Origin of the sequence: Comamonas sp. w2-DMI (assembly GCF_040187735.1) — a bacterium.
Taxonomy (GTDB): domain Bacteria; phylum Pseudomonadota; class Gammaproteobacteria; order Burkholderiales; family Burkholderiaceae_C; genus Comamonas; species Comamonas terrae.
The window spans coordinates 56116-168391 of sequence record NZ_JBANEL010000011.1 but is presented as its reverse complement, the minus strand read 5'-3'; the positions used below and the strand labels follow the sequence as shown (position 1 = coordinate 168391).

Here is a 112276-nt window from a genome sequence, read left to right as displayed (position 1 = left end):
CGGCACGCAGCCAATCTTGGGGGCTATTGATTCAATGGCTGCCCACAGCGAAGGGTAGTCGGCTCGGTGCTCCTGCACCATGCGTACGGCACGCTCGCGCACCTCGGGCGAGAACTTGTTTGACTTGGTCATAGCTCCATCTTCTCAAGTGTTGGAGCCTCCTCAAAACCCGGGGCGATTCACTGTGTTCCCGCCTCCTGAATCGCAATCTACTAATGTGATCAATCCTGATTGTGGTCCCATTAACCTTCAAGGCAGGCTTAGTAGAAACCTCAGAAACATGGACATCATCCGCCTCTATTTGAAAATTAAAAACCGGATCAATTTCACTAACAAGACGTGCGGCCCCACCACCGTGACTGACTAAAGATTGAGATTGATGGGAATCAGACGGATTGGAAGACCCGCTTACTTGAATTCGAGCATCCTCATGACAGTCAATTGGCAACCACAGTTTTACCCCACACAAAGAGCTTATCCTCCCGTCAATCACAAACCGTCCATCAAACTCATGCGCAGGCTTAATGTTCTCGTATTCAAAGTGACCACCCGTCCATAACATCTCATACCTCACAGCCGGTAAATTATTTCGACGGAGTTTGCACGAAAAGACGCAAAGACGCAAAGACGCAAAGACTCTTAGATCACCTCAAAACTAAGCCTAATTTAAGCCCAAACTAACCCGAATTGAGCACCCCTGAAGTGATCAAGCCCCCAGGGGGACTCCACCACAGTACCCCCTCAAGATGACCTCTCAAATTTCTCATCAAAATTTCATCTAGGAGCCTGCTAAACTTCCCATATCACACCGATGTGCTGCTAAGGCAAGGTACCACAAGAGGCTCAAGCTAAGTCATTGAAATCATTCAAGCAGTTGATTTCAAAGGAATCCCACTGACTGGTTTCGTGGGCTTCAAACCCGGTGAGGGGTGCCAGTCACTTCTGAGTTGGTTCGACTTAAGTTGCTTTCGACCACTCCAAGTGGCACATCGCCCCATTGAATCCCTCGCCAAAGGGAAAGACGAAATGGCTACTCTCAAAGAGATTCACCCGAGGGGCTCCCGCTACTCCCTCAACGCCCTCATTGTCATCAAGCCCCCCCCATCAGCACCTGACGCCCAATCCAAGGAAGCCGACCGGGGGAACCTCGGGAGAGAGATTTATTGAGGCGACCTCACAGATTTTTGCTCCGGTTTTCCATTCCGAGACCTGCTAGACTCCAAACCATTCAACGTGACCCAGCACTGTGTACGTTGAGGCAACAAGGCCAATCATAAGCCATTGATTTTATTGATCTATTGACTTGAATCGACAGCGGTAAGGCTCGTCAACCTCATTTCAAAGATTCTTGCAGCTCGGGAACCTGAGTCCTCGCAAGAACTTCGCAGCCTCTTGCGCACAGCTTCGCTGCACTTGCCGCCTCAACCAGGAGCCTCCGGAGGCGGCAGGCCAGAGCAAGCGGCATTCCCCACGGGTGACATCGGCACCTGCAGAGCAGGACCGGCCCGCTCCTTGCCAAGACCAGACAATGACCACGCCCTTCATCCGCCGGGCAACGCCTGGCGACACCGATGCCGTCCTGCGCATTCTGCGTCAGACCTATGAGGCCACATGGAAGCCCGAGCTGACGCCAGATGCCGTCGCCCGATTCGAGCGTTCGGGCCATACCCGGCGCTATGTGGACGAACGCCTCTGCGCCATGTACGTCGCCGAATCAGGCGGGGAAGTCGCGGGCCTGATCGACTGGGACAAGGATTTCATCGATGCCCTGCATGTCTCTCCGGACCATCAGCGGCACGGCATCGGCAGCAAGCTGCTGCAGCAGGCCGAGGCCGCCATCGCAGCGGCCGGCCATGCGCAGGTGCGGCTGGAGACGGACACCTTCAACCATGCGGCACGCAGCTTCTATCTGCGCCACGGGTATGCCGAAACAGGCTTTTATCCCGACGAGGAATGGCATAGCGGCTTCACCACCGTGCAGATGACCAAGAAGCTCTGATCCGAGCATTGCCCGTCCTGCAGGCAAGCTCCCTGAATGCGGCGGGCCGCCCTTCGGCTATTCGAGATATTCGGCCACGCCCGCCGCCACATGCACGCCCGAAGACAGGCAGGCCGTGAGCAGGTAGCCGCCTGTGGGCGCCTCCCAGTCCAGCATTTCGCCCGCGCAGAATACGCCGGGCAGGGCCTTGCACATGCCGCGCGCATCCAGCGCCTCCAGGCGCACACCGCCGGCCGTGCTGATGGCCTCGTCCATGGGCCGCGGCGCCACCACGGTCACCGGCAGGGCCTTGATGCCGGCAGCCAGTCGCTCGGCGTCATCCATGCCCTGCCTGCCCAGCACTTCATAGAGCAGACCGGCCTTGATGCCGTCGATGCCCAGGCGCCCCTTGAGATGGCTGCTGAGGCTGCGCGAGCCCCTGGGGCGCAGCACCTCCGCGCGCACACGCTCGGCGCTCCATTGGGGCAGCAGGTCCAGCTCGAAGCGGGCCTGCCCCTGGCGCGCGATGCAGTCGCGCAGCAATGACGAAACCGCGTAGATGAGGCTGCCTTCCACACCGGTTTGCGTTGCCACGAACTCGCCCTGGCGGAAGAACTCCTGCCCCCGATCGTCCACAAACCGCAGGGCTACCGACTTGAAGGGCTGGCCGGCAAAGCGCTGCACAAACACGGGGCTCCAGCCGCCGCGCACATCGAAGCCGCAGTTGGCCGCCTGCAAGGGTGCGACATCCACCCCCCCTGCCCTGCAGCAAGCCCACCCAGGCGCCATCTGAGCCCAGCCGGGCCCAGCTGCCGCCTCCGGTCGCCAGCACCAGGGCCCGGCACCGGACCCGCACCTCGCCGGTCTCGCTGCGCAGCAAGGGCAGGCCGTCGGCCGACCAGCCTAGCCAGCGATGGCGCGTATGGAAATGCACGCCCAGCGCCTTCAGGCGTAGCAGCCAGGCACGCAGCAGCGGCGCGGCTTTCATGTCCGAAGGGAAGACCCGGCCGGACGTGCCCACAAAGGTATCGAAACCCAGGCCCCGCACCCAGTCGCACAGTTGCTGCGCCCCCCAGCGCTCCAGCCAGGGCTGCAGGTCGGCGCTGCGCTGGCCGTACCGGCCGACGAAGGCCTCGAAGGCTTCGGAGTGCGTGAGGTTCAGCCCTCCCTTGCCGGCCATCAGGAACTTGCGCGCCGCCGACGGCTTGGCCTCGAACACGCGCACCGACAGCCCGGTTTGCGCCAGGCGCTCGGCCGCCATCAATCCCGCAGGCCCGGCACCGACGACCGCGACATCACACGCCAACAACGACCCAGCCGCAGCCCCATCCAACTCCATAACCCACCTGTATTGCATGCATTGCGCTGTTCAGGGCAGGCCGAGCCCCCCTCTTCAGCAAGGCTGCGCAGAATACCACCGCCCACCGGGCTGCACCGCCATGCGGACTTGGGGAATGCAAGTTGCTCATGGCGCCGAAGGCGGCGGCGTCCGCATGGCATTCGCTATGGGCGCCATAGCAGCAAACAACCGGCCACACTCAAGGCCTGGAGATGAGTTTCTGTCACAATGAAGTCATCCGGCGAGCTTCTCGCCGCTTTCTTTCGACCGAGAAAACCAGGACTCAAAATGGCCAGCGAATTGATCAAGCACATCACCGATGCAAGCTTTGAATCCGACGTACTGCAACCCGGCACCACGGTTCTCGTGGACTACTGGGCCGAGTGGTGCGGCCCCTGCAAGATGATTGCCCCCATCCTGGACGAAGCCGCAGGCACCTACAAGGACAAGCTGCAGATCGCCAAGATGAACGTGGACGAGAACCGCGAGATCCCCGCCAAGTTCGGCATCCGCGGCATTCCCACACTGATGCTGTTCAAGGACGGCCAGTTGGCTGCCACCAAGGTGGGCGCGCTGAACAAGACCCAGCTGTCGGCCTTCCTGGACCAGCATCTGGCCTGAGTTGCGCCCATCGGCCAGGCGCGCGTCCTGGCCGATTCCATTTCCTCTTTCTCCAGGCCTACAAGGCCGCATCCAGGTCTGCGCAACCCTTGCGGGAGCACAAAATCTCGCAAAAATGCTTGCATTCCGCGCATTGTTTCCTGTCATAATGTGCCAATCACCGGTCGCCGCATGGGACCGCGCTGAGAATCTTCAGGCAAGCCAGCCCACTACCACAGTGTCTCGTTAGGCCTCTACCGCCTCCCCCCTGGTTATCTTTACTCCACGCTTGGAGTCATTTCATGCACCTTAATGAACTCAAGGCACTGCACGTGTCTGAAGTCTTGAAGCAGGCCGAAGCGCTTGAGATCGAAAACGTCGGTCGCATGCGCAAGCAAGAGCTGATGTTCGCCATCATCAAAAAGCGCGCCAAGGCTGGCGAGCAAGTGTTTGCCGACGGTGTGCTCGAAATCCTGCCCGACGGTTTCGGCTTTCTGCGCAGCCCCGATACCAGCTACACCGCCAGCACGGACGATATCTACATCTCCCCCAGCCAGGTGCGCCGCTTCAATCTGCATACCGGCGACATGATCGAAGGCGAAGTGCGCATCCCCAAGGATGGGGAACGCTACTTTGCGCTGACCAAGCTCGACAAGGTCAACGGCAACCCGCCCGAGCAGAACAAGCACAAGGTGCTGTTCGAGAACCTCACACCGCTGTTCCCCACCCAGCAACTGCGCCTGGAACGCGACATCAAGGGCGAGGAGAACATCACCGGCCGCATCATCGACATCATCGCGCCCATCGGCCGCGGCCAGCGCTCGCTGATCGTCGCCCCGCCCAAGAGCGGCAAGACGATGATGATGCAGAGCATCGCCCACGCCATCACGGCCAACCATCCCGACGTGCACCTGATGGTGCTGCTGGTGGACGAGCGCCCCGAGGAAGTGACCGAAATGCAGCGCTCGGTCAAGGGCGAGATCATTGCCTCGACCTTCGACGAGCCGGCCACGCGCCACGTGCATGTGGCCGAGATGGTCATCGAGCGCGCCAAGCGACTGGTGGAGCTGGGCAAGGACGTGGTCATCCTGCTGGACTCCATCACCCGCCTGGCCCGCGCCTACAACAATGTCGTGCCCTCCTCGGGCAAGGTGCTGTCGGGCGGCGTGGATTCCAATGCGCTGCAGCGTCCCAAGCGCTTCTTCGGCGCGGCGCGCAACGTGGAGGAAGGCGGCTCGCTGACCATCATCGCCACGGCCCTGGTGGACACCGGCAGCCGCATGGACGAAGTGATCTTCGAAGAGTTCAAGGGCACGGGCAACAGCGAGCTGCACCTGAACCGCCGCCTCTATGAAAAGCGCGTGTTCCCGGCCATCGAGCTCAACAAGAGCGGCACCCGCCGCGAGGAACTGCTGCTGGCGCCCGAGATCCTGCAGAAGACCCGCATCCTGCGCCAGTTCATGTACAACATGGACGAGATCGAATCCATGGAGCTCATGATCAAGAACATGAAGGCCACGAAGAACAACGTGGAATTCTTCGACATGATGCGCCGCGGCGGCTGAAACCGCCGGCTTTCACACGCCAAGCCCTCCATTGCTATAATGGGGGGCTTTTTCTATTGCGGAAAGTACGCCTGATTCATGACTGCTACAAGGGTTGTAGCAGGTTGGGCACGGCTACCGCACTTGACCAAAGGAAGATCATGAAAGAAGGCATTCACCCCAACTACCGCGAAGTTCTGTTCGTGGACCTGTCCAACGGCTTCAAGTTCGTGACACGCTCGTGCGTGAACACCAAGGAAACCGAGACCTTCGAAGGCAAGGAATACCCTCTGTTCAAGCTGGATACCTCCTCTGAATCGCACCCCTTCTACACCGGCACGCAAAAGTCGGTGGACAACATGGGCGGCCGCGTGGAAAGGTTCCGCAACCGTTTCGGCAAGAAGTAATCCCCGCTTTCTTGCAAGGTCAGGGCAGCCCGGGCAACCGTGCTGCCCTTTCTTTTGCCTTGCCTCGCCAGCGACGGCCGCACGGCCTTTGGAATGCATTTAGATGAGCAGGCCGCGCTTGCCCGCAGGGCTTTCCAGGCCGGTTTGCTGGTAAAAAGCAGCACTGCCCCCAACGCCCATTGAACAGGAATTTTTCGTGAACCAGCCTACGCCAGCCATCGTTGCCCAAAGCGCCGTACGGCGTCTGCCGCGCTGGTCGCTGCTGCTGCTGTGCCTGGCCTATGTGGTGCCCGGCTTCGTGATGCGCGGCCCCTGGCGCTCGGCCGACATGGAAGCCTTCGGCTACATGCGCGAGCTGGCGCAGCACCACACCTCCTGGTTCAAGCCCGCCATCTCCGGCCTGCTGCCGACATCCGATGGCCTGCTCTCCTACTGGCTGGGCGCGGTCGCGCTGCAGTGGCTTGAATCGCTGCTGGGGCCCGAGCTGGCGGCACGCATGCCTTTCATGGGGCTGCTGGTCGTCACGCTGGCCGCCACCTGGTGGGGCGCCTACTATCTGGCGCGCACGCCCGGCGCGCAGCCCGTGGCATTCGCCTTCGGCGGGGAGGCGCAGCTGACGGACTATGCGCGCGCCATGGCTGATGCGGCACTGCTGGCGCTGGTGGCCTGCCTGGGGCTGGCCCAGCTTTCGCATGAAACCACCAGCTATGTGACCCAGCTGGGCTGCACCGCGCTGCTGTTCTTTGCCGCGGCAGCCATGCCCTATCACCGTTTCAAATCGGGCATGGCCATGGTGCTGGGCATGCTGGGCCTGGCGCTGAGCGGCGCGCCCACGCTGGCCATGCTGTTCGGCCTGGGCGGCGCGGGCATGGCGCTGAGCCAGCAAAGCTGGGGGGACTCCAGCGGGCGCAACATGCGCCAGGCCCGCCTGTGGAGCCTGGCATGGCTGGTCATGACGGCCATCTGCGCCCTTCTGATCACCCTGTGGAATCTCTGGGCCTCGCATCTGGCCAACAATGTCAAGGACTGGGACAGCCTGCTGCAGCTGCTGCTGTGGTTCTGCTGGCCCGCCTGGCCGCTGGCGCTGTGGACCCTGTGGGTCTGGCGCAGGCAGATTGCCCGGCCGCAATACAACCCCCACCTGGCGGTGTCATTGTGGTTTGCAGGCGTGCCACTGGCCGCCTGCCTGATCAGCCAGCCCGCGGATCGTGCGCTGCTGCTGGGACTGCCGGCCATTGCCACCCTGGCGGCCTTTGCGCTGCCCACCCTGCGCCGCAGCATCAGTGCACTGATCGACTGGTTCACGCTGCTGTTCTTCAGCATTTCGGCCATCGCCATCTGGGTGGTCTGGCTGGCCGTGCAGACAGGCACGCCGGCCAAGATCGCGGCCAACATCACCCGTCTGGCGCCGCAGTTCAGCGCCAGCATTTCCTGGCCGACCGTCCTGGTGGCACTGGCCGCCTCGGCCGGCTGGGTGGTACTGGTGATCTGGCGCACCTCGCGCAACCGCGCCGCCATCTGGAAAAGCCTGGTGCTGCCCGCAGGCGGCGCCACCCTGGGCTGGCTGCTGATATCCACCCTGTGGATGCCGTTGCTGGACCATGCACGCAGCTATGCGCCGCAGATGGAACAGATCGCCACCCGTCTCGGTTCGGCCTCCGAAAGAGCCGACTGCGCACTGACATACGGCCTGGGCCGTGCGCAGATCGCGGCGCTGCGCTACTACACCCGGCTGGACACCCAGCTGCTGCGTCAGTCCCGCCCCGGCCAGTGCCAGTGGCTGGTGGCGGATGCCGACCGCTGGGCCGATCCGCACAGCCAGCCGCTGCGCACGCAATGGACCGAAGTGGCCCGCGTGGCCCGACCGACCGAGCGCAAGGAAGCCCTGGTCCTGCTGCGCCGCGCCAGCGCCCCCGCGGCGCAATGAGCCGCTCCAGCCGCCCCACGACGCGCCACGAGCTGGGCCATATCGGCCGCCATGCCCTGACCGTGCTGGCCGGCCAGCTGGCCGTGATGGCTTTCGGCACCACGGACACCATTGTGGCCGGCCGCTATTCCGACGATGCCGTGGCGGCCCTGTCCGTGGGCGCCGCCATTTTCGTGAGCGTCTATGCCTCGCTCATGGGCATCTTCCAGGCCCTGCTGCCGCTGTGGGCCGAGCAGCGTGGCGCCGGCCAGCCCCTGGCCATAGGCCGGTCGCTGCGCCAGTCCATGTACCTGTGCCTGGCCGCCTGCATCGTGGGCATGGCTGTCCTGCTGCAGCCCGATCCCCTGCTGCGCTGGACCCATGTGCCGGCCCCCTTGCAGCAGGAAGTCAAGCGCTATCTGGCGATCCTGGCCCTGGGCCTGCCGCCGGCCCTGCTGTTTCGCATCTACGGCGCCCTCAACCAGGCGCTGGGCCGGCCGCAGCTGGTCACGGCACTGCAGCTAGCTTCGCTGCTGCTGAAGATTCCGCTGTCCATCTGGCTCACCTTCGGCGGCCTGGGCATGCCGGCCATGGGCGCCGCAGGCTGCGCCTGGGCCACGCTGGCGGTGAACTACACCATGTTCGGCATCGCGCTGCGGCTGACGCGCCGGCAGGCTTTCTATGCGCCGCTGGCGCTCTGGCAGCGCATGGAACGGCCCGACTGGCCGCTGCTGGCCCGCTTTGCGCGCCTGGGTATTCCTGCGGGGCTGGCCATTCTGGTGGAGGTGACGTCGTTCACGCTCATGGCCTTGTTCGTTTCGCGCCAGGGCACGCTGGCTTCGGCCAGCCACCAGATCGCGGCCAATCTGGCAGCCATCTGCTACATGGTGCCGCTGTCCCTGGCCATTGCCGCCAGCGCGCGCGTGAGCTTCTGGCGCGGCGCTGCCAACGAAGTGCTGGCGCGCAAGCTGATTGCACAGTGCTTCTGGCTTGCAGCACTGATGGGTATTGCGTTATCAGCTACGCTCTTCATAGCACGCGAACTGATTGCCGGCCTTTATACCAGCTCTCCCCAGGTGATTGCCCTCACGGCCAGCCTGCTGGGCTGGGTGGCCATCTACCATGTGGCCGATGCCGTGCAGACTTTCTCCATCTTCGTGCTGCGCTGCTATCGCATCACCGTGCTGCCGCTGGTCATCTATTGCGTGCTTCTCTGGGGCGGCGGGCTGGCCGGCGGCTACTGGCTGGCCTATGCGGCGCAGGCCAGCCTGCACTGGAGCCTGGCGCAGGGCACGCCCATGCCGTTCTGGGCGGCCAGTGCGGGTGCGCTGATCGTGACGGCCATGGCCTTCAGCAGCATTCTGTACCGCGTGGTCAGAGCCGAGCCCTGACCACGCGGGCATGCTTCACTGCAGCTGCGGCGGGCGCAGGCGGGCAGCGGGAAAAGTCACTGCAAACTCGGACCCCTGGCCCAGCGTGCTGCTGATGCTGAGCTTGGCGCCATGGCGCTGCAGCACATGCTTGACGATGGCCAGGCCCAGGCCGGTGCCGCCGGTATCGCGGGAGCGGCTGCGGTCCACGCGGTAGAAGCGCTCGGTGAGCCGGGACAGGTGCTTGGGATCGATGCCTGCGCCGGTGTCCTTGACGGCAAAGCGGGCCGAGCCGTCCTCCAGCCTTTCCCAGCGCACCTCGATCTGCCCGCCTGCGGGCGTGTAGCGCATGGCATTGGCCACCAGGTTGGAAAAAGCGCTGTGCAGCTCGGCACTGGCGCCCGCGATCTCGCCGGCTTCCTGCAGTGCCTGCGCATCGGGAAAGTTCAGCACATGGGGCTTGGCCTGCTTGCGCGTCAGGGCCGCAGACAGACCGCGCGCTTCGTTCTCGCAGCGCTGCAGCAGCTGCGAGACGGGTATCCAGTCGCCCGTGCCCGGCAGCGGGCTGCCCTCGAGACGCGACAGCGTCAGCAGATCTTCCACCAGATGCTGCATGCGCTCGGCCTGCTGGGCCATCATGCCCAGGTAGCGGTTGCGCTCGTCTTCGGCCAGTGGCAGGTTCTGCAGCGTCTCGACAAAGCCCGCAAGCACGGTCAGCGGCGTGCGGATCTCGTGCGAAACGTTGGCAACGAAGTCGCGGCGCATGGCCTCGGCCTGTTCCAGCGCCGTCACGTCGCGCGACAGCAGCAGCTTGCGGCCCTCGCCATAGCCATAGAGCTGCACCGACAGCTTGACCGGGCGCGAAGGCGTGTTCTCACGCCCCTGCATGACCAGGTCCTGCGAAAAATCCTGCGCCGCGTAATAGGCGCTGAACTGCGGATCACGCACCAGATTGCCGATGCTCTGCATCAGGTCGCGCTGGGCATCGATGCCGAACTGGCGCTCTGCGATCTGGTTGCACCATTCGATGCGCCCCTGGTCGTCCAGCAGCACCACGCCATTGGGGCTGGCCTGCAGGGCCGACAGAATGTCGTTGAGCCGCTGGTCGCCCTGCTGTACCTGCTGCACGCTCTGGCGTATCCAGCGCCGCATGCGCGTGCCGGCCTCGCCCCAGATACCCGAGAGATTGGGTACGGCACCCAGCTCGGACTGGCGCAGCCAGTGCAGCAGACGGGCAGCGTTCCAGCTGTCGACCAGCCACCAGATCCAGCCGCCGGCAAGCGCCCCGGCCAGTGCGGCCGCGCATTGGGAGGCCACCGTGGCGGAAGCACCCGCACCGGGTGCCATCAGCCGGGTCCAGGCAAACCATCCCAGCACCGCCGCTGCGATCTGGGATGCCAATAAGCGAAATCCGCGCCAGCCCATAGTTGCTTTCTCGATTTTTTTGGCTTGCCGGCGCGCCCGGCCCGGGCGTGTGCCGCCGGGCGGGATGCGCCGCTGCGATTCACACCAGAGCCTGGCCGCTGAAGCGGTAGCCGGCGCCGCGCACGGTCTCGATCAGCGAGCCGGCCACACCCAGGGATTCGCGCAGGCGCTTGACATGCACGTCCACCGTGCGCTCCTCGATGAACACATGGTCGCCCCAGACCTTGTCCAGCAGCTGCGCGCGGCTGTGCACGCGCTCGGGATGCTTCATCAGGTAGTTGAGCAGCTTGAATTCGGTGGGGCCGATCTTCAGCAGCTCGCCCTGCCAGCTCACGCGGTGGGCCGCGGCGTCCAGTACCAGATCGCCGATGCTGACCTTGTCCTGCATCTGCTCGGGGGCGCGGCGGCGCAGCACGGCGCGGATGCGCGCCAGCAGTTCCTGGGTGGAAAACGGCTTGGTGATGTAGTCGTCGGCGCCCGCGTCCAGCCCGGCCACCTTGTCGGGCTCGTCGCCGCGCGCGGTCAGCATCAGAATAGGCACGGCCTTGGTGCGGGCATCGGCGCGCCACTTGCGCGCCAGCGCAAGGCCGCTGGCGCCGGGCAGCATCCAGTCGAGCAGGATGACATCCGGCAGCACGGCATCGAGTTCGCGCTGCGCCGAAACACCGTCCTCCGCCCAGACGGGCTGGAAGCCGTTATGCCTCAAATTGACCGCGATCAGTTCCGCAATCGCGGGCTCGTCCTCGACGATGAGGACCATGGGCATCTTCTTCATCCCTGGGTTGCCTCCTGTTTACAGCACTGCGGATTCGATATCCGCCATGGTCTGGTGCCGCACGTCCTTGCCTTCGACCAGATAGATGATGAGTTCGGCCACATTCTTGGAATGGTCGCCGATGCGCTCGATGGCCTTGGCCAGGAACAGCAGGTCCAGGCTCGCCGAGATCGTGCGGGGGTCTTCCATCATGTAGGTGATGAGCTTGCGCACGAAGCCGTCGAACTCCTCGTCGATCAGGTCGTCCTCCTTGAGGATGGCCACGGCCGCCTTGGTGTCCAGGCGCGCGAACGCATCCAGCGTCTTGCGCAGCAGCTCCGAGGCCATTTCGGCCGCGACGCGCAGATCGCTGGTGGGCAGCGAGCGGGCCGCCCCGCTTTCGATGATGGACTTGACCATGCGCGCCATCTTGCAGGCCTCGTCGCCCATGCGCTCGAGATTCGCCGTGGCCTTGGAGAACGCGATCAGCAGGCGCAGGTCGCGTGCCGTGGGCTGGCGCCGCGCAATGATGGACGACAGGTCGTGGTCGATCTCCACTTCCATCGCGTTCACGCGCTTTTCGGTGGCAATCACCTGGTCCACGGCATCGGTGCTGAAGCTGGTCAGCGCATAGACCGCCTGGCGGATCTGGGACTCCACCAGGCCGCCCAGTTCCATGACGCGGGCGGAGACGCGGTTGAGTTCGCTGTCGAACTGACTGGAGAGATGTTTTTCTGTCATTGCGGTATGTCTTTCTCAATGATCCAAAGCACGGTACGCGGTGCATGAACCGGCGTGGCCCTGTCCAGAGACAGCGGGCAAGGTTCGCCCCGCTGCGAGGCTGTCGCCCCCTTCAGGAGGCAGCCGCGCAGCGGCTCGGGGAGTCATCCGAATCTGCCTGTGATGTAGTCCTCGGTTTCCTTGCGCTGGGGCTTGAAGAACATCTGCTCGGTATCGCCGAACTCCACCAGATCGCCCAGGTACATATAGGCCGTGTAATCGCTGCAGCGCGCTGCCTGCTGCATGTTGTGGGTCACTATGACCACGGTGTAGTCGTTCTTGAGCTCGGCGATCAGCTCTTCGATCTTGGCCGTGGAGATGGGGTCCAGCGCCGAGCAGGGTTCGTCCAGCAGCAGCACTTCGGGCTTGATGGCAATGCCGCGCGCAATGCACAGGCGCTGCTGCTGCCCGCCCGACAGGCCGGAGCCGCTTTGCTGCAGCTTGTCCTTGACTTCGTTCCACAGCGCCGCCTTGCGCAGCGCCCACTCCACGCGATCGTCCATGTCCGAGGCGTTGAGGTTCTCGAACAGCTTCACGCCGAAGGCAATGTTGTCGTAGATGGACATGGGAAACGGTGTCGGCTTCTGGAACACCATGCCCACCTTGGCGCGGATCAGCGCCACGTCCTGCTTGGAGGTCAGCAGGTTCTCGCCGTCCAGCAGGATCTGGCCTTCGGCGCGCTGCTCGGGATACAGCTCGAACATGCGGTTGAAGGTGCGCAGCAGCGTGGACTTGCCGCAGCCCGAAGGGCCGATGAAGGCCGTGACCTTTTTCTCGGGAATGTCGAGGTTGATGTTCTTGAGCGCGTGGAACTTGCCGTAGTAGAAGTTCAGGTCGCGCACCGCCAGCTTGGAGGTGCTGGGAACGTTTTGGATGGTTGCAGTCATGGCTCTCTCGGATTACTTTTGGCGGGTGATGAAACGCGCCAGGATGTTCAGGCCCAGCACAGCCACCGTGATCAGGAACACGCCGGCCCAGGCCAGCTGTTGCCAGTTCTCATAGGGGCTCATGGCAAATTTGAAGATCGTCACCGGCAGGCTGGCCATGGGCTTGGACAGATCGCCATTCCAGAACTGGTTGTTCAGGGCGGTGAACAGCAGCGGCGCCGTTTCGCCGGCGATGCGCGCCACGGCCAGCAGCACGCCGGTGATCACGCCGGCGCGGGCTGCGCGCAATGTCACCATGGTGATGACCTTCCACTTGGGCGTGCCCAGCGCATAGGCGGCCTCGCGCAGGCTGGCAGGCACCAAGGCCAGCATGTTCTCGGTGGTGCGGATCACCACGGGAACGACGATCAGCGCCAGCGCCACGATGCCCGCATAGGCCGAGAAGCTGCGGAACTGGGCCACGACCATGGTGTAGACGAACAGGCCGATCACGATGGAGGGCGCCGACAGCAGGATGTCGTTGACGAAGCGCGTCGTGCCGGCCAGCCAGCTCTTCTTGTCGTATTCGGCCAGGTACACGCCGGCCATGATGCCGACGGGCGTGCCCACGAAAGTGGCCAGCGCCACCATGACCAGCGAGCCGAAGATGGCATTGGCAATGCCGCCGGCCTCGTTGGGCGGCGGCGTCATCTCGGTGAACAGGGACAGGCTCATGCCGCCCAGCCCCAGGCGGACGGTTTCCCACAGGATCCAGATCAGCCAGAACACGCCGAAGACCATGGCGATCATGGACAGGGTCAGCGCCACCTGGTTCAGGCGCTTGCGCCTGGCGTACTTGGCCGCGCGCACGCCGGCCAGCTCGGCCGCGTTGATCATTTTTGCGGAGGTCGTGTTCACGAGTGGGCTCCTTCATTCTTCTGCAGGCGGTTGAGCAGCACCTTGGACAGCGCCAGCACCACGAAGGTGATGAAAAACAGCACCAGGCCCAGGTAGATCAGCGATGCCTGGTGCAGGCCTTCGCCGGCCTCGGCGAATTCGTTGGCCAGGGCCGAGGTGATGCTGTTGGCGGCCTCGAACACCGACAGCGAGTTGAGCTGGTTCATGTTGCCGATCACGAAGGTCACGGCCATGGTCTCGCCCAAAGCGCGGCCCAGGCCCAGCATGACGCCGCCGAGCACGCCGGTCTTGGTATAGGGCAGCACGACCTTCCAGACCACTTCCCAAGTCGTCGAGCCCAGGCCGTAGGCGGATTCCTTGAGCAGTGCCGGCGTGACCTCGAACACGTCGCGCATCACCGAGGAGATGAAGGGAATGATCATGATGGCCAGGATGATGCCGGCCGACAGGATGCCGATGCCCACGGGAGGACCCGACACGAAGGCGCCCAGGTAAGGCACGCCGTTGAAAAGCGATTGCAACGGCTGCTGCACATAGGTGGCGAGCACGGGGCCGAACACCATCAGGCCCCACATGCCGTAGACGATGGACGGCACGGCGGCCAGCAGCTCCACGGCCGTGCCCAGCGGGCGCTTGAGCCAGGCCGGCGACAGCTCGGTCAGGAACAGCGCGATGCCGAAGCTCACGGGCACTGCGATCACCAGCGCGATCAGCGACGTGGCCAGCGTGCCGTAGATCATGACCAGGCCGCCGTATTCGTTCTGGACGGGGTCCCAGACGCTGCGCCCCAGGAATGCCAGCCCGTATTCATGGATCGCCGGCCATGCGCCGAAGACCAGGGAGATCATGATGGCCAGCAGCAGGCCCAGTGTCAGCAGCGCCGCGCCGCGCGCCAGCGCGCCAAACAAACGATCCGCCATGCGGCCCGATAACAGGGGCCGGCGTGGCGGAGAAGGTATGCGCTGTGCGGTGGGTGGGGCGGACATGGCAGCCAGCGAGTGATCGGTAGGGCGAGGGGGCGACGTAGTGGACACGTTCAGCGCCTTTTTTTCACAACAGTTGAAGGCTTGGCAAGCTTTTTAACAGGTGCGCCGGCTGGCGGCGCACCTGTTTCAAAGATTACTGCAGGGCGATGGTCTTGCCCGAGCTGTCCTTGATTTCGTTCCAGGACTTGTAGATCACGTTCTTGACGGCTTCAGGCATGGGCACGTAGTCCAGGTCTGCAGCGGTCTTGTCGCCGGACTTGTAGGCCCATTCGAAGAACTTCAGCGAAGCTGCGGCCTGGGCGGGCTTTTCCTGATTCTTGTGCATCAGGATGAAGGTGGCGCTGGTGATGGGCCAGGAAGCCTTGCCGGGCTGGTTGGTCAGGATCTGGTAGAAGCTCTTGTTCCAGTCGGCGCCGGCGGCGGCGGCCTTGAAGGCATCGTCGTCGGGAGAAACGAAGTTGCCGTCCTTGTTCTGCAGCTGGGTGTAGGTCAGCTTGTTCTGCTTCACATAGGCGTATTCCACATAGCCGATGGAGTTGGGCAGGCGGCCCACGAAGGCGGCCACGCCCTCGTTGCCCTTGCCGCCCGCGCCGGTGGGCCAGTTCACGGCCGTGCCTTCGCCGACCTTGTCCTTCCATTCGGCATTGACCTTGGACAGGTAGTTGGTGAAGCCGAAGGTGGTGCCCGAGCCGTCGGCGCGGCGCACGGGAGCGATGGGGGCGTCAGGCAGGTTCACGCCGGGGTTGAGCGCGGTGATGGCGGGATCGTTCCACTTGGTGATCTTGCCCAGGTAGATGTCGCCCAGCACATGGCCGCTGAGCTTGAGCTGGCCGGGAGCGATGCCCTTGATGTTGACCACGGGCACGATGCCGCCGATCACGGTGGGGAACTGCACCAGACCCTTCTTCTGCAGTTCGTCATCCTTCAGCGGCGCATCGGAAGCCCCGAAGTCCACGGTCTTGGCATCGATCTGCTTGATGCCGGCGCTGGAACCCACGGACTGGTAATTGATCTTGACGCCGGTGGCCTTGTGATAATCGGCAGCCCACTTGGAGTACAGCGGAGCCGGGAAGCTCGCGCCGGCGCCCGTGGCCTCCTGCTGGGCCCATGCCTGGCTCAGGCCTCCAGCAGACAATGCACCAGCCACCAGAACATGAATCAAGGACAACTTCATGATGAACAGACCTCTTAGGGTTGAAAGATTCGATGGCTGGACTGTAAAAATGATTTATGACAGCGTTGTGACATGAAAATGGCAGCTGTCATTTTTTGCTGTTTGCGCTGGCCGTGCGGTTCCACGGCCGTGCCGGACGCCGCTTGCATGCGTCGCCAGGCCTATACAAGCCGCCTTTTTGACATCGACAGGACGCGTCGTCACACGGCTGTCACATCCGCTTCTCAGACTGGCTTGCCTCGTGGGCGCGCCCGGGTGGTACGCTGGCCGGGTACCCAAATGCCCTGGGCGGCCAGGGTTGTTTCAGAAGGCCCGCACATGCCACAGCCCCCATGCCGCATATTTGCCAGCCCATGCAAGCCGCCACCGCAGCAGCCGTCTGCCCGGATCACCTGGATGGCCTGACGAACGGCTTGCACATACACAACAATAGAAAACCTGCTTTGATTGGCTTGGACCATGGTTCCTGAATCCCTGCTAGCCGCCGTAGACCTGGGCTCCAACAGCTTTCGCCTGGAAATCGGCCGCATCGGCTCCCACCAGCGCATCGAGCGCGTGGAATATCTCAAAGAAACCGTCCGCCAGGGCAACGGCCTCAATGCCAGGCAGGAGCTGACCCGCGAGGCCATGGAGCGCGGCTGGGCCTGCCTGGCGCGCTTCGGCGAGCGCCTGACGGGCTTCGCCGGCAGCCAGGTGCGCGCCGTGGCCACGCAGACGCTGCGCGAAGCCCGCAACCGCGCGGAGTTCGTGGAGCGCGGCAGCAAGCTGCTGGGCTTTCCCATCGAAGTCATCTCCGGCGAGGAGGAAGCGCGCCTGATCTACCGCGGGGTGTCCAGCTCCCTCACGCCCAGCCAGCAGCGCCGCCTGGTCGTGGACATCGGCGGCCGCTCCACCGAAGTCATCATCGGCCAGCAGTCGCAGGCGCTGCAGGTGGCCTCGTTCCCCCTGGGCAGCGTCTCGTGGAGCGCGCAGTTCTTCGGCGATGGCGTGCTCGGCAAATCGGGCTTCGCGGCAGCCATCAGCGCCGCCAAGCAGCGGCTGGCCCCGGCCCGTGAAGCCTATCCCGGCACGGCCTGGGATTGCGCCTATGCCTCCTCGGGCACGGCCAATGCCGTGGCCGACGCACTGACGGCACAGGGCCTGGACGGCCGCATCATCACCCCGGCCAAGCTGCGCCGGCTGTACGAGCAGCTGCTGGACGCCGGCCATGTCGACAGGCTGCGCCTGCCCGGCCTCAAGGAGGACCGCCGCCCCGTGGTGGCCGGCGGCATCAGCGTGATGCTGGCGGTGATGGAGCTGCTGGAAATCGCGGAGCTGGAAGTGGCCCAGGGCGCGCTGCGCCAGGGCGCTTTGTACGATCTGCTCGACCATGAGCCGCCCGCGGACAAGGAAGCCGCCGAAGTGCTGGCCCTGCAGCAGGACTTCGGCGTGGACCGCGCCCAGGCCGAGCGCGTGAGCCGCATTGCCGGCGAACTGTGGCGCGGCATCCGCCCCGCCGAGGTGGGCGACGACGCCGCCCGCGCATTGCATACGGCCGCGCTGCTGCACGAGGTGGGCATGCGCATCGCGCTGGGTGACTACCACCGCCATGGCGCCTATATCACCGAGCATTGCAGCCTCGCCACCTGGGAGCCCACGCTGCGCCAGCGCATCAGCCAGCTGGTGCTGGGCCACCAGGGCAAGCTGCGCAAGCTGGAGGCTTTCATCGAGGAGCCGGGGCTGGCCCTGCCGCTGATGGCCCTGCGCCTGGCCGTGCAGCTATGCCATGCGCGGCGCGATCCGCAGCTGCAAGGCATTGCGCTGGAGCGCAGCGGTGCCGAATGCCGCCTGAGCACGCCGGAAGGCTGGTCCCGCGCCTACCCGCAGTCGGCGCGCCTGCTGGAACTGGAAGCCGCCGCCTGGAGCAAGACACCCTGGAGCCTCAGGCTGCAGCTGCGCTGAGAATGGGCAGACGAAGAAAAAGGGGCACAAGCCCCTTTTTCCCATCGACAGAGCTATCAAAAACGATAGCTGTGTACACCACTCAAACAATGGTTTACCAATGAATTCTTTGTGAATTCTCCATACGGCAGGCGCCAGATGCCTCTTTTTCAATAGCACCAGCGCCAGTTTCAGGCTGCGGCACCGTAGCGCTCCATCAAGGCCATCTGTGCGCCCTGCCCTTCGGTCGGGCGCGCGGGCTTCTGGTAGGTACCGGCGGCGGTCAGCGTCCAGGCATCGCGGTCGTCATGCAGATAGGCCACCAGGCATTCGTCGATGACACGCTGGCGCAGCGCCTTGTCCTGCACCGGCCAGGCCAGCTCCACGCGGCGCAGCATGTTGCGGTTCATCCAGTCCGCGCTGGACAGGAACAGCTCCTCGTGCTCGCCCCAGGAGAAATAGAACACGCGCGAATGCTCGAGAAAGCGCCCGATGATGGAGCGCACGCGGATGTTGTCCGTCCAGCCCGGGCGCTGCGCCGGCAGCATGCAGGCGCCGCGCACGATGAGGTCGATGCGCACGCCCTTGCGCCCGGCCTCCATCAGCGCCGTGATCAGCAATTCGTCGGTCAGCGCGTTCATCTTGAGCACGATGCGCGCATGCTCGCCACGCGCCGCGGCCTCGGCGACCTTGGCAATCAGCTGCAGCATGCGGCTTTGCAGATGGAACGGCGCCATGACCAGGCGCTGCAGTTCGGGCATTTTGTTGTGGCTGGAGAGATGGCGGAACACCGCATCCATGTCCGCCGTGATCTGCGCATCGCAGGTCAGCTGGCTGATGTCCGTGTACAGCCGCGCGCTGCGCAGGTTGTAATTGCCCGTGGACAGGTGCGCATAGCGCTTGAGGTGGCCGGTGCGCTTTTCGCGCCGCGTGATCAGCAGCATCTTGGCATGGGTCTTCAAGCCCACCACGCCGTACACCACCTGCACACCCAGAGATTCGAGCTGCTCGGCCCAGTTGATGTTGGCTTCCTCGTCGAAGCGTGCCTTGAGTTCCAGCACGGCCAGCACTTCCTTGCCGCGGCTCACGGCCTCTGCCAGCAGGCGCATGATCTCGGAGTCCGAGCCGGTGCGGTAGATGGTCTGCTTGATGGCCAGCACCTCGGGATCGTTGACCGCCTCGCGCAGCAGCTCCAGCACGCTGTCGAAGCTCTCGAAGGGCTGGTGGATCAGGATGTCGTTCTTGCGCATCTGCGCCATGATCGAGCGCCCCGGATACAGCTGCTTGGGCCAGGCGGGCTTCCACTTGGGAAACAGCAGGGCCGGATCGTCGACCAGATCCACCAGCTGCATCTGGCGCACCAGATTGACCGGCCCCTTGACGCGGAACAGCGCCTGCTCGGGCAGACCGTACTGCTCCAGCAGCAGGCTGGAGAGCATGGGCGAGCAGGACGAGGACACCTCGAGCCGCACCGCCTGGCCATAGTGGCGGTGGTGCAGCCCCTGGCGCAGAGCCATACGCAGATCGCTGACATCCTCCTCGTCCACGGCCAGGTCGGAATGGCGCGTCACGCGGAACTGCGAGAACTCGGCCACTTCGCGGCCCGGGAACAGTTCGGCCAGGTGTGCCCGCACCACGCTGGAGATGCTGACGAACAGGCGCTGCCTGCCCGAAATCTTTTCCGGCAGCCGGATCAGCCGTGGCAATGCACGCGGTACCTTGACGATGGCCACCTCGTTGGAGCGGCCAAAGGCATCGACGCCATTGAGGCGCACGATGAAGTTGAGCGCCTTGTTGGCCACCTGCGGAAACGGGTGGGAAGGATCCAGGCCCACCGGCACCAGCAACGGCTGGACTTCGCGCAGAAAGTAATCGCGCACCCATTTGCGCTGCACCGCACTGCGTTCGCCATGCGAGACCAGCCGGATGGAATGGCCGGCAAACGCCGGGATGATGGACTGGTTGTAGAGCTGGTACTGGCGCGCCACCAGCTCATGCGCCCTGGCCATCAGCCGCTCGAAGCTGGTGCGCGTATACGGCCCGGTTTCGTCGCCTGCCTTGGCGGCGGATACATGGGCCGCGCAGCGCACCTCGAACCACTCGTCCAGGTTCGAAGAGACGATGCACAGATAGCGCAGGCGCTCCAGCAAGGGCACATCTTCCCGCTCCGCCCAGTTCAGCACACGCTCGTTGAAAGCCAGGATGCTCTGGTCCCGGTCCAGGAACTGCGGCAGCGCCCGGGGCGCCGCCACCGGCTCCGCGGCCACGGCTTGGACAGAAGGTTTGGGCAAGAAGGCTTCCCTCGGTGCAGACTCTTGCATTTCCACGGCCGTCGCCGACAGCGGACCCTGCAGCAGGCCATCCTGCTGCAGGGCAGAGATTACCGGGATTTCAGCGCTCGGATCGAGCCCGGATGCGGAAAAGGGAACAGACAGGACAAGAGAATTCTGGTTATTCGGCAGCGACGCGGTCACTGCTTCCTCCGGCAGGGATTGAGGCATGTCAGCAAAGGGCCTGCAGAGCCCGAAGAGCACTCCATGGAGCTTTATGACAGTCTGCCCGCAATTTGTGACATTTATATGACTTTCATATGACGAAAAGCAAATGCAGGACGACGTCCCACAAGAAGACTTCAACGCATGCCTGCCGTTCTGGCAGCTTTTCTGACATAAACAAAAAGGGGCGCGAAAGCCAAGCTTTCACGCCCCTTGCGCAACCGGAGTTCCGTCAAGCCGCCTTGGCAGCCTGCACCAGCCGCTGCACGCATTCGCTGGCCAGGCGCTCGTCGCGCGCTTCGACCATGACGCGCAGCAAGGGCTCCGTGCCGCTGGGCCGGATCAGCAGACGACCCGCACTGCCCAATTGCTTCTGCACGGTTTCCTGCTCGGCCGCCAGCAGGCGGTTGCTCTTCCAGTCCTGCCCCGGCTGCAGGCGCACGTTGACCATGACCTGCGGAAACAGCGTGACCTCCGACAGCCACTGGGCCACTGTCTTGCCCGAGCGCACGCAGGCCTGCAGCACCTGCAGGGCGCTGACCAGGCCGTCGCCCGTGGTGTGCTTGTCCAGGGCCAGCAAATGGCCCGAGCTTTCGCCGCCGAGCTGCCAACCGTTGCGCTGCAGCTCTTCCAGCACATAGCGGTCGCCCACCTTGGCGCGCACAAAGCCCACGCCCTGGGCTTTCAATGCCTGTTCCACGGCCATGTTGGTCATCAGCGTGCCGGCCACGCCCGGTACCGCCTCGCCACGCGCCAGGCGGTCTGCAGCCATCAGGTACAGCAGCTCGTCGCCGTTGAACAGGCGCCCCTGCTCGTCGACCAGCTGCAGCCGGTCGGCATCGCCGTCGAGCGCGACGCCGAAATGGGCCTTGTTGGCACGCACTGCCATGACCAGGGCCTCGGGATGGGTGGCCCCCACGCCCTCGTTGATGTTGAGACCGTCGGGCGAGCAACCGATCGCGATCACCTCGGCGCCCAGCTCATGGAATACCTTGGGCGCAATCTGATAGGCAGCGCCGTGCGCAGCGTCCACCACGATGCGCAGGCCGCGCAGCGACAGCGAATGGTCGAACGTGCTCTTGCAGAATTCGATATAGCGGCCTGCTGCATCGGTGAGCCGGCGCGCCTTGCCCAGCGCCGCGGAATCCACCCACTCGGGAGCCTCCAGCAGAACCTGCTCGACCTCTTCCTCCCAGGCATCGGGCAGCTTGCTGCCGTTGGCGCTGAAGAACTTGATGCCGTTGTCATAAAACGGGTTGTGGCTGGCGCTGATCACCACGCCCAGGCTCGCCCTTTGCGCACGTGTCAGGTAGGCCACGCCGGGCGTGGGCAGCGGCCCCAGCAGCATGACATCCACGCCTGCGGAGTTGAAGCCCGACTCCAGCGCGCTCTCCAGCATGTAGCCCGAGATGCGGGTGTCCTTGCCGATCAGCACCAGAGGACGTTCCCCTTGCTGTCCCTGGCGCCGCAGCACCCTGCCCACGGCATGCGCCAGGCGCAAGGCGAAATCCGGCGTGATGGGCGACTTGCCCACAGTGCCTCGAATACCGTCGGTTCCGAAATATTGACGCGCCATGTTGTTATCCCTGCTTCTGTTTATGGTTGGACGCTGCCCGGCCAGTTCAGACAGCGCGATGGCCCGAGCTTTCCTGCATGGCCTTCCACACGGAGAGCGCTGCAACAGTTTGCGCCACATCGTGCACGCGCACCACTCTGGCCCCTCTTTCCACGGCCAGCAAGGCCGCCGCCACGCTGGGCACCATGCGTTCATTCACCGGAAGGCCGCTGACCTGACCCAGGGATCCCTTGCGGGACCAGCCGGCTAGCAGCGGAAAGTCTAGTGCCAACAACTCTTGCTGGCCGGCAAGCAACGCAAAATTTTGTGCCAGGCTTTTGCCGAAACCGATGCCGTAATCCCAGACGATGCGGCGGCGATCCACCCCGGCAGCCAGCAGCTTGTGGCTTTCGGCCTGCAGAAAATCCCGGACTTCGGACACCACATCTCCTTGCATGTGTTCCAGATGCATGTCCTGGGGCGTACGGTGCATGTGCATGAGGCAGATGCCGCAGCGGCCGTGGGCCTGCACCACCTCGCGCGCACCGGGCTGGCGCAGCGCCCAGATGTCGTTGATGATGTCGGCGCCCAGGTCCAGAACGGCCCGCATGACCTCGGGCTTGTAGGTGTCGATGGAAACCGGCACATCGAGCTTGACCGCCTCCCGGACCACCGGCAGCACGCGCTGCAGCTCCTCCTCCAGCGGTACGGCCGGCGAGCCGGGCCGGGTCGACTCGCCGCCGATGTCGAGGATATCGGCACCCTCGCCGAGCAGCCGTTCGGCATGCGCCATAGCGCCCGAGACCCCGGCATGCCTGCCGCCGTCCGAAAAAGAGTCGGGCGTCACGTTGACGATGCCCATGACCAGAGGCTGGTCCAGATTCAATACAAAGCGTGATGTTTGCCACTGTGGCGACATAGGAAACTCCTTGGGACTTGCCGGCCAGGGGAGAAGAACCGCTGCGCAGGCCTGCTCCAGCAAGCCATGCCCATGCTTTCATGGGCCAAAAACAAAAGGTCCCGCAGGACCTTTTGTGACTCTGGATGGAGGCGTCAGGCAGTGCGGGGCGCAGGCTCCGCGCCGGCTGCGGGCGTGCCACCCGAAGAATTGCCGCCTCCCGACGAAGGAGGATTGCGAGGCACCCAGTCCTTGGGCGGACGAGGCTCCTTGCCGGCCATGATGTCGTCGAGCTGCTCGGCGTCGATGGTTTCCCATTCGAGCATGGCCTTGGCCATGGCGTGCATCTTGTCCGAGTTGTCCTCGATCAGCTTGCGTGCCAGATGGTATTGCTCGTCGATGATGCGGCGTACCTCCGCATCGACCTTCTGCATGGTCTCTTCGCTGATGTTGCTGGACTTGCTCATGGAGCGGCCCAAGAAGGGCTCCCCCTCCTGCTCCGCATAGACCATGGGGCCCAGCGCATCGGTCATGCCGTAGCGCGTCACCATGTCGCGCGCGATCTGCGTCGCGCGTTCGAAGTCGTTGCTCGCCCCCGTGGTCATCTGGTTCATGAACACTTCCTCGGCGATGCGGCCGCCGAAGAGCATGGCGATCTGGTTGAGCATGTATTCCTTGTCGTAGGAATAGCGGTCCTTCTCGGGCAGGCTCATGGTCACGCCCAGCGCGCGGCCGCGCGGGATGATGGTGACCTTGTGCACCGGATCGCACTTGGGCAGCAACTTGCCGATCAGCGCATGACCGGCCTCGTGGTAGGCCGTGTTGCGGCGCTCTTCCTCGGGCATGACCATGGTCTTGCGCTCGGGGCCCATGATGATCTTGTCCTTGGCCTTCTCGAAGTCCTGCATCTCGACGGTGCGGGCATTGCGGCGTGCAGCCATCAGCGCGGCCTCGTTGCAGAGATTGGCCAGATCGGCACCCGACATGCCGGGCGTGCCGCGTGCAATCACGGCGGGGTTCACGTCCTGGCCCACGGGAATCTTGCGCATGTGCACGTTCAGGATCTGCTCGCGGCCGCGGATGTCGGGCAGCGTCACATAGACCTGGCGGTCGAAACGGCCCGGGCGCAACAGGGCCGCATCCAGAATGTCGGGGCGGTTGGTTGCGGCCACCACGATCACGCCGAGGTTGGTCTCGAAGCCGTCCATCTCGACCAGCATCTGATTCAAGGTCTGCTCGCGCTCGTCGTTGCCGCCGCCCAGGCCCGCGCCACGCTGGCGGCCCACGGCGTCGATCTCGTCGATGAAGATGATGCAGGGCGCGTTCTTCTTGGCGTTCTCGAACATGTCGCGCACGCGGGCCGCGCCCACGCCGACGAACATTTCCACGAAATCGGAACCCGAGATCGAGAAGAACGGCACCTTGGCCTCGCCCGCGATGGACTTGGCCAGCAGCGTCTTGCCGGTGCCCGGAGGGCCGACCAGCAGCAGGCCGCGCGGAATGCGGCCGCCGAGCTTCTGGAACTTGTTGGGGTCCTTCAGGAAGTCCACGACTTCCTTGACCTCTTCCTTGGCCTCGTCGCAGCCGGCCACGTCGGCGAACGTGACGGTGTTGTTGTTCTCGTCGAGCATGCGCGCCTTGGACTTGCCGAAGCTGAAGGCGCCGCCCTTGCCGCCGCCTTGCATCTGTCGCATGAAATAGATCCACACGCCGATCAGCAGCAGCATGGGACCCCAGCTCACGAGCAGCGTCATGAGCAGGGAGCCTTCCTCGCGGGGCTTGACGTCGAACTTGACGTTGTAGCTGATCAGGTCGCCCACCAGGCCCCGGTCCAGATAGGTGGCCGTGGTGCGCACCTTGCGGTCGTCACTGGTCGTGGCAACGATTTCCGTGCCGCCAGGACTTTCCTGGATCGTGGCGCTCTTGATACGGTTGTTGCGCACCTGTTCCAGGAATTCTGAGTAGCCGACATGGGACGCGCCAGCCGTGCCGCGGGTGTCAAACTGTTTGAACACCGTAAACAGCACCATGGCGATGACCAGCCAGACGGCGATTTTTGAAAACCACTGATTGTTCAAGCGGGGCTCCAATGGAATGCAGATGAAAAGGCCCGAAGAGGGCTTCGAGACTTATTTACGGCCCATTTTAGGTGTTTCAAGCCAGTTGGCGGCTTATTTCCCCCTATAGCGGCCATAGACGGAATGCGGTCTTGCCGCGTTTTTGCCGGCCAGCCCGCGCCCGGCATGGATTTCATGCTCCGGACAGGCCATCGGCCGGCGCAGCCAAGGCCCGCTGTCCTGCTCGCCTTTTGCAGGCAGGCTGAGGGCATTCATGCCGCCGACTTCAGCCCCATTCCCACCAGAAAGGTTTCTGCGGACTTGTCGCGCGACGCCTTGGGCTTGATCGGCTTGACCACCTTGAAGGTCTGCTTGAACAGGTCGACCAGTTCGTTGTAGCCGCTGCCATGGAACAGCTTGACCACGAGCGCCCCATCGGGCTTCATGTTGTGCTGCGCGAAGTCCACGGCCATCTCGATCAGCAGGGCCACGCGCGCGGCGTCGGTGGAGGCATTGCCCGACAGGTTGGGCGCCATGTCGGAGATCACCACATCGGCCTTTCCTCCGTTCATGGCCTGCTCGAGCTGGGTCAGCACGGACTCCTCCCGGAAGTCGCCCTGGATGTAGTGCACGCCTTCGATGGGCTCCATGGGCAGCAGATCCAGCGAAATGATGCGGCCGTTGAGCTGGCCCACCGCCGCGCCGCCGGGCGAGAGGCGCCGGCGCACATACTGGCTCCAGGCGCCGGGCGCGCAGCCCAGGTCCACCACCGTGTGGCCGGGCTGGATGAGCCTGAGCTGCTCGTCGATCTCCTTGAGCTTGTAGGCCGCTCGCGCGCGATAGCCGTCCTTCTGGGCCGCCTTGACGTACGGATCATTGATGTGATCGTGCAGCCAATTCTTATTGACCTTCTTACTTTTGGTTTTCGTTTTCATGCTGGATTCTCTCAGCCTCGATAATACGGGCATGCCCCAAATTCAATTAACTCCCGCAGAGCGCCGGGAACACCGCGCCGAAGCCCACCATCTGGACCCCGTCGTCCTGATCGGCGGTGATGGCCTGACGGCCGCTGTCCAGAAGGAAGTGGACGCTGCCCTGAACGCGCACGGCCTGATCAAGGTGCGCGTCTTCAACGACGATCGCGCCGCCCGCGACCAGATGTACCAGCAGCTGTGCGACGCGCTCAACGCGGCGCCCATCCAGCATATCGGCAAGCTGCTCGTGCTGTGGCGCCCCATTCCCGAGAAGGAAAAGGTCCACGACGAGGACCGCAAGCCCGGTCCGCGCGACGTCAAGGTGCTCAAGTTCGGCCGTGCCGGGCAAAAGCCCGAGGTCAAGCAGCTGCGCGTGCTTGGCAACCAGCGCCTGACCGCCGGCGGCCAGATCAAGCGCGCCAAGCCCAAGCAGAAGTCCGTCAAAAAAGGCCGCCTGGGCTGATGCCAGGCTACTACCTGCCGCTCCGCAGTCGTCCGCGCCCTTCCACTTTCCGCTGAAACCGCCCGTCCATGGTCCAGACCACACCGCTGCCCAACCAGCAACGCCACATTCTTTGCATGAAATGGGGCACCAAATACGGCCCGGAGTATGTCAACCGGCTCTACGCCATGGTGCGCCGCCATCTCAGCGGAGATTTTCGCTTTGTCTGCCTGACCGACAACACTGAAGGGATTCGCGAGGAAGTCGAGTGCTTTCCCATTCCGGATCTGAACATCCACCTGGCGCCCGGCCAGCGCGACGGCGCCTGGAAGAAGCTGACCACCTTCGAGGCCGACCTGTACGGCCTCAAGGGCGTGGCGCTGTTCCTGGATCTGGACGTGGTCATCGTCGGCGGCCTGGACGAGTTCTTCACCCAGAACGGCGAATTCCTCATCATCCACGACTACCCGCGCTTCTGGCGTTTTGGCGAGCGCATCGTCGGCAACTCCTCGGTCTACCGCTTCCAGCTGGGGGCGCATGCGGATGTGCTGGAGCACTTTCGCGCGAATACCGACGCCCTGCGCGCCCGGTACCGCAACGAGCAGGAATACCTGTCGCACTTTCTGCACAAGCAGGGCAAGCTGTCCTACTGGCCTGCGGCCTGGTGCCCTAGCTTCAAGTACTACTGCATTCCCGCCTGGCCGACCAATTACTGGAAGGAGCCCCTGCCGCCCCGGGATGCACGCATCGTGATCTTCCATGGCGAGGTCAATCCGCCCGACGCCCTGGCCGGCCGGCGCAACAGGCGCTTTCGCCACATCGAGCCGGCCCGCTGGATTGCCAGGGCCTGGGGTTGATCCCTCTCTTCGCAAACAAAAGGCGTTGACCGCAAGGTTCAACGCCTTTTGTTTTCCGGACCGGATTTCAGACCAGGGGATGGCCCTTGAGGCGCGTGAGTATGGCCAGCGGGCTGGCCGCCGTGTCGTACTCGCTGCCGGGGGGCAGGAACAGGGTCTGCTCCAGCATGTACTGGCCGGCCATCACCGCATGCACGGCCTGGTCGGAAAAGCATACCCAGGTGGAGCCCGCGGCAAACGGCACGGTCTCCTGCGGCGCATTCTTCTGGTAGTCCGGATCGCCCTTCATGCCGTCGTGCAGCTGCAGCATGAGGTGATCGTATTCGCTGCGCAAGGACTTGGTCACATGCAGCATCTGCAGCGCCTTGGCCTGCCAGCGCACATAGGGCTTGGCACGCGGCAGGAATTTCCTGGCCACATCCTCGAAGGGCTCGCCCACGCGCCACACGCGCGGCTGGCCGTCGGGGTTCACATTGGTGAACACGCGCAGGATGCGCTCGCCGTAATTGGGCCGCGAAGGGAAGGCATCCACATGCATGCGCTTGTCGTCGGCGCGCCAGGACTGGGCCCGGGTTTCCACCTGCGAGGGCCGGTAGCTGGTCGGCGCCATGCGCACCACCGGCATGTACTGCGGAAACAGGCCCGCGATCAGCGCCGTGGCCTGCTCGCGAAAGCGTCCCACCATGGCGGCCACCTGCTGGCGCGTGGCCTCGTCGCCCGCCACGCCCTTGATGCTGCCGTCGACATTCAGGCTGATGTTGCGCGTCTTGGGGTCGCGTATGTCGGGGCGCAGCAGGCTTTTTTCCTGCTCGGAGAGCTGGAACGCAAGCTGCGGGAAATACAGGACCTTGCCCGCTTCCACGGCGGCCGTCCACTCGGGGCGGCCCGAAGTCTGGCGCCAGTCGGTGGCGTCGATTTTTACGATTTGAGATTCCATGGCTTCGGCAGTTTACTCTCCGCCTTGACGCCGGGCTTGGCCTGGATCAAGCCGGTTTGCGGCTTGCGGCAAGGCGCCACAGCACTAGCGCAGCGCAGATCCATTGCAGCGCATACATGGCCGTGCCCACGCCGTGCCACAGCCTGAGGTTCTCGCGCGCCACGATCCTGGGCGAGACGCCATACTGCACCAGCAGCGCCAGCAGCAGGCCGGCGATCACAAAACCGATAGCAGCTTGCGCCCATTCCCGCATCTTTTCAGCCTTCTTCTGCTTGGAAAACACCAGTAGAAGCGCGCAGCACGCTATGGAAATCCAGGTCTGCGCCGCAAACAGCCGGGCTGCCATATAGCCGGCCATGGCCGGCGTGGGCAGATGGACGAACAGCAAGGGAACGGCCACAAAGCCTATGGCCGACAGGCTGCCCCACCACAGTGCGGCAAAAAAGAAAGGCAGGCGATCGAACATGCTGATCCATCCGCAAACCCCGCCAGGGCCGCGGCGCGGCACCTGGCGGCTGGCCAAAACCGTCGCCGCTTACGCAAAGCAGGCGACCCGGGGACGCTCAGATGTAGCGCACGCCCACCACTTCATAGCGGCGCTCGCCGCCCGGGGCCTGAACCACGGCCGTGTCGCCCTCTTCCTTGCCGATCAGCGCGCGGGCAATCGGGCTGGAGATGTTGATCAGGCCCTGCTTGAGGTCGGCTTCGTCCTCGCCCACGATCTGGTAGGTCACGGCGGCGCCGCTGTCCTCGTCTTCCAGGTCCACGGTGGCGCCGAACACCACGCGGCCGCCGGCATCCAGATCCGAGGGATCGATGATCTGCGCGGCCGACAGCTTGCCTTCGATCTCGGCGATGCGGCCTTCCACAAAGCCCTGGTGTTCCTTGGCGGATTCGTACTCGGCGTTTTCGCTCAGATCGCCCTGCGCACGGGCTTCGGCGATGGCCTGGATCACGGCCGGGCGCTCCACGGTCTTGAGGCGCTGCAGTTCAACCTTGAGCTTCTCTGCTCCACGCTTGGTGATTGGGATGGTGGCCATAGTCAAGTCTCCATATTCAGCAAACGCCGCGCCATGCGCGGCACCCGGCGCAGGCTCCCGGACAAAGCCGAGAAGGGGCCTGCGCCCCAAAAGCAAACCGCCGCACGTTGCCGCGCGGCGGTTGAAGTTCATTTGCGTTCATTATGCCGCGTTTGCCGCGGCACAAATCCGGTAAAACCCGGTCGCCGCCCGGGGCTGTCCCCGGGCAGACAGGCTGCGTGTGTTAGAGCTGCGCGTGCAGCTCCTGCACCGAGTACACGTCCAGGTTGTCGCGCATGGCCTTCATGCCGTCCACGGCGGCTTCCGCGCCGAAGATGGTGGTGAAGGTGGTCACACGCGCCAGCAGGGCGCTGGTGCGGATGGCGCGGGAGTCGGCGATCGCGTTGCGGCGCTCTTCCACCGTATTGATGACCATGGCAATTTCATTGTTCTTGATCATGTCCACGATGTGGGGGCGGCCTTCGGTGACCTTGTTCACCGTCTGCACCTCGATGCCGGCTTCGGCGATCGCCGCGGCCGTGCCGCGCGTGGCGCACAGGGTGAAGCCCATGCCCACCAGCTCCTTGGCAATGGCCACGGCGCGGGGCTTGTCGGCATTCTTCACGGTCAGGAAGATCTTGCCCTCGGTCGGCAGCTTGACGCCGGCGCCCAGCTGGCTCTTGACGAAGGCTTCGCCGAAGGTCTTGCCCACGCCCATGACTTCGCCGGTGGACTTCATCTCGGGGCCGAGAATGGTGTCCACGCCGGGGAATTTCACAAACGGGAACACGGCTTCCTTGACGCTGAAGTACGGCGGGGTCACTTCCTTGGTGATGCCCTGGCCGGCCAGGGTTTCGCCCACCATGCAGCGCGCGGCCACCTTGGCCAGCTGGATGCCCGTGGCCTTGGAGACGAACGGCACCGTGCGCGAGGCGCGGGGGTTCACTTCCAGCACGTAGATCACGTCCTTGCCGTCCACTTCCTTGATCGCGAACTGCACGTTCATCAGGCCCACCACGTTCAGGCCTTCGGCCATGGCTGCGGTCTGGCGCTTGATCTCGGCCACGGTCTCGGGCTTGAGGTAGTAAGGGGGCAGCGAGCAGGCCGAGTCGCCGGAGTGGACGCCGGCCTGCTCGATGTGCTCCATCACGCCGCCGATGAACACGGCGCCGGTGCGGTCACGCACGCAGTCCACGTCGCACTCGATGGCGTTGGACAGGAAGTGGTCCAGCAGCACGGGCGAGTCGTTGGAGACCTTGACGGCCTCGCGCATGTAGCGCTCCAGGTCGCGCTGCTCGTGCACGATCTCCATGGCGCGGCCGCCCAGCACGTAGCTGGGGCGCACGACCAGCGGGTAGCCCAGGGACGCGGCCTTTTCCAGCGCTTCCTCATCGGTGCGCGCCGTGGCGTTGGGCGGCTGGCGCAGGCTTAAGGTCTGCAGCAGCTTCTGGAAGCGCTCGCGATCCTCGGCGGCGTCGATCATGTCGGGCGAAGTGCCAATGATGGGCACGCCTTCCTTTTCCAGGCCCAGGGCCAGCTTCAGAGGCGTCTGGCCGCCGTACTGCACGATCACGCCGGCGGGCTTCTCGACAGCCACGATCTCCAGCACGTCTTCCAGCGTCAGCGGCTCGAAGTACAGTCGGTCCGAGGTGTCGTAGTCGGTGGACACGGTCTCGGGGTTGCAGTTGACCATGATGGTCTCGTAGCCGTCCTCGCGCATGGCCATGGCGGCATGCACGCAGCAGTAGTCGAACTCGATGCCCTGGCCGATGCGGTTGGGGCCGCCGCCGAGCACCATGATCTTCTTCTTGTCCGAAGGCTGGGCCTCGCACTCCTCGTCATACGTGGAGTACATGTAGGCGGTGTTGGACGCGAACTCGGCCGCGCAGGTGTCCACGCGCTTGTACACGGGGCGCACGTTCAGAGCCTTGCGCGCCTCGCGCACGGCCTTGTCCGTAGTCTTGAGCAGCTTGGCCAGGCGGCGGTCGGAAAAGCCCTTTTGCTTGAGCACGCGCAGCGTGGCAGCATCCAGGGAGGCCAGCGCCTGCTCGCCCTTTTCTTCCACCAGCTTGTCCAGGTCGAGTTCGATCTTCACGATCTCCTCGATCTGTACCAGGAACCACTTGTCGATCTTGGTGATGTTGTGGACTTCGTCCAGCGTCCAGCCGGCGGCGAAGGCATCGCCCACATACCAGATGCGGTCGGGACCGGGCTCGCCCAGCTCCTTTTCCAGGATTTCGCGGTCCTGGGTCTTCTCGTTCATGCCGTCCACGCCCACTTCCAGGCCGCGCAGGGCCTTCTGGAAGGACTCCTGGAAGGTACGGCCGATGGCCATGACTTCGCCCACGGACTTCATCTGCGTGGTCAGGCGGTTGTCGGCAGCGGGGAATTTCTCGAACGCGAAACGCGGGATCTTGGTGACCACGTAGTCGATGGTGGGCTCGAACGAGGCCGGGGTCTTGCCGCCGGTGATGTCGTTCTTGAGCTCGTCCAGCGTGAAGCCCACGGCCAGCTTGGCCGCGATCTTGGCGATCGGGAAGCCCGTGGCCTTGGAGGCCAGGGCCGAGGAACGCGACACGCGGGGATTCATCTCGATGACGATCATGCGACCGTCCTTGGGATTCACCGAGAACTGCACGTTGGAGCCGCCGGTGTCCACGCCGATCTCGCGCAGCACTGCCAGCGAGGCATTGCGCATGATCTGGTATTCCTTGTCGGTCAGCGTCTGCGCCGGGGCCACGGTGATGGAGTCGCCGGTGTGCACGCCCATGGGGTCCAGGTTCTCGATGGAGCAGACGATGATGCAGTTGTCCGCCTTGTCGCGCACCACTTCCATCTCGTACTCCTTCCAGCCGAGCAGCGACTCCTCGATCAGCAGCTCGTTGGTGGGAGAGGCTTCCAGGCCGCGCTTGCAGATGGTCTCGAACTCTTCCGAGTTGTAGGCAATGCCGCCGCCCGTGCCGCCCAGCGTGAAGCTGGGGCGGATCACGGTGGGGAAGCCCACGTGCTTTTGCACTTCCCAGGCTTCTTCCATGGAGTGGGCAATGCCCGAGCGCGCCGAGCCCAGACCGATCTTGGTCATGGCGTCCTTGAACTTCAGGCGGTCCTCGGCCTTGTCGATGGCTTCGGGCTTGGCGCCGATCAGCTCGACGGAGTACTTGTCCAGCACGCCGTGCTTCCACAGGTCCAGCGCGCAGTTCAGCGCGGTCTGGCCGCCCATGGTCGGCAGGATGGCGTCGGGACGCTCCTTGGCAATGATCTTCTCGACCGTCTGCCAGGTGATGGGCTCGATGTAGGTGACGTCGGCCGTGGCCGGGTCGGTCATGATCGTCGCGGGGTTGCTGTTGATCAGGATGACCTTGTAACCCTCTTCGCGCAGCGCCTTGCAGGCCTGCACGCCGGAGTAGTCGAACTCGCAGGCCTGGCCGATGACGATGGGGCCGGCGCCAATGATCAGAATGCTTTTGAGGTCGGTGCGCTTAGGCATTTTTGTGTTTCTCCATCAGCGCTGTGAAGCGGTCGAACAGATAGCCGATATCGTGCGGGCCGGGCGATGCCTCGGGGTGGCCCTGGAAGCAGAAGGCGGGCGCATCGGTGCGCTCCATGCCCTGCAGCGTGCCGTCGAACAGGCTGATGTGCGTGGCACGGGCATTGGCGGGCAGCGTCTCCAGGTCCACGGCAAAGCCGTGGTTCTGGCTGGTGATGCTCACGCGGCCGTTGTCCAGGTCCTTGACCGGGTGGTTGGCGCCGTGGTGGCTGTTTTGCATCTTGAAGGTCTTGGCGCCCGAGGCCAGGGCCATGATCTGGTGGCCCAGGCAGATGCCGAACAGGGGCTTGCCGGAGGCCATGAAGGCCTGGGCCGCCTCGATGGCGTAGTCGCAAGGCTCCGGATCGCCAGGGCCGTTGGACAGGAACACGCCATCGGGGTTCATGGCCAGCACGTCCTTGGCAGGCGTCTGGGCCGGCACCACGGTCACGTGGCAGCCGCGCTCGGCCAGCATGCGCAGGATGTTCTTCTTCACGCCGAAGTCATAGGCCACGACCTTGAATCGGGGCGCCTGGAGCTTGCCATAGCCTTCGCCCAGCTTCCACTCGGACTCGGTCCACTCGTAGGGCTTGGCCGTGGTCACGACCTTGGCCAGGTCCAGGCCCTTCATGTCGGGAGCAGCCTTGGCTGCGGCAACGGCCTGGGCAATGCGTGCCTCGGTGACTTCCTCGCCGGCCGCCAGGCCCAGGATGGCGCCGTTCTGGGCACCCTTGTCGCGCAGCAGGCGGGTGAGCTTGCGGGTGTCGATATTGGCGATGGCGACCGTGTTGCCCTGCGTCAGGTATTCGGACAGCGTAGCGGTGCTGCGGAAGTTGCTGGCCAGCAGGGGCAGGTTCTTGATGATGAGACCTGCGGCATGGATCTTGTCAGCCTCGACGTCCTCGGGATTGACGCCATAGTTACCGATGTGCGGATACGTGAGCGTCACGATCTGCTGGCAATAGCTGGGGTCGGTGAGGATTTCCTGGTAGCCGGTCAGCGAAGTGTTGAAAACGACTTCACCGACGGTGGTGCCTTGCGCACCAATCGAGTTGCCAATAAAGACCGTGCCGTCTGCGAGCGCCAGGATGGCGGATGGGAAACTTCCCTTGAGAGACAAAAGCACTGGGTTCTCCGGTTTTTTAATTACGGTTACGCCCAACGCAGCCCCCGGCACGTGCGCGGGGACAAAAAGTTGTCTGCAGGGGATGGCGAGGAGGCTTCGCTAGGCGTATGAAGGAATGCTTGAAAGCCGCCCATTATAAGCTCGGACAGCCTCAGCCCCATGACTTGCTGCGGGATTACCCTTGACGCACCAAGGCACTCACGCTGCTCGCGTGCAGGCAGATAGCGGCGGCGGCCGCGACGTTGAGCGACTCCTCGCCGCCGGGCTGTGCGATGCGGATGTGGTGGCTGGCCATTTCCATGAGCGCGGGGCCCACCCCCTGCCCTTCATGGCCCATGGCCCAGGCACAGGGCCAAGGCAGACGGGCTTCATGGATCAAATCGCCCTGGTGGGAACTGGTCACGATCAGCGGCACCTGGAGAAGCTGCACGTCGTCCACCGCAGCGGCTTCCACCAGATGCAGGCCGAAATGGGCTCCCATGCCGGCGCGCAGCACTTTCTGGCTCCACAGGGCCGCCGTGCCCTTGAGCGCCACGACCTGGGTAAAGCCGAATGCCGCGGCGCTGCGCAATATGGAGCCCACGTTGCCGGCATCCTGCACGCGGTCCAGCACCACGGTGGACAGGCCCGCAGATACCTGCCGACCGGCATCCCAGTCCATCAGGTAGCCCATGCGGGCCGGCGACTCCAGGCCGCTGATATCGGCAAACAAAGCATCGGCCAGCACTACGACTTTGCTAGCTGCCTGCGCCCACTGCACGGGCGCCTGAGGCCAGAAAGACTCTGAAAATACGGCCACGGCAGGCTTGAGGCCACGCGCCAGGGCAGCACGGCACAGATGGTCGCCCTCCAGCCAGATGCGGCCCTGCTTGCGGTAGGCCGTGCTGTCCTGCGACAGGCGGCGCAGCTCCTTGACAAAGCTGTTGTCACGTGACTGGATGACGGTGAGCTGAGGGGCAGAACCCATGACGACCTCTTTGGCAATATGGTGCAAGCGGCCCGGGGCGGGCGCCGGCGCATTCAGGAATACAGCGAAGCCTGCGCCATCACCAACGCAGGCGAGGCACCGCTTTCGCAAGCCAGCGGCAAAGGTGCGTCACCCGTGCAGATGGAGCCGGCCTCCAGCGCCTTGGCCACAGGCGCAAACGAGCGGCGATGCTCGCAGCAGGCGCCATGCACACGCAGGGCGTCCAGGTGCGCGGCCGTGCCGTACCCTTTGTGCGCGGCAAAGCCGTATTGCGGATACTGGGCATCGAGCTTCTCGCACCAGCGGTCGCGCGTGACCTTGGCCAGGATGGACGCGGCGGAAATGGCCGGCACCAGCGAATCGCCCTTGACGATGGCCTCGGCCTGCACGTCCAGCACCGGCAGCTGGTTGCCGTCCACCTTTACCAGCACGGGTTTCAGGCGCAGCCCCATGACGGCGCGGCGCATGGCCAGCAAGGTGGCCTTGAGGATGTTGAGCTCGTCGATCTCCTGCACCGAAGCCTGGGCAATGCAAAAGCACAGGGCCTTGGCCCGGATCTCGTCGTAGAGCACCTCGCGGCGGTTGGCCGTGAGCTTCTTGGAGTCGTTCAGGCCCTCGATGGGGTGGAGGTCGTCCAGAATCACGGCCGCCGCCACTACCGGCCCGGCCAGCGGCCCGCGCCCTGCCTCGTCCACCCCGGCCATCAGCCCGGGCGGATGCCAGGGCAGGCAATTCTGCTCAAGCAGCGGGGGAGGCAATAATTTTTTCGATCGCATGGGCAGCCAATTCGGCAGTATCTCGTCGCAGTTCGTGGTGCAGCGCGGTGAAGCGCTCAACCAGCGCCTCGATGGTGGCAGGAGAATCCTGGCTGGCTCGCAGCCAGTGCAGCGCAGCGGTAGCCAGGGCCTGCGGCGTGGCAGCGTCCTGCAACAGCTCGGGCACGACGAAATCGCCGCACAGGATGTTGGGCAGGCCCACCCAGGGCTGGAGCTGCTTGCGCTTCATCAGGCGCCAGCTCCAGGGATGCATGCTGTAGCTGATCACCATGGGGCGCTTGTACAGCGCGGCCTCCAGCGTGGCGGTACCGCTGGCAATCAGCGTGCAGTCGCAGGCAGCCAGCACATCGTGCGACTGGCCCTTGACGATCAAGGCCTGGTCCTGCATCCCGGCCTCGGCCGCGATGCGGCAGACCTCGTCGTACAGGGAAGGCACGGCAGGAACTACTATTTTAATAGCTGGAAGCGCTTTCCGGACGAGCGCGGCCGCCTTGAAAAAGCCCGAAGCGATATAGCGCACTTCCGAACGCCGGCTGCCGGGCAGCAGGGCCAGCACCAGCCCCTCTTCATCCAGACCCAGGCGGCGGCGAGCCGCCGCACGGTCCGGATGCAGCGGAATCACCTGCGCCAGCGGATGGCCCACGTAGGTCGCATCGATGCCATGCCGGGCCAGCAGCTCAGGCTCGAACGGGAAGATGCACAGCACATGATCGGCCGAACGCCGGATCTTCTCCACCCGGTTGGCACGCCAGGCCCAGATGGAGGGACAGACGAAGTGCACGGTCTTGATGCCGGCTGCGCGCAGCTTCTCCTCCAGCCCCAGGTTGAAGTCGGGCGCATCCACGCCCACGAAGACCGAAGGCGGATGGGCAATCAACCGCTCGCGCAGCTGCTTGCGGATGCCCAGCAGCTCGGCCACGCGCTGCAGCACTTCCAGGCTGTAGCCGTGCACGGCCAGCCGTTCGGACTGCCACCAGGCCTGGAAACCCCGCTGCTGCATCTGCGCACCGCCGATGCCCATGGAGTGGGCCTGCGGCCAGCGCGCATGCAGGCCGTCCAGCAGCAGGGAGGCCAGCAGGTCGCCCGAGGTCTCGCCCGCCACCATGGCGATCGCGGGCGGCTGCGTGGAAGTCAAAGGCTTTGCGGGTTGCGTCACGGCCGGAAATGGTCCTATGGTCCTGTCGGGAGACGAGCGCAGGATGCTCTTCAGCGAGCGATACCGCGCGTGGAGGCCGCGAGGAACGCCTGCATGCGCTCGATATCCTGCAGCGCTTCGGGCATGTCGGACTTCAGGCCCGCAATCGCGGCGGTGGCCGCATCCAGCGTCAGCCCCTGGCGGTACAGCAGCTTGTGCATCTGCTTGACGGCCGCGACGCGCGCCGCCGAAAAACCGCGGCGGCGCAGGCCTTCGGCATTGAAACCGCGCACGGCCAGCGGATTGCCGTCCACCATCATGAAGGGCGGCACATCCTGCGAGATATGGCTGGCAAAGCCGGCCATGGCATGGGCACCGATATGGGTGAACTGGTGCACGCCCGTCAGGCCGCCGAGGATGACCCAGTCATCCACGTGCACATGCCCCGCCAGGGTCGCGTTGTTGGCCAGGATGGTGTTGTTGCCCACGATGCAATCGTGCGCAATGTGCACATAGGCCATGATCCAGTTGTCCGAACCGATGGTCGTCTCGCCCCGGTCCTGCACCGTGCCGGTGTTGAAGGTGCAGAACTCGCGGATGGTATTGCGGTCGCCGATCACCAGGCGCGTCGGCTCACCCGCATACTTCTTGTCCTGGGGCTGGGCGCCCAGCGAGGCGAACTGAAAGACCTGGTTGTCGCGGCCCAGCGTGGTGTCGCCCTCGATCACGCAATGGGCTCCCACCGAGGTATTCGCGCCGATGCGAACCTTGGGTCCGATGACGGCATACGGCCCCACCGACACCGAGGAGTCGAGCTGTGCCGCAGGGTCGATCACCGCGGTCGGATGAATCAGACTGGAAGCCCCCATCAGTGCTTATCCCACCTGACGCATCGTGCACATGAGTTCGGCTTCGGCTGCCACCTCGCCATCCACGCTGGCCACGGCCTTGAACTTCCAGATGCCGCCGCGCACACGGTCGATCGTGATCTCCAGCGCAAGCTGGTCTCCCGGCACCACCGGACGCTTGAAGCGCGCGGAGTCGATGCCCACGAAGTAGTAGATGTTGTTCTCGTCAGGCACCTGGCCCATGGCATCGAAAGCCAGCAGGCCTGCAGCCTGGGCCAGCGCCTCGAGAATCAGCACGCCGGGCATGACCGGACGGCCAGGGAAGTGCCCGGTAAAGAACGGCTCGTTGAACGTGACGTTCTTGATTGCCTTGATGCGCGTGTTGCGCTCCAGCTCCAGCACCCGGTCCACCAGCAGGAAGGGGTAGCGGTGAGGCAATTGCTTGAGAATTCCTTGAATGTCCATCATCTGTTTCCGTTGTTGCCGCGCGGCTCGTTGGCCAGCGCCTGTTCAAGCTTCTTGACGCGCTCGCGCAGCGCATACAGTTGCTTGAAGGTTGCAGCGTTCTTCTCCCATTGCTCGTTCTCTTGCAACGGAAAGATGCCTGTATAAAAACCTGCCTTGGGTATGGAGCGGGTGACCATGGAGGTCGGTGAAATCACCGTCCCGTCGGCAATGCTCAAGTGCCCGAGGATATTGGCCGCACCGCCAATCGAGCAATGCGCGCCAATGCGTGCGCTGCCCGCAATTCCGGTATTGCCCGCAATCACCGTATGTGCGCCGATATGCACATTGTGGGCAATCTGCACGAGATTATCGATCTTGACGCCGTCCTCGATCACCGTGTCGTCCAGTGCCCCGCGATCCACGCAGGTGTTGGCGCCGATCTCCACATCGTTGCCGATGCGCACGCGGCCTAACTGCTCGATCTTGACCCATTGCCCGCCGGACGGCGCAAAGCCGAAGCCGTCGGCACCGATGACCACGCCCGGATGCACGATGCAGCGCTCGCCGATTTCGCAGGCCTCGCCCAGCGTCACGCGGGACTTGAGCACCGACCCTGCTCCCACCCTGGCCCCGGCATCCACGACGCACAAGGGACCCACATAGGCCGACACATGGATTTCGGCACTGGGATGCACCACGGCACTGGGATGGATACCGCAGGGCGCACTTCCAGCGTGGCGGGTCTTCCACCATTGCGTGGCCCGTGCGAAATAGGCGTAGGGATCGGCCGCGACGATGCAGGCACCGCGCTGCGACGCTTCCTCGCGCATCGCAGGCGCCACAATGACACAGGCCGCCTGAGAGGCGGCCAGCTGCTGGCGGTAGCGAGGGTTGCTTAAAAAGCTCAGATCGCCGGCACCGGCGGAGTCCAGCGGCGCGATGCGTGAAATCGGTGTCCCACGCTCGCCGCCCACCAGCTCCCCGCCAAGCGCATCAACGATTTCTCCCAGTGAAACGCTCACCAAAATTGGCTCCGAGGGGCTTTACTTGGCGCCGTTCAGAGCCTTGATCACCTTGTCCGTGATATCGAACTTGGGATTGATATACACGGCTTCCTGCAGAATCACGTCGTACTTTTCAGATTCGGCCACTTGCTTGACGACCTTGTTGGCACGATCGAGCACCTGGGCCAGCTCCTCGTTCTTGCGCGAGTTCAGGTCTTCCTGGAATTCCCGGCGCTTGCGCTGGAATTCACGGTCCTGATCCACCAGCTGGCGCTGGCGGGAAATGCGCTGGCTCTCCGACATGGTGGGCGCTTCGCGCTCGAACTTGTCGGAAGCGCTCTTCAGCGCATTGCCTTGGTCGACCAGATCCTTTTCACGCTTAGAAAACTCCTGCTCCAGCTTGGCCTGGGCAGCCTTGGCGGTCGATGCTTCACGGAAGATGCGATCCGTGTTCACAAAGCCTGCCTTGAATTCCTGTGCATGCGCAGAGACGGCCATGGCGCCAAGCAGCACAGCCAGAGAAAGATGGCTAGAAAGAGATTTCATTAGAAAGATGTTCCGATCTGGAATTGCAGTTTTTGGATTCTATCCCCGGTTTCCTTGCGGATCGGCTGAGCATAAGCCAAACGCAATGGGCCCAGAGGCGAAATCCAGCTAATACCGATACCCGTGGAGGCGCGCAGAGAGCTGAGCTCCATGCTCTCTCCCTCAGCCCATACGTTGCCCACGTCCAGGAAGGTGAAAAGGCGCAGGGTCCGGTCGTTGCCGGCACCCGGGAACGGCACCATGAACTCGGCATTCAAGGTCATCTTGCGGGTGCCGCCCAGCGCGAGGTTGGTGTTCACCGTGTCATGTTTGCCCAGCGAGCCCTGCTCGAAGCCGCGCACCGAACCCAGGCCGCCCGAATAGAAGTTCTTGAAGATGGGGAACGGGCGGCCGTTCAGGCCCTTGCCCCAGCCCAGCTCGCCATTGAGCGCAATGGTGTACTTCTTGTTGAGCGGGATGTACTGCTGGATCTGGTAGTTGGCCTTGACATAGCGCATGTCGCTGAGCATCGAGACTTCGGTGTTCAGGCGCTGGTAGCGGCCCGAATTGGGCGCCAGCGCGCTATCGCGGTTGTCGCGCGACCAGCCGATGGTCAGCGGGATGCCGGTCTGCGAGCAGCCCCATTTGTCGCAGTATTCCTGGTAGACCTGCGGCATGTAGGTGCCGGGCTTGATCTCGTTGCCTTCCACGCCACCGCCGAAGTAGACCGTATCCACTTCGCTGAACGGGATGCCGAAACGCACGGTCGCGCCCTTGGTGACGATCTTGTAGGCACCGTCATCGTAGTAGGGCCGCATGGTCCGGTAGTACAGGTCATAGGTGCGCGAGATACCGGTATCCGTGAAGTACGGATTGGTCGTCGACAGCACCATGGTGCGGTTGTACTTGCTGGTGTTGACGTCCACGCCCAGGTAGTTGCCGGAGCCGAAGACGTTTTCCTGCTTGATGCCGAACGACAGCGAGACCTTTTCGGCACTGGAAAAGCCCGCGCCCAGCTGCAGGGAGCCAGTGGGCTTTTCGGCCACGTTGATCAGCAGGTCCACCTGGTCGGGAGAGCCGGGAACCTCCTGCGTCTCCACGTTCACCTCGGTGAAGAAGCCCAGGCGGTCCACGCGGTCGCGCGAAAGCTTGATCTTATCGCCGTCGTACCAGGACGCCTCGAACTGGCGGAACTCGCGACGGATCACCTCGTCGCGCGTGCGGTTGTTGCCGCTCACGCTGATGCGGCGCACATAGGCCCGGCGCGACGGCTGGGCCTGCAGCACCAGCTCCACGCGGTTGTTGGCGCGGTCGATCTCGGGAACGGCCTCCACCTTGGCAAAGGCAAAGCCGAAGTTGCTGTAGTAGTCGGTGAAGGCCTTGATCGTCTGGGAGACCTGGTCGGCGTTGTAGGGCTCGCCGGGCTTGATCTTGATCAGCGACTTGAATTCGTCGTCGCGGTCCAGGTAGTTGCCTTCCAGCTTGACGCCGGAAACCACGAACTGGTCGCCTTCATGGATGTTGACGGTCAGCGAGATGTGCTGCTTGTCCGGAGAAATCGCCACCTGCGTGGAATCGATGCGGAACTCCAGATAGCCGCGCTGCAGGTAATAGGAGCGCAGCGTCTCCAGGTCGGCATTGAGCTTGTTGCGCGCATAGCGGTCCGACTTGGTGTACCAGCTCATCCAGTTGCCGGTGTCCTGGTCGAACAGATCCTTGAGCGTGGACTCCTTGAAGGCCTTGTTGCCCACGATGTGGATCTCGTTGATCTTGGCCGGCGCGCCTTCGGACACGGTGAATGTGAGGTTCACGCGGTTGCGCTCGATCGGGGTCACCGTGGTCACCACTTCCGCACCGTACAGGCTGCGGTTGATGTACTGGCGCTTGAGTTCCTGCTCGGCGCGGTCGGCCAGCGCCTTGTCGAAAGGACGACCTTCGGCCAGCCCCACGTCGCGCATGGCCTTGAGCAGCGTGTCCTTGTCGAACTCCTTGGTACCCGCGAAATTCACTTCTGCAATCGTGGGGCGCTCCTCCACCACCACGATCAGCACATTGCCATTGGCCTCCAGACGCACATCCTTGAACAGGCCCAGGGCAAAGAGTGAACGGATCGCGGCAGCCCCTTTTTCATCGTCGTACTGGTCGCCCACGCGCAGCGGCATGGAGGCGAACACGGTGCCCGGTTCCACGCGCTGCAGGCCTTCGACACGGATGTCCTGAACTTTGAAAGGCTCTAGTGCCCATGCCGCATTCGCAGCCAAAACCATAGCTGCCAAGGCAGATGCGGTACGCACGCCAAAGCGATTGAAATGTTTTTTCATGAGTGGAATTTGCCGCAGTTGCAGCTACCGAAATCGGCGAAAAATTAGCCCCAAAGCCGGTTGATATCGTTGAAAAAGGCGACTGACATCATCAGCAAGATCACGGCCACGCCTGCCCGCTGCAGCCTTTCGGCCCAGATTTCGGAGACACTTCGGCCCGTGACACCCTCCCAAAGATAATACATCAGGTGCCCACCATCCAGAACCGGCAATGGTAGCAAGTTGAGAACCCCCAGGCTCACGCTGATCAGCGCCAGGAAGGAAAGGTACTGGATCAGCCCCATGCTCGCGGAGCGGCCCGCATAGTCGGCAATGGTCAAGGGGCCACTGATGTTCTTGAGCGAGGCCTCGCCGATCACCATGCGCCCCATCATGCGCAGCGTCATGGCGGACAGTTCCCAGGTGCGCTGCACCCCGGTTGAAAGTCCACCCCAGAAGTCCTGGCGCACCACGGCCATCTCGGGCTCTGCACCGATATAGGCATTGATGCGACCAATGCTCCTGTCCTCTGCCGTTTCGACCCTGGGCTGCACGGTCAGGGCCAAGCTTTGGCCGCCACGCCGCACCACCCATTGCTGGGCAGAGGCCCGGCCGGACGAACCGGCGTCGCGGATCAGCGCCAGCAACTGGGCGCCGTCGTGGATGATACGGCCGTCCACGCTGAGCACCACATCCCCCTTGCGCAAGCCGGCCAGATCCGCCGGTCCACCGGGCATGACTTGGTTCAGGGTCGGTTGCGTCCAGGCACCAAGCAAACCAATTTTTTCAAAAAAAGCCTCATCAGGCTCTTTTTGCTGCAGATTGCCCAGGGGAAGAGACAGCACGCGCGAAGCGGCATCGGCGCGCGAAGCCACCTCCAGGCTCACGGAATCGCCGGCCATGGCGGCCTTGGTGAGCGTCCAGCGCAGGTCGCTGAACGAGTGCACGGGCTGCCAGCCTTGTTGGTCGATCGAAATGCGCCGCACCCAATCGCCGCTCTGGACACCAGCCACCTGCAGGGCAGAGCCCGGGGGCGGAGCAGCCAGGCGTGCCGCCGGCTCGGTCACGCCCACCCAGTTGACCACAGCCAGGAGCGCCACCGCGAGCAGCAGATTGGCGATGGGGCCGGCCGCCACGATGGCTGCGCGCGACCGAAGGGGCTGGTTGTTGAAGGCCAGATGACGCTCCTGGGGAAGGACCTCCCCCTCGCGCTCGTCGAGCATGCGCACGTATCCACCCAGCGGCAGGGCCGCGATCACATATTCGGTCCCCGTCTTGCGGCTGGTCCAGCGCAGCAGCGGCTTGCCGAAACCGATGGAATAGCGCAGCACCTTGACGCCGCAAGCCACGGCAACGCGATAGTGCCCCCACTCATGCACCGCAATCAGAACACCCAGCGCAACAATGAAAGCAACAACGGTCAGCAACACCTGCATCCCCTTCCATACGACTGCTGCTTAGACGCGCCGGGCAGCCGCAAGTTCAACACGGCGCAGCCTACAGGCACCAGCGGCGGGCTGCATCCTGCGCCGCAGCCCGCGCCTGCGCGTCCAGGGACATCAGGTCGCCAAGACTATGGATGTCCGAGGGCACCAGCGACTCCAGGGTCTGCAGATTCACGGCATGGATACGATCGAAGGACAGGCGCCGCTCGAGGAACGCCGCCACCGCCACTTCATTGGCGGCATTGAGCACCGTGGTCGTGCCCTCCGCGGCCTGCAGCGCCTGCCAGGACAAATGCAGCCCGGGAAAGCGCCGCGCATCCGCCTCTTCGAAGGTGAGCGCCGCCAGCTTGGCGAAGTCCAGCACGGGCGCACCGCTGGCTATGCGCTCGGGCCAGGCCAGGCCGCAGGCAATGGGCACGCGCATGTCGGGCGTACCCAGCTGGGCGAGCACGGAGGCGTCCGTGAACTGCACCATGGAGTGCACGATCTGCTGCGGATGGATCACCACCTTGATCTTCTCGGGCGGCATGTCGAACAGCCAGCGCGCCTCGATCACCTCCAGCGCCTTGTTCATCATGGTCGCGGAGTCCACGGAGATCTTGCGCCCCATGGAGAAGTTGGGGTGGGCGCAGGCCTGCTCCGGCGTGATTTCGGACAGCGTTGCCGGATCGCGCTGGCGGAAAGGCCCGCCCGAAGCGGTCAGCAGCAGGCTGTCCACCCGCCTGGCCCAGCTCGTGCGATCTTCTGGCAGGCACTGGAAGATGGCCGAATGCTCGCTGTCGATGGGCAGCAAGGTCGCGCCATTGCGCCTGACCGTATCCATGAACAGCGCGCCGCCCACGACCAGGGCTTCCTTGTTGGCCAGCAGCAGCCGCTTGCCGGCTTGAGCTGCCGCCAGGCAAGGCGCCAGACCTGCCGCCCCGACAATGGCAGCCATCACGGCATCCACCTCGGGATGAGAAGCTATTGTTTCCAGAGCATCCTGCGCTTGCAGCACCTGCGTTGCAATCCCATTTTGCTTGATTTTCTCGGCCAGCAGCTGCGCATGCGGCCGGCTGGCCATCACGGCAAAGCGGGGACTGAATTCGGCACACTGCCTGAGCATCAGGTCCACCTGCGTGGCCGCACTCAGGGCAAAGATTTCGTATTGGTCGCGGTGGCGGGCCACCACGTCGAGGGTGTTCGTTCCAATGGAACCCGTGGACCCCAGAACGGTGATTTTCTGTTTCATGGATGCACAAAAGAGGAGAGCATCATTGCCAACGGCAGTGTGGGCAACAGCGCATCGACACGATCCAGAACACCACCGTGGCCGGGCAGCAAACCGCTGCTGTCCTTGACTCCGACACTGCGCTTGATGAGGGATTCGATCAGATCGCCCGCCACGCTCATCGCAGTCATAAACACCACTGCCAGCAGCAGGAACCAGGTTCCGCGCGTCTGCAGCACCGAATAGAAGCTGGGCACGCCAGCGCCATAGCGCCCATCGGCCCAGCACCAGAGCAGGGCCAGCACGATCACGCCGATGGCACCGCCCCATACGCCTTCCCAGCTCTTGCCGGGGCTGATCGTGGGTGCCAGCTTGTTCTTGGTGAACTTGAGGCCGAAGGTACGCCCCGCGAAATAGGCAAAGCTGTCGGCCACCCAGACCAAGACCAGCACCGACAGCAGGAAGTTGATGCCGATCCGGCGCGCCTGGACAATGGCAATCCACGCCAGCCACAGGGCAAGCACACCGCCGACCAGGCGGATGGCGGAAGGTATATGCGGCCAGCCGGCAACACCGGCCCGCAGCAGCAGCGCACCGCCCAGCACCCAGGCAGCGCCTGCGGCAATCCACAGCAGCGCCAGCGACTGCGACAGCCAGCCTGCCGCCCAGGCCCCCAGGCACAAGGCTGCACAAATGCCGCCAATACCCAAAGCCCCGGTCTGCCCGAAACCGTTGAGGCGCCCCCATTCCCAGGCGCCGGCCGTCATGAACACCAGCGTGACCACGGCAAACGGCACGATGCTGGACGGGTAGAACAGGGCCGGCAGCAAGATGGCCAGCAACACCAAGGCGGTAATCACGCGCTGCTTGAGCATGGCAGTCCTTCGCTTGTTTTTGCAGGCCAGCGCAGAGCTTGCACAGGCCGTGCTGGGTTTATGCCGCCACGATCCGGGCTGGCGGCGGCTGGATCTGTTCGGAGGTCTGGCCGAAGCGGCGCTCGCGTCCGCCAAAGGCCGCAATGGCCTGGTCCAGGTCCGATTCGTCGAAATCAGGCCACAGGCTGGGACTGAAGAAAAGCTCGGAATATGCAGCCTGCCACAGCAGGAAATTGCTGATGCGCATCTCCCCGCCCGTGCGGATCAGCAGGTCGGGATCGCAGACATGGGACATGGCCATGGCCTTGTCCAGGTTCTCGGCCGTGATCGCAATGCCCTGCCCGGCCAGCTTGCTGGCCGCCTGCGCGATATCCCAGCGACCGCCGTAATTGAAGCAGACATTGAGGACCAGGCGGCTGTTGTGTGCCGTCTGCCGCTCCGCCTGGCTCAGCCCCTCGCAAACCTTGTCGCTCAGGCCTGTGCGGTCGCCCACGAAATGCAGGCGCACGCCGTCGTTGCTCAGCTGCTGCACCTCTTTGGCCAGGGCATTGGCCAGCAGACCCATGAGACCCGAAACCTCTTCCTGGGGCCGGTTCCAGTTTTCCGACGAGAACGCGAACACGGTCAGCACCTCGACGCCGCGTTCGGCGCAGGCGCGCGCGCAGCGGCGCAGGGCCTCCACGCCCTGCTTGTGACCGGCAAGGCGGGGAAGCAGGCGGCGCTTGGCCCACCGCCCGTTGCCATCCATGATGATGGCGATATGGCGCGGTACCGCGCCGGTTTTCTTGGAATTCAAGAGTGCAGGTCTCCTTAGACCGCCATGATGTCCTGCTCTTTGGCAGCCACCAGCACGTCGATCTCGGCAATGTGCTTGTCCGTGATCTTCTGGATGTCGGCTTCGGAACGCTTCTGATCGTCCTCGGAAGCCTCCTTGTCCTTGACCAGCTTCTTCACGCTTTCGTTGGCATCGCGGCGCAGATTGCGGATGGCCACCTTGGAGTTCTCGCCCTCGTGGCGGGCCAGCTTGGTCATCTCCTTGCGGCGCTCCTCGCTCATGGGGGGCATGGGCACCCGGATCAGGTCACCCATGGCCGCAGGATTCAGGCCCAGCTCGCTTTCGCGGATGGCTTTTTCCACCTTGGCGGCCATGTTCTTTTCCCAGGGCTGCACGCTGATGGTGCGCGCATCGATCAGGGACACGTTGGCCACCTGGGACAGCGGCACCATGGAGCCGTAGTACTCCACATGGATGGCATCCAGCAGGGCGGGATTGGCGCGGCCGGTGCGGATGCGCGAGAGGTTGTTCTTCAGCGCCTCGATGGATTGGCCCATCTTGGCTTCGGTGTTCTTCTTGATTTCGGCAATCGACATGTTCTTGTTCCTTGGGGCTCAGCGGCCAAGACATGATTCACGCAAGCCGGACCTGGCATCATGCACGGATGCCTCTTGCGCAGTTTTGCGCCTTCCTTTGCGTAAATCCTAAAGAGTTTGCACCAATCTCTGGTGAACCCTCAAGCGTACACCAGAGTGCCTTCGTCTTCACCCATCACCACACGCTTGAGTGCGCCGGGCTTGACGATGGAAAACACGCGGATCGGCAGCTTCTGGTCGCGGCACAGCGCGAAGGCCGTGGCATCCATGATGCCCAGGTTGCGCGAGATGGCTTCGTCGAATGCCAGCTTCTCGTAGCGCGTTGCCGAAGGATCCTTCACGGGATCGGCCGTGTATACGCCATCCACCTTGGTGGCCTTGAGCACGACCTCGGCGCCGATTTCGGCACCGCGCAGCGCGGCAGCGGTATCGGTGGTGAAGAAGGGATTGCCGGTCCCGGCGGCAAACACCACGACCTTGCCCTCCTCCAGGTATTGCAGCGCCTTGGGGCGCACGTAGGGCTCGACCACCTGCTCGATGCCGATGGCGGACATGACGCGGGCCGTCAGGCCCTGCTTGTCCATGGCGTCGGCCAGGGCCAGCGCATTCATCACCGTCGCCAGCATGCCCATGTAGTCGGCCGTGGCACGGTCCATGCCCACGGAGCCGCCAGCCACGCCGCGGAAGATATTGCCCCCGCCGATCACCACGGCTACCTGCACACCGACCTTGGTCACTTCCACGATCTCGGCAACCATGCGCTCGATGGTTGCACGGTTGATGCCGAACTGGTCATCCCCCATTAACGCCTCACCCGACAGCTTGAGCAGAATGCGCTTGTGGGCTGGAATGGCGTTGGACATGGTGTTTCTCCGATGGAAGTTAAAGCGATGATGAAAACGGGAGGGGGAATAAATCAATCGCGGCTCTGGGCCGCGATTGATGCTGAGGCAAGGACTTAGGCGCCGGCCTTGGCTGCAGCCACCTGGGCTGCCACTTCGGCGGCAAAGTCGTCCACCTTCTTCTCGATGCCTTCGCCCACCACGTACATGGTGAATGCCTTCACGTTGGTGTTGGCGGCCTTGAGCATCTGGGCCACGGTCTGCTTGCCGTCGGCGGCCTTCACGAAGATCTGGTCAGCCAGCGAGACTTCCTTCAGGTACTTCTGCACCGAGCCTTCGACCATCTTGGCGGCGATGTCGGCGGGCTTGCCGGACTCGGCAGCCTTGCCTTCGGCCACGGCGCGCTCCTTGGCGATCAGATCGGCGGGCACGTCGGCGCTGGTCAGGGCCACGGGCTTCATGGCAGCCACATGCATGGCGACATCCTTGGCAGCCACGGCATCACCGTCAAACTCGACGACCACGCCGATGCGCGAGCCGTGCAGGTAGGAAGCCAGGTTGGAGCCGCTGAAGTGCTTGAAGCGGCGGAACGACATGTTCTCGCCGATCTTGCCGATCAGGCCCTTGCGCACGTCTTCCAGGGTGGGGCCGTAGCCGTCCTGCTCATAGGCCAGGGCGCCCAGGGCTTCCACGTCGGCGGGATTGTGCTCGGCCACCAGCTTGGCAGCGGCGTTGGCCATGGCCAGGAAGCTGTCGTTCTTGGACACGAAGTCGGTTTCGCTGTTGACTTCGATCATGCCGCCCTTGCCGCCTTCGATGTAGACAGCCACGACGCCTTCAGCCGTCACGCGCGAAGCAGCCTTGCCAGCCTTGGTGCCCAGCTTGACGCGCAGCAGCTCTTCGGCCTTGGCCATGTCGCCGTCGGCTTCGGTCAGGGCCTTCTTGCACTCCATCATGGGAGCATCGGTCTTGGCGCGCAGTTCGGCGACCATGCTTGCAGTAATTGCCATCGTATTTCTCCAGTATCAGTTCGATTCGTTACAGGATTCCGGCTAAAAAAAGGGGGCTACCCAGAGCCCCGCTTTTTTCTCGCGATGCGGTCGCGCAGCCGGACTTCGCTTAGGCGGCGGATTCTTCCACTTCCACGAACTCGTCGCCGTCTTCACCGGCGGCAGCCTTGACCACGTCGTTCAGACGGGCTTCGCGGCCTTCCAGGATGGCGTCGGCAATGCCTTGGGCGTACAGCTGCACGGCCTTGGCGGAGTCGTCGTTGCCGGGGATCACGTAGTCGATGCCCTCGGGGTTGTGGTTGGAGTCCACCACACCGATCAGGGGGATGCCCAGCTTCTTGGCTTCAGCCACGGCGATCTTGTGGAAGCCCACGTCGATCACGAAGATGGCGTCGGGCAGGCCGTTCATGTCCTGAATGCCGCCGATGTCCTTTTCCAGCTTTTCCAGTTCGCGAACGAACATCAGCTGTTCCTTCTTGGACATGGATTCCAGACCGGCTTCCTGCTGAGCCTTCATGTCCTTCAGACGCTTGATGGAGGTCTTGACGGTCTTGAAGTTGGTCAGCATGCCGCCCAGCCAGCGCTGGTCGACATAAGGCACGCCTGCGCGCTGGGCTTCGGCAGCCACCAGCTCGCGGGCCTGGCGCTTGGTGCCCACCATCAGCACGGTGCCGCCGTTGGCGGTCAGCTGCTTGGCGAACTTCTGGGCTTCCTGGAACATCGGCAGCGACTTTTCCAGGTTGATGATGTGGATCTTGTTACGCGAACCGAAGATGAACGGAGCCATCTTGGGGTTCCAGAAGCGGGTTTGGTGACCGAAGTGGACGCCTGCTTCCAGCATCTCACGCATAGTGACGGACATGTTAATTACCTCAAAGGTTAGGTCTAAAATCCAGCCCAATCATCACGGCAGCCCTGTTGTCCAGAGACTGCAGCGACACCTTGAAGGGGCTGGTTTGCTATTTGCTTTACCGAAATGCCGTGGCTGGATCGCTCCCGCACACCTGCGTGCACATTCCCGTTTTCCAGGCCTGCCGGGCAAGCCTTAAGGGCATACCCTCGGTAAAGCCGCAAGATTCTAGCACACCGCCATGCAAAACGACCTCAGCACTGCCGTACAGGCCATCCGTCAAGGTCTCACCAACGCGCCAGAGCAGCTGGAATTGAGCCTGGCAGCAGCCCAAGGCCCTGCCTGCAACCACGTCTTTTCCCAGCTGCTGCCGGACAGCGCGCGCACCGAAGCGGCCCGGGCTGCCGTTGCAGCACCGCTGGCTGGCCTGGCCGTCTCGGTCAAGGACCTGTTCGATATCGCCGGCACGCGCAGCACGGCAAGCTCGCGCGTATTGCAGGACGCTCCCCTGGCCCTCGCCGATGCGCCGGCGGTGGCGCGGCTGCGAGCCGCCGGCGCCGCCATCATCGGCCGTACCCACATGGTGGAATTCGCCTTTTCCGGCGTCGGCACCAATCCCCATTTCGGCACGCCCAGGGCCATGGACGCCCTGCACCCGGGCAATCCGCGGCTGTCCGCGGCACAGCCGGCGCGCGTTCCCGGCGGCTCGTCGTCGGGCGCTGCCGTTTCCGTGGCCAGCGGCGCGGCGTGGGCGGCACTGGGCTCGGACACGGGAGGCTCGATCCGCATACCGGCTGCGCTCAACGGCCTCGTGGGCTTCAAGAGCACGGCACGGCTCGTGCCCACCAGCGGCGCGGTGCCGCTGTCGCCCACCCTGGATACGGCCTGCGCCATCACCCGCAGCGTGCGCGATGCCATCGTGCTCCACGAGATCCTGAGCGCTCGCAAGCTGGCCCCGGCAGGCAGGCCTCTTTCCCAGTGGCGGCTGGCGGTTCCCCAAACGCTGTTCTTCGAACAGGCAGAGCCGGCCGTGGTCGCCGCCTTCGAGCGCAGCATCGCGCAGCTGCAAGCCGCCGGCGCGCGGATCGAGCGCATCGCATTGCGCGAGCTCGAAGCGCTGGAGCGCATCCATGCCATCGGCGGCTTCTCGCCCACGGAGAGCTATGCCTGGCACAGGCAGTATCTGCAGCAGCCCGAGAAAGCCCGACTCTACGATCCGCGCGTGAAGTCGCGCATCGAGCGCGGCGCCCACATGAGCGCAGCCGATTACCTGGACCTGATCCAGGCCCGCAACCAATGGATTGCCGGGATGCAGACGGCTCTCGCGCCCTTCGATGCCCTGCTCTCCCCCACCACGCCCGTGGCCGCACCCACGCTGGCATCGGTCGCTCCGGCCGACGGCATGGATGCGCAAGCCGATGCCGCACGCGATGCCGAATTTTTCCGCGTCAACGGCCTGCTGCTGCGCAACACCAGTGTGGTCAACATGCTGGACGGCTGCGCCCTGTCGCTGCCCTGCCACGAGGCCGGGGAACTGCCCATGGGACTGATGATCTGGCACGGCGCGCTGCGCGACGACGATGTGCTGCATATCGCCCTGGCACTGGAGCAGGTGCTGCGCGCCGCCACCCTATAAGCGAACTATTTTGATAGCTGCAAGCGCTTTCCGGCAAAGCGCTTTAGGCCAATTCGACGGGTACCGCACATTGCCCGGCCACTGCATCGCCAGACAAGGCTATGCTGCCGGCATGCAATGCATCCTCCCTTTCCCCACGGCTGGCAGCCATGGCAACGGCACCGGCTGGCCGCTGTTCAGCACGGCCGACACGCGGCGCCTGGAGCATGAACTGGCGGCCGCGCTGCCGCCCCACACCCTGATGCAGCGCGCCGGCTTGGCCGTTGCCAGGCTGGCCATGGCGCTGGCTCCGCATGCACGCACCGTCTGGATCGCCTGCGGCCCCGGCAATAACGGGGGCGACGGCCTGGAAGCGGCAGCCCGGCTTGCCCGGCTTTTGCCGTTTGCCCGCATCATGGTGAGCTGCACGGCCGCACGCGATGCAATGCCTGCCGACGCCCAGGCATCCTGGGACAGGGCAAGGCAAGCGCGGGTCCAGTGGGTCGACGCGGCCGGAAGACATGGACGGGCAGGACCTGTGCATCGATGCGCTGCTGGGCATAGGCCTGAGAGCCGGCAGGCACGGCAAAGGCGCAAGTACCGCCCCCTGCGCCCGGCTGATGGCGCTGCTGCGCCAGACCCAGGCCGGAAGCAGCCCGGTTTTATGCATAGATGTTGCCTCGGGCCTGGATGCCGAGACCGGGCAGTATGCGGCAGGCATGGTTCCCGAGCTGTCTACAGGTGCCTTATGCATGCCCCGCAACACCTTGAGCCTGCTGACCCTGCAGCCCGGCCTGTTCACCGGCCAGGGACGCGATGCCTGCGGGCAGATCTGGTGGGACGACCTGGGCGCCGGGCTTTGCAATGATGACGGGGAAAAAATCCCGGCGCTGCCCGAACCTCCGCAGCCCATGGCCTGGCTCGGCAGCGCGCCCCACCCCCAGGCCATGGCAGGGCGGCATGCCAGCCACAAGGGCAGTTTTGGCGATGTGGCCGTCGTCGGCGGCGAAGGCCTGGCGCAGCGCGGCCTGTCCATGACCGGCGCCGCCTGGCTGGCCGCACTGGCGGCACTGCATGGCGGCGCGGGCCGCGTCATGCTCGCCCTGCTGGATGCATCGCCGCCTCAAGGCATTGCCCCCTGGCCGGAAATCATGCTGCGCCAGCCGCAGGCCCAGGACTGGAAGCAGGCCACGGTGGTCTGCGGCTGCGGCGGTGGCCTTGCCGTCCGCAAGTGGCTGCCGGCCATTCTGGAGCAGGCGCCGCGCCTAGTGCTGGACGCGGACGGACTCAATGCCGTTGCAGCCGACGCCTCGCTGCAGCAATTGCTCGCCCGCCGCGCCAGCTGCGGCCTGAGCACCGTGCTGACCCCGCACCCGCTAGAAGCGGCGCGCCTGCTGCAAACCGGCACCGCCCAGGTGCAGGCCAGCCGGATCGAGGCCGCCGCACGGCTGGCCGAACAGTTGCAATGCACGGTGGTGCTCAAGGGCTCGGGCAGCGTGATCGCCTGCCCTGCCAGCTTCGCGCTCGATGCCAGGACCTGCTGGGTCAATCCCACAGGCAATGCACGGCTGGCCACCGGAGGCACCGGCGACGTGCTGGCCGGCCTGCTGGGAGCCACCTGGGCACGGATGGCCGCGCAGGGCGCAGCCTCGCCGGCGCAGCCTTCACTCCGCCTGGGAACGCAGGCCGCCCTGGAAGCCGTCTACCGCCACGGGCAGGCCGCAGACCTCTGGCCACCCTCGCTGCCGTTCAGCGCCGGCGCACTGGCCCGGCATTTCGGAGCCTGCCGCGCTGCATGAACCCAAGCCCTGCCCGATTGCACGGCCAGGGCCTTGTAGATACTGCTCCCCCGCGTCCGCAGCACTTATGCTTGCCATCAAGCCTTGCGCTTGGCTGATCTGGCAGGTTTGGCCTTGGCCGCCTTGCCGGATGCGCCTTCTGCCGCTGAAGCATTTGCCGGCCTGGCTCGCTTGGCAGCGGCAGGCTTGGCCGCGCTAGCGGACCTGGAATCGGGCTCGGCGGCGGGCGCAGAAGCGGGGCCGGGCAACAGCAGGGCCGGCACGGACCTGCTTCGCGCGGACTTCTTGCCTTTCGCAGCAGGCCCGCCCTGCACTTCCGGAACAGCGTCGTGCTGCACCGGCTTGGCAGGCGCGCGCTCCTGCGCATATTCCGCTTCGAGCGCCGCCAGATTGATGCCCTGCAGCATGGCTTTCTTGGCGGCCTTGCGGCCTTGTTTGCTGGATGCGGACTTAGCTGGCGCAGCTGCCTGTGTCGCTGTCGCGGCATTGCGCTGCGCACGGTCGGCCTTGGCATCGCGGCGGCTCCATTTGTCCTGGCGCGAACCCTCCTCGCGGCCATCGCGGCGGCCGCGCGCATCGTCGCGCTGGCCCTTGCCCTGGCGGGCGGGCGCCAGCACGCCGTCCTCGCTGTCGCGCACCAGGCGGAAGTCGATGCGGCGCCCGTCCAGGTCCACGCGGCTGACCTGCACACGCACGCGCGCACCAATGCCATAGCGTATGCCCGAGCGCTCGCCGCGCAGCTCCTGGCGCGCCTCGTCGAAACGGAAGTAGTCGCCGCCCAGCTCGGTGATGTGCACCAGGCCTTCGACATACATGGCGTCCAGCGTCACGAAGATGCCGAAGGTCGTGACCGAAGAGACGGTGCCCGCAAATTCCTCGCCCAGGTGCTCGCGCATGTATTTGCACTTGAGCCAGGCCTCGACATCGCGGCTGGCCTCGTCAGCCCGGCGCTCGTTGGCGCTGCAATGCAGGCCGGCGGCCTCCCAGGCCTGCATTTCCTTGGCCGGTGCACGCTTGCGCGGCTTCTGCCGGGGCTCCACCACGCGCGTGGACAGGCGCTTGACCAGCTTGGCCTCGGCCTCGCCCGGCGTGGGCAGCGCAGGCAGCTTGTAATGGGTTCCCTGCAGCTCGGCCTTGATGACGCGGTGCACCAGCAGGTCCGGATAGCGGCGGATGGGGCTGGTGAAGTGGGTATAGGCCTCGAATGCCAACCCGAAGTGGCCCGAGTTATCGGGCGTGTAAAAGGCCTGCATCATGGAGCGCAGCAGCATGGTGTGGATCTGCTGCGCATCCGGCCTGTCCTTGGTCGCATTGGCGATGGCCTGGAATTCGCGGGTCGAGGGGTTTTCGCTGATGGTCATGGCCACGCCCATGGCCTTCAGGTAATTGCGCAGGATCTCCTGCTTTTCCAGCGAAGGCTTGTCGTGCACGCGGAACAGGCCCAGCTGCCCGCCCTGCTCGATGAAATCGGCGCTGCAGACGTTGGCGGCCAGCATGGCCTCCTCGATCAGCTTGTGCGCTTCGGTGCGCGTGCGCGGCACGATTTTCTCGATGCGGCCGTTGTCGTCGCAGACGATCTGCGTCTCGGTGGTCTCGAAGTCCACGGCGCCACGCTCCTCGCGCGACTTGAGCAGGGCCTGGTAGACGCCATACAGGTTCAGCAGGTCCTGCACGCGCTCGCTGCGCCTGGCGGCTTCGGGCCCGCGCGTGTTGGCCAGGATGGCCGCCACCTCGGTATAGGTGAAGCGCGCATGGCTGTGCATGACCGCCGGATAGAACTGGTAGGCATGGATTTCGCCTTTGGCCGTGATCAGCATGTCGCAGACCATGCACAGGCGGTCCACGTCGGGGTTGAGCGAGCACAGGCCGTTACTGAGCTTTTCCGGCAGCATGGGAATCACGCGGCGCGGGAAATAGACGCTGGTGGCGCGGTCGTAGGCATCGACATCGATGGCGCTGCCCGTGGTCACATAGTGGCTCACGTCGGCAATGGCCACCAGCAGGCGCCAGCCCTTGCTGCGCCCCACCTTGGCAGGTTCGCAGTACACGGCATCGTCGAAGTCGCGCGCATCCTCGCCGTCGATGGTGACCAGCGGGATGTCGGTCAGGTCGATGCGGTGGCGGCGGTCGGCAGCTCGCACCTTTTCCGGCAAGGCCTTGGCCTGGGCCAGGCATTCGTCGGAAAAGATGTGGGGCACGCCATACTTGCGCACGGCGATCTCGATCTCCATGCCGGGATCGTCGACCTCGCCGAGGACTTCGGTGATGCGCCCCACGGGCTGGCCGAACAGAGCCGGAGCCTCCGTCAGTTCCACTACCACGACCTGGCCGACCTTGGCCGATCCCGTGGCGTTGGACGGGATCAGAATGTCCTGGCCATAGCGTTTGTCTTCGGGTGCCACAAGCCACACGCCGCTTTCCTGCAGGAAACGGCCGATGATGGGTTGGTCGGGGCGCTCCACGATCTCGACCACGCGACCCTCGGGGCGTCCGCGATGGTCATAGCGGGCCACCCGCACCTGAACCTTGTCCTTGTGCAGCACGGCGCGCATTTCATTGGGAGGGAGATAGATGTCGCGCTCACCATCATCGCGGATCACAAAACCGTGTCCGTCGCGGTGGCCCTGCACAGTGCCCAAAATTTCTTCATTCATGTCGGCAACTTTTGCGCGAGGGTTCATTTTTTTGATATACAATCTGAGTCTTTCCTGAGATGCCCAGGTGGCGGAATTGGTAGACGCACTAGTTTCAGGTACTAGCGGGTAACTCCGTGGAGGTTCGAGTCCTCTCCTGGGCACCAAGTTTAACGACAACCCTGCAAGGGTTTAGGAAAACTTGAAAAAACATTCGATTCTGAAGAATGTTTTGAAAAGTCCGGCTTGAAAGCTCGGACCTGCATCTCAAGAAAATTTAGAAGATTGGATTCGAGCTGCAAAAATATGCACTACAATCCAAAGCTTCTCTGAAAGCCCAGGTGGCGGAATTGGTAGACGCACTAGTTTCAGGTACTAGCGGGTAACTCCGTGGAGGTTCGAGTCCTCTCCTGGGCACCAAACATAAAGGGCCGTTGCGCAAGCAACGGCCTTTTTCGTTACGCTCTCCGCAAAGCCGGCAAACCCACAGACCAGCCACCCTTCGGCAAAAGACCGCCACGCCGCGGCATCGGCGTGGCACCCTGGAGTGGAATGCTGCGCATACTCATTAAGAAAAAGTGCCCAGGCACTCTCCTGCTCCGCCACTTCGCCCGACTCCAGCCAACGCAGCCACACCAGCCTCCAGGCAATACGGCAATCCAGGCACTGCTGCCACGAAAAAATCCGGTTTTCCACGAAAGAGCTCCCAAGGCCGTTGTATAATTTCTGGATACGCTGAAATGCCCAGGTGGCGGAATTGGTAGACGCACTAGTTTCAGGTACTAGCGGGTAACTCCGTGGAGGTTCGAGTCCTCTCCTGGGCACCAAACACAAAAGGCCGTTGCGCAAGCAACGGCCTTTTTCGTTGGCACCTGCCTGCCCAGGCGCCCCCTTCGGACGCCGGAATGTCCCACGCCCAGGAATGTGCAGACCGGCAAGCCCACACCCTCCACGCCGCACCAGACAGCGCCGCGAAATTCATGCAAAAATTTGCGCAAACTCGCCTGAGCAGCCAAAAGCCCGCTATATAATTTGCACATACGCTGAAATGCCCAGGTGGCGGAATTGGTAGACGCACTAGTTTCAGGTACTAGCGGGTAACTCCGTGGAGGTTCGAGTCCTCTCCTGGGCACCAAACACAAAAGGCCGTTGCGCAAGCAACGGCCTTTTTCGTTGGCACAGCGGCAAAAACGGACCCAGAAAAAGCCGCTCGCCCATCGGCAAGCGGCATCGGACAATGCACCCGCCTTACGGGCGCCCAAGGCACTAGCGCTTGAGACCCAAGGCCCCCAGCATCTGCTCGGTCTGCTTTTGCATCTGCTCCTGCATTTGCGAGAACATGTTCTGCGACTGCTCCATGTAGCTGCTCATCATGTTCTGCATCATGGGCGGCTGCATGCGCATGAACTGGTTCCAGGCCTCGGGCGAGGCGTTGTGCGACTGCTCGGCCAGCTTGTTCTGGAAATCGGTGAACAGCTGCACGTTCTTCTCGATGTACGACCCCATGTAGCCCTGCATGGCATGGCCGTAGAAACGGATGATGTTGGCCAGCACGGCCTCGGAGAACATGGGCGCGCCGCCGGCCTCCTCTTCCAGAATGATCTGCAGCAGGATGGAGCGCGTGAGGTCCTCACCGGTCTTGGCATCCTTGATCACCACGGGCTCGCTGTCCATCACCATCTGCTTGACTTCGGCCAGGGTGATATAGGACGAGGTATCCGTGTCGTACAGGCGCCGGTTCGGATACTTCTTGATCACACGCTGCGAGCTCTGGGATTCGGCCCCCTGATTTTTTTCCACCATCGCACGCTCCTCCTTCGGATGGACATTGCCGGTATTGCGCTGCAACAGATTTTAGGCAGTGCATGCCTGTCGATTGCGAGCAGTAACCCTGACCGGTCATACCGCAGGCGCAAAAGCCTGCGCTATGCAAACAAAAGCAGCTGGCGCATGCTGCACCATCATTTCACGCGGAAATGACAGCAAACTCAAGCCATACCCGGCGCCAAAAGCTATGAATTGATGAGCTTTCGGTCGGTGCACTCTGTTTGCGGACAAAAAAAATCCCGCCAGCAGCGGGATTCTTTGCTTCACCTGCATGCAGGCAAAACCATGTGTGGTAGGCGCGATTGGACTCGAACCAACGACCCCCACCATGTCAAGGTGGTGCTCTAACCAGCTGAGCTACGCGCCTGTCGTTGAAGCTGAAATTATAGCAGCAGACAAAGCCAGCTTTGGCCAAGCCGCGCAATTTTTTCCTCTCCCGATCCTGGCGCTGGCCGACCGGCAAGCCACGGCCCCCAGCCCATCCAGCAATCGCAGCGGCATGCCCGCGGCTGCGGGACAATAGGCCGCTACCTTCATCCCGACAAAAGAACCAATACATGCCTCTGTACCAAGCAGGAATACTTGCACCGCTGCCACCCGTGGGGCGCTATGTTTTCTTTTCCCTCGCCGGCCGCGACGCCGATGCCATCCGCACCGCACTCCAGCGCCTCCAGCCCCTGGTGGACGGCAACAATGCCGTGGTGGGCATGGGCCCGCAACTGGCTGCCGCCCTGGACAGTCCCCTGCCTTTTCTGCGTGAATTCCCGTCCCTGCAAGGCCCTCAGTTCCAGGCCCCCTGCACTCCCACGGCACTGTGCCTGTGGCTGCGTGGCACGGACCGCGGCGAGCTGCTGGCACTCACGCGCCGCCTGGCACTGGCACTGCAGCCGGCCTTTGCCCTGCAGCATTCGGTGGACGCCTTTGTGCACCGCTGCGGCGACAACGGCCTGGGCCGCGACCTCACCGGCTACGAGGACGGCTCCGAGAATCCCACGGGCGATGCCGCCGCACTGGCAGCCCTGGGCCGGGCCCAGGGCGATGGCCTGGATGGCGGCAGCTGCTGGGCCTTGCAGCAATGGGAGCATGATTTCACGGCCTTCCAGGCCATGCCTTCTCAAGCACAGGACCATGCGATCGGCCGCCGACTCAGCGACAACGAGGAGCTTGAGGACGCTCCCGCATCCGCCCACGTCAAGCGCACGGCACAGGAGAGCTTCGAACCCGAGGCCTTCGTCATGCGCCGCTCCATGCCCTGGTGGTCCGCCAGCCCGCAAGGCGCCGACCGCGCGGGCCTGATGTTCTCGGCCTTCGGCTGCAGCTTCGATGCCTTCGAAGCGCAGATGCGCCGCATGCTGGGCATGGACGACGGCATCAGCGACGCACTGTTCGGCTTTTCCAGACCTTTGAGCGGCTGCTATCTGTGGTGCCCGCCCATGCGCGACGGCCGGCTGGACCTGTGCCGGCTGGGCATAGGCCGCTGATACCCGTGCGCCCGGCACTGCGGCCGGGCTTTCTCATATTCCGCCGGCCGGCTTTGCCAAGCCTTCCCGGCCCCACTGCAGATAGGCGGCGAATTCCGGCTCGGGCACCATGGAGCCGCCCGTGGCCCAGACCAGGTGGGTAGCCTGCGCCAGCTGCTGCGGCGTCAATGCAAGACGCGCGAGGTAGGCGCTGTCGCGCAGCACATGCAGCATGCCCGGCATGCCCGCCACGGCGGAAGGCTCCAGCTTCAGGCCTTCCAGCTGGTGCGCCAGCGCCAGAAAGCGAAACAGCGCACTGTCGTCCACGGTGAAATAGCCATCGATGAGCCGCTGCATGGCCTTGCCGACAAAGCCCGAGGGCCGGCCGACAGCCAGCCCGTCTGCCGCCGTGCGGTTGTCGATGCCGAAGTCCTGAACGCACACCTCTTCGTGCAGGCCGGTATAGACGCCCAGCAGCATGCACGGCGAATGCGTGGGCTCGGCAAAAATGCAGTGCACGGCATCGCCGAACAACAGCTTCAGGCCGAAGGCGACACCGCCGGGCCCACCGCCCACGCCGCAGGGCAGGTAGACGAACAGCGGATGCGCGGCATCGACGGCAATACCCTCGCGCTCGAACTGCCGGGCAAGGCGCAGCGCCGCCACCGCATAGCCCAGGAACAGCTGGGGCGAATTCTCATCATCCACGAAATGGCACAGCGCATCGCCCGCAGCCTGCTCGCGCCCGCGTGCGACGGCCGTGCTGTAGTCCGAGGCATATTCCACCACTCTTACGCCGTGGGCGCGCAGCCTATCCTTCTTCCAGGGCCTTGCATCGGCCGACATATGCACCGTAGCCTGAAAGCCCAGCTGCGCTGCCATGATGCCGATGGACAGGCCCAGGTTGCCCGTGGAGCCCACCGCAATCCGATAGCGCCCGAAGAATTCACGCGCCCGGGCACTGGCCAGCTTCTCGTAGCTGTCGCCCGGCTGCAGCAGGCCCTGCGCCAGCGCCAGGTCCTCCGCATGCTTGAGCACCTCGTGGATGCCGCCGCGCGCCTTGATGGAGCCCGAGACCGGTAGTTCGCTGTCCTTCTTGATCCACAGCCGGCCCGGCAGCGGCAGGCCCGCATCGGCCGCCAGCCGCTGCTGCAGCTTATCCAGCGGCGCGATCGCGGACTCCAGGATGCCGCCGGCCTGCGCCGTCTCGGGAAAGACCGCCGCCATATACGGCCCGAAACGCTGCAGCCGCTCGCCGGCATGCGACACGTCCGCAGCATCCAGCCCCACATCGCCCAAGGCCTGCGCAGCCGGAGCCACGGCCGGGTTGAACCATGCCGTCTCGCGCAGCGCGATCAGGTCCCCGACCAGCGGATGGCTGGCAATCCAGGCGGACAGCGGTTTTCCATGAATCAAGGTATGGGACATAGGCAGGCGATAAAAGGGCAGGAACCCGGCATGCCGCCAGGCCGACAAGCCATTCTAGGATGCGACCCGCCCTCCCCGCGGATGCGCTCCAGCGCATGCCACAAAAGCAAAAAAGGCCTGCAGTTCATGCAGGCCTTTTGCGGTGCAAGCCCTGGTCTGGCTTGCAGAATTTGGTAGGCGCGATTGGACTCGAACCAACGACCCCCACCATGTCAAGGTGGTGCTCTAACCAGCTGAGCTACGCGCCTGTGTTTGTTCGAGAACGCGATTCTAGCACGGTTTTCAGGCTTCCCCAAAAAGCCGCGGCCTTCCTAGCGCCGGCGCGCCGAGCGAACGCCGGCCACGCCCGCCACGATGCCCAGCACCTTGTTGAGGCGGCCCGAATCGGAAACTTCCACGGTGAACGTCATCCACGCCGTGCCCTTGACGGACTGGGTCTGCACACCGATCACGTTGGTCTTCTCGCGCGCGAAGACTTCGGAGATGTCGCGCAGCAGGCCTTGGCGGTCCGTGGCCTCCACGGCCACGTCCACGGGATAGACGGGCAGGCTTTTCTCCGAGGTCTTGGGCAGCCCCCAGTCCACGTCGATCACGCGCTCGGGATTGCGCGCGCACATCTCGCGGAAGTTCGAGCAGTCGGCCCGGTGTACGCTCACGCCTTTGCCGCGCGTGACAAAGCCGCGGATATCGTCGGGCGGCGCAGGCTTGCAGCATTTGGCCAGCTGGGTCATCAGCGAATCGACACCGACCACCAGCACCCCGCCCTTGGGCGTGTCCGTCCCGCGGGCCTTGCGCACCAGCGTGAGTTCATCGGGCTCGGGCTCCTCTTCGCTGGGCCGCAGCACGGCCTCGATATTGCGCAGCGAATACTCGTCCTTGCCGACCACCTCGAACAGCGCATCGGCGGACTTGAAGCCCAGCTGCACGGCCAGCTCCTCGAGCTTGACGGCCGTCTTGCCTTCGCGCTGCAGCAGCTTTTCCACGGCCTCGCGACCGCGCGACACGGTCTCGTGGGTGGCCTGGGCATTGAACCACGCGCGCACCTTGGCGCGTGCGCGATTGCTGACCAGATAGCCCAGATCGGCATTGAGCCAGTCGCGCGAGGGCCGGTCCTCCTTGGCCGCGGTGATTTCCACGGTCTGGCCGTTTTCCAGCGGCGTGTTCAGCGGCACCATGGCGCCATCGACGCGCGCGCCGCGGCAGCGGTGGCCCAGGCTGGTGTGCACCGAGTAGGCAAAGTCCACGGGCGTGGCACCTTGCGGCAGCTCGATCACCGCGGCATCGGGCGTGAGCACGTAGATGCGGTCCTCGAACAGGCCGCGATGGTTGGTGGCCGCCAGATCGCTGCCCCAGGCCAGCAGCTGGCGCAGCACGGCGATCTTGGCGTCGTACTCGCTGGCCGCCGTCACGCCCGCATAGCCCTTGGTGCCGGCTTCCTTGTAGGCCCAGTGCGCGGCCACGCCATGCTCGGCATGGTCGTGCATGGCCTGGGTGCGGATCTGAATCTCTATGGTGCGCCCCGTCTCGTCGCGCACCACGGTATGCAGCGACTGGTAGCCATTGGGCTTGGGCTTGGCGATGTAGTCGTCGAACTCGGCTTCCAGCGGCGTGAACTGCTCGTGCACCCAGGACAGGGCCGCGTAGCAGTCCTTGATGGTCGGCACGATCACGCGCATGGCGCGGATGTCGAACAGCTGGTCGAAATTCAGCGACTTGCCGCGCATCTTCTTGACGATGCTGTAGATATGCTTGGGCCGGCCCTGCACCGTGGCGCTGATGCTGTGCGCACGCAGATCGGCCTCGAGCCGGGCGCGCATCTGCTCCATGTAGGCTTCGCGCTCGACGCGCTTTTCGTCGAGCAGCCGCGCGACCTCGCGGTAGGTGTCGGGCTCCAGGAAGCGGAAGGACAGGTCCTCCAGCTCCCACTTGATCTGCCAGATGCCCAGGCGGTTGGCCAGCGGCGCAAACACGTTGAGCGCCTCGCGCGCGATGCCCGGCGACACCGGCCGCTTGGCCGCCGCGTAGTAGCGCAGCGTCTGCAGCCGCGAAGCCAGGCGCAGCAGCACCACGCGCAGATCGCGCGAGAAGCCCAGCAGCATCTTGCGCACGTTCTCGGTCTGCGTGGCCTCGTCGTCCACATGCTGATGGCCCGCGCCGCGGGCATGCTGGCCACGCGCCTGCTGCTGCACGCGCATGAGCTTGACGGTTTCCATGGCCAGCGTGGCGAAGTTCTCGCCAAAGGCCTTGGTGATGACTTCCTGCGGGCGGTTCAGATGCACGCTGGCATGCACCAGATAGGTGGCGGCCTGCATGGTCTCGGAGCCGCCGATCTTCTTGAGGATGGCCGCCACGGCATCGGCATGGGCCAGAGCGTTCTCCCCGGTCTCCATGACCTCGGAGGCAATCAGGGGTTCGGCAAAGGCGCGCGCGCGCGCCAGCGCATTGACCTGCTCCGGCAGGGTGTGCGCGGTGGCCAGGATCAGCTGCGGCGTGGGTTCGACGATCCGCGGCGCTGAATGGGACGACGCCTCGGCTGCAGGCACCGTATCGTTGGTTTTCATGCAGCGTTCCTAAGTGTCAGATTGCGCCTGTTGGGCAAGACTCATGGTATCCGGCAAGCGCTCATCCCCTTGTAAAAACTTTCGCACCAGGGCCACCTGGCCCGGCACCACCAAGGTCGGCGCATGGCCCACCCCTTCCAGCTGCGTGCAATGCGCCTGCGGCCCCCGCTGCGCCATGGCGCGCGCCGTGGCAGGCGAGAGCAGGTCGGACTCGGCGCCGCGGATCAGCAGCACCCGGGCCGCGATCCGGTCGTAGAACTGCCACAGCACGGCCTCGCCGGCCGCGGCCGACTCGGGCGTCATGCGCGCCATCGGCACGGCAATGCGCGGATCGTAGTGCAGCACCACTCCGCCTTGCGGCGAAGGCTTGACCATGGCCCGCGTCAGCTGCAGCCACTGCCCATCGCTATGTGGGCCGAATCCGGCCGATATCAAGCGCAGCGCGGCAGCGGCCTGCTTCAGGTTGGGAAACTGCAAGCTTTTGCCCAGGTACTGGCCGATGCGCTCCAGCGCCTTCCATTCGATGGCCGGCCCCACATCGTTGAGCACCAGGCGCCGGACGGGAACCGGCAGGGAGAGGCCGGCCTGGCCGGCCCCCGGTCCTGCCGCCATGGCGGCAATGCCCATGCCGATCAGGCCGCCCATGCTCGTGCCCACCCAGTCCAGCGTGCGGATGGGCGCCTGCGCATGGAGCTGCGCGAGCAGCGCCAGCATGTCGGCCGCATAGAGCGGCACCTGGTAGCCCAGGGGATCCTGCAGCCAGTCGCTCTCGCCACGGCCGACCACATCGGGGCAGATCACGCGCGCGAAACGGCTCAGTTCGGCCGCCAGCGCATCGAAGTCGCGCCCCTGGCGCGAAAGCCCGTGCACGCAGACGATGACATGGGGATGACCGGCATCGCCGGTGTTGTTCCATTCCCAATAGGCCATGCGGTGCACGCCCTCTGGCAACTGGCCGGTTTCGGCATGGCGGCGCGCATCCGCCCATGCGGGGGCGGCAGCGCTGGCGCCGGGACAGGATACGTAATTCAGCTTAGGTTGATTCATGGAGCACGCATTCACGAAACCGGCGCCGATAATGGCTGTGTTGCATCGTAATTCATTCGGAGACCCTGTATGTCCATGTTGAAAGGCAAAACCGCCCTCGTGACCGGATCGACCAGCGGAATTGGCCTCGGTATCGCCACTGCACTGGCCCGCCAGGGCGCCAATATCGTGCTCAACGGCTTCGGCGACGTGGAAACGCCGCGCGCCCAGGTGCTCAAGGCCGGCAAGGCTGCCGGCGCCCAGGTGGCCTACCATGGCGCAGACATGAGCCGCGCGGCCGATATCGAGGACATGATCGAATACGCGCAGCGCAACTTCGGCCAGGTCGACATCCTCGTCAACAACGCCGGCATCCAGCATGTGGCCCGCGTCGAGGAATTCCCGCCCGAGCGCTGGGACGCCATCATCGCCATCAACCTCACCAGTGCCTTCCACACCACGCGCCTGGTGCTGCCTGCCATGCAGAAGTCCAACTGGGGCCGCATCATCAACGTGGCCTCGGTGCACGGCCTGGTGGCCTCGGCGCAGAAGTCCGCCTATGTGGCAGCCAAGCACGGCATCGTGGGCCTGACCAAGGTCACCGCGCTGGAAAATGCCACCACGGGCATCACCTGCAACGCCATTTGCCCGGGCTGGGTGCTGACGCCGCTGGTGCAAAAGCAGGTCGATGCCAAGGCCGAGGCCCAGGGCATCTCCAACGAGGAGGCCACCAAGCAGCTTCTGGGCGAAAAGGAGCCCTCGCTGCAGTTCACCACGCCCGAGGAGCTGGGCGAACTGGCCGTGTTCTTCTGCTCGCCCGCGGCCGGCAATGTGCGGGGCGTGGCCTGGAACATGGACGGCGGCTGGGCCGCGCAGTGACTTCGCTATCAAACAAGAAGCAGCCTGCGCCTGAATAGAAAAGAATCCAAGGCGATTTCGCATCAAACCCATGAAAAAAGGAGCGCCATGCGCTCCTTTTTTCATGGGCGCATGCGACGTTCAGCGCATCTGCACCGAACCCGAGACATGGACCACGACCTGGGCCTTGCCGGCTTCCACGGGCATGGCATCCATCTCGGCGCCGCCGGCCTTGGCCGCCATGGCCATCATGCGCGGACGCGGCAGGGGCATGGCGCTGTTGCTGCTGTTGACGCTGACCTCGCGCAGGCTGTAACCCGCAAAGCCGAAGCTCTTGGCCAGCGTGGAAGCGCGCTGCTTGAACTGCTCGATGGCCTTGGCCTGGGCTTCGCCCTCGACCTTCTCGCGCGCCTCGCGCGACAGGCCGAAGCCGATGTTGGCCAGCGGCATGTCCTGCACCTGGGCCGCCGTCTGCGTGATGCGTGCAAAGTCCCGGCCCTGCAGCACGATCTCGGCACGGCCCTGCCAGCCGTCGATCTTGTTGTCCTTGCCGTAGCGCGGATAGATGCCGAAGCTGCCGGTGCTCACATCCATCTGGCCGGGCTGGGCACTGCGCCGGGCCACGGCCAGCGCGGCTTCCACCACCTTCTGCAGCTGCGATTGCACCGCGGTCGCATCGCGGCCGTCACGCGTGGCCGCCAGCGTGGCGACCAGCAGGTCCTGCACCACGTCCACCGAGCCTTCGGCCGACAGCTGCACCACGTTCATGGGCTGCGCCGCCGCACCGTCGCCCCCCCTGGGCCCAGGCGCCGCCGGCGCAGGCCAGCGCGGTCGCCGCAATCATGGAACGGCTCCAGGAACGGGACAGCTGTTTCGAGATTTTGCTCATGCATCACCTTTGCAATGAAAGGAATCCGAGGGATACAGCCGCATGCCGTCCTTTCGCTTCGGCACGCCGCCCGGCGGAGCGCAGAAGACCTGCCCAGCCGCCACTTATTGATCACAATGATGCAACAATAATTGCATCAATCAGGCAAAACAAGAGTCAATAAATCTAAAGAAACATTTTTCGTCCTAAATTCAAACGCAAAATATGTAACACAAGGCAAAACAAGGCGGTTTTCGACTGACTTTTCCGGCCAAGCTGGTAACAATGGCCGCTGTTACAAATCACGAACCGAGGATTGTTCATGGCAACGACAAACAACCGTACCGACAAGATCCTGGTGGTGGATGACGATGCTCGTATCCGCGACCTGCTACGCCGCTACCTGACGCAGGAAGGCTTCGAGATCATGATTGCCGAAGACGGCAAGGCCCTGAACCGCATCCTGCTGCGCGAGACGGTGGACCTGATCGTGCTGGACCTGATGATGCCCGGCGAGGACGGCCTCTCGATCTGCCGCCGCCTGCGCTCGGCCAATGACCGCACCCCCATCATCATGCTCACCGCCAAGGGCGAGGACGTGGACCGCATCGTGGGCCTGGAAGTCGGCGCCGACGACTACCTGGGCAAGCCCTTCAACCCGCGCGAACTGCTGGCGCGCATCCACGCCGTGCTGCGCCGCCGCCCGCCGCAGGAAGCGCCGGGCGCGCCTTCGGGCGACAACGAGGTCGTGACCTTCGGCCCCTTCACCTTCGACCTGGGCACGCGCGTGCTGCAAAAGAACGGCGAGGAACTGCCGCTGACCACCGGCGAATTCGCCATGCTCAAGGCCCTGGTGCGCCACCCGCGCCAGCCGCTGTCGCGCGAAAAGCTGGCCCTGCTGGCACGCGGCCGCGAGTTCGAGCCCTTTGACCGCAGCCTGGACGTGCAGGTCTCGCGCCTGCGCAAGCTCATCGAGGAAGATGCGGCCGCGCCGCGCTACATCCAGACAGTCTGGGGCGTGGGCTATGTGTTCGTGCCCGATGGCGTGAACTGACCGGCCCCATGCACGCACGGCCATGCTGTCGTGCAGCCATTGGCCTTCACCGCAGTAGCACATTCATTGCTCGGGAAATGTCATCTTTTCATGACAAAGCCAGACCAAACGCGGTATGGTGCCGACCTTGCCCGGACCGCGGGCCGGGAGGCGGCCGCCAGGCCGCGGCTGTGGCCTGTTTGTCACGGCAAAGACAACCCGTAACTTCGGGCGGCAGCGCATGGCGTAGGCTTGGTGCCCACCATGACACCGCCCGAGAGAAATTGAAGCGACCACTCATTTTCAGCGACAGCCGCTCGTCCCTGCTCCCACCGCTATTTGCACATTGCTGCTCATGAGTGTCTTTTCCGCCACGCCCGCCGACGCCACCAGCCCCGTGCCATTGGAGTACGAGCGGCGCCTGACCGCGCGCTCGCCCCTGGGGCTGAATCTTTTCTGGCGCACGTTCTGCCTGCTGGCCCTGTTGCTGGTGGGCAGCATCCTGGCATGGCTGCAGACACTGCGCGCGCTGGATTTCGAACCGCGCACGCTGCACACGGCGCAGCAGATCGCCTCGCTGGTCAACCTGAGCCGGGCGGCCCTGGTGCACTCGGATGCAATCAACCGCGTCTCGCTGATCAAGACCATGGCCGACCAGGAAGGCGTGCGCATCCTGCCGCGCGAGCCCGGCGACAGCTTCGAGCTGCTGGACCAGAACACGCTGGGCAAGCGGCTGACCGAGGAACTCACGCGCCGCCTGGGCTACGGCACCATCGTGGCGCGCAGCGTCAACGGCGAACCGGGACTGTGGGTGGGCTTCACCATCAATGGCGACCGCAACTGGCTGCTCATGGACCGCTCGCGTTTCACGCCGGCCAGCGGGCGCACCTGGCTGATCTGGCTGGTCACGGCCGGGCTGCTGTCGCTGATCGGCGCCGCGGCCATCGCGCGGCTGATCAACCGGCCGCTCAAGCAGCTGTCGTTCGCGGCCAACCGCGTGCGCGACGGCGACTTCGACGCCAGCCAGCTCGACGAGGAAGCCGTGACCAGCGAGATCCGCGAAGTCAACATCGGCTTCAACCGCATGGCCCAGAAACTGGCCAAGCTGGAGCAGGACCGCGCGGTCATGCTGGCCGGCATCTCGCACGACCTGCGCACGCCGCTGGCGCGCCTGCGCCTGGAAACCGAAATGAGCGTGGACGACGAAGTCGCGCGCGAGCACATGGTGGCCGACATCGTGCAGCTGGATGCAACCATCGACAAATTCCTCGACTACGCGCGCCCCGACCATGTGACACTGAGCCCCGTGGACCTGCATGCCGTGGTCTCTTCCTGCGTCTATGCCGTGCAGGACCATCGCGAGCTGCAGATTTCCATGGCCGTGCCCGAAGGCATGTACGTGCTGGCCGACGAGGTGGAACTGGCCCGCGTGATCTCCAACCTGTTCGAGAACGCGCGCCGGTATGGCAAGACGCCCGACACCGAATCGACCTATGTGGACGTGACCGTCAAGGAAAACGGCAGCTGGCTCGTGGTGCGCATCCGCGACCACGGCACGGGCGTTCCGCCCGAACAGCTGGCCAGCCTGACCCAGCCGTTCTTCCGCGGCGACTCGGCGCGCACGGCAGCGGCCGGTGCCGGCCTGGGCCTGTCCATCGTCGACAAGACGGTCCAGCGCATGGGCGGCGTTTTTGCACTGTCCAACTCCTCCTCGGGCGGCTTGGTCGCTCACATCCAGCTGCAGCGCGCCATGGGTGTGACCGAAGGCGCCGCACCCGAGCAGCGCCTGCAGCGCCCCCAGATCAAGCGCCACTTGCGCCAGCGCAATGCGGACGCGGAGGATTGATGCAGCGGCAATCGAAAGTCCTGCCGGCTCGAGTCCCTCCCCCTTCCGGACTGAGGCCCATCGACCCGCTACCTGGCGGATATCGCAGCCGGCCCTTGCGCTTCTTTCACCCCGCCCGACGCCCATGATGCTTTTTTAGGCATTGCAGGCAAACCTCCAGCCGGTGCGGGTTTGCGCGGTTACCCGGGCAGTTGTCCACAAGAGAATCCCCACAATCCGGGGACAAAGGCAAGCGCCCCCACGCCGGCTCGCCGCATGGGGAAGCGTCCGGGCTGCACAATAGCGTCCATATGCCCAGAATCAAACCGCCCAGCAAGGAAGAATCCGCGCTGCTGCCCTCTTATGCAGGCCTGCCCGACAGCGCCATACACGTGCCGCAGACCGAGGCCGATTTCGCGCTGGCGCGCCAGCGCCTGCTGTCGGCGACGGTCCTGGGCTTCGATACCGAGAGCAAGCCGCTGTTTCACAGCAGCCAGACCGATACCGGCCCGCATGTGGTGCAGCTGGCCACGGAGCAGGAAGCCTGGCTGTTGCAGCTGCACCATCCGCAAGCCGTGGAACTGGCCCGCGAGGTGCTGGCCCACGCAGGCATCTGCAAGGCGGGCTTCGGCCTGGACAACGACAGGCATGCGCTGCCGCGCAAGCTGGGCGTGGAACTGAACAACATCCTGGACCTGGACCGCGTCTTCAAGCGCCATGGCTATGGGGCCTCGGTCGGCGTGCGGGCGGCCGTGGCGCTGGTGCTGGGGCAGAACTTCCGCAAGTCCAAGAAGACCAGCACCTCGAACTGGGCCGTGCGCGAGCTCAGCGAAGCGCAACGCCGCTATGCGGCCCATGATGCACACGCGGCAGCGCGGGTGCAGGCTGCGCTGGCCGGATGGGAACACCGGCAGCCCCCCGTGCCGGCACCAGGCAGGCGCCCACGCCCGGGCCCGCAGGCACAGCCCCAGGCCTGAGGGCCGTCGCACGGCGCTTTCGCCCGGTGCCCTGTTCAGGCAAAGGCCTGCAGATGGATGCGGTCGCGCCCGGCCTGCTTGGCCGCATAGGACAGCACATCGGCCTCGTGCAGCGAGGAGCGCAGCGACTGCCTTGTCTGCACCGCGGCAATGCCGAAGCTCATGGTGATGCGCATGTCGGTCGGCAGCATGGCCAGCGGCATGGCACGCAGCTGCTCCCGGATGCGCTGCACCACCTTCTCCGCCTCCGGCAACTGCACGCGGCCCAGCAGCAGCACGAATTCCTCGCCGCCAAAGCGCGCCACCAGGTCCTGCTCCCTGACCTGCTGCATCAGCAACTCGGACACGGCCTGCAGCACCTGGTCGCCGCAGGCATGGCCGCAACGGTCATTCACGCGCTTGAAGTGGTCGATATCCCCGACCACGGCCACCCAGGGTCCGCTGCGTCCGTTGCCCAGCAGTGCATCGGCGGCCTCCTCGAAGCCGCGGCGGTTGAGCAGGCGTGTCAGGGGATCGCGGTTGCGCTCGTCGCGCATGCTCATGTAGACGGTGCGCATGGAGCAGGCCAGCAGCAGCACGGAAAACCAGATGGCAAACAGCAGGCTGCCAGCCAGCATGGCAAGCCAGTAGCCCGAGTGCGTCAGCACGATCGGCCCATGCGCGGGCACCAGCAAGGCCGCAGTAGCGGCCCTGAGCACATGGTAGGCCGCCAGTCCCAGAAACGACCAGTGCAGCAGGCGCTCCAGCCGGTCGGCAGGCAGCCGGGCCCGCCACAGGCGGCGCGCGGGCAGCAGCAGCAAGGCGCCAACGCCCAGGTTGAGCCATTGCATGCGCGCCCACAAGTCGTCATGCATCCGCGAGTGGTAGTAAAGCCCGGCCAGCGTCGCCGCCGAGATCACCGCCCCGGCCTGCCAGGAGATGGACCCGATACCGGCCCGCAGCGCCATGCCCTGGGCCAGGCACCAGAGCCCGGCCAGGTACAGCACGGCGGTGAACAGCGACCACTGGCTCAGCTGCGCATTGCTCATCAGGCTTTGCAGCCCCATGGCCAGTGAAGGCAGCACATAGCCTGCAGCCACCCACAGCAGAAAGCGCGCGGACCTGCTGCGGCGCTGCACCCACCAGCAGGCGACCAGCACCATGCCCAGCGCAATCACCCCGGCCGGCGCGGTCAACGAGAAATATTGATGGGCATTCACGTTCACGATTCGCTCTGGCAAAACCCGGTCAGGGCGCTCAAGGACAGGGCCGCTGCACGCCGTTGCATGCATGGCCACCGGCTCGTTTCAAAGTGTATCAGCGGATTCTGCGCGGCATAAGCACATAGCGAATCCGTTGTTTCCCCTTCCCGCGGCCGCCACCCATAATGGCCGCTCGCACCGGGTCCCAGAGCCCATTCCCCGATTCTTTCCGTGAATAAAAGGTTGCAGATGCATATCGAGACATTGGCCGTACATGCCGGCTACTCCCCTGACCCCACGACCAAGGCCGTGGCCGTGCCCATCTACCAGACGGTGGCCTATGCCTTCGACAGCGCCCAGCACGGCGCCGACCTGTTCGACCTCAAGGTGCCGGGCAACATCTACTCGCGCATCATGAACCCCACGAACGACGTGCTCGAAAAGCGCGTGGCGGCACTGGAAGGCGGCATCGCCGCCGTGGCCGTGGCTTCGGGCATGGCGGCCATCACCTATGCCATCCAGGCGATTGCCGAGGCCGGCGACAACATCGTCTCGGCCAGCACGCTCTACGGCGGCACCTACAACCTGTTCGCCCACACCTTCCCGCAGCAGGGCATCACGGTGCGCTTCGCCGATCCGCGCGATCCGGCCAGCTTTGCCAGTCTCATCGACGACAGGACCAAGGCGGTGTTCGTCGAATCCATCGGCAACCCGCTGGGCAATGTGACCGACATCGCCGCGCTGGCAAAGGTGGCCCATGACCACGGCGTGCCGCTGATCGTGGACAACACCGTGCCCAGCCCCTACCTGCTGCGCCCCATCGAGCATGGCGCCGACATCGTGGTGCATGCACTGACCAAATACCTGGGCGGCCACGGCAACAGCATCGGCGGCGCCATCGTGGACAGCGGCAAATTCCCCTGGGCCCGGCACAAGGCGCGCTTCAGGCGCCTGAACGAGCCCGATGTGAGCTACCACGGCGTGGTCTATACCGAAGCCCTGGGCGAGGCCGCCTACATCGGCCGCGTGCGCGTGGTGCCGCTGCGCAACACGGGTGCGGCCCTCTCGCCACACAACGCCTTCCTGATCCTGCAGGGCATCGAGACGCTGGCGCTGCGCATGGACCGTATCTGCGAGAACACGCAGAAGATCGCCGAAACGCTGCAAAGCCACCCCAAGGTGGAATGGGTGCGCTACGCAGGCCTGAAGGACCACCCCGACCATGCGCTCGTGCAGCGCCAGCTGGGCGGCCGGGCATCGGGCATTCTGTCGTTCAGCCTCAAGGCGGCCGACGGCGATGCGCGCGCGGCCGGTGCGCGTTTCCTCGACGCGCTGCAGCTGTTCACCCGCCTGGTGAACATCGGCGATGCCAAGTCGCTGGCCACGCACCCGGCCTCGACCACGCACCGCCAGCTGGATGCGGCCGAGCTGGCCAAGGCCGGCGTCAGCGAAGGCATGGTGCGCCTGTCCATCGGCATCGAGCACATTGACGACCTGCTGGAAGACCTGAACCAGGCCCTGGCCGCGGTTTGAAGCATTTAGGGCTGCAGCGCTTTTCCATAAAGCGCTGGCAGCTCTTTATTCAGTAGCACCGGGAGCGGGCAAGGCTGTCAGCCCGCATCGCGTGCCAGCCGCAGCCCCGTCATCTGCCAGCGGGCAGCGGCGGGAAAAAAGTTGCGGTAGCTCGCCCGCGCATGGCCCGGGGGCGTCAGGCAGGAGCCGCCGCGCAGCACGTACTGGTTGACCATGAACTTGCCGTTGTATTCGCCCACGGCGCCCTCGGCCACGCGAAAGCCCGGGTAGGCCGCATAGGATGACTGGGTCCATTCCCAGACCTGCCCGAGCTGCATCCCGCCCGCCTCCTGCGCCATGGGCCAGGGATGCAAGCGCACCCGGTCACTCTCCTGCGGGCCCTCAACCCCCTCTTCTTCGGCCAGCGGCCAGTGCGGTGCCATCGCGGCCTCCCATTCGGCCTCGGTGGGCAGGCGCGCACCGGCCCAGCGCGCATAGGCATCGGCCTCGTAATAGGACAGATGGGCCACGGGCCGCGCCGGATGGAGCGGCAGGGCGCCATGCAGGCTGAACTCCTGCCAGCCAGCCTCCGCCGCCCCCGTGCTGCGCCAGTACCAGGGATGGAGCAGCTGCTGCGCCTCGCGCCAGTCCCAGCCTTCTGCCAGCCACCACTGCGGCTGCCCGTAGCCGCCGCTGCGCACAAACGCCAGGAACTCGGCGTTGCTCACCGGCCGGCTCGCAATCTCGGCCGCCTGCAGAAACACCGCATGCCGCGGCAGCTCGTTGTCGAACGCAAAGCCCTGCCCCGCATGGCCTGTCTCGTGCAGGCCGCGCTGCACCGGCAGCCAGTGCAGCGCCGGCACGGCATCGTCCTGGGCATCACCGGGACCACCGGGCGGCACGGGGTCCGGCATATAGGCGGGCCATAGCGGATGGCAGGACAGCAGATGCTTGATGTCGGTCAGCAGCAGTTCCTGGTGCTGCTGTTCGTGCTGCAGGCCCAGCTCCACCAGATCGCCGATGGCGCGGCAGGCCTCGGGCCCCTTTCTCGTGCCGCGCACCATGCTTTCCAGCAGCGCCAGCATGCGCTCGTCCACCGCATCGCGGTAGTCCTGCACCTGCTGCAGCGAAGGCCGCGTGAGCAGGCCGCGCCGTGCGCGCGGATGGCGCTCGCCCACCTGCTGGTAGTAGGAGTTGAACAGCATGCGGAACGACGGATCGAACGCCTCGTATCCGGGCACATGCGCGGCCAGCACGAAGGTCTCGAAGAACCAGGTGGTGTGGGCCAGGTGCCATTTGGCCGGACTGGCATCGGGCATGGACTGCACGCAGGCGTCCTCGGCCGACAGCGGCTCGGCCAGCCGCTGTGTCCGGGCGCGCACGCGCAGGTAGCGCCCGGCCAGGGCCTGCAGCGCATGCGGCTCAGGCATGGGCGTGAATGACGGCAAACCAGTTCCGTGCATCGGTCCAGACGCGCTTGCGGCCGAAGCCGGCACGCGACAGCATGCCGAGAAACGTGCCCAGCGGGTATTTGTAGCTGTTTTCGGTGTGGATGGTCTCGCCCTCGGCGAACTGGCGCAGCCCCTGCGGCCAGCCCACGATCACCGGCCGCAGCGCACGCAAATGCATTTCCACACGTGAATGCACGGCGTCGAAGCGCGCCTCGTGCGCCCAGTCCTGCAGGTCGAAGTCGCTGCCCAGCACGTGGTTGACATGCCGCAGCACATTGCGGTTGAAGGCGGCCGTCACGCCCTGGGCATCGTCGTAGGCGGCGATCAGCACCTCCCGGGGCTTGGGCAGGTCTATGCCGATGAGCAGCGCGCCGTCGTCGCCCAGCAGGCTGCGCATATGGGCCAGCATGTGCTGGGCCTGATCGGGGTCGAAGTTGCCGATGGAGGAGCCCGGGTAGAACAGCAGGCGTCCGGCGCGCGGCACGTCGGCCGGCAGGGCCCATTCCTGCGTGAAATCCGCGGCCACGGCGCGCGCGGCCATGGGCGAGAACTCCTGCTGCAGCCGCTGCACGGCCCGGGACAGGAAACCGGCCGCGATGTCCACGCCCACGAACTGCCGTGGCGCGAGGCTGCGGCACAGGCGACGCACCTTCTCGCAATTGCCGGCGCCCAGCTCGATCAGCACCTGGCACGGGCCCATGGCCTCGGCCATGGCCTGCTCGTAGCGCGCCATGATGGCGTCCTCGGTTCGCGTCGGGTAGTACTCGGGCAGGCGCGTGATCTGCTCGAACAGCGCGCAGCCGCGCTCGTCGTAGAAGAACTTGGGAGAAATCTGCGCCGCGGGCTGCATCAGGCCCTGGCGCAATTCGCGCTGCAACTCCTGCTGCAGCTGGTGCTGCGGGGGCTGCGCGGGTTCGCGGGCACGGGCGCTGCTGCGCAGCGCGAAACGCCCCGTGGGCAAGGGCAGGGGCAATCGCCCGGCTCTGGAAAACTGCTCCGCCCGCATCGACATACCGTCCATGGCCTGGTCTCCTTGCAAGCCGATCGCCGGCCTCGGCCTGGCGTGCGGCATGGATGCATTCTGTCGCCGTGCACGGGGGCGCGGCTGCCGGCCCCTGCCGCCGCGGCTGCAGCGGCAGGCCCGAGCGCCAGACTAAGGCCATGCTCCGGCGGCCGGCGTAGGAGTGCTTCCTGGATTCATGACTTTCTCATGAATCCAGCTGCAACCTCTTTCCCGGCAGTCATCTGAAGCTATGTTTACAGGAGCATGAAAACAAAAATCGGCATGCCGCAGTGCAGCATGCCGATTCCGCAACCCAAGGCCTGGCAGGCGGCCAGGCGCCGCCGCGGCAGCGATCAGAAGCGGTAGCCCACACCCACGCCGACCAGCCAGGGATCGACCTTGAAGGGGGTGTTGTCGAAGACGCCGGCGCCGCTCACCTTGGTGTCGATGAAGACTTTCTTGACATCGAAGTTCAGCGACCAGTTCTTGTCCAGCGCATAGTCGAAGCCCACCTGCAGCGCGCCGCCGAAGCTGTTCTTCTTGACGGTCACGGCGCCGTCCAGGATGTCGACGTTCGAAAAGCGCGTGTAGTTGATGCCGGCGCCCACATAGGGCTTGAAAGCGCCGAAATTGGTGAAGTGGTACTGGGCCAGCAGCGTGGGCGGCAGGTGCTTGAGCGAGCCGATCTTGCCGCCGTTCAGGCGCACGTCGTGCTTTTGCGGATAGGTCAGCACCAGCTCGGCCGCGATATTGGGCGTGAAGAAGTACGACACGTCGACTTCGGGCATCCATTTGTTGTTGATGCTCACGCCGGCATCGCCCGCGGCGCCGCCGTTGTCGCTGTTCAGGTGCACGGCGCGCATGCGCACCATCCAGGGGCTGCTGCCGTCGAAGGACTGGGCAAAGGCGGTGCCGGCGGTCAGGGCGCTGGCGGCTGCGGCAATGGCGATCAGGGTCTTTTTCATTGGGATTTCCTTGAAGTGATTCCTGGGAGGCGATGCATCCCCTGGCCCTGATTGAAACAAGGCGTTCACTCCAAGGGTTTGTCCCAGGTCAACCCGAAACCACCTCGGCCGTCGCGGCCCCACGGAAACCGCAATGCGTTGCCCTGGCGCCACGCACAGGCCCTTTCTTCAATGCGGGGCCGGGGCCGGCCGCAGCCTGTGCCACAGCTCCACGCCGGCCACGACCGCGCCGCCCACCACGGCGCCGACACCCACGTGCACCAGATGCGGCACCACGGCGGCGGCCACGCCGCCCAGGGGCTCGATGCTGTCGTGCAGCCAGTGCGTGACGGGCGGCATGCCGTGCACCAGCAGGCTGCCGCCCACGAGAAACATGGCGGCCGTGCCGACGATGGACAGGCCCTTCATCAGCCAGGGCGTGAAGCCGATCAGCCCGCGCCCCAGGGCCTGCGCGGCGCGGCCCGCGCGCGCCATGAGCCAGCTGCCCACATCGTCCATGCGCACGATGGCGGCCACCAGCCCGTAGACGAACACGGTGATGGCCAGGGCCACGACGCACAGCACCAGCGCCTGCTCCCAGATGGGTTTTTGCGCCACCGTGCCGAGGGCGATGGCCATGATCTCGGCCGAGAGGATGAAGTCCGTGCGCACGGCGCCGGCCACCTTGGCCTTCTCGTACGCGACCGGGTCCACGGCCTTGGCGCGCGCGGCGCGCACCGAGGACGGCGCCACGCCGGCCTGCGCGGCCTGCTGCGCGTCGATGCGAGCCTCCTGCACATCGGGTTTCTGGTGCTTGTGGAACAGCTCCAGGATCTTTTCCACGCCCTCGAAGCACAGAAAGGCGCCACCCACCATCAGGAGCGGCGTGATCAGCCAGGGCGCAAAGGCGCTGATGAGCAGCGCCGCGGGAATCAGGATGGCCTTGTTCTTGAGCGAGCCCTTGGCCACGGCCCAGACCACGGGCAGCTCGCGGCTGGCGCGCACGCCGGTGACCTGCTCGGCATTGAGCGCCAGATCGTCGCCCAGCACGCCCGCCGTCTTGCCCACGGCCACCTTGGTCATGGTGGCCACATCGTCGGCCGCGGCCGTGCTCTTGGCCGCCGCGGTCTTGGTCATCAAGGCCACGTCGTCCAGCAGCGCCGCGATATCGTCCAGCAGCATCAAAAGGCCAGCACCCGCCATTGCATCTCCTTGTTCGGCAATGCCCCATCATGCAGTGCGCCATGCGCGCCCGAAGCCAAACCCCGCGGGCTGCGGGGCAAATCGCATGGCGGCGGCGCCAGGGCATGCTATGCATCTGCAAGCTGCCAGCGCGCACCGGGCCTGCACTGCAGCCCTTGTCGGCCATGCAATGCAGGCAAGGCGCGTGCCAGCTGCTTGCAAAGCAGGAGCGCGCAGCGCCGCCGGTCGCCGCTACTTGCTGGTCCTGAAGCCCTGCGTCGCGGCCCAGGCGGCCACGTCGTCGCGGCGGATCGCCGCGGCCATGAGCTGCGGAAAGGCATCGGGCGTGCAGGCGAACGATGGCACGCCCAGCGCCGCGAGCTTGGCGGCCAGTTCCGCGTCGTAGGCGGGCGCGCCCTCGTCGCTGAGCGCCAGCAGCGTGATGAACTGCACGCCGGCCTCGACCAGCTCGTGGGCGCGGCGCAGCAGGCCCGACTCCACGCCGCCCTCGTAGAGGTCGGAGATCAGCACCAGGATGCTGTTGCGCGGCTCGCCGATCAGCCCCTGGCAGTAGCCCACGGCGCCGTTGATGTCGGTGCCGCCGCCCAGCTGCACGCCGAACAGCACATCGACGGGATCGTCGAGCTTGTCGGTCAGGTCCACCACGGCGGTATCGAACACCACGAGCCTGGTGGAGACGGCCGGCAGGCTGGCCATCACCGCTCCGAAGATGCTGGAGTACACGACCGAGTTGGCCATGGAGCCGCTCTGGTCTATGCACAGGATCACCTCGCGCTGCGGGCGGCGCGCCTTGCGGCCGTAGCCGATCAGCGTCTCGGGCACGATGGTCCGGTACTCGGGCTGCCAGTGGCGCAGGTTGGCGCGGATGGTGCGGTTCCAGTCGATCTCGGCATGGCGCGGGCGGCGGTTGCGCTGACTGCGGTCCAACGCCCCGGCCACGGCGCTGCGCATGGGGTCCTCGAGCTTTTTCATCAGCTCATCCACCACCTTGCGCACCACCAGCCGCGCCGTGGCCTTGGTGTTCTGCGGGATCACGGAGCCCAGCGAGATCAGGTCGGCCACCAGGTGCACGTCGGGCTGCACGTTCTCCAGCATCTCGGGCTGCAGCAGCAGCTCGCGCAGGTTCAGGCGCTCCATGGCGTCGCGCTGCATGACCTGCACGACCTGGCTCGGAAAATACTTGCGGATGTCGCCCAGCCAGCGCGCGACCGAGGGCGAGGAATTGCCGCGCCCGCCGCGGCGCGAGGCCAGCTTGCTGTCCTCCTCGTACAGCGCGGCCAGCGCCTGGTCCATCTCCTGCAAGCGCCCCGAGACACCGCCGCAGCTGGCATCGGCGGGCCCGCCCAGCACCATGCGCCAGCGCTGCAGCCGCGTGGTGGGCTGCAGCGCCTGCTCGTCGATGGCATGGGTATCGGCAGCTGCCGCATCGTTCATGGCGTCACCTCGCTGAGTTCTTCGGAAACAGGAGCAGCCGGCGCTTGCTCTGTGAGCGCTGCGGGCAGCTCCAGCCCCAACAGCTCATCGAGCACGGGCAGGGCCAGCACGGCGCGCGCTTCGTCCCATGGCGGAGCCTGCGGTGCCGCACCGCCTGCCGCACCTTGTGCCACGGCCGCTGCAGCAGGCCCTGCGGCACCACCCACGGGCGTGCGCCTGGCCTTCTCGCCCAGGCTCTGGCGCTCGTGGTTGCTGAAGGCCGAGAAGCTGCGCCGCACCAGCGGCAGGATCTGCGCGAACTGGGCCTCGCCCAGCTGCGTGAGCCAAGCGTCGACCGCGCCCCAGATGGCCTCGTCGTGCAGCAACACCAGGGCCTGCTGGTTGAGAAAGCCATCGAGCCAGGCCGCCACATCCATGGGCGCCACGCCCAGCGACAGATTGCGGCCGAACTGGGCCACGGCTTCGCCGCTCTCCAGCAGGTGCTCGTCCAGCAGCAGGCGGCAGGCCATGCCGCGCAGCAGGGCCGCCGCGGCGTCGCCCATGGCCAGGCTTCTGAGCGCGGCGCGCCAGGCGTTGCGCGACTCCCCGGCTTGCGCATCGGGTTCGCCGGCGCCGCGCAGGCGCAGCGCGTCATGGGCGGCCAGCACCTGGGTCCGCATGGCGGCAGCGGCTTCTTGGTCCATGGCCATGCAGGCCACGGGCAGGCCGATGGCGGCACGCAGCACCAGGGAGTCGATCACCGCGGCCAGCAGTGCCGTATCGGTCTGGCGCACGCTGCCGTAGCGGTACACACCGGCCAGCGGCGGCAGGGCCTGCAGCAGCTGGGCCACGTCGCCGGTGGTCGCGGCGCGCTCGGCCAGCGTGGCGACCAGGGCCTCGACCAGCTGCGGCAGATCGGCCAGCAGCGCATCGTCGATCGCCTGGGCCAGCGCGGGCAGCGGCGTCCCGGGCGTCAGGCTGGCGCGCAGCCTGGCCGTGGCGGCCTGAGCCACGGTGGCGCCGTGCACACTGGCCTCGATGATGCGCACGGCCAGCTCGGGCTGCCACTGCAGCTGCCAGCTTTCGCGGAAGGTGCCGCGGTTGCGCTGCGCATCGCGCGCCAGCGTGCCCCAGTCGATGCCCAGCAGGCGCAGGCGGTGCAAAAAGCGGCTGCGCGCCAGGTCGGTGTCCTTGCGCAGGTCCAGCGCCAGCAACCGGGTCGCCGCCTCGGGCTTGAGGCGCAGCGTCTTCTGCTGCTGTTCGATGTCGCGCTGCAGCGGCACCTGGGGCACATCGGCCGGCACGGTGCCGAGCACGTCGCCCACCGTCAGGCCGTCCTCGATCAGCTGCAGCGGCGCGGTCTCGCCCATGCAGATGACGGTGCTGATGGCTTCGTTGAGCTCCTCCAGGCCCGGCGAGGGCTGGCCGCGCAAGGCCGCCAGGCTTTCGGCCAGGCGCGTGGCCTCGATGATGTGGGCGCTGGAGCAGTCCAGGTCCTTTTCGCGCAGCAGGTGTGCCACACGCGCGAGCCAGCCGGCCGTGCGCACGGTGCTGGCGGGAGCCGCGGCCACCAGTGCCTTGCCGGGCGCCGAACATTGCCACAGGTGCGCATACCAGCCCGGCGAGGTGACGCCCGCGCCGTAGCCACTGCTGCTGGCCAGGTTGCGGTAGGTCCAGGGCGCCCAGGTGGCCTGCACCTTGGCCTTGGGCAGGCCCTTGAGCAAGGCGCTGTCGGCCTTGGCCGTCACGTTCTCCTTGAGCGCCGGCACATGCCAGGCACCGCAGACCACGGCAATGCGCTGGTGGCCGGCCCTGACCGCTTCGCGCATGCACTGGCGCATCCAGGCCTCGCGCAAGGCTTCGCGCCGCCCGTAGTGCGCGCCGCGCCAGTGCTCGCCATGCGCGCCGCTCTCTTTGGCGATCTCGCAGCGCACGGCGGCCATGGCCTCGGCAATGCTCTCGAACAGTTGCTCGCTGTCGCCCCGTTCTTCCACCAGGCGGTTCCACCAGCTTTCGCCATCCTCGAAGCCCGCCGCATGGGCCAGCCAGTCCAGCGGATCGCCGGGCAGATGGCGGGCGGCAATGTTCGCCTCGCCATCGAGCGCCATATCGGCGCGGTCCTCGGCAGCGGGCAAGGCCTGCCCGGCAGCGGCCGCTTCGCCGCCTTCCACGGCATCGTCCTGGCCGCCGGCTTCGGATTCCGCCTGCTCCGGCCTCGGCTGCTCGCGCCGCTGCGCCTCGATCGCCATTGCATGGGTCTGCGGCAGGTCGAAAAAACGTACCGGCACCTGGTGGCGACCGGCCCAGTGCAGGGCCTGCCATTCAGGCGAGAACTCGGCAAACGGATAGAAGGCCGCATGGCTGGGCTCGTCCTGCCGGTAGACCAGCATGGCCACGGGCGGGCGCAGCTCGGGGCTTTGCAGCAGGGGCAGCAGGGCCTCGCCCTCGGGCGGGCCTTCGACCAGGATGCAGTCGGGCTGCAGGCGCTCCAGCGCCGCCAGCAGGCTGCGCGCGCAGCCCGGGCCATGGTGGCGTATGCCAAAGAAATGCAGTGCGTCGCTCATAGGGTCAGAGCTGTTCGCGGCAGGCGCGGTACAGATCCTTCCAGTCGCTGCGCTCCTTGACCACGGTTTCCAGGTATTCCTTCCAGACCACGGCGTCCTGCACCGGGTCCTTGATGACGGCGCCCAGCAGGCCCGAGGCCACATCGCCGGCGCGCAGCACGCCGTCGCCAAAGTGCCCGGCCAGCGCCATGCCGCTGTTGATGACCGAGATGGCCTCGGCCGTGGACAGCGTGGCGCTGGGCGACTTGATGCGCACCGTCTTGCCGTCCTCGGTCTGGCCATTGCGCAGCTCGCGGAAGATCTGCACCACGCGGCGCACTTCCTGCAGCGCGGGCGGCTCGGCCGGCAGCTGCAGCGCGCGCCCCTGCTCGGTCACGCGCTTGGTGACGATCTGCACCTCCTCGTCCTGCGAGGCCGGCACGGGCAGGACCACGGTATTGAAGCGGCGCTTCAAGGCGCTGGACAGCTCGTTCACGCCCTTGTCGCGGTTGTTGGCCGTGGCGATGACCGAGAAGCCCGGCACGGCCTGGAATTCCGTGCCCAGCTCGGGCACGGGCAGCGTCTTTTCGGACAGCACGGTGATCAGCGTGTCCTGCACGTCGGCGGGGATGCGCGTGAGCTCCTCGATGCGCGCGATCTTGCCCAGCCGCATGGCGTTGACCAGGGGGCTGGGGATCAGCGCCTTGTCGGAAGGGCCATGGGCCAGCAGCTGGGCGTAGTTCCAGCCGTAGCGCAGCTGTTCCTCGCTGGTGCCGGCCGTGCCCTGGATGAGCATGGTGGAGTCGCCGCTGACGGCGGCCGACAGATGCTCGGACACCCAGGACTTGGCCGTGCCGGGCACGCCGTACAGCAGCAGCGCGCGGTCGGTGGCCAGCGTGGAGACCGCGATTTCCATCAGGCGCGGATTGCCGATGTATTTGGCGCTGACGTCAAAGCCGTTGCTGAGCTTGCCGCCCATCAGGTACTGCAGCACGGCCCAGGGAGACAGCTTCCAGTTGGGCGGACGCGGACGGTCGTCCACCTTCTGCAGGGCATCGAGTTCCTCGGCGAATTGCTGTTCGGCGTGCTGGCGTAGTACTTGGCTCATGGTGTGCTTGAGGGTGGAATTCGGAAAACGGAAAAAGGGATCAGGCGCCCAGCGCGGCATGCAGGGCCATGCGCAGGTCGACGCAGCGGTTGAGCTGCGCCAGCACGCGCTCGTCATCCCAGGGACGCAGGCGCGCGCGCTCCAGCCGGGCCTGCTGCTCGGGCGTGAGCGCAATGCCGCTGGCAGTTGCTGCATCGGGTTCGGCGTCGGCGGCAGCGCTGGCAGCCGGCTTACGCCATAGCAGGGCAAATCGCGGCAATACCCCGGCATGCAGCCGGCGCGCGCAGGCCAGCAGGGCCTGGTCGGCCTGCCAGCTGTGCCAGCTGCCGGTGGCCTGCTTGCCGCCCAGCGCCTTGTCGAGCTCCTCCATGAGCCGCTCGGACAGGGCCTGGGAAAATTCGCCAACGGGCGGCATGCCGCTTTCGATGGCGTTGATGCGGTCGATCAGCGTGCCCCTGGCTTGCTGCAGCTGCGCCAGCCAGTGCGCCTCGCGCTGCTCCTGGCCGAGCCGGTCGAGCAGCGCAGGCAGCAGCGACTCGGCCCGCGCATCGCGCTCCAGGGTCTGCAGCAGCGCAATCCAGCGCACGTCATGCTGGTCGCGCAAGGCGGCCAGCCAGCCCTGGCGCAGCGCCGTCTTCCAGTCGCTGCGGCGGCTCCACTCCCACAGCTGCTCGGGCGCCATGGCCAGCGTGCCGGTCCAGAAGTCGAGCGGAGCCAGCTCCACCATCTGCTGCAGCCACCAGGCCCTGACGCCCTTGATGTACGGCGGCGGCTGCAGCGCGATGCCGTCGCGCTCCCAGTCCTTGCAGCCCTCCTCGGGCGGCTCGATCTGCCATTCGCCCCTGGCGTCGCGGCTCAGCATGGCCTGCAGCCAGCCGGTGATGCGCTGGCTGTGCGCGCTTTGCGGCAGGCGCGACAGCAGGCGGGCCGCGTTTTCGCGCACCTCCTTGCTGCGGTCGCCCAGCAGCTTTTCCAGCAGCGGCTCGTCGTCCAGGGAAAGGCCGGTCTCCAGCACCATGACCATGGGCGCGCGCTCCTTGGCGCTCAATTCCTTCAGGCTGGCTTCCAGCCGCGCCCGGGCCTTGGCCGGGTCGGCCGTGCGCTCGCCGTGCAGCAGCGCAACGCGCTGGTCGATGGAGCCCTCCTGCCAGATCTGTTCGGGATCGGCCGTTTCCTGCACGCCGCTGGCATAGCTCCATTGCGGATTGAGCGCCGCCAGCCAGCGCCCGCGCTCGCCCAGCACCGGCGTGAGCCAATGGCGCAGCGCAGCGGACTGGCGTCCCAGCTCCAGCGCCTGCACCAGCAGGCCATGGGGCAGGCGCCGCCCGCCCTCGTCCAGCGCCACGAACATGGGGGCCAGCAGTTCCTGCGGGCCTTCCCGCAGCACTTCGCCCATGAGTTGCAGCAGGCGTGCGCCGTGCAGCGCCGGTCGGCGTTTCGGCCGCAGCCGGCGCCAGGGGCTGCAGGGCAAGGCCCGGGCCCGGACTCCAGCCGGCGCGCTCCAGCACGGCAGCCACGCCGCTGGCACGCAGCAACTGCCGTGCGGCAGCCTGTCCGGCATCGGCATCGGCATCGGCACCGGCAGAGGCAGCCAGTACCGCCTGCAGCGCCTGCTGGCTGGCCGGCAGCGTGCGGTCCGCCGCCTGTGCCAAGCGGGACGGCACGGGCAGGCGCTCCGCGCCCACCATGGCCGACTGCTGCAATGCAGCCCAGATTTGTGCATTGCTCATACGGTCTCGCTCCGGTGATGCCAGATGGATTGCATGGCGCCTGCCGCATCGGCCTGCCAGGCGCCGAGAAGCCGCCAGCATCCGACATGGCCGCGCCCCGGCTCCCATTCGCCAAACAGCAGCATGGGCGCGCCGCCGGTCAGCGCCAGCAGGTGCCAGGCCTCGTCGTCGGCGATCAGGGCAGGCACCTGGCCCGGCGCGCCACCGTCCACGCCGGGCCAGACAGCCCACCACTGTCCCTCGGCATGCTGCAGGCCGGCACCGTCGCACCACAACGGCTGGGCCGCCTGCAGCGGATTGGCCGCCACGCGCCGGGCAAGATCATCCAGGGGCCTGGCCGCCACTGCCGCCGTCAGTGCCCTGGCGCCCTGCTCCACCAGGGCGCCGGCATTGCTGCCGGCCAGCAGCGCGCGCAGCGGCGCCCGGCCGGGATAGAAGTGCAGCGCACAACGATAGACACGGCCCGGCAGCCAGGCCGTCTCAAAGCCGCGCCCGCCCTGGGAATAGTCGATCACCAGCGCCGCACGGCCGCTTTGCCGGCCCTGCAGCCATACCCGCCGCTCCGTCAGCCGGCCTTCGCGCTCCACCATGCGCAGGCCCGCCACATGCCATTCGTCGGCCAAAGGCTCGGCCAGGGCCTGCACCTCGGCATTGTCCGGAGACCAGCCCAGCGCCGCCATCACGTCGGCCTTGACGGGTGCGGACAGCGCTTCGCGGCGCTGCACGGCATCGACCAGCAACTGCCAGTGGCCCAGGTGCGCCAGCAGATCGCGCGGCCAGCCCGGGTGGCTGTCGACCAGTTCCCAGGCATCCCTGATGCGTGCCGACATACCGGCGGCCTGCGCATCCACCATGCGGGCGGCCATGTTGTTCCAGCGGGTGCGGGCCTGGCTGTCGGCAGCCAGATTGGCCAGGCCGCTGCGCACCATGTCCTGCATCCACAGCGACAGCTCCTGCATGCCTGCGGCCACCTTCTCCCAGCGCCGGTCTTCGCGTCGGGCCTGCTGCCTGGCCACGGCTTCGGGGTCGGCCGGCGCCGCTGCGGCAGCGGCAGCCCGGGCCTCCTTTTTTTCCGCCTTGTCCTGGCGGCCGCCCAGCCAGCTGTTCACCCACTCGGGCGGCTCGCCCCCTTCGGCCACCTGCCCGGCCGCGCGCAGCAGCATCAGCGCCAGGCCATGCTTGCAGGGGAACTTGCGGCTGGGGCACGAGCACTTGAAGGCAGGCCCGCTCAGGTCCACCTGGGTCTGGTAGGGCTTGCTGCCGCTGCCCTGGCATTCGCCCCAGACCGCGGCTTCGTTGCTGCCCGTGCTGGGCCACTTGCCGATGGACTGCAGGCCTTTGGCCGCCTTGCTGGATGCGGCATCCGGCGACAAGGCCAGGACCTGCTCTTCAGTTGCTAACACACGCGACAAAGACATCCCCTGTTGACGACGCTATCCATCGATACGGTCCGGGCCGCAACTGCAATCCGCACGGCCATGGCATTCAGTGAAAGATATAAAAATAATAGCGCACGGCTGCTCCCGCCGCCGCGCGCCGGTACAGACAATCGTAAAAAATCGCCATCGGGCCGCCGTCGCGCGGCGGCCCGCACGCCAGCCGGCCTATCCGCGCACGGCCTTCAGGAAGCGAAAGCCGCCGCCCGCCGTCTGCAGGCCGTCACGGCGGCGGTGGAAATAGCGGGCATTGATCTGCGCGGCGCCCAGGTCCTCCTGCACGGACCAGCCCAGCGCCCGCAGCTGCGCATGCAGGATCTTGGGCTCGTAATCACTGAGCCAGGGCTCGCCCATGGCGGCGAATGCCTTGGCCGAATGCTCGGCCATGATGCGCTCCAGCGGTTCCAGCAGATGGTTGCTGACGCGGTAGTCCAGCACCAGCACGCTGCCCGGCGCCATCTGCGCGGCGTCGCGCAGCACGGCCTGCACGGCCGCCGGCGCGAGATACGGCGTGACGCCAAGCCATGCAATGCAGGCGGGCCGGCGCGGGTCGAAGCCGGCCGGTGCCAGCGCATCGGCCAGCCGCTGGCGAGACAGGTCCGCCGCCACCCAGTGCGGCGCCCGTGCGGCCAGCGCAGCCGGCAGGGCCTGCACGCGCGCGCGCTTTTCCTGCTGTACGGCAGGCTGGTCCACCTCGTACACCGCCAGCTGCCCGGGCCAGGGGTTGCGCAGCGCCAGCGTATCCCAGCCGGCACCGAGGACGACATACTGGCGCACCCCCTGGGCCACGGCGTCCTGCAGCGCATCCTCGGCATAGCGGCTGCGTGCCACGATGCCCGCGCGCATGGTGCGGCTCATGGGGTCGTTGAGAACGAACGGATCCTCGCGCAGTGCCTGGGCCATTCCCGGCTCCAGGATGTCCAGCGCATGGGGATCGCGGAGCACGACGGGCTCGTCGAGCAGGCCGTGCACGGCGCGCAGCATGGCCATGCGCAGCGCCGACGGGCTGGTACCGGGCCGCGGCATGGCGGGAGAGGTCGGGGAAGTGTGTTGCATGCGGAACTCCTTTGAAACAGAAGTCCGCACTGTCGGGCCTGACGCGACGTGAGGGTCAAGCCTCCGATGGCTCACTGGCTTCGCGGATGCGCTGCACCAGTGCACGCATCGCGGGAGTGACCGGGTGGCCGTGCTGCAGCAGGGGTTCGCTGGCATAGGCGCGGGCAATGGCGACCTGCAGCGCCGCATCCTGCCGGGCCATGCGCGCCAGCAGCGCATCCCACTGCGCCAGCAGGCGCCGCGCCTCGGGCGTGTGCACGCCGGTACCCTGCTCCAGCAGGCGCTGCGCCTGGGCGGCCCATTGCTGCCAACGCGAGGCAAGCCCTGCATCCAGGCGCATCAGTTGGTCGGCATCCACATGGCGCTGCAGGGCGGCCATGCGCAGCGCAATGGCCTGTCCTATGTACTGCAGCGTGGCCGGGGCAATGCCCTGGTGGCGTGCCGTTTCGGGAGCCTGCTCGTGCATGCGCGCCCAGCGCAGCGCCAGGGCCAGGTTGCCGTGCATGAGCCGCATGGACTGGTCCATCCACTGCTGGGCCAGGCGCTGCAGCTGCGGCGCATCGGCCGGCACCAGCGCCAGGCGCAGGGCCTCGACCTGTTCGATCAGCGGCAGCCATTGCGCGCGCAGCTGCTGCCAGCGCCGCAGCACGGAGCGCAGCTCGCGCGCGGAGAAATGGGCGCTGAAGGCCGGCAGCAATTGCAGCAGCTGCCGCCAGGGCGGTTCGTCTGCGTCGCCGGCCTCGTCCAGCGCCACGGTCTGCAGCAGCAGCGACAGCTGCTCGCGCACCTGCCGGCTGCGCGCGATGGCTGCGTCAACCTCGCGCAGCTGGGCTTCGATCTGCGCGCGGGCAACACGATCCGGCGCCGGCCCGGCCAGCATCTGGGCAATGCGCGCAAGGCCAAAGCCCAGGTCACGCAGCGCCTGCACGCTCTGCAGGCGCCGCACGTCGGCGGGTGCATAGAGGCGGTAGCCGGCTTCGGAGCGGGCGGACGGCACAACCAGGCCGATCTGGTCATAGTGGTGCAAGGTGCGCACCGTCAGCCCTGTCTGCCGGGCCAGCTCACCGACCTTCAGCACGCTGCCTCAACGCCGGACGCCGTTTACCCCAGCCACTTGCGCGCATTGCGCCAGACGCGCATCCAGGGGCTGAATTCGGATGGGTCGCCCGAAGTCCAGCTCATCTGCACGTTGCGGAACACGCGCTCGGGGTGGGGCATCATGGCCGTGAAGCGGCCGTCGGCCGTGGTCACCGCGGTCAGGCCGCCGGCCGAGCCGTTCGGGTTGAACGGATACTGCTCGGTGGGCTGGCCGTGGTTGTCCACATAGCGCATGGCCGGGATCACCTGCTGGGCATTGCCGCGGAAGCGGAAGTTGGCATAGCCCTCGCCGTGCGCCACGGCGATCGGCAGGCGGCTGCCGGCCATGCCCTGCAGGAAGATGGAGGGCGACTCCAGCACCTCGACCATGGACAGGCGTGCCTCGAAGCGGTTGCTCTGGTTCTGCGTGAAGCGCGGCCAGTCCTGCGCGCCCGGGATGATGTCGGCCAGCTCGGCGAACATCTGGCAGCCGTTGCACACGCCCAGGCCGAAGGTGTCGCTGCGGCCGAAGAACTGCTGGAACTGCTCGGACAGGCGCTCGTTGAAGGTGATGGAGCGCGCCCAGCCGATGCCGGCGCCCAGCGTGTCGCCGTAGCTGAAGCCGCCGCAGGCCACCACGCCCGCAAAGTCCGAAAGCCGCGCGCGGCCGGTCTGCAGGTCGGTCATGTGCACGTCCACGGCGTCAAAGCCCGCTTCGGCAAAAGCGTAGGCCATCTCGACATGCGAGTTCACGCCCTGCTCGCGCAGCACGGCCACGCGGGGCTTGGCGGCCAGGTTCAGGAACGGCGCCGCCACGTTGTCCTGCGGATCGAACGTCAGGTGCACATGCATGCCGGGATCTCCGGGATCGCCGGCGGCGGCGTGCTCGCTGTCGGCGCAGGCCGGGTTGTCGCGCTGCTGGGCGATCTTCCAGCTCACGGCATCCCAGACCTGGTGCAGGTCGGAGAGCTTGGCGCCGAACACCGGCTTGGCATCGCGCCAGACCTGCAGCTCGCCCTTGCCCGCATCGATGGCGGAGGCTGCCGGCCGGGTCTTTCCAATGATGTGGCTGCACTGGATCAGGCCATGCTCGCGCAGGGTCTGCAGCACCTCGGCACGGTCGGCCGTGCGGATCTGCAGCACCGCGCCCAGCTCCTCGTTGAACAGCGCGCGCAGCGTCATTTCCTCGCGGCGGCCCGAGACCTGGGCGCTCCAGTTCTTGCCCTCGCCGCTGTCCATGCGGCTGTCGCTGATGCCGTCGCCCTCGGTGACCAGCATGTCCACGTTCAGCGCCACGCCCACATGGCCGGCAAAGGCCATTTCGGCCACCGTGGCCAGCAGGCCGCCGTCGCCCCTGTCGTGGTAGGCCAGGATCTGGCCCTTGGCGCGCAACGCGTTCACGGCGTCGACCAGTGCGACCAGGTCCTGGGCGTCGTCCAGGTCGGGCGTCTCGTTGCCACTCTGGCCCAGCACCTGGCCCAGGATGGAGCCGCCCATGCGCATCTTGCCGCGGCCCAGGTCCACCAGCACCAGCGTGCTGTCTTCTTCCTGGGCATCGAGCTGCGGCGTCAGCGTGCCGCGCACGTCGTCGATGCTGGCGAAGCCGGTGATGATCAGGCTCACGGGCGAGGTGACCTTCTTCACCGCGCCGTTCTCGCTCCACTGCGTGCGCATGGAGAGCGAATCCTTGCCCACGGGGATGGAGATGTTCAGCGCGGGGCACAGCTCCATGCCCACGGCCTTCACGGTCTCGTACAGAGCCGCATCCTCGCCAGGCTCGCCGCAGGCGGCCATCCAGTTGGCCGACATCTTGACCCGGGACAGCTCGATGGGCGCGGCCAGCAGGTTGGTGATGGCCTCGGCCACCGCCATGCGGCCCGAGGCCGGGGCATTGATGGCCGCCAGCGGCGTGCGCTCGCCCATGGCCATGGCCTCGCCCTTGAAACCCTGGTAGTCGGCCAGGGTCACGGCTACGTCGGCCACCGGCACCTGCCAGGGACCCACCATCTGGTCGCGGTGCGTGAGGCCGCCCACGGCACGGTCGCCGATGGTGATGAGGAAGCGCTTGGAAGCCACCGTCGGGTGGGCCAGCACATCGATCACGGCCTTTTCCAGCGGCACGCCGGTCAGGTCGATGGCGGGCAGCTCGCGCGTGACGGTAGCCACATCCCTGTGCATCTTGGGCGGCTTGCCCAGCAGCACGTCCATGGGCATGTCCACGGGGAATTTCTGGTCGCCGGCGGCGACTGCCGTGTCTTCCAGCACCAGTTGGCGCTCGCCGGTGGCCGTGCCGATCACGGCGAACGGGCAGCGCTCGCGCTCGCAGAAGGCCGTGAACTGCGCCAGGGACTCGGGCGCGATCGCCAAAACATAGCGCTCCTGCGATTCGTTGGACCAGATTTCCTTGGGCGCCAGGCCCGATTCCTCGAGCTGGATGGCGCGCAGGTCGAAGCGCGCGCCGCGGCCCGCGTCATTGGTCAGCTCGGGAAAGGCATTGGACAGGCCGCCTGCGCCCACGTCGTGGATGGCCAGGATGGGGTTGTCCGCGCCCTGCTGCCAGCAGTGGTTGATGACTTCCTGCGCGCGGCGCTCGATCTCGGGGTTGCCGCGCTGCACCGAGTCGAAGTCCAGTTCGGCCGCGTTGGTGCCGCTGGCCATGGAGCTGGCCGCGCCGCCGCCCATGCCGATGCGCATGCCGGGGCCGCCCAGCTGGATCAGCAGCGTGCCAGCCGGGAATTCGATCTTCTTGGTCAGTTCGGCATCGATCACGCCCAGGCCGCCCGCGATCATGATGGGCTTGTGGTAGCCGCGCATGACGTCGCCCACCTGCTGCTCGTACTCGCGGAAATAGCCGGTCAGGTTGGGGCGGCCGAATTCGTTGTTGAACGCGGCGCCGCCCAGCGGGCCTTCGATCATGATCTGCAGCGGGCTGGCGATGTGCTCGGGCTTGCCGACCTCGCTGCCCCAGAGCTTGGAGACGGTGAAGCCCGTCAGGCCCGCCTTGGGCTTGGAGCCGCGGCCGGTTGCACCTTCGTCGCGGATCTCGCCGCCCGCGCCGGTGGAGGCACCGGGGAAGGGCGAGATGGCTGTCGGGTGGTTGTGCGTCTCCACCTTCATCAGCACATGGTTGGTGGCGCCTGATTTTTGATAGCTGGGTGCGCTTGCCGCACCTTCCTTGGCATCGAATTTGGCCACAAACCGCTCGACCGCATGGCCTTCCATGATCGAGGCATTGTCGGCATAGGCCACGATGGTGTGCTGGGGCGAGAGCTGCTCGGTGTTGCGGATCATGCCGAACAGCGACTTCTCCTGCGCCACGCCGTCGATGGTGAAGCTGGCATTGAAGATCTTGTGGCGGCAGTGCTCGGAGTTCGCCTGGGCGAACATCATCAGCTCCACGTCCGTGGGGTTGCGCTTGAGGCCATTGAAAGCGTTGACCAGGTACTCGATCTCGTCGTCGGCCAGGGCCAGGCCCCACTGCCTGTTGGCGGCTTCGAGCGCGGCGCGGCCGCCGCCGAGAACATCGACGAACTCCATGGGCTGGGCCTGCAGCGTGGAAAACAGCTTTTGCGCCTCGTCGCGCGTGGCGAAGACCGATTCGGTCATGCGGTCGTGCAGCAGCGCGGCGATCTGGGCGGTCTGCCCGGCGCTCAGCTCGGGCGCGCCGCCCAGCAGGCCGCTCCTCAGGCTGATGCGGTATTCGGTGATACGCTCGACGCGGAAGACCTGGAGGCCGCAGTTGCGCGCGATGTCGGTGGCCTTGGAAGCCCAGGGCGAGATCGTGCCCAGGCGCGGCGTGACAACAAAGGCCACGCCTTCGCTGCTGCCTTCGTAGGGGTCCCCATAAGTCAAGAGCGCCGACAGGCGCTCTTGGAGTGCGGGCGCGGCTGCGCCTTCGGTGGCCACGAGATGCACGAAGCGCGCGGACACGCCGGTGATCTTGGGGTGGATGGCGACCAGATCGGTCAGAAGCTGTTGGGCGCGGAACGAGCTCAGGGCGTTTCCACCCTCAAACTGTGTCAGATGCAATGTCACGTGGCGGCCTGTTTATGTGAAGGCTTGTGAAAAGCGCCCAGGCCCTGTCTTTCCAGAAAGACAAAGCCAAGGCGCTGAATCGGTGAGCCCTGCATTCTACCAAGCCGGGCCATCCCTCCACCCTGCCCGGACCGCCGCGCTGCAGGGACAAGGGATTTGCGCCGGGCCGTCCCGCCCGCCTCAGGCACCGGCCTGATGCACCACGGCCTGGTCGCGCCCCCGGTGCTTGGCCTGATACAGCGCCTGATCTGCCCGCCTGAGCACATCGGTGGCGGTGGCATCGCCCGGGCCGAATACCGCAATGCCGGCACTGGCCGTCAACACTGCGGGCACACCGCCCAGCGAAATGGGCTGGGCATGCAGGCAAAAGCGCAGCCGTTCGAACACGGCATGGCCCGCCCGGGCATCGGCCTCGTCGAGCAGCACGAGGAACTCCTCGCCGCCCAGCCGTCCCATGGCGTCATTCTCGCGCAGGCAGGCGCGCAGGAGCTCGCAAAAATGCTGGAGCGCAGCATCCCCTCCCAGGTGCCCATGGCAATCGTTGACCTGCTTGAAATGATCCAGGTCCAGCATCATGGCCGTGAAGCCGGCACCGCCCCGGTTTGCCCAAACCAGCCGCTGCGAGAGCCGGTCCAGGATCTCGGCGCGGTTCCAGCATCCGGTCAGGCTGTCGATGCGGGACAGGCGCACGATATCGGCCTCGGCCCGCTTTCGCTCCGTGATGTCCAGGCCGATGTTGATGACCCGGCCGTTGGGCATGCGTGTATTCGACCAGATCGTGCTCAGCGTCTCGCCGCTGCGGGTCAGCGGATGCCATTCCCGGAACAGCCGGCTGGGCTCTGCGCCCACCGATGCCTTCACCTGGGCCCGCACCGCCGGATCGGGATAGAACAGCGCCAGCGGTTCCGGGTGGGCATTGACCTCCTCCATCGTCCAGCCGAAGCGGCGCTCGCATTCTTCGTTCCACAGCAGGCACTTGCCGTCGTCGCCGAACACATTCACCAGCACGGGCGCGGTCTGGAATACCGCTTCATACTGCGCCACGACCTCGCGCAGGCCATCGGCTTCCCGGTCCCTGCACGGCCGGTCCAGCAGCGCATGCCGCGCAAATGCCCCCAGCGCCTGCAGCGCATGGATATAGGGCCCGGCACGCCCGGGCTTGGCGCGAAACAGCAGGGCCAGATGGCCTGCCAAGGCACCCTCATCCCCTCCGATCGGATATGCAACGCAGGCGGCTGCGCCAAACCGGGCGAACCACGGCGTCTGCGGCAGGGAAGCCGAGCGCTTTTCCAGATAAAGTGCCGCCCCGCCGCGCAGCAGTGCATGGACCGCGGCGCTGGCTGCAGCCAGGTCGCCGCGGCCGCTTACCTGGCAGCTTGTGCTGAAGACCGTCTGGACCGGAGAGTCGGCCTCGTTGTGGAAATGCGCCCAGGCGCCGTCTGCGCCCATTTCCGTGACACAGCGTTCCACCAGCATGCCGAAGAAGCGTGCGTCGACGGAACTGGAGGCAGACATGATGCCGCCGACGGCACGCAGCACGCGCGCATCATCCACGGGCCGGTCAGCCGGAGCGCAGGGCTGGTTGCGGAGAACGGAGGCACGCATGTTTTTATATCTCCGGCACAGGAGTGGCTGCCATATCGCTGCGCCCTCCCGTCCCCGGCGCAATGGCTGCGATTGGCGTGGACCTCCCGCCTTGATGGAAAAGACAGAAAACGCCCGGCCATTCTACGACCCCGGGCCCGGAAATTGCCGGGAAACGGACGCGGTTGCCTGCTGGGCCGGCACGCCGCTTTGGCGCACGATGGGATAATTGCGGGAATGAGCATCACCCTGAAGAGCCCCGAAGACATCGAGCGCATGCGCGTGGCAGGCCGCTTTGCCTCGGATGTGCTGGACTACATCACGCCCCATATCAAGCCCGGCATCACCACGCAGCAGATCGACGACCTGTGCGCCGAGCGCATGGCGCAGCAAGGCACCAAGACCGCCTGCCTGGGCTACCAGCCGCCGGGCATGACGCCCTATCCGGCCTATGTCTGCACCTCGGTCAATCATGTGGTGTGCCACGGCATTCCCAACGACAAGCCGCTCAAGAAGGGCGACATCGTCAATGTGGACGTGACCGTCATCACCGATGACGGCTGGTTCGGCGACAACAGCCGCATGTTCATCATCGGCGAAGGCACGATTGCCGGCAAACGGCTGTGCCAGCTGACCTTCGAGGCCATGTGGAAGGGCATTCAGCAGGTCAGGCCCGGCGCCACGCTGGGCGACATCGGCCACGCCATCCAGAGCTTTGCCGAAGGCCACAACCTGTCGGTGGTGCGCGAATACTGCGGCCACGGCATCGGCAAGGTATTCCATGACGAGCCCCAGGTGCTGCACTACGGCCAGCCCGGCACCGGCGTGGTGCTCGAGGAAGGCATGGTCTTCACCATCGAGCCCATGCTCAACCTGGGCAAGCGCGACATCAAGGCCATGCCCGACGGCTGGACCGTGACCACCAAGGACCGCAGCCTCTCGGCCCAGTGGGAGCTGATGATTGCCGTGACCAAGACCGGCTACGACGTGCTGACCTGGTCCGACGGCTCGCCCACGCCGCCCGACTTCATCACCGGCATCAAGACCTGAGGGCCCCATGCACCGCAGCGGTGCATACGGGACCACCACTCCATGGATATGCCGCACACTGTGCGGCATATTTTTTGCTCGGCAAGCCGCAAACCATTCTTCTTGATCCGCAGCGCATGACCTCTTCCACCTCCACGCCCACACTCGAGCAGCTGCGCGACAGCTACCGCGAAGACAAGGCCAGGCTGATCGCCCAGCTGCGCACGCCCACGCTCAGCCGCCGCAGCATCCGCGGCGTGCTCCACCATTTCAGCGACCTGGCCGATGCCCTGCTGCGCGAGCTGTGGCAACGCGCGGGCATTGCGCCGCAAGCCAGCCTGCTCGCGGTCGGCGGCTTCGGCAGGGCCCAGCTGTTTCCCTATTCCGACATCGATGTGCTGATCCTGCTGCCGGATCACCAGGATGGTGCAGACTGCGCCCCTCTTCAGGGCATAGAGCAGTTCATCAGCAGCTGCTGGGATGCCGGCCTGGAGATAGGTTCCAGCGTGCGCAGCATCCACGAGAGCCTGCACGATGCCGCGCAGGACCTGACGGTGCAGACGGCCATGCTGGAGTCGCGCCTGGTCACGGGCAGCGGCGCGCTGTTCGCCGACTTCCAGTCCCGCTTCGCGGCTCAGCTCGACCCCCGGGCCTTTGTGGAAGGCAAGCTGCTGGAGATGCGCCAGCGCCACAGCAAGTACGACTTCACTCCCTATTCGCTGGAACCCAACTGCAAGGAATCGCCGGGCGGCCTGCGCGATCTGCACACCATGCTGTGGCTGGCGCGCGCCGCCGGCTTCGGCAGCAGCTGGCGCGAGCTGGCCGACAAAGGCCTGATCACCGCCTTTGAAGAACAGCAGCTGGAGGCCAATGAATCGCTGCTGGACCTGATCCGTGCACGCCTGCACGCGGTGGCCGGCCGCCATGAGGACCGGCTGGTGTTCGACCTGCAGACGGCCGTGGCCGAGACCTTCGGCTACCGCTCCACCACGCCAGAAGGCCGCAGGCTGGCCATGCGCGCCGGCGAAACGCTGATGCGCCACTACTACTGGGCTGCCAAGGCCGTGACGCAGCTGTGTCAGATCGTGCGCATGAGCATAGAGGAGCGGCTCAGCCCCCGTTCCCACGAGCTGATTGCGCTGAACGAGCGCTTCTACGAGAAGGCCGGCACCATCGAGGTAGCCAGCGACGACCTGTACGAGCGCGAACCCCATGCCATCCTCGAGACTTTTCTGATGTACGAGCAGCACGAGGGGTTCACCGGCCTGTCCTCGCGCACGCTGCGCGCACTGTATGGCGCGCGCGATCTGATGGACGCATCCTTCCGGCGCGATCCCGTCAACCGCGCCACCTTCATGAAGATACTGCAGCAGCCGCGCGGCATCACGCATGCGATGCGGCTGATGAACCAGACTTCGGTGCTGGGGCGCTACCTCTGGCCCTTCCGGCGCATCGTGGGCCAGATGCAGCACGACCTGTTCCATGTCTATACCGTGGACCAGCACATCCTCATGGTGCTGCGCAATGTGCGGCGCTTCTTCATGGCCGAGCACGCGCACGAATATCCGTTCTGCTCCCAGCTGGCCGGGGGCTGGGACAAGCCCTGGATCCTGTATGTGGCCGCGCTGTTCCACGACATCGGCAAGGGCCGCGGCGGCGACCACTCCATCATCGGCGCCCTGGAGGCCAAGCGTTTCTGCCGCGCGCACGGCATTGCCAGGATGGATGCCGAGCTGATCGAATTCCTGGTGCGCGAACACCTGACCATGAGCCAGGTGGCGCAGAAGCAGGACCTGTCCGACCCCGAGGTCATCAAGGCCTTCGCCGAAAGGGTGGGCAACGAACGCTACCTGACGGCGCTGTACCTGCTCACGGTGGCCGACATCCGCGGCACCAGCCCCAAGGTCTGGAGCGCCTGGAAGGGCAAGCTGCTCGAGGACACCTACCGCCTGACGCTGCGCGTGCTGGGCGGGCGGGCGCCCGACGCGGCGGCCGAGATCGAGGCGCGCAAGCGCGAGGCGCTGGTGCAGCTGGCGCTCACGGCCCAGCCGTTCGAGTCGCACAAAAAGCTCTGGGACACGCTGGACGTCAGCTACTTCATGCGCCACGAGGCGGCCGACATTGCCTGGCACACGCGCCACCTGTCGCGCCATGTGGGCACCGACAAGCCCGTGGTGCGCGCGCGTCGCTCGCTGGCGGGAGAAGGCCTGCAGGTGCTGGTCTATGCGCCGGACCAGGCCGACCTGTTCGCGCGCATCTGCGGCTATTTCGACCGCGCGGGCTTTTCCATCCTGGACGCCCGCGTGCACACGGCCCACAACGGCCATGCACTCGATACCTTCCAGGTCGTGGCTCCGGCCATGCAGGAGCAGTACCGCGAACTCATGCACATGATCGAAAGCGATCTGGCCCAGATCCTGGCCCTGGGAGGGCCGCTGCCCGAGCCTTCGCGCCGCCGGCTGTCGCGCCGCGTCAAGAGCTTTCCGTTCGCGCCGCGCGTGCTGCTGCGGCCCGACGAAAAAGCCCAGCACTGGCTGCTGTCCATCTCGGCCACCGACCGCGCGGGCCTGCTCTATACCATTGCCCGCGTTCTGGCCCAGCACCACATCAGCGTGCAGCTGGCCAAGATCAGCACTCTGGGCGAGCGCGTGGACGACACCTTTCTGATCGAAGGCGCCGAGCTGCAGGACAACCAGCGCCAGCTGCGCATAGAGACCGAGCTGCTCCAGGCCCTGTCCCTGAATCCGTAGGCGAAAGCCTGCCGCGGCCCGCGCCGACTCCATTTCGATAGCAGACACCGCTTTACCGGCAAGGAATAGCGTCTATTTTTGATAAAAAAGGCCGCCACCCGTTCCCGGGCAGCGGCCGAATACGCGGCGGGATCCGAGCCCCGCCACGCGCACCTTGAAGCTCTTTCTCAATGGCCGTGCGCGGCCGCCGCAAGAATGGGCACTTCCTTGCCATCCTTGTCGTAGATCCTGCCGTTCTCCACGCGGTCGCCGTCGGCCAGCGCCTTGATGACGGATGCACTCAGAATACGCTCCGATCCCACCTCGAACACCGAGGGCTGCTCGGGATTGCCCGCCCTGAAGTGGTTGAACGCCAGGTTCAACAGCATCACGGTCACCGTGGTCGAGCTGATGCCCGAATGGAACATCGTCGCGAACCAGGCCGGGAAGTGGTGATAGAAATCGGGCTTGACCATGGGCAGCATGCCCATGCCGATGGAAGCGGCCACGATGATCAGATTCATGTTGTTGTGGTAGTCCACCTTGGCCAGCGTGCGGATACCGCTGGCCGCCACGGTGCCGAACAACACCAGGCCGGCGCCCCCCAGCACGGCCGAGGGCACGCAGGCCACCAGCCGCCCGATGACGGGCAGCAGGCCGAAGGCGATCAGGATCAGGCCGCTGCAGGCCACCACATAGCGGCTCTTGATGCCCGTCACGGCCACCAGGCCCACGTTCTGGGCAAACGCGCTTTGCGTGAACGAACCGAAGAACGGCGCCACGGCGCTGGACAGCATGTCGGCGCGCAGCCCGTCGGCCAGGCGGCGGGAATCCACACGCGTGCCAACGATGTCGCCCACGGCCAGGATGTCGGCCGAGGTCTCCACCAGCGTGACCAGGATCACGATGGACATGGAAATGGTGGCCGCCACGCTGAAGGTGGGCCAGCCGAAATGCAGCGGCATGGGAACGGCAAACCAGGGGCCGCTGCCCACGGCCGAGAAGTCGGCCTTGCCGATCAGCGCCGCGAAGACCGTGCCCAGCACGATGGCCAGCAGGATCGACAGGCGCGAGATCATGGCGCTGCCGACCTTGCTCAGCGCCAGCACGATGACCAGCGACAGGCCGGCCAGGCCGATATTGCCCATGCTGCCGTAGTCGGCGGCCTGGCTGTCGCCGCCCATGGCCCAGTGCGCGGCCACCGGCATCAGCGACATGCCGATGATGGTGATCACGCAGCCATTGACCAGCGGCGGAAAAAAGCGCGTGAGCTTGGAAAACACCGGGGCGATCACCAACCCCAGCAGGGAGGCCAGGATCACCGCCCCCAGCACGCCCTGCATGCCGCCGCCGGTATGCAGAATGCTGATCATCGTGGCCACGCCCGAGAACGACACGCCCTGCACCAGCGGCAGGCGCGAGCCGAAGAACGGAATGCCCAACGTCTGCAGCAAGGTGGCCAGGCCGCCCATGAACAGGCAGGCCGTGATGAGCAGGCCCGTATCCGCGGCCGACATGCCTGCGGCATTGGCCATGACCAGCGGCACCGCCACGATGCCGCCATACATGGTCAGCACGTGCTGGAATCCGTAAAGCACGTTGGCGGTCAGGCCCAGCTTTTCGTCCTCGGGCCGGATCGCCGCAATTGCCGGTGATGCGTCATTCTTCTTTTCCATGCGTGTCTCCTTGTCTCGTCTGTTCTGCCGGAGAGCTGGAAGAAAGCCAGGGCCTGCACGGTACCGGCAGCCGGGCGCCCTGCTCCGCCTGCAGCCATCCTCCCTGCCCTGGATCCAGCTCCGCCGGGAAGGGCCGGCCCGGCCCATGACTGCCGGTGCCCATGCCTTGTCGCGCGGAAGCATTCACTCTACCGGGGCGGTTTCGCTGCGACATCCAGGCAGCCGTATACAGGCAATCGCGGGTTCGGTATAGAACGCCCCAAAGGGCTGGCCGCAGCAGTTGCCGGAGAAGGGCGCACGAAAAAAAACCGCTGCCCATTGCGGGGCAGCGGCGGAATTCACGACGGAGCCATGGGCCCCACCGCGCGCACTTTCAAAGGACTCCTCAGTGGCTGTGAGCCGCCGCTGCGGGAAGAATCGGAATCTCGTTGCCGTCCTTGTCGTAGAGCTTGCCGTTCTCGACACGGTCGCCGTCGGCCAGGGCCTCGAGCACGGACTGGCTCAGTGCGCGGCCGTAGCCGGCTTCGAACACGGAAGGCTGATCGGAATTGCCTTGCTTGAAATGGTTGAACACCAGGTTCAGCACCACGGCCACCAGGGCAGTTGCGCTGATGCCCGAATGGAAGATGGTGGCGAACCAGCTGGGGAACTGCTCGTAGAACTTGGGCGCCACCACCGGCAGCAGGCCGGCGCCCACCGAAGTGGCCACGATGATCAGGTTCATGTTGTTGGTGTATTCCACCTTGGCCAGGGTGCGGATGCCGCTGGCTGCCACGGTGCCGAACAGCACCAGGCCCGCGCCGCCCAGCACGGAGGGAGGCACGCAGGCCACGATGCGACCCATCACGGGCAGCACGCCGAACACGATCAGGATCAGGCCGCTGAAAGCCACTACGAAGCGGCTCTTGATGCCGGTCACGGCCACCAGGCCCACGTTCTGGGCAAAGGCGCTCTGCGTGAAGCCGCCGAAGATGGGAGCGATGATGCTGGAGAGCATGTCGGCGCGCAGGCCGTTGCCCAGGCGGCGGCCGTCGACGGGACTGCCCACGATCTCACCCACGGCCAGCACGTCGGCCGAGGTCTCCACCAGGATCACCAGGATCACGATGAACATGGAAATCGTGGCAGCCATGTCGAACACGGGCCAGCCGAAATGCAGCGGCGCGGGCACGGCCACGATGGGGCCGTTGAATACCTGCGAAAAATCGGCCTTGCCCAGGAACACGGCAGTCACCGTGCCCACCACGATGGCCACCAGGATCGACAGGCGCGACAGCGTGGCATTGCCCAGCTTGCTGAACAGCAGCACCATGAACAGCGACAGCCCGGCCAGCCCCACATTGCCCATGCTGCCGTAGTCGGCCGCCTTGGCATTGCCGCCCATGGCCCAGTGCGCGGCCACCGGCATCAGCGACATGCCGATCACGGTGATCACGCAGCCATTGACCAGCGGCGGAAAGAATTTGGTGATGCGCGAAAAGACCGGGGCAATGATCAGACCCAGTATGGAGGCATACATGACGGCGCCCAGCACCCCGCCGATGCCGCCGCCGGTATGCAGAATGCTGACCATGGTGGCCACGCCGGCGAACGACACGCCCTGCACCAGCGGCAGGCGGCAGCCGAAGAACGGAAGGCCCAGCGTCTGCAGCAAGGTGGCCACGCCACCCATGAACAGGCAGGCCGTCACCAGCAGGCCGGCGTCGGCTGCCGACATGCCCGCTGCCTCCGCAACAATCAGGGGCACGGCCACGATGCCGCCGTACATGGTCAGCACGTGCTGCAGGCCATACATCAGATTGGCCCCGATGCCCAGGTTCTCGTCCTCGGGTCTCTGCTGTGCAGAACCCATCGATGCTGCGGAGTGATCCTTCATCGCTGTCTCCTTGTCTTTCCAACTCTCAAGGGCTCTTGGGCCCCTTGTTCCTTGAATATCCGACGCGCGCGCCAATCGGCCCGAGCTTGCAACCAAGCGCAGTCCGACCGGCAAGCGCCCCCACGTCTGCCGAAATATGTCTTTTGGAATCAGCCGCCTGGGCATGACCCCAGCAGAGAGAACGACTCTCCCACGACCCGGCAGACTGTTCTCGTCTGCTCCATGCAGCCTGAAGGAATGGAATGCTTCCCCATTCCCTCACGCTATCGCAGCCATGCCAGTATCGACATGATGGGCACGACTGTACGTCGCAATGGTACAAAAATTGTCTACAGTTTTGTATACAAAGAGCTGACTATAAAGGTCAAAATTACCCTTGCGGGGACCATGTTCCTGAAAGCAGCGGCAATGCCCGGCGCCGCTTGCGCGCATGTCGGGCCGTGGCCAGGGCACCGGGGAAACCGGACACTCCCGTCCCAGCCCCTTCTGCGCAGTCAGCCTTCAGTCATCTTCGGCAGCACTGATGCCCGGAAACAGCACCTCGGTGAAGCCGAACTGCGTGAAGTCGCGCATCCGCATGGGGTAAAGCTTGCCCCACAGGTGGTCGCACTCGTGCTGCACCACGCGCGCATGAAAGCCATCGACCGTACGGTCGATGGCTTCGCCCCAGACATCGAAGCCGGTGTAGCGCACCCGGCTCCAGCGCGGCACCATGCCGCGCATGCCCGGCACCGACAGGCAGCCCTCCCAGTCCAGTTGCTCTTCATCTCCCAGGGGCGTGACGACCGGGTTGATCAATACCGTGCGGGGCACGACAGGAGCCTGCGGATAGCGGGGATTGGGCTGCCCCGAGCCGAATACCACCATCTGCAGATCCACGCCGATCTGTGGTGCCGCCAGACCCGCGCCGTTGGCTGCATGCATAGTGTCCAGCAAGTCGGTGAGCAGCAGATGCAGTTCGTCTGTATCGAATTGCGTGACAGGCTGGGCGATGCGCAGCAGGCGCGGATCGCCCATCTTCAGGATGGCGCGGACAGTCATGGTGAATCAGAAGCGGGCCGGGCCCGACAGACACTGCATGGAACAGAGGGGAGAAATTGCGTGCCGCCATGGCGGCACGCAGGCATTACCCAAGCATAGCGCCCACGGCACCCAGATGCGGCCCGGACATGGCATTCATTTGCCGGCAGGCTTGGGAAAGCAGCGTGCGAATTCGGCATGCGAATCCGGCAAGTCACAGTGAAGAGCGCATGGATTTCCCGCACTTCTTTTTCGGAAAATCTCCGTAACTCCTTTCAGCCCTCTTTTTACGTTCTATAATCCAGGTCTTCTTCCTCAATAGCTCAGTCGGTAGAGCGCCGGACTGTTAATCCGTAGGTCCCTGGTTCGAGCCCAGGTTGAGGAGCCAAACTGAAAAGCCTGTATGTCCGCATACAGGCTTTTTCTTTTTTCACGGCGGCAACAGGCGCTTCAGGCCGCCCGCACGACTCCCACGGTGGCAGCAGGCTGAACGGGCGCACCTTCCATCGCTACCGGCTTGGAGGAGGCATAGCTGTAGACCTGATGCCGGTGCGGCACCTCGGGCACACGCTGCTCGCCGCGCTCCCAGGCGCGCAGTTCCTCCTCGAGCCGCGCCGCGCGCTCTGCATACATCTCGGCCGAAGACTGGTAATACTCAGCCGCTATCGAGTGCTCCAGCATCGCCATGCGCGCCTCCTGCAGATAGGCACGCGTACGGCGGATATAGCGCGGCTCGGCAAGGCTTCCACCAAAAATCCTGCTGAAAAACATCGCTCATCCTCCTTGCCTGGCAGCGGAAGCATGGATTTGCTATCCCTTTCTCCAAGCCATGGTTTCAGCCTAATACAAAAACCGCCGATCCATCTGTCCCCGGTGGCGACTTCAGTTCGTAGGAGCCAGCCCTACCAGGTCGGCCAAGCTGCCGCAAACCGCTGCAGCTGTGCAAGACTTGCGGCTGTTCGCATCGCTCCTGAACCGCATGTCCCATCCTCTGCCCTGGCTGCACCCCGAAGAAGAATTCCCCCCGGTCCACACCACCTGGGGAGAAAACGATCCCATTCCCGGCCTGCTGGCGGCCGGCAGCGCACTGGACGCCCGGCATTTGCGCGCCGCCTACCAGCAGGGCATCTTTCCGTGGTTCAGCGAAGGGCAGCCCGTGCTCTGGTGGTCGCCCGATCCGCGGATGGTGCTGCAGACCTCGCAGTTTCGCCTGCACCGCAGCCTGCGCAAGACGCTGCAGCGCTTCACGGCGCAGGCGCATTGCGAAATCCGCATGGACAGCGCCTTCACCACCGTCATGCAGCACTGCGCCCGGACGCCGCGCGCCGGGCAGAGCGGCACCTGGATCGTCGACGATATCGTGAAAGCCTACACCGAGCTGCACGAACAAGGCGCCGCCCACAGCGTGGAAACCTGGGTGGACGGCAAGCTGGTGGGCGGGCTGTACTGCGTCGCGCTCGGGCATGCGGTCTTTGGCGAATCCATGTTCGCCCATGCCAGCGATGCCTCCAAGATCGCACTGGCCGCCCTGGTGGCGTTCTGTCGGGCACATGGCGTACCGCAGATAGACTGCCAGCAGGCAACCTCGCATCTGGCCTTCATGGGAGCCCGGGAGATTCCGCGCGCGCAATTCCTGCGCACGGTGGCCGAGCAGCGCCTGCATCCCGATATGCAGTGGAACTTCTCGCCCCTATACTGGAACCAATTGCTTTGAGGCACAGCCGGCCGCTCAAGCAGCGGCCCGCCCAGCCACCGGCTGCAGCAAACTTCCATGACGCACCCGAACGATTTGCCACTGCATGCGCTGCAGTTCTATGCCACCGCCGCCTATCCCTGCAGTTATCTGCCGGGGCGCATGGCACGGTCGCAGGTCGCCACGCCCAGCCACCTGATACAGAACGCCGCCTATTCGGAACTGGTAGGGCTGGGCTTTCGCCGCAGCGGCATGTTCACCTACCGCCCCTACTGCGATGGCTGCCGCGCCTGCATTCCGCTGCGCATCCTGGCGCAGGAGTTCAAGCCCAACCGCAACCAGCGCCGTGCCGCGGCCCGGCATGGCGATCTGCAGACTTCCATACAGCGCCTGCATTACGCGGACGAGCATTACCAGCTCTACCTGCGCTACCAGCAGCACCGCCACAGCGGCGGAGGCATGGACCACGACAGCGTGGACCAGTACACCCAGTTCCTGCTGCAAAGCCGCGTCAATTCGCGATTGGTCGAATTCCGCGAGCCTGCCGGCGGCAGTGGCCCGGGTACGCTGAAGATGGTGTCCATACTGGATGTGCTGGAAGACGGCCTGTCCGCCGTCTACACCTTCTACGAGCCCGAGGACCATGCCAGCTACGGCACTTTCAATGTGCTGTGGCAGATCGATCAGGCCCGCGCCATGAACCTGCCCTACGTCTACCTGGGCTACTGGATCGACGAAAGCCCCAAGATGAGCTACAAGGCCAAATTCCTGCCGCACGAGATCCGCCAGCAGGAACAGTGGAAACGCGTGGACCGCTGAAGCTTCGGGCGCTGATGGCGGCTTTTTTGCCGCAAACCCCTGGAAACTGCGGCAAAAACTCCGTATTGGGCACCGATTCGACCGCAATGGCATGGTCCCGCCCACGATGCACCGCTAGAATGACCAGATCCCGAAACGCATCTCCACCGTATGAAAAAAGACGATATTGCGGCCTCCGCCAAGCCTAGCGTCCAGGTCCTGGAGCGCATGTTCACGTTGATCGACGTGTTGGCCTCGCGCGAGGAAGCGGTGTCTCTCAAGGAGATCAGCGAGCGCACCGGCCTGCACCCTTCGACCACCCACCGCATTCTCAACGACCTGGCCCTGGGCCGCTTCGTCGACCGCCCCGAATCGGGCAGCTATCGGCTGGGCATGCGTTTCCTGGAGCTGGGCAATCTGGTCAAGGCTCGGCTGAACGTGCGTGAAGCCGCCATCACGCCGATGCGCCAGCTGTACCGGCAGATCCAGCAGCCCGTCAGCCTTTCGGTGCGCCAGGGCGACGAGATCGTCTACGTGGAGCGTGCCTACAGCGAGCGTTCGGGCATGCAGGTGGTGCGCGCCATCGGCGGCCATGCCCCCCTGCACCTCACATCCAACGGCAAGCTGTTTCTGGCGGCCGATGATGGACAGCAGGTGCGCGCCTATGCCACGCGCACCGGCCTGCCCGGCAAGACCCATTTCAGCATCACCCAGCTCGCGGACCTCGAGCATGAACTCGACAAGGTGCGCCAGCACGGCATTGCGCGCGACAACGAAGAACTGGAGCTCGGCGTGCGCTGCATGGCCGCAGGCATTTACGACGACCAGAACAAGCTGATCGCCGGCCTGTCCATCTCGGCCCCGGCGGACCGGCTCGATGAGAGCTGGGTTGCGCGCCTGCAGGCCACGGCCCAGGAAATTTCGGCAGCGCTGGGCTTCAGCGGCAGCCGCCCCGCCGTGCCGCCGGCCCATCCCTATGCACGCAATCCTGGCACCCATAACTGAGGAACAAAAAAGAAGCGGTTCAGGCCGCTTCTTTTTTTGTGAGCTATCAGCGCTTGCCATCTGTGGAATCCATATAGATAGCGACCTGCAGCCTATAACCAGCCAGCGCAGAGTACTATTGATTGCATAGCGATACAAAAAAAGAAGGCGCTACCGAGGTAGCGCCTTCTTGGCCATGGCAGCCAGAATCAGCCGCGGATACGGTGAGAAACGCCGCTGCTGGCTGTCGGGCCCATCCCCTCCACCCAGTGGCGCACGCGTTCGGCATCGGCGATCCGGCTGAACTTGCCGGCGGAATCCAGGAACACCATGATCAGCTTGCGGCCCGCGACCTGGGCCTGCATGACCAGGCAACGGCCGGCTTCGGAGATATAGCCGGTCTTTTGCAGGCCGATATCCCAATGGTCGCTCTTGACCAGGCGGTTGGTGTTGTTGAACTGCAGCGTGCGGCGACCCACGGCCACCTCATAGCCCGGCGAGGTCGTGTATTCACGCATCAGCGGATCGCTGTGCGCCACATTCACCAGCAGCGCCAGATCGCGCGCGCTGGACTGGTTGCTGCTCGACAGCCCCGTGGGTTCCACATAGCGCGTGTCGCGCATGCCCAGCTGCTGGGCCTTGGCATTCATCAGCTGGACGAAATGCGCCAGGCCGCCGGGATAGGTGCGGCCCAGCGCATGGGCCGCACGGTTTTCGCTGGACATCAGCGCCAGATGCAGCATCTCGGCGCGCGACAGGGTGGTGCCCACCGCCAGGCGTGAACGGCTGAACTTCTCGGTGTCCACGTCGTCCTGCGTGATGGTGATCATCTCGTCCATCGGCAGGCGCGCCTGGGAAATCAGCAGGCCGGTCATCAGCTTGGTCAGCGAGGCGATGGGCAGCACGGCCTGATCGTTCTTGCTGAGCAGCACTTCGTGCGTATCCTGGTCCATCACGAAGGCCACGCTGCTTTCCAGATCCAGCGGATCCGTGACCGAGTGCAGGCCCGCCATCTGGCCGTAGGACAAGCGTTCGGCAATCACCGGCGCAGCCAGGGAGCGTGCCGGCACGGATACCTTGGTTGCCGCAATACGGCCGCCGCGGTGCACCGTCTTTGCCGCCGCCAGCCTTTCGGGCTTGCCGCGCACGGTGGCCGCCACCCTGGTCTTGCCTGCAGGCTTGGCCGCAACCACCTTGGCCGAAGCCTTGGCAGCCGGCTTTGCCGCCGCTTTATGGGCAGGCGCCGCAGCCGCCACGGGCTTTTTGGCCGCCTTCTTGGAAGCAGGAGCGGCATGCGCCACGGGAACCGCCAAAGCGCAGCCAAGCAGCGCCAAAGACACCGCATGAGAGACCAGACCGGGGCGGGATAAGCGAAGCAGCGGCATGCGATACTCCAGGCAGCAAAATGTGAGGAATTACTTCAGACAAAAAAGCTGTTTAATGACAAACACTTAAACAACTTTTTAGATAATCTGAGTGAGATTATAAATCCTGTCCTCAACCTTGTGCAGCCACAATCTCGCTATTGCCTTGCAATTTGTTCAAGGCGCTGAGATAGGCCTTGGCCGAAGCGACCACGATATCCGGGTCCGCCCCCACGCCGTTGACCACCCGGCCGTTGCGCTGCAGGCGCACCGTGACCTCGCCCTGGCTTTCGGTGGAACCGCTGATGGCATTGACCGAATACAGCAGCATTTCGGCGCCGCTTCGCACTTCCGATTCGATGGCCTTGAACGAGGCATCGACCGGGCCGTTGCCGTCGGAGCTGGCCTTGACTTCCTTGCCATCGGTGCTGAAGACCACGGTCGCGTGTGGGCGCTCACCTGTCTCGCTCTGCTGCGCCAGCGAGATGAAGTGGAAGGTATCCACCTGATCGAGCGCGCCCTGGGCATTCACGAGCGCCAGGATGTCTTCGTCGAAGATCTCGCTCTTGCGGTCGGCCAGCTCCTTGAAGTTGGCGAAGGCGGCGTTGATGGCAGCCTCGCTGTCCAGCTCCACGCCCAGCTCCTGCAGACGCTGCTTGAAGGCATTGCGACCCGACAGCTTGCCCAGCACGATCTTGTTGGCGGTCCAGCCCACATCTTCGGCGCGCATGATCTCGTATGTGTCGCGCGCCTTGAGCACGCCATCCTGGTGAATGCCCGAGGCATGGGCAAACGCATTCGCGCCGACCACGGCCTTGTTGGGCTGTACCACGAAGCCCGTGGTCTGGCTGACCATGCGGCTGGCCGCCACGATGTGCTGCGGGTCGATGTTCAGATCCAGGCCGAAATAGTCCTTGCGTGTCTTGACCGCCATGACGATTTCTTCAAGTGAGCAATTACCCGCGCGTTCGCCCAGGCCGTTGATCGTGCACTCCACCTGGCGTGCGCCGCCGATCTTCACGCCGGCCAGGGAATTGGCCACGGCCATGCCCAGGTCGTTGTGGCAATGCACGGACCAGATGGCCTTGTCGCTATTGGGCACGCGCTCGCGCAGGTCCTTGATGAAGTTGCCGTACAGCTCGGGAACCGCGTAGCCCACGGTATCGGGCACATTGATGGTGGTGGCGCCTTCGTTGATCACCGCCTCGATCACGCGGCACAGGAAGTCGGGCTCGCTGCGGTAGCCGTCCTCGGCGCTGAACTCGATGTCGTCGATCAGATTGCGCCCGAAGCGCACGGCCAGCCTGGCCTGCTCCAGCACCTGCTCCGGGCTCATGCGCAGCTTCTTTTCCATGTGCAGCGGGCTGGTGGCGATGAAGGTGTGGATGCGCGCGCGGCTGGCACCCTTCAAGGCCTCGGCCGAACGCGCAATGTCGCGGTCGTTGGCGCGCGACAGCGAGCAGATGGTGGAGTCCTTGATGGCGCGCGCAATCGTCTGGATGGACTCGAAATCGCCATTGGAAGCTGCGGCAAAGCCGGCCTCGATCACATCGACCTTCAGGCGCTCGAGCTGGCGCGCGATGCGCAGCTTTTCATCGCGCGTCATGGAGGCGCCGGGGGACTGCTCCCCGTCGCGCAAGGTGGTGTCGAAAATGATGAGCTGGTCGGACATGGTGGGGTCTCTCTTCTTGTTGATGACGGCGCCCGCGAAAGATCGAGGCTGCCGAAAAAAAGCCGGTGTGCTTGTGGCACACCGGCTGGCTCCTGGTTCAGGCGGCTACCGCCTCCTCAGCGGCCGGGACGCGCTGCAATCCCGAGATGATGGCGCGAAGCGAGGCCGACACGATATTGGCATCCACCCCAACGCCATAGACCACCTGGGAGTCGTCGACGCGCAGTTCCACATAGGCAACGGCCTTGGCATTGGCGCCTTCGCCGATGGCATGCTCGGCATAGTCGAGCACGCGCACGGAACGGCCGACCTTTTCCGACAGCGCCTGCACGAAGGCGTCGATGGGACCCGTGCCTTCGCCCTGCAGCGAATGCTTTTCGCCATCCACCACCACCTCTGCCGACATGCTGACCACGCCCTCGTCTTCCTGCAGGCGGTACTGGGGCGCCTTGACCGACTGCAGGCCGTATTCGCGCTGGAACAGCTGCCACAGGTCGGCAGCGGCCAGCTCCTTGCCGCTGGCATCCATCTCGCGCTGGACCACCTGGCTGAACTCGATCTGCAGGCGGCGCGGCAATTGCAGACCGTATTCGCTCTCGAGCAGATAGGCAATGCCCCCCTTGCCCGACTGGCTGTTGACGCGGATCACGGCCTCATAGCTGCGGCCCAGATCCTTGGGATCGATAGGCAGATAGGGCATATCCCAGATGTCGCCTTCCTTGTGGGCGGCGAAGGCCTTCTTGATGGCATCCTGATGGGAGCCGGAGAAGGAGGTGTAGACCAGATCACCCACGTAAGGGTGACGGGGGTGCACGGGCAACTGGTTGCAGTGCTCAACCGTTGCGCGGATATCGTCGATGTTGGAAAAATCCAGGCCAGGATGCACGCCCTGGATATACATGTTGAGGGCCACGTTCACCACATCGAGGTTGCCGGTGCGCTCGCCATTGCCGAACAGGCAGCCTTCAAGGCGGTCGGCACCGGCCATCAGGGCCAGCTCGGCAGCAGCCGTGCCCGTGCCGCGATCGTTGTGGGGATGCACCGAGATCACCACGCTGTCGCGCCGCTCGATGTTGCGGTGCGTCCACTCCACCATGTCGGCGAAGATGTTGGGCGTGGAATGCTCCACCGTGGTGGGCAGGTTGATGATGCACTTGTTCTCGGGCGTGGGCTGCCACACGGCGGTCACGGCGTCGATCACGCGCTTGGAGAATTCCAGCTCGGTGTCCGAATACATTTCGGGCGAGTACTGGAAGGTCCACTTCGTCTGGGGATAGCTGGCGGCAATGTCCTTGAACATCTGGGCATTCGTGGTGGCCAGATCCACGATCTCGTCCTCGCTCATGTTGAGCACCACACGGCGCATCACGGGAGCCGTGGCGTTGTAGAGATGAACAATGGCGCGGGGCACGCCTTCCAGCGCCTCGAAGGTACGGCGGATCAGGTGCTCGCGGGCCTGGGTCAGCACCTGGATCGTCACGTCATCGGGAATGCGCTTTTCCTCGATGAGCTTGCGCATGAAGTCGAACTCGGTCTGCGACGCCGAAGGGAAACCCACCTCGATTTCCTTGAAGCCGATCTTCACGAGCTGCTCGAACATGCGCATCTTGCGCTCGATGTCCATGGGCTCGATCAGGGCCTGGTTTCCGTCACGCAGGTCCACGCTGCACCAGACCGGGGGCTTCGTGATCACGGCATCGGGCCAGGTGCGGTCCGTGAGGCGTACGGGAGCGAACGGGCGGTATTTGGTCGAGGGGTTTTGCAACATGGTGAGTCTCTTTCGTTGAAATCTGGGGTTGTCGAGCCCATTTCCAGCGACGCCCAAAAGCAAAACGGCCCGTCGCTGATGCTACGGGCCGCCAAGTAGGGTGTTTGTACGAGGGTATGTTTGTACGCGCGCGCTACTTTCTCTGCCCGTTGGACATTAGTAGTAGAGCTAGCGACAGGTTTTGCATGCGAACGACTCTAACACAAGTCTTGTCGGTGTCGCCAGATTTTTTTTCTGCGCCCTCAATCGTCGTGCAGGCCGCGCTCGTCGGGCTCGTCCGTGGAGGTGGCCACGATGCTCACCTGTTCGCCCTTGGCACGGCGCCACGCGTAGATGATGTAGCCCGAGATCGAGTAGCCGACGAACACCAGGAACAGCATGGTGGCGGGCTCGACGCTGACCACGGCCATCAGCAGCGCCACGACCACCAGGCTCACGAACGGCATGCTCTTGGCGCCGCCGATGTCCTTGAAGCTGTAGTAGGGGATGTTGGTCACCATGGTCAGGCCCGCGAACAGCGTGATGGCGAACATGATCCAGGACAGGTCCTCGCGGTCGGTCGGATAGCCGCCGAACCAGGAAATCACCTCGCCGAAGATGGGCACGTCGCGGTGCGAGACCATGAGCGCGCTGGTCAGCCAGATGAAGCCGGCCACCAAGGCGGCGGCGGCAGGCGACGGCATGCCCTGGAAATAGCGCTTGTCCACCACGCCGGTGTTCACATTGAAGCGCGCCAGGCGCAGCGCCGCGCAGGCACAATACACAAAGGCCGCGATCCAGCCCCAGCGCCCCAGGGGGCGCAACGCCCATTCGTAGGCGATCAGCGCGGGCGCAGCACCGAAGGACACCATGTCCGACAGCGAATCCATCTGTTCGCCGAAGGCGCTTTGCGTATGCGTCATGCGGGCCACGCGCCCGTCGAGGCTGTCGAGCACCATGGCGCAGAACACGCCCACGGCCGCCAGTTCGAACTTGCCGTTCATGGCCATGACGATGGCATAGAAACCGCCAAAAAGCGCCGCCAGGGTGAACAGATTGGGCAGCACATAAATGCCTTTGCGCAGCTTGCGTGGCATGCCACCCATTTCCCCGGGCTCATTGCTGTTTTGCATTCAACAGACCTCCATTGCTTGCATGACCGGCGCATGCAGCTATTAAAACCATAGTATTTTAAGCAGGCCCGCAAGGACGCCGCCATTGGCACCAGTGTACCCGGGCGCATCGGGCCCATCGGCAGCATGAAAAAAGGCCGCCCATCGGGCGGCCTCTGGCAAGAGAGCAAGGCGGCCGGCAAACGCATCGGCCGCCTGGCAGCTCTGTTTAGTTGCGGCTCTGGTCCACCAGCTTGTTCTTGGCGATCCAGGGCATCATGGCGCGCAGCTGGCCGCCCACCTGCTCGATGGCGTGCTCGGCGTTCTGGCGGCGGCGGGCCGTCATGCTCGGGTAGTTGGTCTTGCCTTCCTGGATGAACATCTTGGCGTATTCGCCGTTCTGAATGCGCTTGAGGGCATTGCGCATGGCCTTGCGCGATTCCTCGTTGATGACCTCGGGGCCCGTCACGTACTCGCCATACTCGGCATTGTTCGAGATGGAGTAGTTCATGTTGGCGATGCCGCCTTCGTACATCAGGTCCACGATGAGCTTGAGCTCGTGCAGGCATTCGAAGTAGGCCATTTCGGGGGCGTAACCGGCTTCGGTCAGGGTTTCGAAGCCCATCTTCACCAGTTCCACGGCGCCGCCGCACAGCACGGCCTGTTCGCCGAACAGGTCGGTCTCGGTCTCTTCCTTGAAGTTGGTCTCGATGATGCCGCCCTTGCCGCCGCCGTTGGCCATGGCATAGGACAGGGCCACGTCACGGGCCTTGCCGGACTTGTCCTGGTACACGGCGATCAGCGAAGGCACGCCGCCGCCCTTGAGGTACTCGGAGCGCACGGTGTGGCCGGGGCCCTTGGGCGCGACCATGATCACGTCCAGATCGGCGCGGGGCACGACCTGGTTGTAGTGCACGTTGAAGCCGTGGGCAAAGGCCAGGGTGGCACCCTGCTTGATGTTGGGCTCGACGTTGTTCTTGTACACCTCGGGGATGTTCTCGTCGGGCAGCAGGATCATGACCACGTCGGCGGCCTTCACGGCATCGTCGACTTCCATCACGGTCAGGCCGGCCTTGCCGACCTTGTCCCAGGAGGAGCCGCCCTTGCGCAGGCCGACCACGACCTTCACGCCGCTGTCGTTCAGGTTCTGGGCGTGAGCGTGGCCCTGGCTGCCGTAGCCGATGATGGCAACGGTCTTGCCCTTGATCAGGCTCAGGTCACAGTCCTTGTCGTAAAAAACTTTCATGTTGGCTCCAGGTCTCTTGTGTCTAGGGGGTTAAAAAAGTACGAAATATCAAACGGTATCAGACGCGCAGAATGCGTTCCCCGCGGCCGATGCCCGAGGCACCGGTGCGCACGGTCTCCAGGATCGCAGTGCGGTCCAGGGCCTGGAGGAAGGCGTCGTTCTTGGACTGGTCGCCGGTCAGTTCGACCGTATAGCTCTTTTCCGTCACGTCGATGATGCGGCCGCGGAAGATGTCCGCCATGCGCTTCATCTCCTCGCGCTCCTTGCCCACGGCACGCACCTTCACCATCATGAGCTCGCGCTCGGTGTAGGAGCCTTCCGTCAGGTCCACCACTTTAACCACTTCAATCAGGCGATTCAGGTGTTTTGTGATTTGCTCGATGACATCGTCAGAACCCGTGGTCTGGATGGTCATGCGCGACAGCGATGCATCCTCGGTGGGCGCCACGGTCAGCGATTCGATGTTGTAGCCGCGGGCGGAAAACAGGCCCACGACGCGAGACAGTGCTCCAGGCTCGTTCTCGAGCAGCACGGCGATGATGTGTTTCATTGGGAGATTCCTCTTTTCGCTGCCCTCCCCTGGTGCCGGTAAGCACCAGGCTTGGCAGACAATAGATTCGTCAGATTAGACGCTACGATGAATGTAGCTGCTTTCGCTGGCTGGTTCTGGGTTTGGGGCCGATTTC

85 protein-coding genes, 7 tRNA genes and 4 pseudogenes are annotated in these 112276 nt (G+C 65.1%); 27 read left to right on the top strand and 69 right to left on the bottom strand.

Features of this window, described 5'->3' with window-relative positions:
• Window positions 1-132: pseudogene (locus V8Z74_RS13735) on the bottom strand (IS3 family transposase); the annotation flags it as partial.
• 1396 nt (window positions 133-1528) lie between these two features.
• On the opposite strand from V8Z74_RS13735, the gene V8Z74_RS13730 reads away from it, so the two are divergent.
• Window positions 1529-1999 carry a GNAT family N-acetyltransferase gene (locus V8Z74_RS13730; RefSeq protein ID WP_349709632.1) on the top strand — a complete coding sequence of 157 codons (471 nt, stop codon included), beginning with the start codon at window positions 1529-1531 and terminating at the stop codon, window positions 1997-1999.
• 57 nt (window positions 2000-2056) lie between these two features.
• On the opposite strand, the pseudogene V8Z74_RS13725 reads toward V8Z74_RS13730, so the two are convergent.
• Window positions 2057-3317: pseudogene (locus tag V8Z74_RS13725) on the bottom strand (TIGR03862 family flavoprotein).
• A gap of 288 nt (window positions 3318-3605) precedes the next feature.
• On the opposite strand from V8Z74_RS13725, the gene trxA reads away from it, so the two are divergent.
• The 5 genes from trxA (at window position 3606) to V8Z74_RS13700 (ending at window position 9165) form a co-directional block, all read left to right on the top strand.
• On the top strand, window positions 3606-3938 hold the full coding sequence (gene trxA, locus V8Z74_RS13720) for a thioredoxin TrxA (protein WP_066480396.1): 333 nt from the start codon (window positions 3606-3608) through the stop codon (window positions 3936-3938).
• A gap of 281 nt (window positions 3939-4219) precedes the next feature.
• Window positions 4220-5482, top strand: a complete 1263-nt coding sequence (gene rho / locus V8Z74_RS13715; RefSeq protein WP_066480393.1) for a transcription termination factor Rho — start codon at window positions 4220-4222, stop codon at window positions 5480-5482.
• Window positions 5483-5622: 140 nt separating this feature from the next.
• Window positions 5623-5868 carry a type B 50S ribosomal protein L31 gene (locus V8Z74_RS13710; protein ID WP_054257309.1) on the top strand — a complete coding sequence of 82 codons (246 nt, stop codon included), beginning with the start codon at window positions 5623-5625 and terminating at the stop codon, window positions 5866-5868.
• A 196-nt stretch (window positions 5869-6064) separates the two neighbouring features.
• On the top strand, window positions 6065-7795 hold the full coding sequence (locus V8Z74_RS13705) for a hypothetical protein (protein ID WP_349709631.1): 1731 nt from the start codon (window positions 6065-6067) through the stop codon (window positions 7793-7795).
• Window positions 7792-9165 (top strand): MATE family efflux transporter, encoded by a 1374-nt coding sequence (locus tag V8Z74_RS13700; RefSeq protein WP_349709630.1) that lies wholly within the window; start codon window positions 7792-7794, stop codon window positions 9163-9165. The genes V8Z74_RS13705 and V8Z74_RS13700 overlap by 4 nt, the downstream gene beginning before the upstream one ends.
• Window positions 9166-9180: 15 nt before the next feature.
• On the opposite strand, the gene phoR is transcribed toward V8Z74_RS13700, so the two are convergent.
• From phoR to pstS, 7 genes are all read right to left on the bottom strand, one after another.
• On the bottom strand, window positions 9181-10569 hold the full coding sequence (phoR, locus tag V8Z74_RS13695; RefSeq protein WP_349709629.1) for a phosphate regulon sensor histidine kinase PhoR: 1389 nt from the start codon (window positions 10567-10569) through the stop codon (window positions 9181-9183).
• Between the two features lie 79 nt (window positions 10570-10648).
• Window positions 10649-11344, bottom strand: coding sequence for a phosphate regulon transcriptional regulator PhoB (gene phoB, locus V8Z74_RS13690; protein WP_349709628.1), 696 nt, complete (start codon window positions 11342-11344; stop codon window positions 10649-10651).
• An 18-nt stretch (window positions 11345-11362) separates the two neighbouring features.
• On the bottom strand, window positions 11363-12064 hold the full coding sequence (gene phoU / locus V8Z74_RS13685; protein WP_066480374.1) for a phosphate signaling complex protein PhoU: 702 nt from the start codon (window positions 12062-12064) through the stop codon (window positions 11363-11365).
• Between the two features lie 143 nt (window positions 12065-12207).
• The gene (pstB, locus tag V8Z74_RS13680; RefSeq protein WP_066480372.1) at window positions 12208-12990 is read right to left on the bottom strand and encodes a phosphate ABC transporter ATP-binding protein PstB; all 783 of its coding nucleotides are present in this window, start codon (window positions 12988-12990) and stop codon (window positions 12208-12210) included.
• A gap of 12 nt (window positions 12991-13002) precedes the next feature.
• Window positions 13003-13866 carry a phosphate ABC transporter permease PstA gene (gene pstA, locus V8Z74_RS13675; protein WP_083526702.1) on the bottom strand — a complete coding sequence of 288 codons (864 nt, stop codon included), beginning with the start codon at window positions 13864-13866 and terminating at the stop codon, window positions 13003-13005.
• A gap of 17 nt (window positions 13867-13883) precedes the next feature.
• Window positions 13884-14873, bottom strand: coding sequence for a phosphate ABC transporter permease subunit PstC (pstC, locus tag V8Z74_RS13670; protein ID WP_502879540.1), 990 nt, complete (start codon window positions 14871-14873; stop codon window positions 13884-13886).
• Between the two features lie 133 nt (window positions 14874-15006).
• Complete coding sequence (pstS, locus tag V8Z74_RS13665) at window positions 15007-16047, bottom strand: phosphate ABC transporter substrate-binding protein PstS (RefSeq protein WP_066480359.1); 1041 nt, start codon at window positions 16045-16047, stop codon at window positions 15007-15009.
• 459 nt (window positions 16048-16506) lie between these two features.
• Here pstS and V8Z74_RS13660 point away from each other — a divergent pair, with 459 nt between their 5' ends.
• Complete coding sequence (locus tag V8Z74_RS13660; RefSeq protein WP_066480357.1) at window positions 16507-17988, top strand: Ppx/GppA phosphatase family protein; 1482 nt, start codon at window positions 16507-16509, stop codon at window positions 17986-17988.
• A 170-nt stretch (window positions 17989-18158) separates the two neighbouring features.
• Here V8Z74_RS13660 and ppk1 read toward each other — a convergent pair whose 3' ends face one another.
• The 6 genes from ppk1 to V8Z74_RS13630 all read right to left on the bottom strand — a co-directional run bounded on the left by ppk1 (window position 18159) and on the right by V8Z74_RS13630 (window position 25907).
• Window positions 18159-20288, bottom strand: a complete 2130-nt coding sequence (gene ppk1 / locus V8Z74_RS13655; protein WP_502879539.1) for a polyphosphate kinase 1 — start codon at window positions 20286-20288, stop codon at window positions 18159-18161.
• Window positions 20289-20694: 406 nt separating this feature from the next.
• Window positions 20695-22038 (bottom strand): phosphoglucosamine mutase, encoded by a 1344-nt coding sequence (gene glmM, locus V8Z74_RS13650; RefSeq protein WP_066480353.1) that lies wholly within the window; start codon window positions 22036-22038, stop codon window positions 20695-20697.
• 46 nt (window positions 22039-22084) lie between these two features.
• Complete coding sequence (gene folP, locus V8Z74_RS13645; RefSeq protein ID WP_349709625.1) at window positions 22085-22936, bottom strand: dihydropteroate synthase; 852 nt, start codon at window positions 22934-22936, stop codon at window positions 22085-22087.
• 134 nt (window positions 22937-23070) lie between these two features.
• Entirely contained in the window at window positions 23071-24993 is a 1923-nt protein-coding gene (ftsH, locus tag V8Z74_RS13640; protein WP_066480348.1) for an ATP-dependent zinc metalloprotease FtsH, read from the bottom strand.
• 93 nt (window positions 24994-25086) lie between these two features.
• Window positions 25087-25248 (bottom strand): hypothetical protein, encoded by a 162-nt coding sequence (locus V8Z74_RS13635; RefSeq protein ID WP_349709624.1) that lies wholly within the window; start codon window positions 25246-25248, stop codon window positions 25087-25089.
• A complete protein-coding gene (locus V8Z74_RS13630; RefSeq protein ID WP_066480347.1) occupies window positions 25245-25907 on the bottom strand; it encodes an RlmE family RNA methyltransferase in 663 nt (220 codons plus the stop codon). The genes V8Z74_RS13635 and V8Z74_RS13630 overlap by 4 nt, the downstream gene beginning before the upstream one ends.
• Before the next feature lie 31 nt (window positions 25908-25938).
• Here V8Z74_RS13630 and V8Z74_RS13625 point away from each other — a divergent pair, with 31 nt between their 5' ends.
• Window positions 25939-26409: a YhbY family RNA-binding protein gene (locus tag V8Z74_RS13625; protein ID WP_066480556.1), complete on the top strand. Its 471-nt coding sequence runs from the start codon at window positions 25939-25941 to the stop codon at window positions 26407-26409.
• A 68-nt stretch (window positions 26410-26477) separates the two neighbouring features.
• Entirely contained in the window at window positions 26478-27245 is a 768-nt protein-coding gene (locus V8Z74_RS13620; RefSeq protein ID WP_174522939.1) for a glycosyltransferase, read from the top strand.
• 67 nt (window positions 27246-27312) lie between these two features.
• On the opposite strand, the gene kdoO is transcribed toward V8Z74_RS13620, so the two are convergent.
• From kdoO to rpsB, 21 genes are all read right to left on the bottom strand, one after another.
• Entirely contained in the window at window positions 27313-28182 is an 870-nt protein-coding gene (gene kdoO, locus V8Z74_RS13615; protein ID WP_066480345.1) for a Kdo hydroxylase KdoO, read from the bottom strand.
• 46 nt (window positions 28183-28228) lie between these two features.
• Entirely contained in the window at window positions 28229-28648 is a 420-nt protein-coding gene (locus V8Z74_RS13610) for a DUF4149 domain-containing protein (protein ID WP_066480340.1), read from the bottom strand.
• Between the two features lie 97 nt (window positions 28649-28745).
• The gene (greA, locus tag V8Z74_RS13605; RefSeq protein WP_066480338.1) at window positions 28746-29222 is read right to left on the bottom strand and encodes a transcription elongation factor GreA; all 477 of its coding nucleotides are present in this window, start codon (window positions 29220-29222) and stop codon (window positions 28746-28748) included.
• Window positions 29223-29445: 223 nt separating this feature from the next.
• Complete coding sequence (gene carB / locus V8Z74_RS13600; RefSeq protein WP_066480334.1) at window positions 29446-32688, bottom strand: carbamoyl-phosphate synthase large subunit; 3243 nt, start codon at window positions 32686-32688, stop codon at window positions 29446-29448.
• Window positions 32681-33853: a glutamine-hydrolyzing carbamoyl-phosphate synthase small subunit gene (carA, locus tag V8Z74_RS13595; protein WP_349709623.1), complete on the bottom strand. Its 1173-nt coding sequence runs from the start codon at window positions 33851-33853 to the stop codon at window positions 32681-32683. Before carA ends, carB begins: the two co-directional genes overlap by 8 nt.
• Window positions 33854-34028: 175 nt before the next feature.
• Complete coding sequence (locus V8Z74_RS13590) at window positions 34029-34820, bottom strand: TrmH family RNA methyltransferase (protein WP_349709622.1); 792 nt, start codon at window positions 34818-34820, stop codon at window positions 34029-34031.
• Between the two features lie 53 nt (window positions 34821-34873).
• Complete coding sequence (rnhB, locus tag V8Z74_RS13585) at window positions 34874-35596, bottom strand: ribonuclease HII (protein WP_349709621.1); 723 nt, start codon at window positions 35594-35596, stop codon at window positions 34874-34876.
• Window positions 35559-36701 (bottom strand): lipid-A-disaccharide synthase, encoded by a 1143-nt coding sequence (gene lpxB, locus V8Z74_RS13580; protein ID WP_349709638.1) that lies wholly within the window; start codon window positions 36699-36701, stop codon window positions 35559-35561. The genes rnhB and lpxB overlap by 38 nt, the downstream gene beginning before the upstream one ends.
• A gap of 101 nt (window positions 36702-36802) precedes the next feature.
• Window positions 36803-37600 (bottom strand): acyl-ACP--UDP-N-acetylglucosamine O-acyltransferase, encoded by a 798-nt coding sequence (gene lpxA / locus V8Z74_RS13575; RefSeq protein ID WP_349709620.1) that lies wholly within the window; start codon window positions 37598-37600, stop codon window positions 36803-36805.
• 6 nt (window positions 37601-37606) lie between these two features.
• Window positions 37607-38047 (bottom strand): 3-hydroxyacyl-ACP dehydratase FabZ, encoded by a 441-nt coding sequence (fabZ, locus tag V8Z74_RS13570; protein ID WP_066480321.1) that lies wholly within the window; start codon window positions 38045-38047, stop codon window positions 37607-37609.
• Complete coding sequence (gene lpxD / locus V8Z74_RS13565; protein ID WP_349709619.1) at window positions 38044-39048, bottom strand: UDP-3-O-(3-hydroxymyristoyl)glucosamine N-acyltransferase; 1005 nt, start codon at window positions 39046-39048, stop codon at window positions 38044-38046. The genes fabZ and lpxD overlap by 4 nt, the downstream gene beginning before the upstream one ends.
• Window positions 39049-39069: 21 nt before the next feature.
• The gene (locus V8Z74_RS13560) at window positions 39070-39576 is read right to left on the bottom strand and encodes an OmpH/Skp family outer membrane protein (RefSeq protein ID WP_066480316.1); all 507 of its coding nucleotides are present in this window, start codon (window positions 39574-39576) and stop codon (window positions 39070-39072) included.
• Complete coding sequence (gene bamA, locus V8Z74_RS13555) at window positions 39576-41876, bottom strand: outer membrane protein assembly factor BamA (protein ID WP_349709618.1); 2301 nt, start codon at window positions 41874-41876, stop codon at window positions 39576-39578. The genes V8Z74_RS13560 and bamA overlap by 1 nt, the downstream gene beginning before the upstream one ends.
• A 44-nt stretch (window positions 41877-41920) precedes the next feature.
• Window positions 41921-43285, bottom strand: coding sequence for an RIP metalloprotease RseP (gene rseP / locus V8Z74_RS13550; protein ID WP_066480541.1), 1365 nt, complete (start codon window positions 43283-43285; stop codon window positions 41921-41923).
• Between the two features lie 67 nt (window positions 43286-43352).
• Entirely contained in the window at window positions 43353-44531 is a 1179-nt protein-coding gene (gene ispC, locus V8Z74_RS13545) for a 1-deoxy-D-xylulose-5-phosphate reductoisomerase (protein ID WP_349709617.1), read from the bottom strand.
• Window positions 44528-45385 carry a phosphatidate cytidylyltransferase gene (locus tag V8Z74_RS13540; protein ID WP_349709616.1) on the bottom strand — a complete coding sequence of 286 codons (858 nt, stop codon included), beginning with the start codon at window positions 45383-45385 and terminating at the stop codon, window positions 44528-44530. The genes ispC and V8Z74_RS13540 overlap by 4 nt, the downstream gene beginning before the upstream one ends.
• Before the next feature lie 58 nt (window positions 45386-45443).
• Complete coding sequence (uppS, locus tag V8Z74_RS13535) at window positions 45444-46181, bottom strand: polyprenyl diphosphate synthase (protein WP_083526698.1); 738 nt, start codon at window positions 46179-46181, stop codon at window positions 45444-45446.
• Window positions 46182-46195: 14 nt separating this feature from the next.
• Entirely contained in the window at window positions 46196-46756 is a 561-nt protein-coding gene (gene frr / locus V8Z74_RS13530) for a ribosome recycling factor (protein WP_066480302.1), read from the bottom strand.
• 140 nt (window positions 46757-46896) lie between these two features.
• The gene (gene pyrH / locus V8Z74_RS13525) at window positions 46897-47619 is read right to left on the bottom strand and encodes a UMP kinase (RefSeq protein WP_066480299.1); all 723 of its coding nucleotides are present in this window, start codon (window positions 47617-47619) and stop codon (window positions 46897-46899) included.
• Between the two features lie 95 nt (window positions 47620-47714).
• The gene (gene tsf / locus V8Z74_RS13520) at window positions 47715-48608 is read right to left on the bottom strand and encodes a translation elongation factor Ts (protein ID WP_349709615.1); all 894 of its coding nucleotides are present in this window, start codon (window positions 48606-48608) and stop codon (window positions 47715-47717) included.
• A 109-nt stretch (window positions 48609-48717) separates the two neighbouring features.
• Window positions 48718-49470, bottom strand: a complete 753-nt coding sequence (rpsB, locus tag V8Z74_RS13515; protein WP_066480295.1) for a 30S ribosomal protein S2 — start codon at window positions 49468-49470, stop codon at window positions 48718-48720.
• A 229-nt stretch (window positions 49471-49699) separates the two neighbouring features.
• On the opposite strand from rpsB, the gene V8Z74_RS13510 reads away from it, so the two are divergent.
• Both V8Z74_RS13510 and V8Z74_RS13505 read left to right on the top strand, forming a co-directional pair.
• The gene (locus V8Z74_RS13510; RefSeq protein ID WP_349709614.1) at window positions 49700-51094 is read left to right on the top strand and encodes an amidase; all 1395 of its coding nucleotides are present in this window, start codon (window positions 49700-49702) and stop codon (window positions 51092-51094) included.
• Window positions 51095-51206: 112 nt separating this feature from the next.
• Window positions 51207-52872, top strand: a pseudogene (locus V8Z74_RS13505) (NAD(P)H-hydrate dehydratase).
• Window positions 52873-52949: 77 nt separating this feature from the next.
• Here V8Z74_RS13505 and rnr read toward each other — a convergent pair.
• Entirely contained in the window at window positions 52950-55553 is a 2604-nt protein-coding gene (rnr, locus tag V8Z74_RS13500; RefSeq protein ID WP_349709613.1) for a ribonuclease R, read from the bottom strand.
• Window positions 55554-55587: 34 nt separating this feature from the next.
• Between rnr and V8Z74_RS13495 the strand changes: the two genes are divergently transcribed.
• The 4 genes from V8Z74_RS13495 to V8Z74_RS13480 all read left to right on the top strand — a co-directional run bounded on the left by V8Z74_RS13495 (window position 55588) and on the right by V8Z74_RS13480 (window position 56640).
• Window positions 55588-55672 (top strand) — tRNA-Leu (locus V8Z74_RS13495).
• Between the two features lie 168 nt (window positions 55673-55840).
• A tRNA-Leu gene (locus tag V8Z74_RS13490) sits at window positions 55841-55925 on the top strand.
• Window positions 55926-56247: 322 nt separating this feature from the next.
• Window positions 56248-56332: transfer RNA gene (locus V8Z74_RS13485), tRNA-Leu, on the top strand.
• A 223-nt stretch (window positions 56333-56555) separates the two neighbouring features.
• A tRNA-Leu gene (locus V8Z74_RS13480) sits at window positions 56556-56640 on the top strand.
• 131 nt (window positions 56641-56771) lie between these two features.
• On the opposite strand, the gene phaR is transcribed toward V8Z74_RS13480, so the two are convergent.
• The 3 genes from phaR to V8Z74_RS13465 all read right to left on the bottom strand — a co-directional run bounded on the left by phaR (window position 56772) and on the right by V8Z74_RS13465 (window position 57699).
• Window positions 56772-57308, bottom strand: coding sequence for a polyhydroxyalkanoate synthesis repressor PhaR (phaR, locus tag V8Z74_RS13475; RefSeq protein WP_349709612.1), 537 nt, complete (start codon window positions 57306-57308; stop codon window positions 56772-56774).
• Between the two features lie 96 nt (window positions 57309-57404).
• Window positions 57405-57605 (bottom strand): hypothetical protein, encoded by a 201-nt coding sequence (locus tag V8Z74_RS13470; RefSeq protein ID WP_349709611.1) that lies wholly within the window; start codon window positions 57603-57605, stop codon window positions 57405-57407.
• A gap of 17 nt (window positions 57606-57622) precedes the next feature.
• Window positions 57623-57699 (bottom strand) — tRNA-Val (locus V8Z74_RS13465).
• A 190-nt stretch (window positions 57700-57889) separates the two neighbouring features.
• On the opposite strand from V8Z74_RS13465, the gene V8Z74_RS13460 reads away from it, so the two are divergent.
• A complete protein-coding gene (locus V8Z74_RS13460) occupies window positions 57890-58813 on the top strand; it encodes a Dyp-type peroxidase (protein ID WP_349709610.1) in 924 nt (307 codons plus the stop codon).
• Window positions 58814-58846: 33 nt separating this feature from the next.
• On the opposite strand, the gene dsdA is transcribed toward V8Z74_RS13460, so the two are convergent.
• The 4 genes from dsdA to V8Z74_RS13440 all read right to left on the bottom strand — a co-directional run bounded on the left by dsdA (window position 58847) and on the right by V8Z74_RS13440 (window position 63828).
• The gene (dsdA, locus tag V8Z74_RS13455; protein WP_349709609.1) at window positions 58847-60220 is read right to left on the bottom strand and encodes a D-serine ammonia-lyase; all 1374 of its coding nucleotides are present in this window, start codon (window positions 60218-60220) and stop codon (window positions 58847-58849) included.
• A 171-nt stretch (window positions 60221-60391) separates the two neighbouring features.
• Window positions 60392-60468 (bottom strand) — tRNA-Val (locus tag V8Z74_RS13450).
• Window positions 60469-60531: 63 nt separating this feature from the next.
• Window positions 60532-62781 carry a RelA/SpoT family protein gene (locus tag V8Z74_RS13445; RefSeq protein ID WP_066483571.1) on the bottom strand — a complete coding sequence of 750 codons (2250 nt, stop codon included), beginning with the start codon at window positions 62779-62781 and terminating at the stop codon, window positions 60532-60534.
• A gap of 9 nt (window positions 62782-62790) precedes the next feature.
• The gene (locus V8Z74_RS13440; protein ID WP_349709608.1) at window positions 62791-63828 is read right to left on the bottom strand and encodes an alpha/beta fold hydrolase; all 1038 of its coding nucleotides are present in this window, start codon (window positions 63826-63828) and stop codon (window positions 62791-62793) included.
• A 75-nt stretch (window positions 63829-63903) separates the two neighbouring features.
• Between V8Z74_RS13440 and V8Z74_RS13435 the strand changes: the two genes are divergently transcribed.
• Window positions 63904-64686, top strand: coding sequence for a 3-hydroxybutyrate dehydrogenase (locus V8Z74_RS13435; RefSeq protein WP_066483617.1), 783 nt, complete (start codon window positions 63904-63906; stop codon window positions 64684-64686).
• A gap of 120 nt (window positions 64687-64806) precedes the next feature.
• Here the strand turns inward: V8Z74_RS13435 and V8Z74_RS13430 are convergent.
• Window positions 64807-65554: pseudogene (locus V8Z74_RS13430) on the bottom strand (SIMPL domain-containing protein).
• A 301-nt stretch (window positions 65555-65855) separates the two neighbouring features.
• Between V8Z74_RS13430 and ompR the strand changes: the two are divergent.
• The 3 genes from ompR to V8Z74_RS13415 all read left to right on the top strand — a co-directional run bounded on the left by ompR (window position 65856) and on the right by V8Z74_RS13415 (window position 69368).
• Window positions 65856-66587 (top strand): osmolarity response regulator transcription factor OmpR, encoded by a 732-nt coding sequence (ompR, locus tag V8Z74_RS13425; RefSeq protein WP_066483619.1) that lies wholly within the window; start codon window positions 65856-65858, stop codon window positions 66585-66587.
• Window positions 66588-66921: 334 nt separating this feature from the next.
• A complete protein-coding gene (locus V8Z74_RS13420; RefSeq protein WP_066483575.1) occupies window positions 66922-68412 on the top strand; it encodes an ATP-binding protein in 1491 nt (496 codons plus the stop codon).
• Between the two features lie 290 nt (window positions 68413-68702).
• Window positions 68703-69368: a 3'-5' exonuclease gene (locus V8Z74_RS13415; RefSeq protein WP_349709607.1), complete on the top strand. Its 666-nt coding sequence runs from the start codon at window positions 68703-68705 to the stop codon at window positions 69366-69368.
• A gap of 35 nt (window positions 69369-69403) precedes the next feature.
• On the opposite strand, the gene V8Z74_RS13410 is transcribed toward V8Z74_RS13415, so the two are convergent.
• Entirely contained in the window at window positions 69404-70567 is a 1164-nt protein-coding gene (locus tag V8Z74_RS13410) for a diguanylate cyclase (protein ID WP_349709606.1), read from the bottom strand.
• Window positions 70568-70798: 231 nt separating this feature from the next.
• Here V8Z74_RS13410 and V8Z74_RS13405 point away from each other — a divergent pair, with 231 nt between their 5' ends.
• Window positions 70799-72082 (top strand): O-acetylhomoserine aminocarboxypropyltransferase/cysteine synthase family protein, encoded by a 1284-nt coding sequence (locus V8Z74_RS13405; RefSeq protein WP_349709637.1) that lies wholly within the window; start codon window positions 70799-70801, stop codon window positions 72080-72082.
• Between the two features lie 77 nt (window positions 72083-72159).
• Here the strand turns inward: V8Z74_RS13405 and egtB are convergent, their stop codons facing one another.
• The 13 genes from egtB to V8Z74_RS13340 all read right to left on the bottom strand — a co-directional run bounded on the left by egtB (window position 72160) and on the right by V8Z74_RS13340 (window position 92665).
• Window positions 72160-73491 (bottom strand): ergothioneine biosynthesis protein EgtB, encoded by a 1332-nt coding sequence (gene egtB / locus V8Z74_RS13400; RefSeq protein WP_349709605.1) that lies wholly within the window; start codon window positions 73489-73491, stop codon window positions 72160-72162.
• Window positions 73484-74362 (bottom strand): L-histidine N(alpha)-methyltransferase, encoded by an 879-nt coding sequence (gene egtD, locus V8Z74_RS13395; RefSeq protein ID WP_349709636.1) that lies wholly within the window; start codon window positions 74360-74362, stop codon window positions 73484-73486. The genes egtB and egtD overlap by 8 nt, the downstream gene beginning before the upstream one ends.
• Window positions 74363-74868: 506 nt before the next feature.
• On the bottom strand, window positions 74869-75480 hold the full coding sequence (locus V8Z74_RS13390) for an OmpW/AlkL family protein (RefSeq protein WP_349709604.1): 612 nt from the start codon (window positions 75478-75480) through the stop codon (window positions 74869-74871).
• Window positions 75481-75648: 168 nt separating this feature from the next.
• Window positions 75649-76662: a DUF808 domain-containing protein gene (locus tag V8Z74_RS13385; protein WP_349709603.1), complete on the bottom strand. Its 1014-nt coding sequence runs from the start codon at window positions 76660-76662 to the stop codon at window positions 75649-75651.
• A gap of 231 nt (window positions 76663-76893) precedes the next feature.
• Window positions 76894-78096, bottom strand: a complete 1203-nt coding sequence (locus V8Z74_RS13380) for a VWA domain-containing protein (protein WP_066483587.1) — start codon at window positions 78094-78096, stop codon at window positions 76894-76896.
• A complete protein-coding gene (locus tag V8Z74_RS13375; protein WP_349709602.1) occupies window positions 78093-80639 on the bottom strand; it encodes a DUF5682 family protein in 2547 nt (848 codons plus the stop codon). Before V8Z74_RS13375 ends, V8Z74_RS13380 begins: the two co-directional genes overlap by 4 nt.
• 4 nt (window positions 80640-80643) lie before the next feature.
• A complete protein-coding gene (locus tag V8Z74_RS13370) occupies window positions 80644-81726 on the bottom strand; it encodes an ATP-binding protein (RefSeq protein WP_349709601.1) in 1083 nt (360 codons plus the stop codon).
• 40 nt (window positions 81727-81766) lie between these two features.
• Window positions 81767-83197, bottom strand: a complete 1431-nt coding sequence (locus tag V8Z74_RS13365; protein ID WP_349709600.1) for a DUF5691 domain-containing protein — start codon at window positions 83195-83197, stop codon at window positions 81767-81769.
• Between the two features lie 255 nt (window positions 83198-83452).
• Complete coding sequence (locus tag V8Z74_RS13360; RefSeq protein ID WP_502879538.1) at window positions 83453-84859, bottom strand: SWIM zinc finger family protein; 1407 nt, start codon at window positions 84857-84859, stop codon at window positions 83453-83455.
• 201 nt (window positions 84860-85060) lie between these two features.
• A complete protein-coding gene (locus V8Z74_RS13355) occupies window positions 85061-85948 on the bottom strand; it encodes a class I SAM-dependent methyltransferase (RefSeq protein ID WP_349709599.1) in 888 nt (295 codons plus the stop codon).
• A 55-nt stretch (window positions 85949-86003) separates the two neighbouring features.
• Window positions 86004-87026 carry a MerR family transcriptional regulator gene (locus V8Z74_RS13350; protein ID WP_349709598.1) on the bottom strand — a complete coding sequence of 341 codons (1023 nt, stop codon included), beginning with the start codon at window positions 87024-87026 and terminating at the stop codon, window positions 86004-86006.
• A gap of 23 nt (window positions 87027-87049) precedes the next feature.
• Window positions 87050-91060, bottom strand: a complete 4011-nt coding sequence (purL, locus tag V8Z74_RS13345; protein WP_349709597.1) for a phosphoribosylformylglycinamidine synthase — start codon at window positions 91058-91060, stop codon at window positions 87050-87052.
• A 180-nt stretch (window positions 91061-91240) separates the two neighbouring features.
• Complete coding sequence (locus tag V8Z74_RS13340) at window positions 91241-92665, bottom strand: GGDEF domain-containing protein (RefSeq protein WP_349709596.1); 1425 nt, start codon at window positions 92663-92665, stop codon at window positions 91241-91243.
• Between the two features lie 216 nt (window positions 92666-92881).
• On the opposite strand from V8Z74_RS13340, the gene map reads away from it, so the two are divergent.
• Together map and V8Z74_RS13330 are read left to right on the top strand one after the other, a co-directional pair.
• Window positions 92882-93694 (top strand): type I methionyl aminopeptidase, encoded by an 813-nt coding sequence (map, locus tag V8Z74_RS13335; protein ID WP_066483605.1) that lies wholly within the window; start codon window positions 92882-92884, stop codon window positions 93692-93694.
• A 116-nt stretch (window positions 93695-93810) separates the two neighbouring features.
• Window positions 93811-96423 (top strand): [protein-PII] uridylyltransferase, encoded by a 2613-nt coding sequence (locus tag V8Z74_RS13330; protein ID WP_349709595.1) that lies wholly within the window; start codon window positions 93811-93813, stop codon window positions 96421-96423.
• 167 nt (window positions 96424-96590) lie between these two features.
• Here the strand turns inward: V8Z74_RS13330 and V8Z74_RS13325 are convergent, their stop codons facing one another.
• The 3 genes from V8Z74_RS13325 to def all read right to left on the bottom strand — a co-directional run bounded on the left by V8Z74_RS13325 (window position 96591) and on the right by def (window position 100995).
• Window positions 96591-98078, bottom strand: coding sequence for a nucleobase:cation symporter-2 family protein (locus V8Z74_RS13325; protein ID WP_349709594.1), 1488 nt, complete (start codon window positions 98076-98078; stop codon window positions 96591-96593).
• 385 nt (window positions 98079-98463) lie between these two features.
• Complete coding sequence (locus V8Z74_RS13320; RefSeq protein ID WP_066483610.1) at window positions 98464-99954, bottom strand: nucleobase:cation symporter-2 family protein; 1491 nt, start codon at window positions 99952-99954, stop codon at window positions 98464-98466.
• A 501-nt stretch (window positions 99955-100455) separates the two neighbouring features.
• Window positions 100456-100995 carry a peptide deformylase gene (def, locus tag V8Z74_RS13315; RefSeq protein ID WP_349709593.1) on the bottom strand — a complete coding sequence of 180 codons (540 nt, stop codon included), beginning with the start codon at window positions 100993-100995 and terminating at the stop codon, window positions 100456-100458.
• 291 nt (window positions 100996-101286) lie between these two features.
• On the opposite strand from def, the gene V8Z74_RS13310 reads away from it, so the two are divergent.
• Window positions 101287-101362: transfer RNA gene (locus tag V8Z74_RS13310), tRNA-Asn, on the top strand.
• Window positions 101363-101424: 62 nt separating this feature from the next.
• Here V8Z74_RS13310 and V8Z74_RS13305 read toward each other — a convergent pair.
• Window positions 101425-101745, bottom strand: a complete 321-nt coding sequence (locus V8Z74_RS13305) for a hypothetical protein (protein ID WP_349709592.1) — start codon at window positions 101743-101745, stop codon at window positions 101425-101427.
• Between the two features lie 208 nt (window positions 101746-101953).
• Between V8Z74_RS13305 and aat the strand changes: the two genes are divergently transcribed.
• From aat to V8Z74_RS13290, 3 genes are all read left to right on the top strand, one after another.
• Window positions 101954-102688: a leucyl/phenylalanyl-tRNA--protein transferase gene (gene aat, locus V8Z74_RS13300; protein WP_349709591.1), complete on the top strand. Its 735-nt coding sequence runs from the start codon at window positions 101954-101956 to the stop codon at window positions 102686-102688.
• 57 nt (window positions 102689-102745) lie between these two features.
• Complete coding sequence (locus tag V8Z74_RS13295) at window positions 102746-103486, top strand: arginyltransferase (RefSeq protein ID WP_349709590.1); 741 nt, start codon at window positions 102746-102748, stop codon at window positions 103484-103486.
• Between the two features lie 150 nt (window positions 103487-103636).
• The gene (locus tag V8Z74_RS13290) at window positions 103637-104470 is read left to right on the top strand and encodes an IclR family transcriptional regulator (RefSeq protein ID WP_066481834.1); all 834 of its coding nucleotides are present in this window, start codon (window positions 103637-103639) and stop codon (window positions 104468-104470) included.
• Window positions 104471-104658: 188 nt separating this feature from the next.
• Here the strand turns inward: V8Z74_RS13290 and V8Z74_RS13285 are convergent, their stop codons facing one another.
• The 6 genes from V8Z74_RS13285 to ilvN all read right to left on the bottom strand — a co-directional run bounded on the left by V8Z74_RS13285 (window position 104659) and on the right by ilvN (window position 112140).
• Window positions 104659-105834, bottom strand: coding sequence for a serine hydrolase (locus tag V8Z74_RS13285; RefSeq protein ID WP_349709589.1), 1176 nt, complete (start codon window positions 105832-105834; stop codon window positions 104659-104661).
• A 112-nt stretch (window positions 105835-105946) separates the two neighbouring features.
• Window positions 105947-107485, bottom strand: coding sequence for a 2-isopropylmalate synthase (locus tag V8Z74_RS13280; RefSeq protein WP_349709588.1), 1539 nt, complete (start codon window positions 107483-107485; stop codon window positions 105947-105949).
• Window positions 107486-107582: 97 nt separating this feature from the next.
• Window positions 107583-109253 (bottom strand): 2-isopropylmalate synthase, encoded by a 1671-nt coding sequence (leuA, locus tag V8Z74_RS13275; RefSeq protein ID WP_349709587.1) that lies wholly within the window; start codon window positions 109251-109253, stop codon window positions 107583-107585.
• Between the two features lie 242 nt (window positions 109254-109495).
• On the bottom strand, window positions 109496-110365 hold the full coding sequence (gene pssA / locus V8Z74_RS13270; protein ID WP_066481851.1) for a CDP-diacylglycerol--serine O-phosphatidyltransferase: 870 nt from the start codon (window positions 110363-110365) through the stop codon (window positions 109496-109498).
• Between the two features lie 208 nt (window positions 110366-110573).
• On the bottom strand, window positions 110574-111590 hold the full coding sequence (gene ilvC / locus V8Z74_RS13265; protein WP_349709586.1) for a ketol-acid reductoisomerase: 1017 nt from the start codon (window positions 111588-111590) through the stop codon (window positions 110574-110576).
• A 58-nt stretch (window positions 111591-111648) separates the two neighbouring features.
• Window positions 111649-112140: an acetolactate synthase small subunit gene (ilvN, locus tag V8Z74_RS13260; RefSeq protein ID WP_066481855.1), complete on the bottom strand. Its 492-nt coding sequence runs from the start codon at window positions 112138-112140 to the stop codon at window positions 111649-111651.
• Between the last annotated feature and the right edge of the window lie 136 nt (window positions 112141-112276).

Excerpts from the sequence above, each read along its gene's own strand:
- V8Z74_RS13730 (WP_349709632.1), top strand. The coding sequence starts at position 1,529 with ATGACCACGCCCTTCATCCGCCGGGCAACGCCTGGCGACACCGATGCC.
- trxA (WP_066480396.1), top strand. The coding sequence starts at position 3,606 with ATGGCCAGCGAATTGATCAAGCACATCACCGATGCAAGCTTTGAATCC.
- rho (WP_066480393.1), top strand. The coding sequence starts at position 4,220 with ATGCACCTTAATGAACTCAAGGCACTGCACGTGTCTGAAGTCTTGAAG.
- V8Z74_RS13710 (WP_054257309.1), top strand. The coding sequence starts at position 5,623 with ATGAAAGAAGGCATTCACCCCAACTACCGCGAAGTTCTGTTCGTGGAC.
- V8Z74_RS13700 (WP_349709630.1), top strand. The coding sequence starts at position 7,792 with ATGAGCCGCTCCAGCCGCCCCACGACGCGCCACGAGCTGGGCCATATC.
- phoR (WP_349709629.1), bottom strand. The coding sequence starts at position 10,569 with ATGGGCTGGCGCGGATTTCGCTTATTGGCATCCCAGATCGCAGCGGCG.
- phoB (WP_349709628.1), bottom strand. The coding sequence starts at position 11,344 with ATGAAGAAGATGCCCATGGTCCTCATCGTCGAGGACGAGCCCGCGATT.
- phoU (WP_066480374.1), bottom strand. The coding sequence starts at position 12,064 with ATGACAGAAAAACATCTCTCCAGTCAGTTCGACAGCGAACTCAACCGC.
- pstB (WP_066480372.1), bottom strand. The coding sequence starts at position 12,990 with ATGACTGCAACCATCCAAAACGTTCCCAGCACCTCCAAGCTGGCGGTG.
- pstA (WP_083526702.1), bottom strand. The coding sequence starts at position 13,866 with ATGATCAACGCGGCCGAGCTGGCCGGCGTGCGCGCGGCCAAGTACGCC.
- pstC (WP_502879540.1), bottom strand. The coding sequence starts at position 14,873 with ATGTCCGCCCCACCCACCGCACAGCGCATACCTTCTCCGCCACGCCGG.
- pstS (WP_066480359.1), bottom strand. The coding sequence starts at position 16,047 with ATGAAGTTGTCCTTGATTCATGTTCTGGTGGCTGGTGCATTGTCTGCT.
- V8Z74_RS13660 (WP_066480357.1), top strand. The coding sequence starts at position 16,507 with ATGGTTCCTGAATCCCTGCTAGCCGCCGTAGACCTGGGCTCCAACAGC.
- ppk1 (WP_502879539.1), bottom strand. The coding sequence starts at position 20,288 with ATGCAAGAGTCTGCACCGAGGGAAGCCTTCTTGCCCAAACCTTCTGTC.
- glmM (WP_066480353.1), bottom strand. The coding sequence starts at position 22,038 with ATGGCGCGTCAATATTTCGGAACCGACGGTATTCGAGGCACTGTGGGC.
- folP (WP_349709625.1), bottom strand. The coding sequence starts at position 22,936 with ATGTCGCCACAGTGGCAAACATCACGCTTTGTATTGAATCTGGACCAG.
- V8Z74_RS13635 (WP_349709624.1), bottom strand. The coding sequence starts at position 25,248 with ATGAATGCCCTCAGCCTGCCTGCAAAAGGCGAGCAGGACAGCGGGCCT.
- V8Z74_RS13630 (WP_066480347.1), bottom strand. The coding sequence starts at position 25,907 with ATGAAAACGAAAACCAAAAGTAAGAAGGTCAATAAGAATTGGCTGCAC.
- V8Z74_RS13625 (WP_066480556.1), top strand. The coding sequence starts at position 25,939 with ATGCCCCAAATTCAATTAACTCCCGCAGAGCGCCGGGAACACCGCGCC.
- V8Z74_RS13620 (WP_174522939.1), top strand. The coding sequence starts at position 26,478 with ATGGTCCAGACCACACCGCTGCCCAACCAGCAACGCCACATTCTTTGC.
- kdoO (WP_066480345.1), bottom strand. The coding sequence starts at position 28,182 with ATGGAATCTCAAATCGTAAAAATCGACGCCACCGACTGGCGCCAGACT.
- V8Z74_RS13610 (WP_066480340.1), bottom strand. The coding sequence starts at position 28,648 with ATGTTCGATCGCCTGCCTTTCTTTTTTGCCGCACTGTGGTGGGGCAGC.
- greA (WP_066480338.1), bottom strand. The coding sequence starts at position 29,222 with ATGGCCACCATCCCAATCACCAAGCGTGGAGCAGAGAAGCTCAAGGTT.
- carB (WP_066480334.1), bottom strand. The coding sequence starts at position 32,688 with ATGCCTAAGCGCACCGACCTCAAAAGCATTCTGATCATTGGCGCCGGC.
- V8Z74_RS13590 (WP_349709622.1), bottom strand. The coding sequence starts at position 34,820 with ATGGGTTCTGCCCCTCAGCTCACCGTCATCCAGTCACGTGACAACAGC.
- rnhB (WP_349709621.1), bottom strand. The coding sequence starts at position 35,596 with ATGCGATCGAAAAAATTATTGCCTCCCCCGCTGCTTGAGCAGAATTGC.
- lpxB (WP_349709638.1), bottom strand. The coding sequence starts at position 36,701 with ATGGTGGCGGGCGAGACCTCGGGCGACCTGCTGGCCTCCCTGCTGCTG.
- lpxA (WP_349709620.1), bottom strand. The coding sequence starts at position 37,600 with ATGGGGGCTTCCAGTCTGATTCATCCGACCGCGGTGATCGACCCTGCG.
- fabZ (WP_066480321.1), bottom strand. The coding sequence starts at position 38,047 with ATGATGGACATTCAAGGAATTCTCAAGCAATTGCCTCACCGCTACCCC.
- V8Z74_RS13560 (WP_066480316.1), bottom strand. The coding sequence starts at position 39,576 with ATGAAATCTCTTTCTAGCCATCTTTCTCTGGCTGTGCTGCTTGGCGCC.
- bamA (WP_349709618.1), bottom strand. The coding sequence starts at position 41,876 with ATGAAAAAACATTTCAATCGCTTTGGCGTGCGTACCGCATCTGCCTTG.
- ispC (WP_349709617.1), bottom strand. The coding sequence starts at position 44,531 with ATGAAACAGAAAATCACCGTTCTGGGGTCCACGGGTTCCATTGGAACG.
- V8Z74_RS13540 (WP_349709616.1), bottom strand. The coding sequence starts at position 45,385 with ATGCTCAAGCAGCGCGTGATTACCGCCTTGGTGTTGCTGGCCATCTTG.
- frr (WP_066480302.1), bottom strand. The coding sequence starts at position 46,756 with ATGTCGATTGCCGAAATCAAGAAGAACACCGAAGCCAAGATGGGCCAA.
- pyrH (WP_066480299.1), bottom strand. The coding sequence starts at position 47,619 with ATGTCCAACGCCATTCCAGCCCACAAGCGCATTCTGCTCAAGCTGTCG.
- tsf (WP_349709615.1), bottom strand. The coding sequence starts at position 48,608 with ATGGCAATTACTGCAAGCATGGTCGCCGAACTGCGCGCCAAGACCGAT.
- rpsB (WP_066480295.1), bottom strand. The coding sequence starts at position 49,470 with ATGTCCGTCACTATGCGTGAGATGCTGGAAGCAGGCGTCCACTTCGGT.
- V8Z74_RS13510 (WP_349709614.1), top strand. The coding sequence starts at position 49,700 with ATGCAAAACGACCTCAGCACTGCCGTACAGGCCATCCGTCAAGGTCTC.
- rnr (WP_349709613.1), bottom strand. The coding sequence starts at position 55,553 with ATGAACCCTCGCGCAAAAGTTGCCGACATGAATGAAGAAATTTTGGGC.
- phaR (WP_349709612.1), bottom strand. The coding sequence starts at position 57,308 with ATGGTGGAAAAAAATCAGGGGGCCGAATCCCAGAGCTCGCAGCGTGTG.
- V8Z74_RS13470 (WP_349709611.1), bottom strand. The coding sequence starts at position 57,605 with ATGCAGGTGAAGCAAAGAATCCCGCTGCTGGCGGGATTTTTTTTGTCC.
- V8Z74_RS13460 (WP_349709610.1), top strand. The coding sequence starts at position 57,890 with ATGCCTCTGTACCAAGCAGGAATACTTGCACCGCTGCCACCCGTGGGG.
- dsdA (WP_349709609.1), bottom strand. The coding sequence starts at position 60,220 with ATGTCCCATACCTTGATTCATGGAAAACCGCTGTCCGCCTGGATTGCC.
- V8Z74_RS13445 (WP_066483571.1), bottom strand. The coding sequence starts at position 62,781 with ATGAAAACCAACGATACGGTGCCTGCAGCCGAGGCGTCGTCCCATTCA.
- V8Z74_RS13440 (WP_349709608.1), bottom strand. The coding sequence starts at position 63,828 with ATGAATCAACCTAAGCTGAATTACGTATCCTGTCCCGGCGCCAGCGCT.
- V8Z74_RS13435 (WP_066483617.1), top strand. The coding sequence starts at position 63,904 with ATGTTGAAAGGCAAAACCGCCCTCGTGACCGGATCGACCAGCGGAATT.
- ompR (WP_066483619.1), top strand. The coding sequence starts at position 65,856 with ATGGCAACGACAAACAACCGTACCGACAAGATCCTGGTGGTGGATGAC.
- V8Z74_RS13420 (WP_066483575.1), top strand. The coding sequence starts at position 66,922 with ATGAGTGTCTTTTCCGCCACGCCCGCCGACGCCACCAGCCCCGTGCCA.
- V8Z74_RS13415 (WP_349709607.1), top strand. The coding sequence starts at position 68,703 with ATGCCCAGAATCAAACCGCCCAGCAAGGAAGAATCCGCGCTGCTGCCC.
- V8Z74_RS13405 (WP_349709637.1), top strand. The coding sequence starts at position 70,799 with ATGCATATCGAGACATTGGCCGTACATGCCGGCTACTCCCCTGACCCC.
- egtB (WP_349709605.1), bottom strand. The coding sequence starts at position 73,491 with ATGCCTGAGCCGCATGCGCTGCAGGCCCTGGCCGGGCGCTACCTGCGC.
- egtD (WP_349709636.1), bottom strand. The coding sequence starts at position 74,362 with ATGCAGCCCGCGGCGCAGATTTCTCCCAAGTTCTTCTACGACGAGCGC.
- V8Z74_RS13390 (WP_349709604.1), bottom strand. The coding sequence starts at position 75,480 with ATGAAAAAGACCCTGATCGCCATTGCCGCAGCCGCCAGCGCCCTGACC.
- V8Z74_RS13385 (WP_349709603.1), bottom strand. The coding sequence starts at position 76,662 with ATGGCGGGTGCTGGCCTTTTGATGCTGCTGGACGATATCGCGGCGCTG.
- V8Z74_RS13380 (WP_066483587.1), bottom strand. The coding sequence starts at position 78,096 with ATGAACGATGCGGCAGCTGCCGATACCCATGCCATCGACGAGCAGGCG.
- V8Z74_RS13375 (WP_349709602.1), bottom strand. The coding sequence starts at position 80,639 with ATGAGCGACGCACTGCATTTCTTTGGCATACGCCACCATGGCCCGGGC.
- V8Z74_RS13370 (WP_349709601.1), bottom strand. The coding sequence starts at position 81,726 with ATGAGCCAAGTACTACGCCAGCACGCCGAACAGCAATTCGCCGAGGAA.
- V8Z74_RS13355 (WP_349709599.1), bottom strand. The coding sequence starts at position 85,948 with ATGCAACACACTTCCCCGACCTCTCCCGCCATGCCGCGGCCCGGTACC.
- V8Z74_RS13340 (WP_349709596.1), bottom strand. The coding sequence starts at position 92,665 with ATGCGTGCCTCCGTTCTCCGCAACCAGCCCTGCGCTCCGGCTGACCGG.
- map (WP_066483605.1), top strand. The coding sequence starts at position 92,882 with ATGAGCATCACCCTGAAGAGCCCCGAAGACATCGAGCGCATGCGCGTG.
- V8Z74_RS13330 (WP_349709595.1), top strand. The coding sequence starts at position 93,811 with ATGACCTCTTCCACCTCCACGCCCACACTCGAGCAGCTGCGCGACAGC.
- V8Z74_RS13325 (WP_349709594.1), bottom strand. The coding sequence starts at position 98,078 with ATGGAAAAGAAGAATGACGCATCACCGGCAATTGCGGCGATCCGGCCC.
- V8Z74_RS13320 (WP_066483610.1), bottom strand. The coding sequence starts at position 99,954 with ATGAAGGATCACTCCGCAGCATCGATGGGTTCTGCACAGCAGAGACCC.
- def (WP_349709593.1), bottom strand. The coding sequence starts at position 100,995 with ATGACTGTCCGCGCCATCCTGAAGATGGGCGATCCGCGCCTGCTGCGC.
- V8Z74_RS13305 (WP_349709592.1), bottom strand. The coding sequence starts at position 101,745 with ATGTTTTTCAGCAGGATTTTTGGTGGAAGCCTTGCCGAGCCGCGCTAT.
- aat (WP_349709591.1), top strand. The coding sequence starts at position 101,954 with ATGTCCCATCCTCTGCCCTGGCTGCACCCCGAAGAAGAATTCCCCCCG.
- V8Z74_RS13295 (WP_349709590.1), top strand. The coding sequence starts at position 102,746 with ATGACGCACCCGAACGATTTGCCACTGCATGCGCTGCAGTTCTATGCC.
- V8Z74_RS13290 (WP_066481834.1), top strand. The coding sequence starts at position 103,637 with ATGAAAAAAGACGATATTGCGGCCTCCGCCAAGCCTAGCGTCCAGGTC.
- V8Z74_RS13285 (WP_349709589.1), bottom strand. The coding sequence starts at position 105,834 with ATGCCGCTGCTTCGCTTATCCCGCCCCGGTCTGGTCTCTCATGCGGTG.
- V8Z74_RS13280 (WP_349709588.1), bottom strand. The coding sequence starts at position 107,485 with ATGTCCGACCAGCTCATCATTTTCGACACCACCTTGCGCGACGGGGAG.
- leuA (WP_349709587.1), bottom strand. The coding sequence starts at position 109,253 with ATGTTGCAAAACCCCTCGACCAAATACCGCCCGTTCGCTCCCGTACGC.
- pssA (WP_066481851.1), bottom strand. The coding sequence starts at position 110,365 with ATGCAAAACAGCAATGAGCCCGGGGAAATGGGTGGCATGCCACGCAAG.
- ilvC (WP_349709586.1), bottom strand. The coding sequence starts at position 111,590 with ATGAAAGTTTTTTACGACAAGGACTGTGACCTGAGCCTGATCAAGGGC.
- ilvN (WP_066481855.1), bottom strand. The coding sequence starts at position 112,140 with ATGAAACACATCATCGCCGTGCTGCTCGAGAACGAGCCTGGAGCACTG.